The following is a 115,343-nucleotide window of genomic DNA, read 5'->3' on the forward strand; positions in this document are numbered from 1 at the left end:
TTTGCTAACGCAGGGCTATTGGCAATTCGACTGTTCCCCATGGTCGGCTCCATTCTTATATTGATGAGTGATTAATGATGCGATTTACCGCCGGTAATATTGATTACGGACCCGGTGATATAAGAAGAATGATCGGAAACCAGGAAAGAGATCAGGTCGGCAATCTCGGTAATGACTCCAACTTATTGATAGTGTTTTATGTTCAGATAATGCCCGATGACTTTGTCATGCAGCTCCACCGATTTTGAGAACGACAGCGACTTCCGTCCCAGCCGTGCCAGGTGCTGCCTCAGATTCAGGTTATGCCGCTCAATTCGCTGCGTATATCGCTTGCTGATTACGTGCAGCTTTCCCTTCAGGCGGGATTCATACAGCGGCCAGCCATCCGTCATCCATATCACCACGTCAAAGGGTGACAGCAGGCTCATAAGACGCCCCAGCGTCGCCATAGTGCGTTCACCGAATACGTGCGCAACAACCGTCTTCCGGAGCCTGTCATACGCGTAAAACAGCCAGCGCTGGCGCGATTTAGCCCCGACGTATCCCCACTGTTCGTCCATTTCCGCGCAGACGATGACGTCACTGCCCGGCTGTATGCGCGAGGTTACCGACTGCGGCCTGAGTTTTTTAAATGGCGGAAAATCGTGTTGAGGCCAACGCCCATAATGCGGGCGGTTGCCCGGCATCCAACGCCATTCATGGCCATATCAATGATTTTCTGGTGCGTACCGGGTTGAGAAGCGGTGTAAGTGAACTGCAGTTGCCATGTTTTACGGCAGTGAGAGCAGAGATAGCGCTGATGTCCGGCGGTGCTTTTGCCGTTACGCACCACCCCGTCAGTAGCTGAACAGGAGGGACAGCTGATAGAAACAGAAGCCACTGGAGCACCTCAAAAACACCATCATACACTAAATCAGTAAGTTGGCAGCATCACCGGCAATCTCTTCAAGTTTCCCCGGACGACCAAGAGGAATAATGCCTTTATAGTCTTTATGAACATGATTTGGATCGGTTCCTCGTGTGTAAGCCAGCGCCCGGAAATTGGCTTCGCTGTTCATTGGCGTTGGTACATTGATGGCTGGCTCAACGCTAACAACGCGCACATTGTGGGGGCCCAACTCTTTCGCCCATGAAAATGTGAAGGCGTTAACGGCGGCTTTCGTTGCGGAATAGCAGCTCTGCCCGCGTGAACCCTGAACACCAGCTTCGGAAGTCATATTGATAATGACGCCGGATTCTTGTTCGACCATCTGGCGCCCAATGGACTGCGATACCAGAAAAACAGCTTTCTGGTTAACATTGACCATAAAGTCGAAATCATCTTCGCTCAGTTCATATTCTGGTTTTTCTTTAAATACATCGACTAACAGGCGTGGACGGCTGACACCCGCATTGTTGACTAAACCGTCTATATGACCAAACCTCTTTACCACTGAGGCCGTGAGCTGCTCAACTTCTGTTTTTTTGGTCACATCGCATTTGATGAAGATGATGTCGTCGAACTGGCTGAAGTTTTTATTGGGTGATAAATCGGCATAAACCACGGTTGCACCGTTGGCGTAGAGATTCTCAACCATTTTTTCACCCAGGCCCATACTGCCACCCGTCACGACCACGACTTTACCGGAAAGATCCAACCACTTTGTTGCTTGATCCATTTACGTTCTCCCACTTTTCACGATTGACTGACAGCAGCTGCCTGGGTATTTGACATTCGATGCCCGCAGCATATTGTTTACATGTTGATGCGGTTTTTTGCGTGTTTATAATCTATGCGCAGAAAAACGCATTGCCTACGAAGATCGTTGATTTTTGCGATGCTAATCACAGGATACATTTTAAATTCTTTTAATTCAGTTGGTTGATTATATTTCTTGTGTTTTGCGTAAAGGATCGCATTTGTGGTGTGTACGATTGTTAATCGATTCATTGATGCGTTTATTTGCGCGTTTGCTTTTTTAATGCGTCTTTATGCGTGATTAAAATTGAGGGGAATAATTGATAAAGAAGCATGTATATAATTGATGGGGCATTGCTGGGGAGGTTGTATGGCACTGGCGACTTCCTGACAGAGTGATTGTCCGTCAGGAAGACTATGTTTACTGGAGGTTAGACAAACGGTGCGTATGGGTCAGCCATCTCAAATGCGACGGCTCTTTCCGCTTTCGGCGGATAAATCAGTTCACTGACAATCGATACTTTCAGTTTCTTCGCTTCTGCGCGAGTGAGTTTGACCTGCTGATCCCATCCTTCGGTATACACCGCGCCCCACGCGCCGAGATCCAGACAGGTGACGTACATCTCCTGACGGTACGGTGAAGGTTCTACACCCAGCAGGCTTGCAGCGGCGTTATTACCGGCAAATTTACCCAACAAAATAGCGTGCTGGCAGGTCATTAACGCATGGTTGCCTTTGTCATCGGTGGCGGCGTAGGCCACATCGCCAGTGGCGTAGATATCATCATGACCCACGACCTGCAGATTGGCATTCACATGCAGGCGGCCCTGTCGATCGCGCGGGGCGTTAATCTGTGCTGTCAGGCTGTTGGCCTGCACGCCGACGGTCCAGATAACTGTTTGAGAGGCAATAACCTGCCCATCTTTCAGCGTTACGCCCCCGGCATCCACGCTTTCTACTTCTGCATTTACCAACCATTCGATGCCCAGTTCAGCGGAGGCTTTGATTATCACGTCGCGTAATTCCTGGCTCCAGCGCCCGGCAGGCTGAGCACCGCGCTCAACTACGACCACTCTGGTCTTAGCATCGGCACCCAGAATCTCACGCAGACGACCAGGTAATTCCAGCGCCATCTCAATCCCGGTAAAGCCGCCGCCACAGACCACCACCGTATTGCGAGCCTCACTTTCCGGCTGTAATGCCAGGTCTGTAATGTGCTGCTCCAGTGCGGTGGCGCTCTCGAGCTGGTCGAGGTCAAACGCATGCTCGGCTGCACCGACAACGGCGTCGCGGTTAACGTGACTCCCGCTGGCGAGTACCAGGCGGTCGTAGCGGCGCAGATGAATTTCTCCGTTGGCATCTTTCCAGCTCACCTCTTTAGAGTCCGGGATGATCTGCTCGACGTGACCTTGCAGGAAGTTGACGCCGGTAACGTCAAACAAGGGTTGCAGCGGGGCGACCAGGGTTTGTACGGCGCGTTCATAAAAGCGTGGGCGGACACGCAGCTCTGGCTGTGGTGCAATTACTGTAATATCAATGGCCTGCTGATATTTATCCGCCAGTCGTGCGGCGCTTAATGCTGCCCACATACCGGCAAAGCCGGCGCCCACGATCAGAATTCGTTTACGCATTGGGGGGTTCTCTCTGGTGACTATGAATAATTTACTCGGATTTTATTTGTCGGAGTTAAGAATTGCAATGCGATCAGGATCCTTTTTGTCCTGATGTCGTAGGGTGTTTTATTATCTATTTGATAAATATATGATTAAAGTTTTTATATAAATATGGGTTGTGCTGCTGTCTGGAATGAATGAGACGAAAAAGCTACAATTAACTCAGATTCATTTTGGCTGAGATAAGAGAATGGCATTTTACAGTTCCGGGGTTGAGTACGGCATTCATAGCCTGATGTGTATGGTCGACAGCAAGGGCGACGCGCGGGATATGAGCGTGCGGGAAATTGCCGAGCTGCAAAGCGTGCCGTACGACTACCTGGCGAAAATTTTCACCCGTTTGTCGAAAGCGGGCCTGGTGCGCAGCATTGAGGGAAAGGGCGGCGGTTTCCAGTTGGCTAAACCTGCTGAACACATTACGGTGCTGGACGTGGTGAATGCCATTGATGGCGATAAGCGCATCTTTGAGTGTCGTGAAATTCGCCAGCGGCTGGCGGTATTTGAGGAGCATCCGCCGGAGTGGGCCTGTGAAGGCATTTGTGGTGTGCGCTCGGTAATGGATATGGCTCAGCAGCGAATGGAAGAAGCGCTCGGTCAGCATACGATTCTGGATTTGGCGCGCAAAATGTACCGCAAAGCGCCGGACACTTTTGTGGTCGAAGTTCAGGAGTGGATTAACGCGCGCAAAGGGTAGCGATTGAGAATGCCCGGTGCTCATCCTCGGTGAGAAGCGCTTTCCGCTGGCGTGATAAGACCGAAGTCTTAATCAACGCAATATCGTTCATGGTCATGTCCATTCATGATGACCTGTTTGTATAAACTACGCTCTTACAATGCAGGACTTAAAAGGCAAAAAAAACCGCGATGTGACTCGCGGTTAATGTTAAAAAAAGCTTATTTACTGCTATCTGGCGTATTAATCATTCGGTTCAGCCAGGGCACCATAATCGCCATCACCACCGTGACAGCCAGGGTGACCAGGCCTATCTTGCTGAAGACGTTGGTGTAGATAGGCAGCGTTTGCAGCGGGTCGGTGATGTTCTCCGGTACGGCAGTAAACGTGGCGACATACCCGCCCATCAGGAAGGCGGCGGCTTGCGTCAGGAACCACATCCCGAGAATAAAGCCCATCAGGTGCTGCGGCACGAGAGCGGCGACCATCGCCAGTCCCAGGGCACTAATCAGCAGTTCACCCAGGCTCTGGAACAGATATACCAGCACGATAAACCACGGCGACGTCAGCCCCTGCGCATCCGCAAACCACATCCCGGCAGCGGCTGCCGTCAGGAAGCCCAACGAGCACAGGAACATACCGAGCGTAAATTTCATCGGCATAGTCAGGTCTTTGCCTTTGTTTCCCAGACGGGTATAGATCGCGGCCAGTACCGGACTTGCCAGCACCACCCAGAACGGGTTCAGCGCCTGGAAGCTCACTGGGTTAATGGCGAAACCGAGAATTTCATGGTGCACGTTATTGATAGCAAAGAAGTTCAGCGATGTCGGCATCTGCGCGTACAGCACGTAGAACACAACCGCTTCCAGCATCAGGATGAAGGCCACGAACATCTTGTTGCGCCCGGTTTTATCCAGTTTGAATGCCTGACGGAAGAAGATGATAGTCACGGCAATCGACAGGACGATCAGCACCAGGTTGGCAATCTGCACGTTGTGCATCAGCCAGGCGCAGATAAATACCATCACTACCGTACCGGCCAGCACGTACAGCAGATTACGGAAATTCAGCGGCTTATGGTCTGGCTCAGAACCGATATTTTTTACCATCCCACGGCAGGCAAAGTAGACCAGCAGCGCGACGATAAGCCCGGCCCCGCACAGGTTGTAGGTCACCGCGTAGCCAAACTTATCGGCAATCACCGGTGCCAGCGACAGCGACAGCAACGAACCGATGTTAATCGACATATAAAACAGGGTGAAAGCACCGTCCAGACGGGCGTCTTTTGGTGGATAGCATTTTGACAACAGGCTTGCCGGATTGGCTTTAAACAGCCCGTTACCGACGGCAATGGTACCCAAAGCAATAAAGATCAGATCGGGCTTGAGCAGCGACATCCCGGTCATGAAGTAGCCGATTGCCAGCACAATGGCACCGAGAACCAGCGTGCGCTTAGTGCCTAACAGGTGGTCGCCGACGTAGCCGCCGATCGAGATCAGGCCGTAGACCAGCGCAGCAAAGGCACCAAAGGTGACAAATGCCTGTTCCTGTGAAAATCCTAGCTGCTTAACAAAGAATACCGCCAGGATGCCCTGAACGCCGTAATAGCCAAATCGTTCCCATAATTCTACAAAGAAGATCATGAAGAACGGACGAGGTTGCTGCAGCAAGCCCGTAGGTGCAGTTTTATTCATATTCCATCGCCTTTCAAAGCCATCCCGAAAAGTATGAACGCGTATGCTTAAACGCGCCGAAAAAGTCTTGTTTTGTTATAGGCTGCGGCTATTAGCCGCGAGAGTAGAGTATTATAGAGATGGTTTTCGATCCAATTAGTTGATCACACTAATTATGATTTGTTTGTTGGATTGATGTACTAATTGTGTCCGAATGATAAAAACAAAAACGCCCGCACAGGCGGGCGTTTACAGGCTTAACTACTTGCAGCAGGCCGGGCTATTTCCCGGCGGCAAGCATTTTATGCTTCTTCGTCGTCACGCAGCGGAACAATCAACATGTCGACGTGGACGGTGTTGATCAGTTGGCGCGCGGAGGACATCAGTTTGCTCCAGAAATCCTGGTGGTGACCACAAACGACCAGGTCCATGTCGTATTTTTTGATGGCATCAACCAGAACCTGACCCAGGTCGCCGCTACCGCTCAGGGTTTCGGTGATAGGGTAGCCTGCGTTGGTGGACAGCTCGGTTAACGCGTGGTGGGTTTCTTCAGAAATGCGTTTCTGCATGTCGCCCAGATTCACGTCGATAAGGCCGGTGTACAGGTCGGAATAGTTTACGTCAACGTGGATAAGGGAAACTTTAGCATTGTAAGGCCGCGCCATAGAGACCGCTTTTTCAACCAGAACTTTGCTTTCCGGAGAAAGATCAACCGCGATAAGAATGTGTTTATAAGCCATAGTGTTACTCCTTCCATAAGTTGTCGATGACTAGCCTGCTGGCGTTTCTCTGCCGCCGCGTCATCCGCGTCCTGCGAACCTTGTGCGCGGGGCTAGCCCAGTCGTAAAAACGTACCATATAAGGACTATCCTTACATTATAGCGACCAGAATAATCCGTCAATCCGCCTTGCTTGCCAAGCAGTTAAACAAATTTTTTAGTTAATTGCATTGATAGCGATTAACCTTCTGGCAAAAAAATTAACTAATCTCCTACACTATCTAGAGGGGCGTTCGAATGCGTGATACTAATACGAACGGTTTCTTCAGTACTCTTCACTGAATGGTTTGGCAGGGTATCGGGGAGCGGTAGTCCCGGAAAGGAGTTCCGTGGGCGGGTCGCCGGGGAGGGGGTATGATAAGCACCATTGCATTGTTCTGGGCTTTATGTGTCGTTTGCATTGTTAATATGGCGCGCTATTTTTCTTCGCTACGCGCACTGCTAGTAGTACTTCGTGGTTGCGATCCATTGCTTTACCAGTATGTAGATGGAGGGGGCTTTTTTACCTCGCATGGGCAACCGAACAAGCAGATGCGTCTGGTGTGGTATATCTACGCTCAGCGTTACCGCGATCATCATGATGATGAATTTATTCGCCGCTGTGAGCGGGTTCGCGGTCAGTTCATTCTCACCAGCGCGCTATGCGGCCTGGTGCTAATCAGCATGGTTGCGCTGATTATCTGGCACTGATTCCAACGACAGATACAAAAAAAGCGGGCCAGTTTCCTGACCCGCTTTTTTACCGCGCATTCGCTTAGATAAGCTTCAGGGAGAGCCAGTACAGCCCGCCGGAAAGAAGAATTGCTGCTGGCAGGGTGAAGACCCAGGCCATCAGAATGCTGGTCACCGTTTTACGCTGCAAACCGCCGCCATCAACAACCATCGTTCCCGCAACGGAAGAGGAGAGAACGTGTGTGGTGGAAACGGGCATACCGGTGTAGCTGGCAAGACCGATAGAGACTGCGGCGGTCATCTGCGCCGACATCCCCTGGGCATAGGTCATGCCTTTCTTACCGATTTTCTCACCGATAGTGGTTGCCACGCGACGCCAGCCAATCATCGTACCAATACCCAGCGCCAGTGCGACGGCCATAATGATCCAGATAGGCGCGTACTCAATGGTGCTCAGCATGTCAGATTTCAGTTTCTTCAGCAGACGCTGATCGTCAGCGCTTACGCCAGGCAGCTTAACCACTTTATCGGTGGTATCAGAGATGCACAGCATAATACGGCGCAACTGACCACGCTGTTCGACGCTTAACTTGTCGTAGGTTTCCAGATTCGCCAGCATACCTTTCGCACGTTCCAGCGCGTTGATGGTATTCGCCGGGTGACAATGGAACTCGGTCGGTGTCGCTGGTGCCGCGTCCGTCGGGGACGGAATCAGCTGGTCTACGCCTGTGGCCTGTTTAAGCAGGTCAGGGCGCTGCTGGAAGAAGACTTCGACGTTATTGATTGCATCACGGGTACGGGTAATTTCGTAACCGGAAGCATTCATATTCACCACGAAACCTGCTGGCGCTACGCCAATCAGCACTAGCATCACCAGACCAATGCCTTTCTGACCATCGTTCGCGCCGTGAGAGAACGCCACGCCGATAGCGGAGAGGATCAGTGCAATACGCGTCCAGAACGGCGGCTTTTTCTTTCCGTCTTTCTTTTCACGTTCTGCCGGCGTCAGGTGGATACGGGCACGTTTTTTCGTACCGCTCCAGTAGCGACGCAGAATGAAAATAAGACCACCTGCAACCACCAGACCGACAATAGGTGAGATGATAAGCGAGGCAAAAATACCGATAACTTTCGGGATGTTAAGTGCATCCACCACCGAGGTGCCGTTCATCAGCGCATTGGTTAAACCAATACCGATAATGGCGCCAATCAGCGTGTGGGAGCTGGATGCAGGCAGACCAAAGTACCAGGTACCCAGGTTCCAGATAATTGCCGCCAGCAACATGGAGAACACCATGGCGAGGCCATGTGACGATCCCATATTAAGCAGCAGATCCGTTGGTAACATATGCACGATGGCATACGCCACGCTGAGACCACCCAGCAAAACACCAAAGAAGTTGAACACCGCAGCCATGACCACCGCCAATTGCGAACGCATTGCACGGGTATAGATCACAGTTGCGACAGCATTGGCTGTATCATGGAAGCCATTAATTGCTTCGTAGAACAGCACGAAAGCCAGAGCAAGCAATAGTAAAAGCCCGGTATGTAAATCCAGGCCAGCAAACAAATGTAGCATAGGACGTTACGCCATTTTGAGGACATGAACGCGGCGCATTATCAGTGACTTTGGCGGCGCGGGCAAAGTGAAATATAGAGTTTTTTTGATTTGTCTCCTGCTTTGTTTTACACCACTAAAGAATTATCCTATATATTTCAGATAAATACCCTTTATCGGTAGTTTGGTGCTGGTGCGACCACTGAGGAATCTTTACAATTCACTCCCGCTTTTTAGAGAGGATCGCAACGTGGAAAGGTTTGATACCGTTATTATAGGCGCTGGCGCAGCGGGTATGTTTTGTGCCGCGCAGGCAGGACAAGCAGGTAGTCGCGTACTGCTAATTGATAATGGTAAAAAGCCCGGGCGCAAGATTCTCATGTCTGGCGGGGGCCGCTGCAACTTTACCAACCTTTATGTCGAGCCGGCTGCGTATTTGAGTCAAAACCCGCATTTTTGCAAATCGGCGCTGGCGCGTTATACACAGTGGGATTTTATCGATCTGGTGGGTAAGCACGGTATTGCCTGGCATGAAAAAACGCTAGGCCAGCTTTTCTGCGATGATTCCGCCCAGCAAATTGTCGATATGCTGGTGGATGAGTGTGAAAAAGGTAACGTAACTATGCGGTTACGTAGCGAAATCCTGAGCGTTGAGCGAGATGGTGACGATTTTATCCTGGAATTGAATGGGATGAGTGTCGGCACGAAAAAGCTGGTTATTGCCTCCGGTGGTCTCTCTATGCCGGGTCTGGGCGCGACGCCGTTTGGTTATAAAATTGCGGAACAGTTCGGCCTGAACGTTTTGCCTACGCGCGCAGGGCTGGTGCCTTTCACCTTACATAAGCCGCTACTGGAGCAGCTTCAGGTGCTCTCTGGCGTATCCGTTTCTTCCGTTATCACCGCCGAGGACGGCACCGTATTTCGTGAAAACCTGCTCTTTACGCACCGCGGGCTTTCTGGTCCGGCCGTGCTGCAGATTTCCAGTTTTTGGCAGCCAGGTGAATTTGTCAGCATTAATTTGTTGCCGGATGTTGACCTCGCGAGCTTCCTCGATGACCAACGTAGCGCACACCCTAATCAAAGCTTAAAGAACACCCTGGCAATGCAGTTGCCAAAGCGTCTGGTGGAATGTTTACAGCAGTTAGGGCAAATACCGGATGTCTCGCTGAAGCAGCTTAATGTACGCGATCAGCAAACGCTGGTTGAGACGCTGACTGAGTGGCGGGTGCAGCCGAACGGTACGGAAGGGTATCGTACCGCTGAAGTCACGTTGGGCGGCGTCGATACCAACGAACTGTCATCGCGCACGATGGAAGCGCGCAAAGTGCCGGGACTCTACTTTATCGGCGAAGTCATGGACGTCACCGGCTGGCTGGGCGGCTATAACTTCCAGTGGGCGTGGTCGAGCGCCTGGGCATGCGCGCAGGATTTGACACCTGTGTGAACTAACAATAAAGTTTGCCCGCAGACAATAAAGATTGCCCTTAAGAGCGTAAAAATACAATAAAGTTTGCCCGTAAGAGAATTTTGCCCATAAGCGAGCTGCATTCTATACTTAAACATCGGGGTATATATGGGTCGTCTCAATGGCTACCGGTAGAAGGTTAAAAACCTTAGATGACTTTAATCGGTCGTTAAAAAATAAGTACGGGGTAGGTGTAGGTACTGAGTATAAACCTTGGCTCCGTATTCAAGATGTGGCCTCTAGGGGCATTCGCTCCCAAATTTGGGGGCGCAAAACCAATCGTGTACATCATCTGTTGTCTTCGATTGAGAGCCAGTTTTTTTACCTAGCTGAATTTAGTGATTCAGTAACCGATATCAGGGAACAATTTCCACTGCTCCCTATTACTCTGTCAAACAAGATAGCGGTAACTTTGGGGGTTGAGCACCCAAAGGTCCCTGTAAATGGGGAGCTCAACATTATGACGACGGATTTCCTGCTGACGTGCCAGAAAGACGGCCGTAAGTTCTATCATGCTGTTTCTGTAAAACCAGAGAATGGCATTGACCAGAGAACTGCTGAGAAACTGGATATTGAGCGTGTATGGTGGGAATTGCTGGGTGTCAAGTATTCGTGCTTTATGGGAAATGAGCTAACAAAGATCCAGAGCGACAATATTAGGTGGGCAACAGCACCGTTCAGATCTGGTATGACTGTATACGATTCTTCTATAGTTCAGCGGGTTTTAACAGCGGTTGAACCGGGCAAATATTTATTATCTGATTTATGTAAAGATCTTACCCTCATGTGTGATAGAGAGCGTGAGGATGGTCTAAATTTGCTGCGCTATCTTATCGCAGATAAATTTATAAATGTTAATTTAGATTATTCGATTGAGGCTTGTGGAGGAGTTGAAATTCAGTCTGTTAGCAGTGATAAAAGGCTGGTTTCTAATGGCTATTGATATAAATAGTGTATGGGATTTGAATGATGTAGAAGGTCTGAAAGATGGACCTTACCGTATCATCGATATTATTCCTCATTTGGACTGTATTATCTTGTTCCCCTTAACGAACAATCACCGCTTGCGAAGACCCACTGCAATATTACTATCATCTTTTGAAAATTACATGGCTTCAGGCAGTGTTATGCTGATTGATTTTCAAATTCCAAGCTTTCTTTTGCTTGCAGAGGAGAATCTTCCATCTTCTTTTAAAGAAAAGAGAGATGCTAATTTTAGTTTGATTAGTGATTTGGTTTCAGAACGTGATTTTTTGTTTACTTACGCTACTTCAAAAAGGATGACCAGTTTAGTTCAATATGCTCAAGAGAAAGGTACTGATCGGAAGAAGTTATCTCGACTACTGAATGCTTTTTGGCAATATGGTCAGACGAAAAATGCATTATTACCTGCCTACTCAAATAGTGGAGGGGCTGGGAAGACTCGGAAGGCAAAGAAAGGAACACTTGGTGCTCCAAAAATATCAAGAACACTCAGTATTCAACGTGCAGATAAATATATGCTTACCGTGATAGATAAACAGAATATTCGTAAATCACTGATGGCGAATTATTTAAGGGTCAATGGTAAATCTCTTGCCGAATCCTATAAGGAGTATCTTCGTAAATACCATGAAGATGAATTGAAAATGGCAAGTATCAGTAATAGAGCACCTAGTGTACCTTCACTCCGTCAGTTTTCATACTGGAAAGAACGCTTATTTTCAGATGATATAGTCATTCGCAAGCGTTCAACTGAGCGTGACTACTTACTAAATAAACGTAGTGTGCTTGGTTATGCCGCGCAGGATGATTTAGTTCCTGGTAGCTGTTTTGAAATTGATGCAACAGTAGCTGATGTACATATCGTATCCAGTTTTGGCGAGCAATATATTCTCGGACGGCCAACTATTTACTCTATTGTCGATCGGGCGACGCTTATGGTAGTTGGACTGCATGTCTCCTTATATTATGCCTCTTGGCGTGCTGCGCGCCAGGCATTGGTTAATTGTTTCTCACCTAAATCTGAATACTGTGCTCAGTATGGGATTTCTATTGATGAGTCTGAGTGGCCTTGTGCGCATGTTCCTAGGCGCTTCATCTGTGATAATGGTGAAATGATTGGCCTAAAACCACAGGAAAAAGTTGTACCTTTTACTGAACTGAGTTTTGCTCCTTCTTATAGACCTGATTATAAAAGTTTCGTTGAACGTCGTTTCAAAATTTTAAATGATAGTTTGATTCACCAACTGCAGGGATCGACGAAAGGTGGGAGAGTTGTACGCGGGGATAGAGATCCGCGTAAGGACTCAAAACATACATTGTATGAAGTGACTTCAATGCTGATTGATGCCGCGCTAGAGCATAACAGAACCATTCAGAAATCCCTTGCCTTCACCCGACCTCTTTTGATTGAAAAAAGTTTAAGTCCTACTCCGCTCAATACGTGGAAGATATATATTTCTCAGCACAGGCATTCACTTAGTCGAGTTGCTCCTGATGAAGTGATTGCTCGATTGTTACCACCAGAACAGGTCAGCATGACCCGAAGTGGTATCAAATACAAAGAAATGTTTTATTCTTGCGCACAGATTGAAGATGAAAGCCTTGCTGCTATTGCGAGGGTACATGGGCGCTGGAAGATGGATGCCCGGGTTGATGATAATACGGTGAATCATATTTATGTGAGATTAGATGAGAAGCAACCGTTTACGAAATGTCATCTATCATCCCGGAATGTAATGCTTAAAGACATACCCGTGAGTGAAGCTGAGTTTATCCAGGACTGGCTGGGGTCACATTTAGAGAAAATGCCTGTTACAGTAGAATCGATAGACATGAAGAAACGGCATGTTCAATTTGAAAAGCAGGCTAAAAAGAGGACAAATACTCACTCTGTGCCATACAGGGAAAAAATAAAGAACATTCGGGAAAATCGCCTTGAGGAGCTCAGGAGAACAACACATTCTTTCCCTGAGCATGGTGAAGACAATACTGCTGAGATTAAGCTGGAAGCAAAGGTGGTAGCTATGCTGCCAAGGCGAAATCGTAAGCCAGGAAAATAGCTGATGCGAAGAGAAAAAGCAGAATATCACCAGGCAATTTTACCAGAGCACAGAGGAAACCCTCTGATTGAAGCACTGAAACCTAAATTAGGTATAAATGAGCTTCTTGAGCAGTTTTCAAATTATCCAGTTTTGGATGAACATATCCGACAGCACCCCGATCCTTTAGTTAGAGAAGAATACACAATACGCCTGAAACAATTGCGTCAGCCTTTTCTTATTTATTATGAATGTTTTAGAGCGATAGAAACTGCAATTAAAGACGGTTATTCGACAAAAAATCCCTTTAGCCCAACTACTGCTCAGTATCTTCACTATCCAGTTGATGCCAGACCTGCGATTGAACCGAGAACAGGTTATTTTGAGCCTAAAGCAGAAAACATCACATTGATAGGTGCTAGTGGAGTAGGTAAAACCAGTATGCTCGAGCAGATACTGAATTATCTACCAAATGTGATAGAACATGATTTCTATCATGGGCATAGAATGGAGTTCACAGAACAGGTTGTCTGGATTAAGGTGGAATGTCCTAATAATTCCAGTGTTCGTGATCTCTGTGAGGAGATCTTGGTAGCATTAGATTTAGCTATGGGTAGAGAAAAATCAATATCTGCAAATACAATCGGTAGTCTGATGAGACAAATAGAACAGCGAATTAAATCAAGTTTTTTGGGGATCTTAGTTATTGATGAAATGCAAAGGTTGGTGTTCAAGCGCACGGGAGGTGAAAATAACCTTCTTAACTTCCTTCACAGCCTAGTAAATAAATTAGGAATCCCCCTCTTTTTCTGCGGCAATCCACCATTCGATGACACGCTATCAAAAACTCTTAAGGCAGCCCGCCGTGCTGAAAGTTCTGGATACTTCCGAATGGAATCCTTAAAAAAAGAGAGCGATGAGTGGGCAGCATTTATTGAGGAACTTTGGGAAATGCAATGGACTTGTATATATAACGAGCTAACGGATGAGTTGAATAACAAAATGTATGAGTTATCTCTCGGTAATTTGGATATTGCTCACCGTATTTATCGGGAGGCGCAGAGACTTGTTATCTTGGCTGATTCAGATGATGAAAGAATTAATACTAGTGTACTGGAACAGGCATATGTAAGAGCTTGTGGTTTGTCTGCTGGTACCGATGAAATCAAAGAGTTACGATCAAAAATGTCTTTACCAAAAGGGCATCGAGGGCAAAAAATACGTAGACCACAGTGTATACCCGATAATCCTCGGGAATTTATTGCAGATATTACTCGGGCTCAGCATCCCGAGTTCGAGCTGAGTTTACGTGAGCTGGTTGGCGCGGTTAACCTTTCGGAAAGGATCGGTGATCCAGATATTTTCCAACGGGCCGCTAAGCAAAAGTATCCTGTTGATCTGCTTAGACAGGTAGGGATTATTGATGATGATCCTTTGGGCCGACTGTCTTGAGTAGATTAATATCTTATAAGTAACAGTTGTAAGTGACCAAAATATTTTTTTCTTAACCGTCAGGGTCAAACAATGTTAAACCGTACTGATAGATAAGGTGAGAGATATTTAGTGTATTATAGGAGAATCTTCATGCATTGTAGCGGAACTATCAACTGGGGAAGCGACGTATGGCTTTAAGAGTCTTTTCCCCTATTATAAGTAGCTCTCTCCAGCAGAGGGGGTGGGATGTCCTTGGACTGGGTTCCCGGGATGGTATTGCTTTGATAAGAAAAATCAACGACGGGCTTGAAGGGAGTGTTGTAAAACGTATTTCTGAATGGGCGAAAATCACGCCGACGGAACTACAAAAAATGTCGGGTATTCCAATCACTACGTTTAAACGTTCTACCAAAAAACGATTTACTGCTAATCAGAGTGAGCGATTGGTGCGTGTTATACGGATAATCGAACGGGCGGTCGCATTGTTCGAGGGTGACAAGGAGGCTGCAAAAAAATGGCTACATGAGCCAAATCGTGCTCTGAATTGGAATATTCCAGCTGAAATTGTAGCTTCTGAAACTGGGGCCCATGAAGTTATTCGCCTTATTGTTAGAATTGAGGATGGTGTTTATTTATGATTCTATGATAACATCATGGAATACAAATTTTGATAGCTTATTTTTTTAGAAATATTAAATGGTGTTGATGTTAATATATTTAATATACGTTTTTAAATTATTTTAATAGTTCGAGGTGGTTGGATATCCAAGAGTCAAAAAATAAATCATGATGAGTTCTTGTCCTAAAAATTAAGATACCTTTCTAGATGATTTTAGTTCTGCATTGCACTCAATGCGAGAATGACCTATTTACAAAAATTATTTGTGATCAACTAATGTATTTCAAAGCCACTTAATTTCCCCATTTCGCAGCCAAAAAATTGATTTACAGCCTTTTTGTAACCAAACTGAAGTATGAAGCGTTGGAATTTTTTTTTGATTAATATGGATAGACCAATTAGGTATAGCTTCTTTTAGGAGTAACAATTCAATCCGCATGCAACATCTCATGGGCAGAAAAATGCTACTGCCCAGTCTTAGTTTTCTTTCCTGGCTAAGATCAAATTACGCTTAAGGAGTTTCAGTGGAGGGGTATCCCCCTCTATCACAATAACCCGTCGGCGAGGCATTAGGGATTCTTTCAGTTTTAAAAACCAACGGAGCCAATTCATTTAGATAGAACATGTTTATTGCTGTAATCTGTCCCATAAGTGTGGAGCCTTTCTCTCTTGATTTCATATAGAGCATTTCGAGTTCAGATCGTATGTCAGGGAGGTTAGCGAAAAGGGCTTTGTTCCTTGGAGCTCTAAACACGTTCGTACTGTTGAAAAACTGAGAAACCTGTATAACTTTCTCTAATTTTTTTTACTGACTCATAGATACATTGACTTGTCTCAAGCTTTTATGCTCCAAAGTTTGATAAGAACATCTAATAACCTAACTTTGCCTGAGCAGTTGATCTATTTTTTATAATGTTGCAAAGTATAAACTATTACTGGTTCGGATTATTACCTATTACAGGATCATAATGGCGATTAAACTAAAAAATTTACGATCTGCAGCTAGTCGTTCCGGAAGAGTCTTTGTTGCTAAATCGCTTAATGAAGCTGTGGCCAAAAAACAGCAAACTGCTTTTTTATGCCATAGCCATCAAGACCATGAATTAGCTAAGGGCCTTCAAGTTTTATTGAAGGAGAATGGATGGGACTTATACATTGACTGGGAAGACAGCGAAATGCCAAGTATTCCCAACAAAGAAACTGCAAACATAATTAAGTTAAAAATAAAGACTACTGATTGGTTCTTGTTTTTAGCAACAAAAAATTCAACTCAATCACGTTGGTGTCCTTGGGAAATTGGTTTTGCAGACATAGCCAAAGGCTACGAAAAGATATTGATTATTCCGACAGAAAATGACTCAGGTGTTTGGTATGGCAACGAATACCTTCAGCTATATAAAAGGATGGATGAAGGAGTTAACAATCAAACGGGTAAGTCTGGATATGCGGTGTATGACGCTGGAATAAATTCCGGCACTTGGGTGGAAAATATTTAAAGGAAACTAAAATGGCTAAAGTTCCTGTTTTTTACAGCTTTCATTTTGATAACGATGTAATGAGAGTTCAACAAATACGTAACATCGGTAGCCTTGACGGTAACCCTCCAACCTCCCCAAATGAATGGGAAAAGCTCAAACGTACTGGTAATAAAGCAGTTGAGAACTGGATAGATCAAAATATGAAATACAAACGATGTATTATTGTTTTGATTGGTAGCGAAACTGCTTCAAGACCATGGGTTGAACATGAAATTATCAAGGCATGGAATGACGGAAAAGCTCTTTTAGGCATCCACATTCATAACCTAAAATGCCCTAGAAATGGCATTAGTAGAAAAGGGAAAAACCCCTTTGACCTGATTAAGTTCACTGATGGTAGAGCACTGTCAAGTGTTGTTCCTTGTTACGACCCTAGCTCTATCAATACTTATCAGGACATAGCAAGCAATATTTCAAACTGGATTGATTACGCCATTCGACATAAGGCAAATTGATTTTTTATTTCATTTTTTCGAAATGAATTAATGATGTAAAATTGACGAGTCATAAGCCACGAAAACCTCTGTAACTTATGTCCTTGCACATCAGTTCACCACTGCTAGGCAATGGGCATTTTACGAAATTTTTCGCAGCATGTTGAAAGATAATAGGCTTCTAACGGAAGATCTATAAGACAAAATAATTAACACTAAGAGCATCGAATAAAATTTACACATCCACTGGATAAAGTGTGAGCCTGCCTAATCAACGGAAAGATTTATTTAGCGGGCGAAAGGATCGTAAAAGGGTGGAACACTTTGGCTACACCTTAGTCATCCCTGCCTCTGATCTGTATTTTGAAGATCATACTAGTAACACAATTGTTAAGCTATCCAAGTACTGCAAGAGATACGAATTCGCGGTTCAAAATGGCCGAGAAAATATCGCAGGCTTGATTGAAACCACAACTATGTTAGCCGGTCGTTGAAAACGTGTCCCCAAGACGTACTTGCTGGCAGAAAATGACATTTCAGGTAATTGAGGTGATACACATGGCAACCACAAGGCGTCTATCCGGAGTCAGAGTTCATCTTTCCGGGTCGAATAAAGAACTGCGAGCAGACATAGATGATTTTGTGCAGAAAATTGCCGCTAAAGTTTTCAGTGAAGGAGGCTCAATTGTTCATGGAAGCCATCCTTCGTTCATTGCGCCACTCCGTAAAGCTGCTGAAGATTTCATCCAAACCGGTGGTAGAAGGGAAGCGCTTACACTTGTGCGGGCGAAGAGTTACTCAACTGACGAGTACGCTGCTGAAATTGAAGAGCAGAGAACATTTGCTTCTGTAGAAATTGTGCCTGCAGATAACAGCGATGGCCAGGCTGTAGACGGCTTGACCCCAATGCGTGATTGGATGGCTGATCGTTCCGATGTAGTCATCTGCATCGGTGGTGCATGGTGGGACATAAATAAAGTAAAAGCAGGCGTCCCCAATGAGCTAGATGCAATGCTTGATCTTGGAAAGCCAGGCTTCGTTGTTGCGGGCTTTGGCGGCGCTATCGCAGGATATCTCGAAGAAGATCCTTCATTGCTATCTCGTTTGCGAAACGGACTATGTCACGAAACGAATGCGACTATTGCCAACAGTACATCGGTTGATCTGGTTGTGAAGCTGATTGCTGATCAGTTGAAGAACCTGCCACTTACTCGGCGTACTTTCTCGCGTGGCCGTAATTTCCGTATTTTGGCGCTCGACGGAGGGGGGCTCAGAGGCACCTTCACTGCTGCAGTTTTGGCCAAGTGGGACGATATGTTGAAGGCCGGTGGCGGGAGTAATTTAATTTCTCATTTCGATTTGGTAGCTGGTACATCCACAGGTGCTATTTTGGCTATTGGACTGGCGATGGGTTTGCAGCCACGTGAAATCCTTGAGTTCTACGAGAAAAAGGGTCCCCAGATTTTTCCGAAGGATCGGAAACTTCGGCACTGGCTTAAATCCAAGCATGACTCAGCAACTCTCCGTGGACTTTTGGCCGAGGTGTACGGGAACAAAACGCTGGCTGAAGATTCTCGCTGCCGCTTGGTGATCCCTACGGTGAGGGCCAAGGAAGGTCAAGCTGAAGCGATTGTTACCCCACATAGCCCCGACCGGACTGCATTCAGAGATATTTCAGCCGTTGAGGCCGCCCTAGCTTCTTCCGCTGCACCTACCTATTTTGATGAAGTTACCTTCGATGGGCCTGTTGCGTTGGAGACGTTCCTGGACGGTGGCGTCTGGGCAAATAACCCCATCCTCCCGGCGTTGGCGGAAGCGGTTCGATACCTGAAGATTCCCCTAGAAAGGATTGATGTGCTGAGCATCGGCACACTCAGTAGCGAAAGTGATTTCACTGACCAACTCGGAAAGGGCAAAGTAGGCTGGGCACCTCACAGTGTAGATCTCTTTTTTGCAGCCCAAGAGCATGGTGCTCTGGTACTCGCTCAAAGTTTCTTGGGTCCAACACGTCATATGCGTGTTAACCAACAGACCAGTGATGAAATTAAGATGGATGATGCTGAAGCTATCCAAGACATGGTCCGACGCGGCAATGAGGCTGGCAAAGAACACTTTGCTGAGGTGCGCTCCAGATTCTTTGACGGACAACACGTTGAGGTGTGGGAGCGATTTTAATTAAGCGCGGATGCCCTAGCGTTACCCGTTTAGACATCCGCTTGGCACGTAGGTCTTGACTGGGGGGAATTAATGTTTATCGATCTAACTGTTAGTAATATCTACCCAACATTTCGTTTTAGTTCTGACGAAATAGTGGCGTACAAGGCCAGAAAAGGGGAACTGTTGATCAGCCTCGAAAAATACCTTCTTGATGGACGTAATATACTTGATGCTGACAAAATACAGAAATCGATCTTTCCGCAGCACGATATTGATGTTTTTATCTCTCATTCTCATGCTGATGAAGACGAAGCCATTAGGATAGCCCTCAGCCTGGAGAATATTGGGCTCACGGCTTTCGTTGACTCATGTGTTTGGGGGTATGCTGACGAACTTTTGCGGAAAATCGATGATAAATTCTGTATACCACAGGGATGGAGCCATTACAGTTACAATCTACGTAACAGAACAACGACCAACGTGCATTTGATCCTTAATGCGGCTTTACAGCAAATGATAAAGCGATCAGAGTTGTTCATGTTTTTGGGCACTGAAAACGCAATAAATATCGATGACTACATGTCTGGAGAGGGGCGTCTGTCATCTCCATGGATTTTTTCAGAGCTTACATTTGCTAAAAGTGTCAAGCGTTCGGAACGTAGAATTTTCCAACAGGGTAATGAGAGTTTCGAGAAAATGAAGAGCGAAAGTAGAGCTCTTGAGCCGGGCTTCAGTTATCCCCTGCCGAAGCTGAAACATGAAATGAGCCTACAGGAGTTTAATGGTTGGCTAGATAAAGGAATATCAGTCGAGGCTGGTTTTGCCGGGCGAATAAGCGGGTTGACGCACTTGGATACGTTGTATAGCAAGCTGGGGTTCAGTGAAGTTCAACTGAGTGAGCCAAGATTTAAGATTTAGGTATTTCTGTTTTGTGAGGATTTAGTTGGTTTCTGCGAGGTATGGATGTCATTCATATATAGTTTGGCTGTTTTGGGCTTACCGACCGCTACTCAACTCTCTGAGCTTGAAAACGCTGTCACTGATGCTGTTTCCATGTTTGGATTGAGGGTGGGTCAGGAGATCGGCTGGGAAGTTAGTCCTGATACTTTTATCCCTAATCAACAGCGATCTGCTGCTGTTGTATTTTTCGGCGGATTAGGTGCTGATCATCCCAGCTTACCTAGCTTGCTGCGTAGCGGTGTGCCTGTTGTTCCCGTCGTGTCTGATTTATGCGAAGTGGCGACCAATGTACCGGAGATCCTGCGTCCATTGAATTGTTTGTCCTACGCCAATGGTGGGGCAAAAAGGGTAGCCACTGCACTTTTGGAGTGTGCAGGCCTGCTTCCGAAGCAACGTCGGGTTTTTGTAAGTTATCGGCGAGACGAGGCTCGTCAGGCGGCACTGCAGATGTTCGATGCCCTCTCTGCTAGGCATTTTGACGTTTTCCTGGATACACATAGTATTGCCCCGGCAGAAGATTTTCAGACCATGTTATGGCATCGGCTTTGTGATTCTGACGTGTTGTTGATGCTCGACACTCCCGACTACTTTAACAGTCGATGGACTGCAGCGGAGTTCGGAAGGGCCTTGGCTAAGGGTATCAGTGTTCTTCGAGTAGGATGGCCGGGAGTTCTGTGCTCGGCGCGGTTAGCGACTGCAAGCCTTTCTGAGCTTGGTGAGAGTGAGTTAGATGTCGTATCGGGACGTATTAGTGACCACGCGATTGACCGGATCTGTCTGCAGCTTGAAGAAGTCCGCAGCAAGAGCCATGCGGTGCGTACCGTTAACCTAATGAGCAATCTCCGAATAGGCCTTGAGACTATCGGTGGAGAAGTGATTGGCATGGGCACCGGCCGAGGGATTCGAGTGCGTCTGCCCGATGACCGCATGGTTGTGGTTTATCCAACGGTGGGCGTTCCGACCTCCACGACTATGCACGAAGCATCAATGAATTCTCCTGATGAATCCGTAGCCATACTCTATGATCATGTAGGCCTGCATCCTCAGTGGCTTAGTCACTTGGATTGGCTGGGTCAATACATCCAAGTCACGCGATGGGTTAAGGCTTGCGAGGCGAGTTGGCAATTTGCAGATTGGAGGGTATAGAAATGGCGGCGATTTTCCTCTCAGCAAGTATCCCCGTGATTGGACGAGGGCAATATTACGAGACCGCTGACCCATTTCTTATCCAGTGCGCTGTCCGTGAACTGACTATTGCGACCGTTCGCAGGCACAAAATCGTATGGGGCGGTCATCCAGCAATTACCCCTATGATTTGGAGCATCTGTGAAGATCTTGGGGTTGATTACACTAACTCTGTCATCCTGTATCAAAGCCGCTTCTTCGAAGGTCGCTACCCGGAAGAGAATCAACGATTTGACAACGTGGTTTATACCGACCCCGTGCCCGGCGACATTCAAGGTAGCTTGCAACTAATGCGCGAGCAGATGCTCTCCAGAAAAGATCTTATCGGTGCAGTTTTCATTGGGGGGATGGATGGTGTTGAGGTCGAATACAACATTTTTAGGCGGTTCCATCCTGGGGCATTCATCCTTCCAGTTGCCGCGCCAGGCGGTGCGGCGCTTAATCTTGCACGGGATAATGGTTATTTCAGCGGGAGAGAGCTTGAAGATATAGATTTCGCCACGCTCTTTAGCCGTTATTTAGTTGATCAATAGTTGTCTTGTACGATCCTGTATTTTTGTAAACCAAGCGAGGGCCATTTTGGTTTCTTATCATCATATAGATGTTAATGCGATATACCTCGGAAGGAGCTGCCAATAACGATGGATACGCTTGGGTTACAAAGCATTTTCCATATGTGCCTGAATAATCAATTCGTATCCATAAATCAAAATCATAGAGAGGTATAATCACCAAATACTAGCTTCATGTCGTTACCCTTTAGGTAGATGGATGCAAAATTTAGACGAGAAGAATAATGGCTATAATTCGTAAATCTGAGATACTTCGTCGCTACAATGCCACACAGACAACATTATTAGAGGAGGCCAGTGAAAGGCGCTGGGCAGCAAATAGCCTGCAAAAAGCATTTGAATCTTTCTCCGTTTCTGAGCATTACGATATTTTTCTTTCTCATGCTTATTCTGATGCGCGAATAGTTATGCAAATTAGAAGCATGCTAATCGAAAAAGGTTATTCCGTATATGTTGACTGGATAGAAGATGAGCATTTAGATAGAGGAAAAGTAAGCGAATTTACTGCAACCGTACTGCGTAATAGAATGAATAATTGCTCATCTCTAATCTATTTAACTTCTAATTCAGCAGAAAAATCGGTTTGGATGCCATGGGAGTTAGGATATATGGATGCGCGAACTGGAAGAGTATCAGTTGCGCCTATTATGGAAAATGATGATGAAGAGTTTGATGGGAGAGAATACCTAGGCCTGTACCCTTATTTAGATCTAACTCTAGAAAGCTTTTATATACATAGCGGCGCCGGGTCATGGGTTACGTTTGGAGATTGGATGCAAGGGAAAAAACCGAAGTAAAACATGATATGCCTAACAAGCCGTTGCACAAAAAAACAACGGCGCTCACCAACTAGCGCTTTCCAGCCCACTGCCTTTGGGTACCTGGCTCTATAACCAGGTAAGGCGGATGAAGAATAAATTTCAGCTCTTTGAGCGCAAGTGCTTCATTGATGCGGGCTCCAAACTTCCGGAGCGTGGCGTACATCAGCTTCTGGGAAACGCCCGCTTGTAAGCATCCCGGCAAAACGGCCCATTCACTTTTAGAGATATTCCGATATACTGATTATGTTCCCGGAGGAGACGCTCGGAAGTGTCTAGATTATCCGTGGCGATTCATTTTATCTTAAAAGTAAAATCCGTGATCTTACCTTGTAAGGCATATTTCTAACTATGGTGGAGGTAGGTATGAGGCTTCCTTCTACATTGCCAGACGAAACTTTATATAGTCGTTTAGTTCGTAGTTTAACTTTTATTGGTTTACCTCGTAGTATGTTCCTTACTACTATGTTTGGTAACGATAGGGCAAGTATTCATCCTTGGCTGACTTCGAATCTTTCAATATTGGCTGAAAATAGTGGTGAAGATGCGCAAATACTTTTTAGAGAACAGACACTCTTTCCCTTATTCAGTTTTTTTTTACCGCATTACTGTAAGCGAATCTATTGTGATGCATTAGCATTACATTCGGCAAGTAGAGCATGTCAGCTTACTAATTTCAGAGAATATGAAAGAATTACATTAAAATATTGCCCTATGTGTGCGAGAGAAAATATGGAAATGTATGGTGTAACATATTGGCACTTAGGTCACCAGATACCCGGTATCGAAGCCTGTTATTTACACAAGATATGGTTATATCATATTCCAATGCCACCTCGCCCGCATATTCAAGTGGAATTATTACCATCACTTGAATCGCATGATAGGCATTGTAACTTTCAAGCATATGCTTTCGCAAATTATTCAGTGTCAAAGCTTAAAGCGATAACAAAAGGAGAGGCGGAATTCACAGATTATTTCAGGGGATTTAAAAATATAGGTTATATAACAGATGCTGGACGTGTACGTAGGAAATCAATTGCAACTGCGCTGTATCGATTAGCAAGTCAAATAACAGAGATGAATAATGGGCTTCTACCTAAATCAGATGATGATTATAGTTATTTCTCGAATTTATTGAAGGGGAAGTCTGACCAACATCCTTTTAAACACCTCTTGATTGGTTTTTTTCTAGAACATGTTGATTTGTTTTGCAAGGGAAAAATAGCAGAACTAGAATATAAGAAACCAGATTCATCAGCTTCTAGTGATAAATGTAAGAAATTGCTTTCTCAAGGATTATCGATGGCTGAGGCCAGTCGACGTACGGGAAAAAGTAGATGTTTTATAAAGGCATTAGCTATAAGGTCAAATATTTCGTTGAATCTTCGACCAAGGAAAATAACTGTTTCGGTAAAGGAAAACATTTTGCTATTGGCACAAAAAGGATTTCATCGAAAAGAAATAGCTAGACGTTGGGGAGTTTCTGTTGGTAGTGTAGAAACTCTTATTTCCAGTGTTCCTGGTCTAGTCAATTATCGGAAAGCTGCTAGAATTGAATCAAAATGCCGGCGTCATAAAATAAGAATAATTAGATGGTTAAGTGAGCATCCTCAAGCAATACGGCAGCAATGTAGAAAAGAGTGTGGCGCTGCCTTTTTTTGGCTTTACCGACATAAACCTACTTGGATAGAAAATATATTACCTGTAGCAACATCACCAGTTCAACATAGGAAAGTGAAACATAAACTTTAGACGTTGATTTTATTTGATGTGTAAATAATACTACCCATTCAACGAATATATCTGATATAAACACATAAAAATAATAATGAGATTAGGTATAAATACTGTGAGAAAAAATCTGTGAATATTCCATTAGATGAATCATTGCAAAGCTTCCTTCTTAGACAACAGTTGGTTTTTGCAGATGTCTTTGACCCTAAAGGGGTAGTATCAGGTGATGGTCAATGGTTTAGTAAACCCTATGCACATCATGAAGTTTCATATGTCTTCCATAGATTTGATGATCTTTTTTTACTTGAAACCTCAGATATCGGGAAAAAAATAGGTAGGATGGGACATGGTCTATTTGATACACCATCAGCTTATTGTCATAATCTCCCATCCATATTTCTCTCTGGAGAGCGATCTATAACATATAAATCAGATAAAAAAATAAGAATAAAATTCTGTCAAAAATGTATTACGCAAGCAATTATTGATTTTGGGTTTGGTTATTTTAAGCATGACTGGATTCAGGCCCGACGGTGTCATGAACACAATACACCACTTTATCGTCTTCAGCTGACTTCGTATAATAATGCTCTTATTAATATTAAGCAGGTTATGAATGGAGAACTTCCTAGGAATGCAGTTGAGATCGTCGATTCATATCAAAGAAATAATCCTACATTCGCAGAGCACTCTATATCAAGACCTGAGTTTATATTTCCAATTAGAGCAATGAAGTGTGTCGGTGAGGTTATTGGGGTTATCATTTTAAATAATATAAGAAAATTACCAAGTTTTGATGGCTTATTCGATATCAAGGCATGGTTGCTGTTAGGCGAAGATTTGCTTCTCTGGGGAAAAGATAATTTACGGTTTATGAAGGCTACTCTGGCTGTTGAAAATGCCATAGTGTTGCTGAGTAAATGTGATGATTTTAATTATGAGCTTCAACAGGCTGTGGAGTATGTTAAAGTAATTATCTCTCCTAGAAAACAATTTTCTGAAATTATAATGGTTCCTAAATTTAGATATTGTGCGTCTTGCTTGGAATGTCGAACTTGTGCTGCCGTTGGGGAGGATACAGAAAATATTAGAGACAAAGTCGATCTTCATTTTCTATTTCAACACTCCACATCATTCAAGCGATATGTTTTTGATAATAATATAATTTTACTAACCGGCAACCATGTTTGGTCACCATTTAGGGTGAAAAGAGATATATTAAATGAAAAGTCAGCATAGTAATGCTAAATAATATTTAGCCCATAATAATTTGGTTTGTCCAAGCCTATTCTAAATTTTTATACTTTTAGCTGAAATGAAAGAGGAGTTGGGAGAACACAATCGTGTTCAATAATAAATGAAAGGGCAGTAAATAGCCCTTTCATTGTCAATCAAATAACAGTTTCTAAACCATTGAAGAGATCAATCCACAGTCATGCGGTTTATCAAAACCAGAACTACTATGCACATATTCAGTAATTAGCGATCCAATAATTTTAACTGACTCTTTGTTAGTTGTTATAAATCCCAATGGCATCGTCACTGGCAAAGTTTCTGGTTGAGAAATATGATAGATAACAACAGATAATTCATCCTCGAGATGAAGGATCTCTACATTACCATCTAACAATCCTTCAACAAGCCCTTTAGTGTGCTCGTGGAACGGACCTAGTTCATGCTTCCATTGCCTAGCTGCCCTGGAATCAACATCATCTGAGACGGGTACATATAGCACAGGTTTATATAACCGCTTATCTTTCGTGCTCGACTTGTGGATAAAATCACTCAGGCTAGAGATAAAGCGTTCGCTCTTTGACCAGTATGGATCTGATGGTGCTATCCATATGAAATGACTACCGCCATGATCAGCTTTATCTTTGATTCGCTGACTGAGCACTGGAGCCAAAGCTCTCAGCAGCCTTTCCCAATTATTTTTAGCGTATATTGGGCCTAAGAAAGTTGTTCTACCTGAGGCAGAGTATTCTTCCAAGGCCTGCATATCCTTAATAAAGGCCGGATTAAGCTGATTAGTTTTTGAGTCAAATAGCTTAAGTGTATTTTCATCGTTGAGTGATACCATGGATTTAACAATACTCATTGTATTGTTAGGTCGTAATAACCTTGATATTTCAATAGCCATTAACTCATGAACACATTCAGAGCTATTTAAGTGCTCATAGTCTTCACGCTCGACAGCTTTACCATCGTTATCCATTTTAAACTCAGTTGTTAAACGTAACGGCATTTGCCGGAGTTTATTAACAGAATTAACTGTATAAATAGAAGGCTGTTCTTTTCCGCCCTGAACTTGTAAGTGAGAAAGATAGCCTTTATCTAGAATCTGATTAAACTGATACTGGAAGTGTTTCTCAACCAATTTCTCACTTTGAGAAACATTGTTGTCATCAACCTTTAATAATATCCCCCCCCTCCAGTGGTCTTGGATATTTTGGTTGCTGAAGCAACTAAAAGTGGCTAAATCAAATGATAATGTACCACCACTATCTTGGACAGTTGAAAGGTGTGGCATCTCTCCAACCTCAGAAAAATATCCATTTGATTTGTCAGTTAAGGTCAGTCTACCTTCCGCGGAGAGCGTAAGTTCGCCGCGCTGTACAAGATCTGAGATTGCCTCCTCCGTCTCACAGTGGCTCAAGCCGAAATAAGTTGATATTTGTGCTTTGCTCATTGAGGCTACATGAACAAGCCTCAGAACAAATTCCCGGATAAATGGTAGTCCTTTCTGGGAAATATATGAGAACTGAATGTTAAATTTCTGTGCAGGCAGTAAGAAGTCAACTTCGTGATAGGTTACTTTGTTATCAGACATCATTTCTTTTTCCCTCCCTGTTGAGCGGAGAGGAACACATATCCAGCGTCCTGACCTCGTTCAGTCATATAGCGAACAACGGAGCCTAATGGCAGCTCTTTATTATTTCCCTTCCATATATCGGCATTACCAACTATCAATAAGCGATCCATTGCTCGTGACATTGCTACATTGACACGGTTTGGTGCGCGTAAGAAACCTGGGCTATGTTGCTTATCCGAACGCGTCAGAGATAAAATGATAATTCGATTTTCCTTGCCCTGATAGCTGTCAACCGTATCAATTTTAACAATATCCTTGAAGCCATCGCTCCAGATTTCCTGATTGAATTTCTGACGTAGCAACCGCTTTTGTTCGGCATACATACAAATTACTCCGATTGCTGCTTCATCTTTATTAACGAGCTTTGAAAGCTGAGCGACGAATTCTTCATTCTCTGACACCTGTTTAAGTACAGAAATAATCTCGTCAGCTTCACTTCGGTTGTAAATACTTGTTCCACGGTCTCCAAGGTGGTGGGCCCGATGACCCAAGGAGGCAGTATCCAGCCAAGTCACTACGTTACGTAAAGCTTCTGGTGCATGCTGATAGACATCAGGAATTGCTCGCTCTCCATTTCGAAGCTTCCCTTCGTAGAAGGTCTTTGATACAAGTTCACCAATTGGAGGAGCCATACGATATTGGGTCAGCAGAGCTGCACTAGCTTGTGCACCATAAGTAGAGTTGAAGGCGCGAGCAAAGTCACTTCGTAATACCTCATCAATTTCAGTGCGAGAATTATTGATACCCAATTTCCTCGCTAATGCCGCCTTGTGAGCATCTGAGTACAATGGTGGAAGCTGCAGATGGTCTCCAACTAACAGGACGCGTCTCGCCGACTGCATCGCAATGGCCAGTTCACTCGCAATCGAGCGCGCAGCTTCATCAATAATCACCCAATCGTAGATATTCTCTTGGATACCAATATGCCCCTGTCCAATACCGACGCATGTGCCAGCCACTAGCTGCCTGGAACGTGAATAAAACTCATCAAGGTTCACTCGCTCTCCCGACATAGCATCCTGCATATCCCGGGATATTTTAGCTAATGCCTTTACTCGTCGAGCCTCATCAGGTCTGACACCATACTCCGTACATAGCCTTGAGATCAGAATGTCTTTTGCTGCAGAGACCTTTGCGTCTTTGTCCAGGTTAATCCCATACTCCTGACTCAGTCTGGAGCGGATGGAAAAGTTGAGTTCGACTGCAATATCTTTCAGTTCGTTGATCTCTTTTGGATCGGTTAAATCGTTAACCTGATAGAGCAATTTCTCAAGATGATCTATTTGCTTGAACAGCCTGAGCTCCGCAAGCACGACACCCGAAATAAACCCTGGCTCCAGACCAATGGCTTCACTCAGCGCTTCAACGCGGTACTTAATTTCAGCATTGAACAGTTCGCGTTTCTCTGTTGTGATTGCGTTCGAATAGACATCTTTCAGCCCAGGAGAAACAGCCCCTTCACGGTTACTGAACCTGACGATATCCAGCTCTGTACCAAGTCGAGAACAGTGCTTTCTGATGCGCTCGGCTGCTGTATTCACAGCCTCGTGTGACTGACTAACTAATAAAATGCGTTTGGTGTTCTGTTTCTCAATCAGGTAGTGGACAAAGGCCGCGATAAACTCAGTTTTACCTGTCCCTGGTGGTCCCTGCAACAGGGAGAGAGGTCCATTATTAACCAATATGTTAAACGCCTTTCTTTGCTGTTCATTCAGACTGATCTTGTTTCCGTGTTGGTCTTCACGGTCGTATCTGGCAAAATCGGCATCGCTGACAGTGACACCATAATTTTGAGCATCCTGTTTGCAGGATGGGTCGAACAGGTCAATTAAGTCAGGTAGCACACTCTCCCGATCGATGAGGCGTTCCAGCGCTCGTTTACGCTTCTGATAAGACGCCCGATCCTGCTTTGTGCGGAAGAAGACAATATCAGAATCTTTCAACCTATAGGCTGCTGAACGTACCCTAACCAATCGAATCTCCTTGAGCTCTGACTTCTTAAGTGACACCTCACCTATAAATCGCTCAACCCCTTCCTGATCGACCTGCAAGGCTTCAACGTCATCACTACTTCTAAATGCGCCAAGAGGATCAACGTCTGCAGAGTAAGGAATGAGTAGCTCCCCGTGAGCATCTGCAACAGGTATTACCTCCCCACTGACTTCAATGTTCGGATAGGATTCTGTTTCAGTATCCAGGATTGCACGCCACAGTTTCACCGTTGGGATTTCCAGCACTTCTTTTAAAGCAGGCTCAAGCACCCGCTTATCCAGTCTGGCAAAGGCATCTTTTAACTGAAGAGTAAGCGGGTCCTGCGACTGAATGTCTTCAGATGCGGTAATCAACTCGATTGCCCGGGCAAAAGATTCTTCTTTATTAAGCAATACTGTCAACGCCGACATATCCTGCGGGCTGCCTGGAGTAATCCTGATACCCGTACCAATTTCGAACTGGCTTTCATCAATATCTTGCTTACGAATTGATGAACGAGCCCTTGGATTAAAGCCATAAAGCAGCGTCTTCTGTTCTTTGCTGAACATTGCAGAAAAACTGCCACCAATTCCGGTGAAAGTGACTTTTACTTCAGCTGGCTCTTTACGATTTGGCTCAACTTTGACATACAGATGCCCGTTATCAGGCAGAACAGAGATTATTTCATCGGCGTTTCCTGCTGTAATCTCTATCAGATCTTGTGTTGACGCTTGGTCATAACTGTCTACCGCTTTTTTAAACCGGCCTAAATCTTTAAACCCAAAAATAGGATCTTCCAGTTCAGCCCGGATGGCATTCGCAATCGTTGGGTAAAGGTCTGATTCATCCCCCCAGGACAAACCTAACAACTCGCAGGACATCTTCATCACTGCATAGTTATCGCGTTCAAAGGAAGTGCAATTATCAATATATTCAGGGCTGTAGCTGTGGTTTTTAGGTTCGTCACCCGACGGTGAAAAGTCGGGGATATCGATGAGGAAAAGCGAGCGCCCCTCCGTCCTAAGCATCACATTGCCTGGGTGGATGTCTCCGTGAGAAACACCAAGACCGTGTAAATGCTCAACTGAAGCGACAAACTTATCAATGAGATCGATTTTTTCATCATCCGGGACCACCATTTTGTCCCAGGTATCTCCTTGTATCTGGTCAGTGACCATGTAAAGACTCGATGATTTAGATGCGATACCAAATTCACGGATTTCAGGCAGATACGTTGGTTTAACTAAAGAAAGCTGTTCGATCTGTTTTAAAAACTTCAAAACCTGGAAGTTTATTGATGAATCGTCTCCTTGCCCACCAACATTTAGCCACGCCTTCACGAGCCTTCCACCCGAGATATAGACTTCTTTATCAGATGTTTCTACCAGAAAATCATCATCTTCCCGATACTGACGAGAGTGGTTAATAGGATGCCTGTAAGGGTCAAGCTCAGTATCATCAAATGTTGGGAGCGCCTCGCCAGCAGGTTCAGCTTGTTTAAGGGCATCAAAGAAATCCGTCGCGGAAGTAAATTTTGCAGCAACAGCATCCAGTAATACATCTGAATACCAGTGCTGACTGTTTAACATACTCTCCTGTACAGTCTCCAGACTCTTTGGCGACATTCGCATACCACTTAATAAGTGCCAGGCTACAAGACCCAGGGCATGAACATCCTGCTGAAAAGGCGTAAGTTCGCCCCCATCAAGCATGTCTTTTACCTCGACAGCACCCACTGATAAAAGCTTACGATAATCTCCGACCGTTCCAACTGGTCGATGGTATGCCGAAATAAAGTTTGACAGGGCGACTTCTTTTGAAGGTGAAATCCACAGGCTGTGATCGGCGATATCTCTGTGAGCAATTTTCATCTCATGGAGATCGCTAAACTTTGCAATGAGTAGTTTGACTACATTTAAACGGTCTTGGTCAGAAAACGACTTACCATACTTCCCGATGAATTCGTTAAACCGAACATGACCTGGCGGAAGCTCATAGACTTCGCTGTACTCAGCTGTCACCTCATCTTTCTGAAAACTGGTTAGTGACCTCAGGCAGTGGTTATAAAGGTCCCGATTCTGGTAATTGATGTGCTGTAACACTTCACGCTCACGTGAAACGATCTCAGTTCTTCCTTCCGGCGTGTACGCTTTCGCCCCTGGGATATTCCGGAAATTCCATACTCTGAGTAATGCTTCGCTATTTGCCGATATCTCTGATTTTGCTAGGTATTCCCGATACACCTTTTTAGGATGCTCGAAAATCATATCTTTAGCTTCGAAGCCATTAACCCTCAGAGCTTTGGGCGCTGTCTGAGGTCCTAAGAAAAGGTTATCAAAAAGGGGAAAATCTTTGTTCAGAACTTGGGAACCTGGATGGGGTCTGAAGTAGTTGTTGAATGTGTTGCGATCAGCAAATTTAAGAAAATCTGTTAACGAGATTGTATGGTGAAGTTGTTCTTCCGGTAACTCACTGAAGTCCGCATTGCCAGTCATCACAACAAAGAAATGTACAATTGGAACATAGCCTTTGTTCGTAAAACGCTCTGCCAGACGCTTGAGTTTGTTGTCCAGCGTGAACTTTTTTCCACGGGTTACGCTTACTGGCGAGCGCCCCATGTTTTTGCCGCCCTTATACCAGGTCTCTCCGCGTGCTGTTACAGGCTGATGATTCCAGTCCTTCAATTCAACAATGATCACATTACAATGCGTAACAATGACTAAATCGAATTCACCTTCTTTTTTTGCCTCAACAAAACGAAAACCTGCATAACCTTTCCAGGGAAACATTCCGTTGCCAGTATAGCCATAGCTTTGTAGCTGCTCGCCAATTGAGCCTCCACGTACAGGTTTGTCAGGCTTAGATACGTTATCTGAAAAAGCAGCCTTTATTTTCTCGATTGCTACCACTTCTTGCTCTTGCAAGCCACCATCCCACATCTCTACTTCCAACGGAATTCCCCTTAGATTTCTATCTAATTTGTTCAGATAATTAGGCTGTTATTCTTGTAAGTAACGGATAATATGTCTGAATTTCCTATATGTTTTCCGTAATTAAGAGCTTTTTGCCATAATCAATTGACTGAAATGTCGGCTAACTCACTAGTGAGATTCAATCTATAGGTCAGAGCTTCCTATCAGAAATTTGGATGCCTTCAATACTAAGTCAAACTCGTACAGTTAATAAAATGATGGCAATGTGTTATCGATATGTCCTAAAAGCGATTTACACATCTGGTTCGTGTTCCGTCAGCCCTAACTACGTAAATGTACGCCGAGTGAGCACTCCCTTGTAGCGTGTCCTATCCCGTAAAAATTACGTCAACATACCGCCATCGCAATAACAATAACTACAACACTATGATAAAAAAAGTATTCGTTGACAATTATCAATTCTGATTCGGCCCAGAAACAAATACGGTCTCGTTGGGTAGGCTTCGTGCCTTTGTTCAGGACAACAAAATCCGGGGCTGAGAACGACTACGATGGATAGTCTAGGCGAGCCGCAAACAAGAAAGAAAGTGCGAAACAGAAGAAGGGGGCCAACACCTCTCGGAAGGGCGCTACAGCCTGGGGATAGCTAAGGTTAGTATATCATAATGAAATTTTCTAACTATTGGATCATATGTCAGAATGTTCGGTAATCATCTGATAACAAACCATTTTCTTCAGCGATGCTATTGAGTCTTTGTAAGCCAAAACTATACTCAATTCTCAGGTCGTTTGTTGCCTTGGTCCTTATTTCTTTTTCAACGGAGTCATCCTGTACTTGTACTACAGTCTGGATGCCTTCCTTCCCATGGACATGATGATGCAACCTGGAATTTGACCCAACATGGGATGTTTTTGGACATTTTTTAGTCATAGCGTACACCATACTCAGTAGGTTACCGATATAACGAGTATGCGGCACTTTTGTGTGCATCACAATTAACAGAAGTGTTGCAACTATGTGATAGAAGGTTCTATAGCATAACTACTTGTCCTTACGGGCAAACTTTATTGTTTAATTGTAGGCTTACGGGCAAACTTTATTGTCATTTCACAACCTGCCTGACCGTGGTGCCCGACAACCTGGGCTGTCGGGCGTTATCATTAGTTCAGACCAAGAAAATACTGGGCGATTTTAAAGTAGATAATCAACCCAGTACCGTCGATAAGCGTGGCGATAAACGGGGCGGAAACCACGGCGGGATCAATGCCGATACGCTTGAGCACCATGGGGATCACTGATGACACCACGGCGCTCCACAACGTAATGCAAACCAGAGTCAGGCTGACGATTAGCGTGATTTCCACTCCGATACCCATCATCCACGCGCGCAAGCAGCCTGCCAGACCCAGCGTCAGGGCGATCAGCAGCGAAGTTGAAACTTCTTTGCGGATCACCCGACCCATATCGCGCAGCCGCACTTCTCCCAGCGCCATTGAACGTACCAGCGTTGAGGTGATCTGCGTACCGCTGTTGCCGCCAGTACCAATTAATAGTGGAATAAAAAAGGCCAGTGCAATAGCAGATTCCAGCGCCTCTTCAAAATGTTGAAGAACGCTGCTGGTATAGGCTTCTGCGACAAAAAGTAGCAGGAGCCAGACAGAACGTTTTTTCCACAATGTCCACGGGCTAATCTCCAGGTAGGGTTTTTCCAGCGGCAACGTTGCCCCCTGAAGCTGAACATCTTCGGTAACATCATCTTCCTGTAGATGAGCGATCTCTTTTTCCATCAGACAACCGACCAGCTCACCTTTCTCAACGACAGCCACCAGATCGAGTTCGCGTTCGGCTAACTCGGCAACGACCTGTGCCCGTTCATCATCAGGCTTTACATGAAACAAACAACTGTCCGTAAGATGGTTGATGCTCAACGATGTATCTTTTTCCTGCAATAAGCGCTTGATGGATAACACCCCGCGCAGCGCTTTTCCAGCTACAACAAAGACCTGGCCTGGAATATCATCCGTTGTGAGCTGGGAGACAAAGTATTCACGAGCGCCGTTCACGCTGAGATGATCCGGCAGGGTAATAAAATCGGTGCGCATATATTGCGCGATAGCATCGCCATTGAAATCCGGCATAGGATGATGGGCGGCGCAGAGTGGCATAGATGACATGGTGTAATTCCCTATAAAAATCTCTCATAGGGGCGAACAAGACAGGGTTAGCGCAGGCGGATCCCTACGTCCTGGTTTTAGCACTGAACAACGTATCTGCCCGATGGTGAAATCGTCAGAAGTTACCTTGGCAACACCTTGATTCGATGGATGCCTGTATTTCCCTGAGTGGCCTCTCTCGATACCAGCAGGGCGGTAACTTGTATTTGTACAGGAGCCTCGCCATAACGAGATCGGTAAATGAGCCACTATTATAGCGATGTCTAATTATTGATTATGTTTATAGTTGTGAATGTTTATCAATCGTTGATATACGAAATATTCCCTGTGCCAGAGCGCGATAGGGCTGAAGTGGAAACTACAACCGAATAGACATATTGAATCCAGGTGTTAGTATTCAATAGATAGCAGTTATGAGTATGCGTGTTTCATTTCCGGCCAGGAACGCTGATGATGACAACATTACTACCCGATTTCACAGCATTTTCGTCATTCACTTCCTGCGCGGCGCAGGTTGCCTTAGCGCCTGTCCGCTCTCTGGCCATGGTTTCTTATTCCTTCTCATCCCGGATGGAATCTCCCGCTGAATAGCTATTCAGTGGGCTTTGTGACACGCATCGTTTGATAACAGGGATTACGGCGGGTCGAATATGGATAAGTTTAAGCGTCATGTGATGTGGTGGGGGGCGGGCACCCTGGTCGTGGTGGCTGCGATAGCATGGTGGATGCTCCGTCCTGCCGGAATACCGGAGGGGTTCGCAGCCAGCAACGGCAGAATTGAAGCCACCGAAGTGGATATTGCTACCAAGATTGCCGGGCGAATTGACACGATCCTTGTGTCGGAAGGGCAGTTCGTTCGTCAGGGCGAGGTGTTGGCGAAAATGGATACTCGCGTGCTGCAGGAGCAGCGGCTGGAAGCGATCGCGCAAATCAAAGAGGCCGAAAGCGCGGTGGCGGCGGCGCGAGCGCTGCTGGAACAGCGGCAAAGTGAAATGCGCGCCGCGCAGTCGGTAGTAAAACAGCGCGAGGCGGAGCTGCAGTCGGTTTCTAAACGCCACGTGCGTTCCCGTTCGCTATCCCAGCGTGGGGCCGTGTCTGAGCAACAACTGGATGACGATCGGGCCGCGGCAGAAAGCGCACGTGCGGCGCTGGAATCCGCAAAGGCGCAGGTCTCAGCGGCAAAAGCCGCAATTGAAGCCGCTCGCACCAGCATCATTCAGGCGCAAACCCGCGTAGAAGCCGCGCAGGCCACCGAACGTCGTATTGCGGCTGATATTGATGACAGTGAGCTGAAAGCCCCGCGCGATGGTCGCGTGCAGTACCGCGTTGCTGAGCCGGGTGAGGTGCTTTCTGCGGGTGGGCGCGTCCTGAATATGGTCGATCTCAGCGATGTCTACATGACGTTCTTCTTGCCTACCGAACAGGCTGGCTTACTGAAGATTGGCGGCGAAGCGCGCCTGGTGCTGGATGCCGCACCGGATCTGCGTGTTCCGGCGACCATCAGCTTTGTGGCAAGCGTCGCGCAGTTCACACCGAAAACGGTCGAAACCAGCGATGAGCGGCTGAAGCTGATGTTCCGCGTTAAAGCGCGTATCCCGCCAGAGCTGTTGCAGCAGCATCTCGAGTACGTGAAAACCGGTCTGCCGGGCATGGCGTGGGTGCGTATCGATGAAAATCGAGCCTGGCCTGACGACCTGATGGTGAGGTTGCCGCAATGACGCATCTGGCGCTGGTTCCCGTTCCTCCCGTGGCGCACCTTGACGGCGTGAGTCAGCATTACGGGAAAACGGTAGCGCTGAACAATATCACGCTGGATATCCCCGCCCGCTGTATGGTGGGGCTGATTGGCCCGGATGGCGTCGGAAAATCAAGCCTGCTGTCGCTCATCTCCGGCGCGCGAGTCATTGAACACGGTAACGTGATGGTGCTGGGCGGCGATATGCGCGACCCGAAACATCGCCGGGATGTCTGCCCACGCATTGCCTGGATGCCGCAGGGGTTGGGGAAAAACCTGTACCACACGCTGTCGGTGTATGAGAACGTCGATTTCTTTGCCCGGCTGTTTGGCCATGACAAAGCGGAGCGTGAAGCGCGGATTACCGAGCTGCTGAACAGCACCGGACTGGCGCCGTTTCGCGATCGTCCGGCCGGGAAACTCTCGGGTGGGATGAAGCAAAAGCTGGGGCTGTGCTGCGCGTTGATCCATGACCCGGAACTGTTAATTCTCGATGAACCTACCACCGGGGTCGACCCGCTGTCCCGCGCCCAGTTCTGGGATCTGATTAACAGCATTCGCCAGCGGCAGACCAACATGAGCGTGCTGGTTGCGACCGCCTACATGGAAGAAGCCGAGCGCTTTGACTGGCTGGTGGCGATGAACGCCGGGGAGGTGCTGGCCACCGGGAGCGCGCAGCAGCTACGCGAAAAAACCAACACCGACACGCTGGAGCAGGCGTTTATCGCGCTGTTACCCGAAGCCCAGCGTCAGGCGCATAAGCCAGTGGTGATCCCGCCGTATCACGCTGAGCAGGAAGAGATTGCCATCGAGGCGAAAGATCTGACCATGCGCTTCGGCAAGTTCGTGGCCGTTGACCACGTTAACTTTCGTATTCCGCGCGGGGAAATCTTCGGTTTTCTCGGCTCCAACGGCTGCGGTAAATCCACTACCATGAAAATGCTCACCGGGCTGCTACCCGCAAGTGAAGGAGAGGCGTGGCTGTTTGGGCAAGCGGTTGACCCGAAGAATATCGATACCCGTCGCCGGGTAGGCTATATGTCGCAGGCGTTTTCGCTCTACAGCGAGCTGACCGTACGGCAAAACCTCGAGCTACACGCGCGGTTGTTCCATATCCCCGAAGCAGAAATCCCGGGGCGGGTACAAGAGATGAGTGAGCGCTTTTCGCTGACCGATGTCGAAGACGCGTTGCCCGGCGCGCTGCCGTTGGGGATCCGTCAACGCCTGTCGCTGGCGGTGGCGGTGATCCATCGCCCGGAGATGCTCATTCTCGATGAACCAACCTCCGGGGTCGATCCGGTGGCGAGAGACATGTTCTGGCAACTGATGGTCGATCTGTCGCGTCAGGATAAAGTGACCATTTTTATCTCCACCCATTTTATGAACGAAGCGGAGCGCTGCGACCGCATGTCGCTGATGCACGCCGGAAAAGTCCTGGCCAGCGGTACGCCGCAGGAGCTGGTGAAACAGCGTGGTGCCGCCAGTCTGGAAGAGGCGTTTATCTCCTGGTTAGAGGAAGCGGCAGGTCCTGCGCCGGAGGCTCAGTTACCGCCAGCCAATGTCCCGGCAGTGCATGAAAACAGTCAGCCGCCGCACCAGGGATTTAGCCTGCGGCGCTTGTTCAGCTACAGCCGCCGCGAAGCGCTGGAGCTGCGACGTGATCCGGTACGTTCAACGCTGGCGCTGATGGGCACGGTGATCCTGATGCTGATCATGGGCTACGGCATCAGCATGGATGTGGAAAACCTGCGTTTTTCGGTGCTCGATCGTGATCAGACAGTCAGCAGCCAGGCGTGGACGCTGAATCTGGCGGGATCGCGCTATTTTATCGAGCAGCCGCCGCTCACCAGTTATGACGAGCTGGACAAACGGATGCGCTCGGGCGAAGTCGCGGTAGCCATAGAGATCCCGCCAAATTTTGGCCGCGATATCGCGCGTGGAACGCCGGTGAAGATTGGCGTCTGGGTCGATGGCGCAATGCCGAGCCGTGCGGAAACGGGCAGAGGTTACGTGCAGGCGATGCACCAGACCTGGCTGCAGGATGTGATGGCGCGTCAGCCAAATAGCAGCGGGCAAAACGGACTGATGACCATTGAAACTCGCTACCGTTACAACCCGGATGTGAAAAGCCTGCCAGCGATTGTTCCGGCGGTGATCCCGCTGCTGTTGATGATGATCCCCTCCATGCTCAGCGCTCTGAGCGTGGTGCGTGAGAAAGAGCTGGGGTCGATTATCAACCTGTACGTGACGCCCACTACCCGCAGCGAGTTTTTACTCGGCAAACAGTTGCCTTACATCGTGCTGGGCATGCTGAACTTCCTGCTGCTGTGCGCGCTGTCGGTGTTTGTATTCGGCGTCCCGCATAAGGGGAGTTTTGTGACCCTGACGCTGGCCGCGCTGCTGTACGTCACCATTGCCACCGGGCTGGGATTGTTAATTTCCACGTTTATGAAAAGTCAGATCGCCGCCATTTTTGGTACGGCGATTATTACGCTGATCCCGGCGACGCAGTTTTCCGGGATGATCGACCCGGTCGCCTCGCTGGAAGGGCCGGGACGGTGGATTGGCGAAATTTACCCAACCAGCCATTTTCTGACCATCGCGCGCGGGACGTTCTCTAAAGCGCTGGATCTGACCGATCTCTGGCCGCTGTTTATTCCACTGGCGGTAGCCATTCCGGTGGTCATTGGTCTGAGCGTATTGCTGCTGAAAAAACAGGAGGGGTGATGCGCCGATTACGGAATATTTATAACCTCGGCATCAAAGAGTTACGCAGCCTGCTGGGTGACAAAGCGATGCTGACGCTGATCGTCTTCGCCTTCACGGTCTCGGTTTACTCTTCTGCGACCGTTCTGCCTGGGTCGCTGCACCTGGCGCCGATTGCCATTGCCGATATGGACCAGTCGCAGTTGTCGAATCGCATTGTGAACAGTTTTTATCGTCCGCGGTTTTTACCGCCGGAGATGATTACCGCCGATGAGATGGATGCCGGGCTGGATGCCGGGCGCTATACCTTCGCCGTGAACATTCCGCCTGATTTTCAGCGCGATGTACTGGCTGGGCGGCAGCCGGATATTCAGGTTAACGTCGATGCCACGCGGATGAGCCAGGCCTTTACTGGCAACAGCTATATCCAGAATATCATCAGTGGCGAGGTGAACAGCTTTGTGTCGCGTTACCGCGAAAACAGCGAGCTGCCGGTGGCGCTGGAAATGCGTATGCGCTTTAACCCTAATCTGGAACCCGCCCGCTTTGGCGCGGTGATGGCGATTATCAACAACATCACCATGCTGGCGATTGTGCTTACCGGGTCGGCGCTGATTCGCGAGCGTGAGCACGGGACCATTGAGCACCTGCTGGTGATGCCAGTGACGCCGTTTGAAATCATGATGGCAAAAATCTGGTCGATGGGGCTGGTGGTGCTGGTGGTTTCCGGTCTGTCGCTGATGCTGATGGTAAAAGGTGTGCTTGGCGTACCGATTGAAGGCTCGATACCGCTGTTTATGCTGGGAGTGGCGCTGAGCCTGTTCGCCACCACATCAATCGGCATTTTTATGGGCACGCTGGCGCGCTCCATGCCACAACTGGGGTTGCTGATGATTCTGGTACTGCTGCCGTTACAGATGCTCTCCGGCGGCTCTACACCGCGTGAAAGCATGCCGCAGGCGGTGCAGGACATTATGCTGACGATGCCGACTACCCATTTTGTTAGCCTTGCGCAGGCGATTCTTTACCGCGGCGCAGGGCTGAGAGATCCCCTCATAATTTCCCCAAAGCGTAACCATGTGTGAATAAATTTTGAGCTAGTAGGGTTGCAGCCACGAGTAAGTCTTCCCTTGTTATTGTGTAGCCAGAATGCCGCAAAACTTCCATGCCTAAGCGAACTGTTGAGAGTACGTTTCGATTTCTGACTGTGTTAGCCTGGAAGTGCTTGTCCCAACCTTGTTTCTGAGCATGAACGCCCGCAAGCCAACATGTTAGTTGAAGCATCAGGGCGATTAGCAGCATGATATCAAAACGCTCTGAGCTGCTCGTTCGGCTATGGCGTAGGCCTAGTCCGTAGGCAGGACTTTTCAAGTCTCGGAAGGTTTCTTCAATCTGCATTCGCTTCGAATAGATATTAACAAGTTGTTTGGGTGTTCGAATTTCAACAGGTAAGTTAGTTGCTAGAACCCATGGCTCCTTTGCCGACGCTGAGTAGATTTTAGGTGACGGGTGGTGACAATGAGTCCGTGTCGAGCGCTGATTTTTTCGGCCTTTAGAGCGAGATTTATACAATAGAATTTGGCATGAGATTGGATTGCTTTTAGTCAGCCTCTTATAGCCTAAAGTCTTTGAGTGACTAGATGACATATCATGTAAGTTGCTGATAGGTTTCCAGTTTTCCGCTCCTAGGTCTGCATATTGTACTTTTCCTCTTACTCGACTTAACCAGTACCAACCCAGCTTCTCAACGGATTTATACCATGGCACTTTAAAGCCAGCATCACTGACAATGAGCGGTGTGGTGTTACTCGGTAGAATGCTCGCAAGGTCGGCTAGAAATTGGTCATGAGCTTTCTTTGAACATTGCTCTGAAAGCGGGAACGCTTTCTCATAAAGAGTAACAGAACGACCGTGTAGTGCGACTGAAGCTCGCAATACCATAAGTCGTTTTTGCTCACGAATATCAGACCAGTCAACAAGTACAATGGGCATCGTATTGCCCGAACAGATAAAGCTAGCATGCCAACGGTATACAGCGAGTCGCTCTTTGTGGAGGTGACGATTACCTAACAATCGGTCGATTCGTTTGATGTTATGTTTTGTTCTCGCTTTGGTTGGCAGGTTACGGCCAAGTTCGGTAAGAGTGAGAGTTTTACAGTCAAGTAATGCGTGGCAAGCCAACGTTAAGCTGTTGAGTCGTTTTAAGTGTAATTCGGGGCAGAATTGGTAAAGAGAGTCGTGTAAAATATCGAGTTCGCACATCTTGTTGTCTGATTATTGATTTTTCGCGAAACCATTTGATCATATGACAAGATGTGTATCCACCTTAACTTAATGATTTTTACCAAAATCATTAGGGGATTCATCAGGGCGCAGGGTTTAACATTGTCTGGCCGCAGTTCCTGACGCTGCTGGCGATTGGCAGTACGTTCTTCCTGATAGCGCTGCTGCGTTTCAGAAAGACGATTGGCACGATGGCGTAAATATTATTGCCGGGTGGCGGCTGCGCCTTATCCGGCCTACAAACGAGAACGAATGTAGGCCGGGCAACAAAACAAGCAATTACTCTTCTTTCGGCAGGCACTGCAGATGACCGTGGCGCACGCCGCGCTGGGAAATCACGTCATCGGCAAAATGCTGCACATCGCCCATGTCACCTTTTAGCACAGCGATTTCCAGACAGTCGTCATGGTTGATGTGCACGTGCAGCGTGGCGACTGATAAATCGTGGTGGTGATGTTGGGTGGAAACAATACGGCTCGCCAGGTCACGCTTCTCATGCTCATAAACATACGAGAGCACTGCGAATCCCTGAGTGCCGTGCTCCTGGGTGGTTTCCTGCGCCAGTGCGCCGCGCAGAATATCGCGGATCGCTTCGGAACGGTTGTTATAGCCACGGCGCTGGCTCAGGCTGTCGAGCGTTTCCAGTAAATCGTCATCGAGGGTAATGGTGACTCGTTGCATCTGCAATTAACCTTTCATGTGGCGCGTGGGCGCACAGGGAGTAAGGGGAATAGCGTATTTTGTAACACACGTCCGGCATCCGGGGAAAAGGTTAATGCTCTCGCAATAAACGCAGCAGGGTTGTTACCTGTTCATCCAGCGGCGCGAGCGTGTCTTTGACGATCAGATGCAGCGGGGTGGCACGGCGAGCGCCATGGCTTAACGGCAGCGGTCGTAATAGCTCCTGCTCAAGCTGCTGCTGAATTCGCTCCTCAGGCAACCAGCCATAACCGACCTGATACATCACCGCCTCAATCGCGGCATCAATGGTCGAGAAGGTCCAGGCATCGCGCACCGCTTGCTGAGGGTTGTCGCGATCGGCAATGCGAATCAGCGGCCACGCGCGTAACGCGTCTTCATCCAGCGGCGCATTCAGCATGCAGAGCGGGTGATCGCGGTGGGCAACGGCCACGAAGTCAATATTCATCAGCCATTCGCCGCGGCCGGTGATATCCTGGCGTCGGGTCAGGACCATCACGTCCGCATCGGCATGCGCCGCCAGTCGATCGTCAGCATTCTCCAGTACTTCGGTCAAACGTACCTGCGTCTGCGGCCACGCCTGCTGAAACTGCTTGAGGATCGCGAACAGGCGTTTGCGTGGGAAGATGCTATCTACCATGAAATCCAGCCGCGTTCGCGTGCCGTTTTGCAACGTTGCTGCCCGGGTTTCCACCCATAAAAAGGCCTTCAGTAACGGTTTGACCTGGCCCAACAGTAGCTCTCCCGCAGGGGTTAATACCGCCCTGCGACCTTCCGGCGTCAGCAGCGTCACGCCAAGCCGCTCCTGCAGTAGCGCCAGATTGTAGCTCACCGAAGACTGGCTACGGTTGGTCTCTTCCGCAGCTTTAGCAAAGCTGCCCAGCTCCACCACTTTCTCCAGTAAGGCCCATTGCTCCAGCGTTGTCTTGTGCATAACTCATCTAAAAATTGAATGAATATGATGTAAACATAGCGTTATTCATCCAATTTTTGAAGCGGTAAGATCCTCGCATCAAGTAAGAGGAGAACGAATATGAGCACTTTTGATAAACATGATTTGAGCGGCTTTGTCGGCAAACATCTGGTCTATACCTACGATAATGGCTGGAATTACGAGATCTACGTGAAAAACGACACCACTCTGGATTACCGTATTCACAGCGGCATTGTGGGGAATCGTTGGGTGAAGGATCAGCGGGCGTACATTGTGCGGGTTGGCGAGAGTGTTTATAAAATTTCATGGACCGAACCGACCGGGACCGACGTCAGCCTGATCGTGAATCTGGGCGACAAACTCTTTCACGGCACCATCTTTTTCCCACGCTGGGTGATTAACAATCCGCAAAAAACGGTCTGTTTCCAGAATGACCATATTCCGCTGATGATGTCATATCGCGATGCGGGTCCGGCATATCCAACTGAGGTGATTGACGAGTTTGCGACCATCACCTTCGTGCGTGACTGTGGGGCGAATAATGACAGCGTTATTGCCTGTGCGGCCAGTGAATTGCCGGAAAACTTCCCGGAAAATTTACGCTAAGGCTTCCAGACGCTGCACGGCGTCGGCGGTCAGGGTAAACGGCGTGGGGGTACACACCGCCAGGCTCAGGGTATCGAGCTGGCACTGGCTGACTGAGAGTGAGGAGGTTAGCGCGGTGCTGTCGACGCTGACAATTTGCCAGGCGCTGCCGCCACGCTGTTTCACGATAGCTTCTTTACGCGTCCAGATGCGCCAGAACGCCGCCAGCTGTTGCTCCGGGTGTTCGGCCTCAACTTCGGCATGTTCCCTGAGACTGAACACCGTATTTGCCAGCGTCTGCCAGTTATCGCGCGGGCGAACGACTTCAATATCACAGCCGACTTCCCCTTCGTCGCTGAGCAGCAGGGCAATATCATCACCGCTGTGGCTGAGATTGAACCACAGCGGTGTGTCGGCGGAAAAGGCCGGTTTTCCTTGCTCGCTGTAGATGATGTCCGGTAATGGCGAAAGAGTATGGGAAAGCAGCACGCGACCTGCCAGCCAGCGCGCACGACGAGCGCCTTGCGGGGCCTGCTCACGCAGTGCGGCAGGCAGTGTGCCAGCGCTTAAAACAGAAACTTTCCCAAGAACGATCCGGTACATATCAGGGCCAACGTTTAATGATGATAGAAGTATTTATGCCGCCAAACGCAAAGTTATTGCTCTGCAAAAATTCGCAATCAATCTTGCGGGCTTTACCCATAATGTAATCCAGCGCTCCACAATTAGCATCTGGCTGACTCAAATTTAGCGTAGGCGCAAACCAGCCTTCTCGCATCATTTGCAGACTCATCCAGGCCTCTAGTGCGCCACAAGCGCCAAGGGTATGTCCAAAATAGCTTTTAAGCGAGGATAGCGGCACATTATCACCATAAATTGCAGCGGTTGCCTGACTTTCTGCAATATCACCGCGATCGGTTGCGGTACCGTGCGCTGAAATATATCCGATATCGCGGGCGCTAATACCGGCCATATTCAGCGATTTTTCCATGCAAATCTGCATTGTTTCGCGCTGTGGCTGGGTGATATGGGCAGCATCGCAGTTAGTGGCAAAGCTAACGATTTCACCATAAATCGTTGCTCCGCGCGCTTTAGCGTGTTCCAGCTCTTCCAGCACCAGCGTACCTGCGCCTTCTCCGATGACCAGACCATCGCGATTTTCATCGAACGGGGAGGGGGTGGTTTTCGGCTCGTCGTTGCGCTGGCTGGTAGCGAACAGTGTATCAAACACGGCGGCTTCGGAAGGACACAGTTCTTCTGCACCGCCGGCGACCATCACTGTTTGATAACCGTGCCGAATGGCTTCCCATGCGTAACCAATTGCCTGGCTACCGGATGTGCAGGCGCTGGATGTCGGAATGACTCGCCCCCGCAGCCCAAAAAATAATCCAGTGTTAACGGCAGTGGTGTGCGGCATCATTTGCACGTAGGTCGTGCCGGTGATGTTATTAGTATGCTTCTCGGTCAGCATGGTCGCGAACTCGCTCACTGGACCGGTACTACCGGTTGATGAACCATAAGCGATCCCGGTTTCACCGTTAGTCAGTACCCGATCGCCAATCAGCCCGGCCTGCTCAAGCGCCAGCTCTGTTGCGCGGGTGGACATCAGCGATACGCGACCCATGGCGCGAATTCGCTTGCGGGTATAGTGTTCCGGTAGAGTGAAGTCGTCGATCGGCGCACCCAGCAGTGTGTGCAGTCCGTCATAAACCTGCCACTCCGGCATTTTGCGTACCGCATTTTCATATGCCAATAACCTGGCGGAGACAGCCTGCCAGTTTTCCCCAAAGGCGGTGACGCCGCCCATGCCTGTAATCACGACACGACGTGTCATAACATCCCTCCATTGATGGAAATCACCTGGCGAGTTACATAGCCCGCCACATCCGACATTAAATAACTGGCAAGCCCGGCCACTTCTTCAGCCTGACCTATCCGTTTCATGGGGATCATCGACATCGCCTCTTTCAATGCGGCTTCTTCCATCTCGATCATCCCGGTATCAATGAGTCCCGGTGCAATGCAGTTTACGGTAATTTTGCGTTTTGCCAGTTCGATGGCCAGCGCTTTAGTGGCACCAATAATTCCGGCTTTTGCAGCACTGTAATTGACCTGACCACGGTTGCCCATCACGCCCGAAACCGAAGACAGTGTGATGATACGGCCCCCCTTGCGTGCGCTGATCATCGGCATAATGCACGGATGAATGACGTTGTAAAAGCTGTCGAGGTTGGTATGGATCACCGCATCCCAGTCGTTATCACTGAGCGCAGGGAAAGCGGCATCACGAGTGACCCCAGCGTTGCTAACAATGCCGTACCATGCGCCGTTTGCCTCAATATCTTGCGACAGTATTTCGCGGCACTGCTCGCGATTGGCAACATCAAATGTCAACAGGCGCCCTGCGCCGCCAGCGGCGAGGATAGCATCCAGCGTTTCTTGTGCTCCTTGCACATCGCGATGATAGTGTACGCCGACCACAAAACCGTCCGCGGCCAGTTGTCTGGCGATTGCGCGACCGATACCTTTGCTGGCACCCGTAACTAAAACTGAACGGCTCATGTGGACGCTCCTTGTTGAAATAGCGTGTTAATTTCTTCTGATGTCGGCTGGAAGGTGTTGACGCGACCGGTCGCCAACGTCTCGTTGTCTGCCTGGATGGCACATTCAAAGCTACCGAATCGTGCATCCTGCATCAGCAATTTGACATGGATGCTCAGCTTCTTCCCGGCAGGTAGAACACCTGTAGCACAGACTAACTCACGTGCGCCCAGTACCATGCCTAACGTAATACTCGCCTGACCTTGTTGCTGGCGGTGCCAGCCAGACCAGACGCCAATGGTCTGCGCCATCAGTTCCAGTGCGAACCAGCCAGGTAGATTGCCATCGGGGTCGAGGAAAGGGGCCAGTACGCTGTTTGCTGATACCGTCACGTGGCAGATGGCGGTTTCGTCCGCCACACTGACGACCTCTTCAAGGAGCAGCATCGGCGCATCATGCGGCAAATAGTCGCCCGGTGATAAATAGTGGCTCATGAGATTCTCCCGAGCAGGATGCTGGCATTATTACCGCCAAAGGCAAACGAATTTGACAAGATAACCGGGCGAGTCAGCGACTGCGGCTGTTCAATGATGCCGCAGGCTGGCAATGTTTCATCGCGTGGTGACTGGCTAAAATCCTGCGGTGGTAGCGGCAGGTCGCGTTGCAGAATCAACACACCGATAGCTGCTTCGGTGATCCCCGCGGCGCCCAGTGTGTGCCCGGTCAGGTGTTTGGTTGAACTGCACGGGACCGTTTCGCCAAATAGCGCGCTCACGACGTTGGACTCAATCTGATCGTTTAGCGGTGTAGCGGTACCGTGCAGATTGATATAGCCCACATGTTCCGGCGTCATTCCTGCGTCGTTAAGCGCCTGGCCGATGGCGCGAATGGCACCTTCCCCCTGTGGATGGGGAGCCGAAATATGGTACGCGTCGCTGGATTCGCCGACGCCAAGGAGCGCGATAGGCTGTGGCTCGCGGGTTAATACCATCAAGGCGGCGCCTTCGCCAATGGTGATCCCACAACGGTCGCGGCCAAACGGCTGACACAGTGTTGGGGAGAGTGATTCCAGACTGTGGAATCCGTTAATTGGCATTCGGCTTAGCGTATCCGCACCGCCGACAATGGCGATATCGACCAGACCAGATTCGATCAAACGACGTCCGCTCATGATAGCCCTTGCACTGGACGAGCAGGCGGTTGAGAGCGTAAAGGCCGGGCCATCCAGCGCCAGCCAGTGGCTAAGAAAACGCGACGGATCGCCCAGTTCCTGTTGCGGATAGCGCCAGTCAGTGCTCTCTTTGCCGTTGAGCATCAAATCAACGTGAACGTCACCCTCATCCAGGCCGGAGGTGCTGGTGCCGAGAACAACAGCAATACGATCGCGACCAAATCGGGCGATAGCGTCGTCCACCTGCGGCTGGATTTGCATCAGTGCTGCCAGCAATAGCTGGTTGTTGCGCGAACGATGAGCGCTAAAGTGCTGAGGAATAGCGGGTAACTCACCGTCAACGCCTGCTAACACGGCGGATGGGTGTCCTTGCAGCCAGCCCGTGCGCGGGCGCATTCCCGGCGCTATGCCACGAGTGAGGTTGGCTGCGATTTCATCAGTGTTATTGCCCAACGCGTTAATCATGCCAACGGCAGAAATGTAGATCATCTCAGTCACCCAGATATTGAATGGTGATGTGGTATTTAAAAACGTGCTGCTCAATGCTGATCGGTTCGCGTTTTCCTCTTCGATTCAGATACGTGATTTCCGTGACCACTTTGCCGCGTGCATTGCGCAGCTCACGCTTATCACCCGTATCGACGAGCGTCCAGCCTGTGGGTAATTGCGGTTGCCAGGTGCTAATCGGCCAATGGCTAAGCATCACGTCAGCCAGCACCTGGCTGGCTGGCGGCAATTGTGGAACGATGATCGATTGCTCGGTGTGCAGTCCTTTTTCATCGTAAGTCACGAGGAACAGGCGAATGCCGACTGATGACAGCCCGGCAAGTGTGATTTTCTTGTCATCAGCATTGAGCATGACCAACAGTGACTGAGTTTTGCCGTTAAAACTACCGGTTAGTAGTTGTTGCGAATTCACCGCGGGAGAAATCCCCGGAGCAGGTAGCGTTACACGAATACCCGGCTCTAACCAGGCTTGCGGGCGGCCTTTCTGTTCCGGCTGTGAGTGGCTGCAACCTGCCAGCAGCAACGTGGCGACGAGCAGGCCCTGTCGGATGGCGCTGCGCTTATCCGGTCTACAAATGGTGTGCTGACGTAGATCGGATAAGGCAATGCCGCCATTCTGCAAAAGCCCACTCAACCAACGAAATATCGGTTTACTCATCGTTTTTTCTTCTCTCTTTTCGTTGGCATCGCCAGCGGTGACAGCAAAAATGCGGTGAAAATACCGCTTACTAGCACAATGCCAAAACTGCTGATTGCCTGAGTGGCACTAAAGACCAGCATGCCGAGCGTCAGGAGCGTGGTCATCATCGCCAGCGTGATAGCCAGCAGCGACGTCAGTGGCGTACCGCGTGGATTACTGAAAAACAGCGTGTAGTTAATGCCAATTCCCAGTACCAGCACCAGTGCCAGCAGCGAGAACAAGTTGAGCGCATGACCGCTCAGGGCCAGTACTGCCAGACCACAACCTAAAGACAGCACTGAGGGCACCAGGCTAATTAAGCCCTTACGCCAGCCAAGCCGAATGACAGCGCCACAGGCAATCACCGCCAGCGCAATGCACAGCAGGCCGGTCAGAATATGGCGATAAAGGGCAAACAGGTTGTCAAAGCTGCTCTTGCGATCCACCCACGCCACGCCGGAATATTTCGCGCTGAGCGTATTTAAAGCATCACTTTGTTTCACCCCTTCAACGGGAACCAATACGCTGCTTTCGCCATCAGCCAGAGACAGCCATAGCAAGCGCCAGCCTTCACTGGCTGGGCTGGCAAGCCAGGCATCGACGGTTACAGGCATGGCGCTAAGATCGGGGTTCACCGTTGCCAGCCCGGCGTTGTTTAGGGCTTTCGTGATGGCGGGAGAAGCATCTTTTAGCAGAGAGAGATCCTGGTGTTGCCGGGCGAGTGAATTGAGCGGAATAGTGCGATATCCGCTGAGTAATCCGTCTTTTTTTGCCTGTTCCAGCGCGGGGGTAAAGGTTTCCAGCCGCTCCAGCGTTTGCTGAGCGGATTTGCCGTACACCACAAACCACTTCTGGTCGACGCTTTGCCCGGTCAGGGCGGTAATCGCTTTTTCCTGAGCGAGAATTTCCTGCGGCAACGCCTGTAACTGGGAGATATCATCATCTACGCGCAGCGTCGCTATTCCTGCCAGCGAGAACAACGCCAGTGCCAGCGGCAGGCCAACGGAGAGTTTTTTATTGCGTCGCCATGCAGCAAGCCAGCGTAGCATGAGTACCATTGCCGGCACCGGGCGTACCGGCAACCGACGACACAACCACGGGTGCCAGAAAATGACCGTCAGGCAGGAGGCGCTCAGACCTACCGCCGCGAATACCGCCATCTGGCGAATACCGGGGAAGGGGGCCAGCATCATAATCAGATAAGCCGCTACGGTGGTGAATAGCGCCAGGAGCAGGGCATTGCGCACTTTGGCAAGGCTTTGCCATGGCGATGTTTCCGCACCGTGCACCATTCGTTCGGTCAAATAGTAGAGCGTATAGTCGGCGGAAATACCGATGATGCTCATGCTCATCACCAGCGTCATCAGATGGAGCTCGCCAAAAATCAGCAGCGTGACGACGGTCCCCGCCAGCGCACCAATGCCAATCGAAATCAGGCACAGCAGCAGCGGACGCAGCGAACGAAATACAGCCACGATGAGCAGGATCACCCCGAGCACAGTGGCTATGCCGAGAGTAGAGATATCTTTTTTCGCCTGCTGGCTGGCGTAATCGCTATAGAACAGCGTCCCGCGAGACAGCAGTTGAGCCTGTGGATAGTGGGCTTTGAGCTCACCTTCCAGCGTATTCAACGTGGTGACCAATTGGTGCGTCTGTTGCATATCAAACGATGAACCGGTCAGTTCGCCATGTAACAGATACCAATAGTTGCCTTGCTCATCCTGGGTGACCAGCCAGCCGTCCATCAGGCGCAGACGCTGCCCAGTTTTGGCCATGGCCAGCTGCGAGCCACGCATCAGCATGAAGGGATCGTTTTGTAGCTCTTTGCCACTGACGCCGGAGAATGCGGAGTAAAGTTGGGACAGGATCCACTGGCCCTGCGCTTCGCCGCCGTTTTGCAGCCGGGCGCGGGTCTCGTTATCTATCAGGCCGTTACGATGTTGCCAGAAGAATGCCCCCCAGGCCTGCTGGCTGTCGGCATCCATTGGACCTTTTACCTGGGCTAGCGCGTGCGATTTTTGCAGTAAAGCCAGCCAGTCCCGGGCTATCGCTGGGTCCGGTTGCTTACCGGGACTCACCAGCCAGACCACCTGACGGTCAAGGCGCTGCATAAATCCCTCGTTCAGACCCGGAGGTATAGCGCCCAGCGTCTGCTTTGGCAACATGGCCAGCACGCTGCTGTTAAGGCGGGCCTGAGGTAGCAGCGTCAGAAAGATGCCCAGCAGAAGCAGGCAGATGACTCCCCATAACAGCGCGGGACGTTTACTGGGCGGCAAAGCGTTGGCGTTCGTCATCGGTCAGTTGCGCTGGCGTTAGTTGGTGTTGGGAAAGCGCGATATCGGTGCGATCGCCCTGTTTATCATTGAGCTGAATGCTCTCCAGGTAGGTCTTTCCTGCTAAATCAATCGTCGCAAAAATCTTATCCAGTGGTGTGGTGATTGGCGTCAGGCGTAGCGTCCAGCGACCTTCTCCTAAGTCTGCGAACTCCACGCGGAAGTTTTGCTCCAGCACTTTACGATCCGCCTGGAATAACGCCCGTAGCAGATGATTAAACTGGAACATTTGCGGGTTATTCTCAGCGGTAACGGTCTGCGGTGGTTGACCGTTAATTGCCTGAACCATCCGTTTGTCATCCAGCAGCAGCTGCATCGGGAACGGGGACGTTTGATCCCACAGCAACCCCTTGTCGCGGGCGATCAACATCTTGCCCTGAGATCGCAGCGGTTGTGGTAGATCCTTTATCGTCCGGGTTTGATCGAAGTGGGCGCGAACCACCGGTTGTTCGGTAAAACGCTGTTGTAGGGAGTCGAGCGTCAGGGCACTGACGAAAGGGCTGACGAGCAGCACGAGCAATGGCCATAATTTCATGGTGTCACTCCCATCCGTTCAAACAGAATATCCGGGCTGACAAAGCACAGTTCACGGCTTTTTTCGTCGACGGCGACCTGGATGGTGTAGCCTGTTGTAGCACGTTTACCTGTTTCGGCATCAAAAATTTCGTAGCCGATTCGCAGGCGATTTTCGTACTCTTTAATTTGGGCGCGTACACGGATACGCTGCTCGAAAGTCAGCGCATTGCGATACTTCACCCGAGTGTCGACCACGGGCCACAGATAGCCAGATTCTTTCATCTGCCGATAGCCATAATCGAATTGGTTCAGCAGTGCCTCACGGGCAATCTCGAAGTAACGGAAGTAGTTACCATGCCACGCTACGCCCATCATATCGACGTCGTGAAACGGAATAGTTAGCTCGACTTCAGCCGTAAAACGGGGATCGTTAAGCACCCTTTACTCCTTGTCATTGGTGTCCGGCAGTTGCCAGAAATCGAAAAAGTTAAACCAGTCGAGGGGCGACTGAAGCGCATAGTGCTCAAGGCGTTCGGCGTATCGATCGACAGTATTCTGTAATGCCTGTTGTCGTGTGGCGCGCGGTAAGAGCAGCGGGTCGGCAAACGGTTCGCAGTAGATGTGGAGTTTCTCCTGCTGGCGCAGGGCAAAAATCAGATCTACAGGGCAGCGTAAAATAGACGCAAGAATAAACGGGCCCTGAGGGAATGGCGCGTTTTGCCCCATAAAGCGGCTCCAGCACACACGCCACTCGCCGCCGCGTTGGGGATTGACTGCGATGCGATCGCCTACGATGGCTACCCATTCACCGCGCTCCAGTTTCTCTTTGAGCAGAATGGCAGTATCTGGACCAATACTGTTCACCGGGAGCAGATTTAATCCAGCCTGCGGCGCCATCTCTTGCATGATCTGTTTAAAGCGTTGGGCGTTATCGCTAAATACCAGCGCATTGATTGTTTTACTGCCCTGTAGCTGGGCCAGTGCCCGACAGGCTTCGACATCGCCAAGATGTGAAGCCAGCAGCAGTTTTCCCCGAGGATCGCTGACATTTAGCGTTTTTTCTGCGCCTGGTGCAAAAATCACATCGCGACCGAAGTGCAGTTCACCGCGCCAACTGGCAATCTTATCCAGCATCGCGCCGCCAAAACGCAGGAAATGCTGATAACTGGTCAGGTTTGGCGGTACTGGCATCCGGCGTGTGATCAGTTGCGCTCTTACGCGGCTAATCCAGCGTTGAGAGGCTTTTCGGGCAGTTGAAGCGCTGAGCCAGTATACGCCGACGACCGGATACAGCAGCAGGGAGAAGGCTTTGCGGCCCAGTACACGCCAGACCAGCAGCATCAGACGCATTCCCCACAACCCTTTGACTTCCTGTTGCTGCGCCCAGTGTGTCGATGAACGACGACACAGCAGGGAGGGGATGCGCGGCAACATGCCAAAGAACAGGCGAGTGTGCATCAATGAAATGTGCAGATTGTCTTTAAGCGCGTCGAAATGGGATAGCCCGTCCTGCGGATAGGTGACTCGCGTGGGGATAAAATAGCTGGTGTTGCCTTGCCAGTAGAGGCGCACCATCACTTCAGTATCAAAATCCATCCGTTTGCCAAGCGTTACACGCTGTGCCAGTTGCAGCGTGGGGGCCACCGGATACACCCGGAAGCCGCACATACTGTCTTTGAGCTGCAACGAGAGCGTTTCTATCCACACCCAGATATGGGTTACCCAACGACCGTACAGGCGCGAGCGAGGGACCGAATCATCGTAAATCGGTTGTCCGGAAATCAGTGCTGTCGGATGTTCTTTTGCCAATGCAAGCAGCCTGGGAATATCTTCAATGGCATGTTGCCCGTCGGCATCGACCTGCACTGCATGACTGAACCCGGCATCTGCTGCCGTCTGCATTCCGCGAATAACCGCCGCGCCTTTGCCTGCGTTGATGGGCAGGCGAATTAACGTCAAATTGCTGTATTCTGCCGCCAGGCGTGCCAGTTCATCTCGTGTAGTCTCGTCGCTGCCATCGTCCACCACAATGCAGGGGAGATTGAACGGCCGAAGACGATCCAACACGTCCGACATCATCGCGCCGTGGTTGTAGCAGGGGATCAACACGCATGGGGAAAAGGTCAACGGCATAACCGAATCTTCCCGCTGCTGGCGGTATGGCGCACGTCACCGTCGTGGCGCTGGTAGCTAAAAGTGAGCATCTGACGCGCTTCCTGCCAGCTCAGACTCAGGGTGACGGTGGCCTCTGGCAATAGTGGTGACTGGAACTTCACGTTTTGAATACTGTGGAAACGCCAGCCAGGGACCAGCAGCGTGGTGGCGTAATCCATCGCCCAGTTTAGCTGTGCAACGCCCGGCAGCAGTGGCTGTACGCTAAAATGCCCGCTGAACCAAAACAGAGAAGGGTCGAGTTGTAAAACAATCTCAGCCTGATGAGGTAGTGCCTGATGGCGCTCGATTTCATGGGGTTTCATGAAATAACTCCTGTAATTGCGCATAGACACGCTTGTTCATACTGTTGACCGGAATCTCATCAATCACCCGCCAGTAGCGGGGAACAGCGACCGGCTCCAGCCAGGGCAGCAGCGAACGTCGCCAGGTCAGTTCTTGCGGTTTACCACCGCACTCAAGCCAGCGTTGCCGGGCTTCGTCATCCAGTACCAGCAGGACACCAACGCCCTGACGTCCTCCGCGTGAGACGGGCAATGCTGCGACTTCACGGATACCGTCCAGTGCCAGTAAACGTTGCTCCACTTCGCTGAGTGAAATGCGTTTCTCTTCAATCTTGACCACCCGCCCGCGTCTGCCCATCAGGCGGAACTGTCCGTTTTCGATAAACTGAAGAATATCATCGAGTAACAGGCCATCATCAGCTGCAATTAGTGGTGAAAACACACGAAACGCGTCGTCTTCTGACTGGAATCTGACTCCGGGAAAAGGCAGCCATGTCACATCATCCTGATGGCGATAGCGCCACGCGAGGATTCCGGTTTCAGTGCTGCCGTAGATCTCATCGGGCCAGACATTCAGCCAGTCAGCAGCCTGCTTGACGTCCTGCCAGGACAGCATGCCGCCCGCGGAAAGAATCAACTCGATTGGCGGCGGTGTCAGGTGGTGGTCGAGGCGTTTCAGAAACGCCGGACTGCTGATAAACGCATACCGATGATCAGGGCTCAGTGCCGCCAGTTGTTCGGCATACCAAAGCATCGCCGCATGCAGCGGGAGGCCTAAAGCCATCGGCAAGAAGATACGAAACGTCAGACCATACAGGTGTTGCGGTACCACTGACGCGACGACCCGGCAACCTGCCAGACGATCAGCAAAACGCGTAGCGAGCAATGCTGCTTCGCTATCCAGACGAGCAATCGGTTTGATTACGCGTTTCGGCTGGCCGGTCGAACCGGAAGTGAATAGCTCCACAAAGGCGTCACTGCGTATTATCGGGAACGTGATGTCGTGGGCCACAGATGTCATGGCAGAGCTGACCACTCGCAGCGTTCCCTGCCAGTCCAGCGCTTTATCGCTCAGTACGCCATCAAACAGCAAGTGCTGCTCGTTTAACAACGAGACGCGACAATGTCCCGGGATCACCGGTGTTTTGCCAGCATGGAGCGTTGCCAGCAACGCGACGATGAATAAATAGCTGTTCTCGAAGCATAATGCCCAGCGTTCACCTTCCTGCTGCTGCAGTTGCGTTATCAACTGGGCCACATCATGGCGCAGATGGCCAAGTGTCCACGTATGATCTTCTTGCCACGCAACAGGAATGTCGTCCGGTCGTGGGGCACAGAGCCATTGAGCAAGTGTGAGGGGCTGCTTCATTGGGTATCTCGCTTTATCACCAGTTGGCGAACTAACCACTCGCCTACCATCAATGTCCCCATCAGCAGATAGGAAACCATACCGTTCCAGGTCGTCCACAGGGTCATATCGCCATTCAATGCAGTAAAGAGCGCAACGCTGCCATTGATGATGAAAAAGGCGCACCAGATGAGTGTCACAAGGTACGTGTAGCGCACGCCTGCTTCGGGCAGATTTGGTTCGCGCAGCCGCGCCAGACGTTCAACGATGGGCATCGCTGACCACAGAGAACCACCAAAAACCGACAGCATGACGGCGTTTACCACTACGGGATAAAACAGCAGCAGCTGGTGCGTTTTGAGCAGATAACTGGCAATGCATAAGGTGATACCCGCGATCACCACTACCTGTGTCACGACGCGCAACGGTCCCGCCTGTCGCCGGACCTGGCGAAAGCGTAAAAAAAGGAGTAGCGCCATTAACGGCAGCAACCAGTGCAGACTGTTATGCGCCAGGCCAAACCAGATCAAAAACGGCCAGGCCAACAACAGTAGACCTGTCAGCAGTTGTACGACTGGCAGGGAGCGAGTGCCTGACACGGTGAATTACGCTTCTATGAGAAGGCGTTCAACCGCATCGACGACATCTTGTACGGTGCGTACTGCTTTGAACTCTTCCGGCTTGATTTTCTTACCGGTTTTCTTTTGAAGATGCACGATCATGTCGACTGCGTCGATGCTGTCGAGTTCCAGATCTTCGTACAGGCGCGCTTCAGGCTTAATATCTTGCGGGTCAACTTCAAACAGCTTGACCAGCAGTGAGGAGACTTCATCGTAAATGGCTTTTTGTTCGGTCATAACGGACTATCCTCAGGCACGTTGCGCGTGAATGAAAGATGCCAGCGTGGCGACGGAGAAGAAGTGCTGACGCATTTCTTCGCTCTCCGCTGAGAGGACCACGCCATACTCGTTTTTCACCGCCAGACCCAGCTCCAGGGCATCGATTGAGTCCAGGCCTAAGCCATCGCCAAAGAGTGCCGCTTCGGTTTCAATATCGTCAGCTGTTAGTTCGTCGAGATTCAATGTCGTTATAATGAGATTTTTGATTTCAAGATAAAGCGCTTGCATCATTAATTCCTGAAAGAGGTAAAGTACCTGGTTGTAATTGAAGCAAAAGATGCCGGTTCAACTGCCTTGCGGCCAGCGCCGGTTCTTGTGAATTTGCGTCGTAAAATTGGTCGATCTTAACCCGCTCGTGTACTGAAATGGTAAACATGGGTTTTACCGATGGGACGTCGTACCATTGGCTTTCTTTGTTCAGCATTTGTTCACTGCATTTAATGGTCACTATGCGTAAATCACTGCTGCAGCGCACGGCGATATTCGCCGCACCACGCTGTAACGTCATTTCCTCTCCGGGGCGTGTACGGGTTCCCTCGGGGAAAATTAAAATAGTATCGCCTTGTTCCAGACGTTGCTGGCACGCGGGCAATAGCGCGTCAGCCTGGCTGTTAATCAGATAATCTGCCGCCCGGACCACGCCGCTGAGGAACGGATTTTTTAGTAGTGCACTTTTCACCAGACAGTCGGTTTCGGGCATTACCGATGCCAGTAGCACGTAATCGATGAGCGTCGGGTGGTTGGCGACGACCAGGCATCCTTGTTCATTGCGTAAAATATCTCGTCCTTCAATTTGGTAGTCCAACACACCAAGCCGTTTCGCCACCGTTAAAAAGAGGCGAAAACTGGCGGCGATGCTGCGTCTGGCGATACGCCGACGTCGGGCTTTATCCCATATCGCGATCAGCAAGACGTTAAACCAGAACGTAGAAAGAAGGAGTCCGCCGAGGCCAAACAGGGCAAAGCAAAGACCGGTCATCACCAGTCGCCATACCCGGTTAAGCCGCAGGAGCATCGTGTTCATCCCTGACTCCACTGCCATTGTACGCGTTCGCCAGACAGGGTAAACGCCTTGGTATCTTGCAAGTAATGTTGTAAAAACAATAGGCTTTGCGGCAACGTTGTCTCACCCCGCCCGCAGTGCGGACGGGTTTCACATTGCCAGCTATCACCGGATTCAATGACCAGCGCGACGGCAAACGGCCATGTTGGCATGTCAGGTGGTAACTGTGGGTGATAAAACTCGGGCAGAAAACCGTCGAAATCGACCATCAATACGCGCTGATATCCCGCCTGCAACAGCCCGATGACTTCACATAGCCCTTGCTGGAACGTATCCCTACCAGCAGAAAGCGAGGAGGAGGCAATCGGTTTTTTCGCAGCGATCGTCAGGTTACCCACAGCAGAGTTATGTACAGAGAGGGCAAAATCGGTTGGTGAGAGTGCCTGCCCAGTCGCCAGGGCGTGCAGGATCCTGTAGTTACGCTCCAGTTCACCATGGCGGCTTGTATACAAAACAGCATTGATATCATGGCGGCGTAGCATCGCCAGCCCACAATCGACGGCCAGTTTGCTGCCGGAACTGAGGCGGCGAGCCGTCATCATCGGTAACTCGTTGAGCTTAGCCAATGGCGCAGTGGGATCGATGGCGTGCGAAAGCCGTGACCATTCATGCCACTGTTCTGTTTCGCTTAACCCTGGCGCCCTGGCCTGCCAGTCTATAATGTTGAAAGCAAATTTCATCAACGCGTATCCGCGGTAAATCGGTTGTTCCGATTGTTTCTTATTTTTTCTTCTGACATATCAATAAAGTATGCCCAACACCTAAGTTGTCGTGGCGTTCATCTACCTGAAAACCTGCCAGATTCAGATAGTGATAAAACCTCTCTACGCTGTAGAAACGGCTGTTGCCATTCGCCATACAGGTAAAATAAAGCGAAGACGCATTCAGGCTAAATGAGGCCGCTTCAAATTTTTGGGCATCCCAAAACAGTTCCATAATGAACAGCTTCGCGCCCGGTTTCATCACCCGGGCAACGTTGCGCAGCATAGCGATAATTTGTTCCGGAGAAAAACAGTCCAGAAATTGACTCATCCACCAGATATCAGCGCCGGCAGGTAAAGGCGAGTCGCTAAGCATATCCACAGCATGGAAATTTATGCGATGAGATAATCCTGCATTTTCTATATTTTCGCGGGCAAGTGCAATTTGTTGCGGCAAATCTAATAGGGTGACAGTAATATTGTCATCATGTTGACAACAACGTAATGCCCATTTCCCGGTATTTCCGCCGACATCGTACAGGGTTGCAGGGGCGCTGGCGAATACATATGGCAATGCGGCATCAAATGCTCCATCTGAATAGTAATGATCGAAAGCAAACCAACTTTCACGCGCAGCCAGCGGTAATTGTGATAGTGCAGGATAGATTGTTGACCAGTCGCCAAAAGTTTTTAACCCTGCGGGTTTTCCTTCTTTCAGTGCATTTTCCAGATAGAACAGCCCCTGATAACAAACATCCTGGGTGAAGTCCATATTCACACGCGTCATCGTGTCATGTAAAAGAAAATGACCGACTTTAGCGAGGTAATAATATCCCTCTTTGTGGGTAATGATGCGCCCACTTAACCCCATATCCAACAGGATGCTGGCGGCATATTCGTTGATGGTGCTGTTTTCGGTAATCTCGTCGAGCGTGGCGCCGCGTTTACCTTGCTTGTCCAGCCAGGTGAGTACTCCAGCATTTCGCAGACACAACGCGGTTTGAAATAGCATAGGGGCAAAGGCGATACGTTGTGCTTCAGTAATGGCATCCAGTGCGCTAAGCGAATCCTGTTCGTACATGTGGGGACAACCTGTTAAATGGCAGATAGTAAGAGTATCGGGCCTTTTCGGCCCGACTTTAGGCGTAATTACAGATTGGCGCCGGCTGACAGATTAAGCTGGATGTCTTTATCCAGATTGCGTACCCAGCGGTTGTAGTTTTTGTGAATCTTTCCACCAGAAGCCTGCAGGTTGAGGCTGCTGTCATATTTGATGTCATAGCTGGTGGCGGTATAAGTGATACGGACTTCAGCCACATGATCGCGGGTTTGTTGGCGAGCTTTAATAATACCTGGTCCGGCTTCGGACATGACCCATTGGCGTTGAATACCGGCTTTTAGGATCGCGGTTTTAACCTGGTCCTGAGTATGTCCCGCGCTCACACTGGTGTGAACTTGATCAATCGGCGCAGTACGTGCACAACCCGCCAGTGCACCGACAACGGCAATGGCTGCAAACCACTTAATATACTGTTTCATTAAAACTCCCTCTCAAAGTACCGTTTATACATGTTAACTTATAAGCTCCGGAATCATGATGCACCCTTTATCACCTGCAATTTTATTTAAACTAAATTAGCGTTTTATTTCACTCTGTTGATAGCGAGGCAATGAGATGACCGGATGATAATATTCTATCACTTTCTTCAACAGAAACTTTTCAGCATCATCATCGGCGAGAAGTATAGATTTTTAGAGAAAACGTATCAAATAAAATAACCTTTAAATCTAAGTGGATAGTTTAAGTTAAATGCTTTGGATGTGTTCATTGCTTTTATGTTTTTTGGCAAAGAATAATGCATGTGGATTATATATTTCCTTTATAAAAGAATGAATTCCTTTTCACTCTTTATTTAAGATAAGCCACTGTATATAGCTGTGTTGACGTCATTTTAACGTCAATATGGAAATATAATAACTACCTCGGTTGGTAGTTTTCAGGGTAGCCGACTTTTGGGCCTGCCGGGTCCCAGCAAAATTGCCAGTTTGCTACCGCCTGTGGTGGTTTCCATCCAGATTTTACACACGCTGGTTAACGGCACGGAGAGCAGCATACCTACCGGACCAAGCAGCCATCCCCACACCAACAGAGAGAGAAAGACGATTAGCGTCGATAATCCCAGCCGGTGCCCCATCATGCGGGGCTCAAGGATGTTGCCAATTACCATATGCACCACCAGAAACAGCGCCCCAACCAGCACGCATTCGTAAACGCCGTTGAACAGCAGTGCCTGGATCATGGGTGGAACGGCGGAAATGACCGAGCCAATGTTGGGCACGTAGTTTAGCAGGAATGCCAGCACACCCCACATCAGAGCAAACTGAATACCCATTAGCGCCAGCCCCAGCCAGACGATGGCTCCGGTCCATAAGCTGAGCAGCGTTTTCAGCGCCAGATAGTGAGAAACACCTTTCAGTGCCCGATGCAGCCCCGCAATATGGATTTGTGGGTTGTTCAGCGCAAAGCGCAGCTTATAGGGGACATGACGCACCTCAAACAACATAAAGACCACCGTCATCACCAGCAGAACGACGCTGGCCATGGCACCGGAAAGACTTGTCATCAGCGTGGTTGTGAAGGTCATCAGCTTGTCGGAGTCCATACGTTGCAGCATGCGCTCCGGGGACATATGCAGATTCAGAAAAGGCACCATCTCTTGCAGATACAGAACCTTGCGCGTCAGCTCCTTGTTGTATTTTGGCAGCATGGCCATGAATTCAGTGATGGACGATGCCAGAACGCCGATTAACGCCGTAAGAACGATCAGCATCACCACCACGACTAACGTTATCGCGACTGGCCGACGTACACCCCGGCGAATAAACCAGGTGACCAGCGGATTCAATACAATGGCAAAAAAAAGGGCCAGCAGAAGCTGTACGATGATATCTGCCGCGGCATGAATACCCGCGAGGATCACCACCAGAGCGGCCAGTTTGAGCAGAATGTGCAAACCCGTTTTATCGGGCTGGGCGGTTGTCATGTCGTCTTCCTGTTTGCGTTTTTGCATTAAGTGTAGCGGCTGGCTTGCGACTGATATTCCTAAACTGACTACTGATTTCTGCCCGGCAACATGGTAGAAATGAAACACTGTTGTGAAAACGTGGTGATCCTCCATGCCCGAACCCGTCGCTGAACCGACGCTTAGCGGTTTACGCCTTAATCTGCGTATTGTCTCTGTGGTGATGTTTAACTTCGCCAGCTACCTGACCATTGGTCTGCCGCTCGCTGTATTGCCAGGCTATGTCCATGATGTGATGGGATTTAGTGCTTTTTGGGCAGGGCTGGTCATCAGCCTGCAATATTTCGCTACGCTGCTGAGCCGTCCACATGCCGGTCGCTATGCCGACCTGCTGGGGCCAAAGAAGATTGTGGTATTCGGACTGTGTGGCTGTTTTTTAAGTGGTCTGGGCTACTTCCTGGCGGGCTTCACGAATGGCTGGCCGCTGGCCAGCCTGCTGCTGTTATGCCTGGGGCGCGTGATTCTAGGGATCGGGCAAAGCTTTGCCGGGACTGGCTCTACGCTGTGGGGGGTTGGGGTCGTTGGTTCAATGCACATCGGACGGGTGATTTCGTGGAACGGCATCGTGACCTATGGCGCGATGGCGATAGGCGCTCCGCTGGGTGTATTGTTTTATGCCTGGGGTGGCTTACAGGGACTGGCGCTGACCGTGATGGGCGTGGCGCTGTTGGCAATACTGCTGGCGCTCCCTCGTCCGGCGGTGAAGGCCAGCAAAGGCAAACCATTGCCGTTTCGCGCGGTGCTTGGGCGTGTCTGGTTGTACGGCATGGCGCTGGCCCTGGCCTCAGCCGGATTTGGCGTGATCGCCACTTTCATTACCCTGTTTTATGATGCCAAAGGCTGGGACGGTGCCGCTTTCGCGCTGACGCTTTTTAGCTGCACGTTTGTGGGGACCCGCCTGTTATTCCCAAATGGTATCAACCGTTTAGGTGGACTAAATGTGGCGATGATCTGCTTTAGCGTCGAGATTGTTGGGTTGCTGCTGGTGGGGATGGCTTCCATGCCGTGGATGGCGAAAAGCGGCGTCCTGCTGGCCGGTGCAGGGTTCTCGCTGGTGTTCCCGGCGCTGGGCGTGGTGGCGGTAAAAGCCGTCCCGCAGCAAAATCAGGGCGCTGCGCTGGCGACGTATACGGTGTTTATGGATTTATCACTGGGAGTTACGGGGCCGCTGGCCGGGCTGGTTATGACGTGGGCGGGCGTGCCGGTTATCTATCTGGCGGCGGCAGGGCTGGTGGCGGTGGCGTTATTGCTGACCTGGCGATTAAAAAAACGGCCTCAGGTGGTGTCACCGGAGGCCGAGTCATCGTCTTAACCGTTACTGGATAACCAGCGTGTTAATGATGTTTTCTGCGGTAGTCTGCGCTTTTTGCTGATCGTCAGCAGGCAGCGTGATTTGCAGAGTCAGCAGTTGGTTATCGACTTTACCCAACACCACGGAAGAGTAAGCGGTCTGGCCTTTGGCCGAGATGATGCTGTCTAACTGCTGCAGCGTGTGGCCTTTCAGCTCAATAGATTTATTGGTGACGACCTGCAACTGCGGGTCGCGGCTACGCTGCTGATCTTCAAGGCGTTTTGCCAGCACAGCCAGGTCTTCGTTGGTATTGTCGCCAACAATCACAATCACCGCTTTCTGGCCGGTTGCGTCAGAATAAACGTGCATATTGTTCGCCTGGGTGCCCAGTTTGCCGCTCTGATCGGTCATATCCGCTGGCAGGGAAAAACTGAGTTTACCGTCCAGCAAGCTGACCGGTTGTCCAGTGGCGCTACTTTCTGCGGCAGCACTCTCTGCTGGCGCTTTTGTATCGCTATTATCACAGGCCGCAAGCCCCATAACCAGCAGGCCAATACCGACATATTTAACCAGATTGCGCATTGACTTCTTCCTTTCGATAAACGGCCATAACGGCTCATTCGTCCATCTTATCACAACTCGGAAAATGAACCTTTAACTCGTCTGCAATGCAGCGATTTCGGATTTATCTGCCAGCCTTTTCAGTAACATATTCAGCAGCACGCCGTACATCGGCAGGAAGAAAATAATGCTGATCAGCACTTTGAAGCAGTAGTCGACCAGCGCGATTTCCATCCAGTGCTCGGCCATAAAGGCATCTGGGCTGCGCCAGAAAGCGATAAAGAAGAAGGCTAACGTATCGCTGATGTTGCCAAACAGCGTGGAGGCCGTTGGTGCCAGCCACCAGCGACGATTCTGACGCAGGCGGTTAAAGACATGCACATCCAGAATTTGACCCAGCGCGTAAGCCATAAAGCTGGCGGCGGCGATACGGGCGACAAACAGATTAAAGTGCAGCAGTGCGCCGAATCCCTGCCACGATCCCATATAGAACAGTGATGAAACGACATAGGAGATCAGCAGCGCGGGGATCATTACCGCAAAGATGATACGTCGTGCCAACGGTGCGCCAAAAATACGCACGGTCAGATCGGTCGCGAGGAAAATAAACGGAAAGCTGAAAGCGCCCCATGTGGTATGGAAACCAAAAATGGAGATCGGTAGCTGCACCAGATAGTTGCTGGAGGTGATCACCAGCAGATGAAATAGCGATAGCCAAAACAACGCTTTTACGCGTTGAGATTGTGTAAACGGAGTCATATTGTGACCTTTTTGTTGGATGGGGTGAGGGAACCCAATAAAAAACCGTCGCATGATACTGCTTTAAGAGCACATTGCAATGGTTGTTTTTCACGCAATCGTTAACCTGATTGGCTTACGCCACAACAGAGCGTAAAATAACGCCGTTTTTGAATGAACGAGACTACGATGAGCGATCTGTTTACCTCTCCCGACCATACTCTTGATGCCCAGGGGCTGCGCTGCCCGGAACCCGTAATGATGGTGCGTAAAACCGTGCGCGGCATGCAGGCGGGTGAAACGCTGCTGATTGTCGCCGACGATCCGGCGACAACCCGTGACATTCCCGGCTTCTGTACCTTTATGGAGCATGAGCTGGTGGCAAAAGAGACCGACTCTCTGCCGTACCGCTATCTGGTGCGCAAAGGCCAGTAATCTTAGCCGGATGGCGCTAATGCAACAGCCGTCCGGCACAGACGCATTATCCTTTACGTAGTAACCGCAGCGCGTTAGCGGTCACCAGTACCGTCGCCCCCGTATCTGCCAGCACCGCCAGCCACAGTCCGGTTATCCCGAGCAGCGTGGTGACGAGAAAAATCCCCTTCAGGCCTAGCGCAATCGCAATGTTCTGGCGAATATTGGCGTGGGTGGCGCGGGCTAACTGAATCATTTGCACCAGACCACGCAGGCGGTTGTGGGTCAGGGCGGCATCGGCGGTTTCCAGGGCGACATCGGTCCCGCTTCCCATCGCAATGCCAATGGTGGCTGCTTTCATTGCCGGAGCGTCGTTGATGCCGTCGCCGACCATCGCCAGCGGCGACTGTTGGTTAAGATGAGTAACGGCCTGTACTTTATCTTCCGGTAATAGACCCGCTTTGAATTCGAGACCCAATTCACTGGCAATAGCTGCCGCCGCTCGCGGGTTATCGCCCGTCAGAATCACCCCTTTCACGCCAATCTGATTAAGCTCGCTGATGGCGCTACGGGCGTCGTCGCGCAGCGTGTCCTGTAGAGCCAGCACGCCAAGAACGGCATCGCTACGCAGCACCAGCACCACCGTTTGACCCGCGCTTTCCAGCTCGCTTATCTGCCCGGCAAAAGCATCGGCAGGCTGCTTACCGGCGGCGCAAATCAGCACGCGTTCGCCGTTGACCAGTGCTTCAATGCCAGAGCCAACCAGCGCCCGTTGATCTTTTGCGGCAGGGATAGTCAGCTCGCGCGTTTGGGCTTCCCGAACAATCGCCTGCGCCAGCGGGTGCGTCGCGCCTTGCTCTACTGCTGCCGCCAGCGCCAGCAGTTCTGCCTCGCCAATACCGCTTGCCGGGTGAATCGCCGTGACGCGCGGTTTACCGATGGTCAGGGTGCCGGTTTTATCAAACGCGACCTGCGTTACCCTACCCAACTGCTCCAGCGCGGCCCCGCCTTTGATTAACGCGCCACGACGTGCCGCGGCGGCAAGGCCAGAGGTAATGGCTGCGGGTGTGGAAATCACCAGCGCACATGGGCAGCCAATCAGCAGCAGCGTCAGCCCTTTATAAATCCACTCCTGCCAGGATGCGGCAAACAGCAGCGGTGGTACAAGGGTGACCAACAACGCAACCGCCATAATGGCTGGGGTGTAAATCCGGCTGAAACGGTCAATAAAGCGCTCAATGGGGGCGCGGCGTTCTTCCGCTTCTTCAATCAATTTCAGAATACGGTCAATGGCGCTGGCACCCGGTTCGGAGAGTACTTCCAGCGTTACCAGACGGTCCACGCTGGTGGCGCCCGCCGGGACTTTCTCGCCCGTGGCGCGCTCAACCGGTATCGATTCGCCGGTCAGGGCGCTTTCATCAAAGCTGGCAAATCCGGAGACCAGCTTGCCATCGGCAGGTAAACGCCCACCCGCGGCAACCTCAATAACATCGCCTGGCTGGAGAGTATTGATAGCAACCTCTTCGCGCTCGCCGTTACGCAGGCGCGTGGCGGTTTCCGGCTTGAGCGCCATCAGTGCGCTGACCCCTTTACGGGCGCGGCTGGCGGCCCATCCTTCCAGGCGTTCGCCAATTAAAAACAGCAGCAGCACCATGGCGGCTTCGGCCGTCGCGCCGATAAACAGTGCGCCAATGGCGGCCACGCTCATCAACGTTTCAATGGCAAAGTAGCTGCCGGTTTTCATCAGACGCAGGGCCTGACGGGCAATCGGATACAAACCTACCAGCGTGGTGGCGACAAATGCTATCTGGCCAAAGGGGTGATTGAACTGCTCCAGCCCCCAGCTAATCGCCATCATGATAATCAGCGAAATCAGCGGCAGGTTCTCTTTAAACCGCGACTCGGGGGCGGCGTCTGGCGCTTGCTCATCGCGCAGGGTATAGCCTGCCTTTTGCACTGCGCTTTCAACTTGCAGGCGGATATCGGAACCCGCGTCGACTACCAGTTTTTCGGTGGCGAACAGAACCTGGACCTGGTTGACGCCGTTGACCTGGCGGACCGCATTCTCCACTTTTCGGGCGCAGGCTGCACAGTCCATGCCTGCCACTTTCCAGGAGTAGCGGGTACCCATTACGGTACCGGATACGGGTGGTGGGGTGGAGCAACTTCCTTCGCAGCAGCAGTCGTCAGCCTTTTGTGGCGCAGGCGCTAGCTTGAAAGAAGAAAATTGTGGGGCTTTTTTGCCACTGGAATCGGGTGTCGACATGGCATCCTCCGGTTGATAATCATTTCATATTAACCGGAGGATACACTCTGGAGTCGACTCCAGAGTCAAGCGTTTTAAAGATACAACGAACGAACAATCAGGAAATGTCCGGCGAAGTAGCAGGCGGCAGCAATTGCGTTATCGGCGCGGAAGCGGCGACGGTAATGGCTACCCAGCCAGACAATGTTGCCGATGAACAGGAGTGATGCGCCCATAAAGGCCGACAGCGCCGGAGCGGTCGGGCGGAAGAACCACAGCTCACCAGCCATCCGGACCATCATCAGCGTGATACCAATAAAGGTACAGATAGCGATGCGTAGCTCTTCCAGACGTGTCCAGATCACGGCAATCAGCAACGCCCCCAGCACCACCAGCACCAACGGCAAAGGCCAGAAGAACGACAGCGTCATTTGGCTGGCGAAGTAAATGGTATACAGCAGATGCGACAGGAAGAATGCCCCCACGGCATACAAAAGGCGTTGGCGCGGTAACAGCGTCAGCGCATCGCCCAGCAGCGAGGCAAGCAGGCCAGCCAACACCAGATAGCTGACAGCATTAAACATTGGCGCCTGCCAGGCCAGCAGCGCCAGCAGGAGTAACGTTAGGGGTTTAAAGACCCAGCGTTGCCAGGCGGGCCCACGATAGGAAGCATCCACGAACAACCATGCGGAAAGGCAGACAGCGATAAACGACCAAAGCATCTTAGTTCCTTGAATTCGTTATTTTTTCGTAAGCGGGGTGCTCACGGCTCTACTGTTCAGTGTAGAGGTCGACACTGCCAGATGACAACACCATAACAGGCAATGTATGCTTATTTCCGCATTTTCTGATGGGTTAATAATATGAGCAAACCACCACTTTTTTTCATTGTTATCATTGTCTTAATCGTTGTTGCTGCGTCGTTTCGCTTCGTTCAGCAGCGGCGTGAAAAAGCCGATAATGATACTGCGCCGTTAGTGCAAAAGCAGGTGGTGGTGAGTAACAAACGGGAAAAACCGCTTAACGATCGGCGATCCCGCCAGCAGGAAGTGAGCCCGGCGGGGACCAGCATGCGCTATGAAGTCAGTTTTAAGCCACAAAGTGGCGGCTTCGAGCAGACGTTTCGTCTGGATGCCCAGCAGTACCATGCGTTAACGGTCGGGGATAAGGGAACGCTGAGTTACAAAGGTTCGCGTTTTGTTGATTTTACAGTGAACGCTAAGGTTTCATCTGACTGATGCCGGATGGCGGCTTACGCTTTGTCCGGCCTGGAGATTTTGTCGCCCCGGCCTGCTAAGCGCCGCCGGGCGAAAAGATCACAGTTACTTCTTCAACTGATCTTTAATCTTCTTCTGCCAAACCAGTAACTCAAAGACGCCGAACAGAAAAATACGGATTTTCTCTCCGCGGGTCATCTGCGGGCCATCTTTAGGCATGGTGCTTTTTAACAGCGCCAGTTGCATGCCGTGCATCAGCACCATAAAAATCAGTGCGACGTTAACGAAGATGTTAAGCGGGCGTGGAAAGGGTTGGAAAATATTGAGTAGTAAAAATGCCCAGACGCACAACATCAGCAGGCGTCCCAGGTTAATCAGCATCGTGTTCTCCTCGTGCTTCACGTTGGTAAAGGCGATAGGCGACCTGTCCGGCGACTTTTTCGCGGTACAGCGACCAGTTCACCGGAACCGGCGGCAAACCGTTTTCTACTTCGCTTTCAACGTAAATATACGCTTCATTTGCCAGCCAGCCATGAGTTTCCAGAAGAGTTAATGTTTCTTCCAGTAATCCTTTGCGAAACGGCGGGTCAACAAACACCACGTTATGCGGCGTACCCGTCTGGGCCAAAAATGTCAGGGTATTGGTGTTGACGACCCGGGCATGGGGGGCTTTCAGCGTGGCGAGATTGTTTTGTAGCTGCTGTGATACCGCGCGATCCATTTCCAGAAGCGTCGCATTTGCTGCATAGCGAGAGAGGGCTTCCAGCCCCAGCGCGCCGCTGCCGGCGAAGCAGTCCAGGCAGTGAGCATCGACCATTACCGGGGCCAGCCAGTTAAATAAGGTTTCGCGTACGCGGTCGGTGGTTGGGCGCAGACCGGGACTATCCGGAACCGGGAGTTTACGGCCACGCCATTGACCACCAATAATGCGGATCTGGCCGCTACCAGAGTGATTCGGTTTTTTCATTTCAATTATTGCTCAATCCGCTGCTGACGTGTCATTCCAGGCGGTGATGTGAGTTAAGTTAACCCGTCGCCTTTCAAGTTACCTCTTCGTTGGCTGCACTTACTCACCCGAATCACTTACTAAAAGTAAGCTCATCGGGATTCGTGCGCTTGCCGCCTTGACGTAACTCGAAATTCATTGGGTATAAGTGATAGACTATTTCATCATTTTTTTAGCTGCTATGTACATAGCGTTGACGCTGTGCCATGAAGCAACAGCGGGGGAGTGTAGTCGCAAATGGCGAAAGAGAAAAAACGTGGCTTTTTTTCCTGGCTGGGCTTTGGTCAAAAAGAGCAGGCACCGGAAAACGAGACAGAATTAAAAAACGAAGAACAACAACCGGTTGCTGAAGAAACTACCGTCGTTGACGAACAGCCGCGCGCCGAGGAAACCCGTAGCGAGGCGGAAACGGAAGCTTTTGCAGCTGAAGTTGTTGAAGTGACTGAACAGGTTGCGGAAATCGAAAAACTGCAGCCGGAAGCTGAACCTGTTGCCGAACAATCGCAGCCGGAGATTGAGCGGGTTGCTGAACCCGCTGCTGAACCTGTTGTGGAAACGCCAGCGGCGACGGTTATCGAACGCGAAGAATTGCCACTGCCGGAAGAGGTGAAAACCGAAGAGGTTTCTGCCGAAGAGTGGCAGGCCGAAGCGGAAACCGTGGAAATCGTTGAGGCGGTTGAAGAGGAAGCCGAAAACGAACCGCACCTGACTGATGAAGAGTTGGAAGCGCAGGCGCTGGCTGCTGAGGCTGCTGAAGAAGCCGTGATGGTGGTGCCGGTAGAAGAACCTGCCGTAGAAGCACCGACAGAAGAAGAGGGAGTCCAGGAGCAGGAAAAACCAACGAAAGAAGGTTTCTTTGCGCGTCTGAAACGCAGCCTCCTGAAAACAAAAGAAAACCTTGGTTCCGGATTTATCAGTCTGTTCCGTGGTAAAAAGATCGACGATGATCTGTTTGAAGAGCTGGAAGAGCAACTGCTGATCGCCGACGTGGGCGTAGAAACGACCCGCAAGATTATTGCGAATCTGACGGAAGGTGCCAGCCGTAAGCAGCTCAAAGACGCGGAAGCGCTGTACGGCCTGCTGAAAGAAGAGATGGGCGAGATTCTGGCGAAGGTGGAAGAACCGCTGAATGTTGATGGCAAGACGCCGTTTGTTATCTTAATGGTTGGCGTCAACGGCGTGGGTAAAACCACCACTATCGGAAAGCTGGCGCGTCAGTTTGAGCAGCAGGGTAAATCGGTGATGCTGGCGGCGGGCGATACCTTCCGTGCGGCGGCGGTAGAGCAGCTGCAGGTCTGGGGTCAGCGTAACAACATCCCGGTGATTGCTCAGCATACCGGCGCGGATTCCGCGTCCGTCATCTTTGATGCTATCCAGGCGGCGAAGGCGCGTAATGTAGATGTGCTGATCGCTGATACCGCAGGGCGTTTGCAGAACAAATCGCACCTGATGGAAGAATTGAAAAAAATCGTTCGCGTCATGAAGAAGCTCGACGAAGATGCGCCACATGAAGTTATGCTGACTATCGACGCCAGCACCGGGCAGAATGCGATAAGCCAGGCCAAACTGTTCCATGAAGCCGTGGGCTTAACCGGTATCACCCTGACTAAGCTGGACGGTACAGCGAAGGGCGGGGTCATCTTCTCGGTTGCCGATCAGTTTGGCATCCCTATCCGTTATATCGGTGTGGGCGAACGTATCGAGGATTTACGTCCGTTTAAAGCGGACGATTTTATAGAGGCACTTTTTGCCCGAGAGGATTAACAATGATTCGCTTTGAACATGTCAGCAAGGCCTATCTCGGTGGGAGACAAGCGCTGCAGGGAGTTACCTTCCATATGCAGCCTGGCGAGATGGCATTTCTGACCGGCCACTCTGGCGCGGGGAAAAGTACCCTGCTGAAGCTGATTTGTGGAATTGAACGGCCCAGCGCCGGGAAAATCTACTTCAGCGGGCATGACATCAGCCGTTTGAAAAACCGTGAAGTGCCGTTTCTGCGTCGTCAGATTGGCATGATTTTTCAGGATCACCACCTGTTGATGGACAGAACCGTGTTTGACAACGTGGCAATCCCGCTGATCATCGCGGGCGCCAGCGGGGACGATATTCGTCGTCGCGTGTCAGCGGCGCTGGATAAGGTCGGACTGTTGGACAAAGCGAAAAACTTCCCTATTCAGCTCTCCGGCGGTGAACAACAGCGCGTGGGCATCGCCCGTGCGGTGGTGAACAAACCGGCGGTATTGCTGGCGGATGAACCAACAGGGAACCTGGATGACGCGTTGTCGGAAGGGATCCTTCGCCTGTTTGAAGAGTTTAACCGCGTCGGGGTCACGGTATTAATGGCCACGCACGATATTGGCCTGATCTCCCGTCGCTCCTATCGCCAAATGGTTCTGAGCGATGGACATCTGCATGGAGGCCTGGCCCATGAATAGACGTGACGCTATTAATCAAATCAAACAGTTCGGCGGCCGACTGGATCGCTTCCGTAAATCGGGCGGCGCGCCGGGAGATGGCGGTCGTAACGCGCCAAAGCGGGCGAAAGCCGCGCCAAAGCCGAACTCGCGTAAAACCAATGTCTTTAACGAGCAGGTACGCTACGCGTTCCAGGGCGCGTTACAGGACCTGAAAAGCAAGCCGCTGGCGACGTTCCTGACGGTGATGGTTATTGCCATCTCCCTGACGCTGCCAAGCGTATGCTACATGGTTTATAAGAACGTCGACCATGCGGCAAGCCAGTATTATCCTTCTCCGCAGATCACCGTTTACCTGCAAAAAACGCTGGATGATGATGCAGCGGCGCGGGTGGTTGGTCAGTTGCAGGCCGAGCAGGGCGTGGAGAAAGTGAATTACCTTTCCCGCGATGACGCGCTGGGCGAATTCCGTAACTGGTCCGGCTTTGGCGGCGCGCTGGATATGCTGGAAGAGAACCCGCTACCGGCCGTGGCGGTAGTTATCCCGAAACTGGACTTCCAGGGCACGGAGTCGCTGAACACGCTGCGCGACCGTATCGCACAAATCAACGGTATTGATGAAGTGCGCATGGATGACAGCTGGTTTGCCCGTCTGGCGGCGCTGACTGGCCTTGTCGGACGCGTCTCCGCGATGATTGGCGTGCTGATGGTAGCGGCGGTCTTCCTCGTCATCGGTAACAGTGTGCGGCTGAGTATTTTTGCGCGTCGCGATACCATTAACGTGCAGAAACTGATTGGCGCGACGGATGGGTTTATCCTGCGTCCGTTCCTCTACGGCGGTGCGCTGCTCGGTTTTTCCGGCGCATTTCTTTCACTGATTTTGTCAGAAATTTTGGTGATGCGCCTGTCGTCAGCGGTTACTGAGGTGGCGCAGGTTTTTGGAACTAAGTTTGATATCAACGGCTTATCATTCGACGAATGCCTGTTATTACTGCTGGTGTGCTCGATGATTGGCTGGGTGGCAGCCTGGCTTGCCACGGTTCAACATTTACGCCACTTTACCCCCGATTAAAAAATCTCTGGTATAATCTTTCCCTGCACTGAGTAGTTCGCTCTGCAGGGAAAGAGTCCCTGTTATCTCTTCCCGGCGTATTCATTGTGATGTCACATTTTGTGCGTAATCTATACACATTACGACATGGAACTTGTGGATAAAATCACTGTCTGATAAAAGATTGAATGATATTCTCGTTGCTCATAAGCTCTGGCATGGTTGTTGCTATTGGTTTTAGCCAACGCGTCAGATGAAAAGATTGAGAGGATTTGAATGACCAAAGAAATGCAAAATTTAGCTTTAGCCCCTGTTGGTAACCTGGAATCTTACATCCGGGCTGCGAACGCGTGGCCGATGTTGTCGGCTGACGAGGAGCGGGCACTGGCTGAAAAGCTGCATTACCAGGGCGATCTGGAAGCAGCTAAAACGCTGATCCTGTCTCACCTGCGCTTTGTTGTTCATGTTGCTCGTAATTATGCGGGCTATGGCCTGCCGCAGGCGGATCTGATTCAGGAAGGTAATATCGGCCTGATGAAAGCCGTGCGCCGTTTCAACCCGGAAGTGGGTGTGCGCCTGGTTTCTTTCGCCGTGCACTGGATCAAAGCTGAGATCCACGAATACGTTCTGCGTAACTGGCGTATCGTAAAAGTCGCGACCACCAAAGCGCAGCGTAAGCTGTTCTTTAACCTGCGTAAAACCAAGCAGCGTCTGGGCTGGTTCAATCAGGACGAAGTTGAAATGGTTGCTCGTGAGCTGGGTGTTTCCAGCAAAGACGTGCGCGAAATGGAATCCCGTATGGCGGCGCAGGACATGACGTTTGACATGTCTTCAGACGACGAGTCTGACAGCCAGCCGATGGCACCGGTTCTGTATCTGCAGGATAAATCATCTAACTTTGCCGACGGCATTGAAGAAGATAACTGGGAAGATCAGGCCGCGAACAAACTGACCCACGCAATGGAGGGTCTGGACGAGCGTAGCCAGGACATCATTCGCGCCCGTTGGCTGGACGAAGACAACAAGTCGACGTTGCAAGAACTGGCCGATCGCTACGGCGTCTCTGCTGAACGTGTTCGTCAGCTTGAAAAGAACGCCATGAAAAAACTGCGTGCGGCGATCGAAGCATAATCACGCCGTTTAACGCATTGCCCCTATAACCCCTGGATGCCCATTCGGGGGTTTTTTATGTCTGATTGATACTCCAAACTGCTATCACGCTTTCCTCTGCCTGGTTTGCTTTTGCCTCTCTGGTGTTGTGGAGGGGGGCCGAAGTGATTGATGCCTCTGCGCTTGACAAGGTGACATGTTTGCCCGGTTTCTGGGCAAACATGTCACCTTAATGCAGCCGAATACTGTCGGTAAAACTTATTGTGGCAGGAGATTATAGGCTGCCAGCATCTCTTTGATATCCTGAGTGATGATTTCATTCGGCATATGTATTGGTCTTCTGGTAATGCCTGCGGTGATCCCCATTAAGTTAAGAGCCTCTTTCATTACTGCAGGTGCGGTCATTTTCTTAATGTTCATACGCAGCGCATCGATCTTATTACGCTCTTCCTGTGCTTGATCCAACTGCCCCGCGATAAAGTAGTTATACAAATCTACTTCAATCTTCGGTAAAACATTTGATGTGGCTGCGACGCTGGCAACTGAACCTTCTTTAAATGCATCAAGCATCAGCGAATCTGAACCGTTCAATACTTTAAAATTTTTGTGTTTTGAAATCTCAAGGTACTGTTTTTGTACTTCAAATTTTCCACTGCTATCTTTGATTGCCACGATATTATCGATATCAGCCAGGCGATTCGCTGTTTCGTATTCAATACTTAGGCCCGTTTGCCCTGGGAGATTGTATAGAATAATAGGTGCTGCTGTGCTGGCCGCAATATCATAGTAATGTTTATATAAATCTTCCTGATTAGGCACCAGATAGTAGGGGGTTACAACTGAAATGTAATCTGCGCCAGCATCAACGAGTCGTTGAGTCAGAGCAATAGTTTGCTGTGTGCTACAGCAACCGGCACCGGCGCAAATAGTTACGTCATCACCCACTTCATCAACAACTGCTTTGGTGAGTTCTACTTTTTCATCATCTGATAACAGATGAAATTCACCGTTGGTGCCACAAATAAATAATCCATGAACACCATTGTTGACTAACCAGCGAGCCATCTTTCTTGCTGCCGGGATATCCATTTTTTCCGTTTCATCAAATGGTGTCACCATCGCAGTAATAATTCCCTTGAGTTCTTTCATTATCTTTTCTCCAGTTCGTTGGTAACATTTTTAATCGAGATTTGAATTGTGTTAAGATCTGCTTCCTGAGTAAACGAAGCCGCATGTGGCGTGATCGAGTAATTCATGAGTTGTTTTGTTGCTTCTTTTCGTTCTTTAAGTTCAATATCTTCACTAGCAAAAGAAATTTTATGAGTAATTAAAGCATTGTATAAACTATCTTCATCAATCAAACCGCCTCGTGCAGTATTTATTAATATTGCGGAAGGTTTCATTTTTTCGAATGCGTGCTGATCAATCATGTGCCTGGTGCTATCTAGTAAAGGCAAATGAAGCGAGATAACATCACTGAGCTGATACACCTCATCTAACTCTTTAAAGTTTATATACGGAAAAACCTGACTCTGATTGATAAAAGGGTCGTATGCAATGATCTCCATACCCATAGCGTTAGCGATGTGGGCTACATGTTTGCCAATAGCACCAAGGCCAATCAGCCCTAATGTCTTTTTATGTAACTCAGTACCCACCAATCTTACATCATTACTACATTTAGCCTGTTGTTCGATTTCAACATACTTTCTGGCACTGGATAGCATCATTAGAATAGCCATTTCTGCTACCGATACAGAATTGGCGTTGAGTGCTTTATGCACCACAATATTTCTGCTGTTCGCATACTCAACGTTTATATTATCTAAACCAACACCATATTTTGAGATTACTTTTAGTTTTTTCGCACAATCTATAACGTCTTGATCTAAAGGGTCGTTGCCTGTAATAATAGCATCGGCATCTTTAATTTTTACCATCAACTCTTCTTTACTAAAACGTCCGCCGCTCGTATTACATTCGACGATATAACCTGCTGCCTGTAATTCATCCAGATATTTTTGCCCCTTACTAAGAAAGGGCCTGGGCGTTATAAGTATTTTTTTCATATTACAATAAACCGAAGAATGAAAAAATAAGGCTTAAAGAGAGGATTGCTACCAGTATTCGTAGGAAATGCGGTCCACACTTCTGGATGTATATATAAATACCGAGAACCGCAACCAGGGGGAGTAAGTTAGGCACAATTTTGTCTAACATGTCCTGCAGGACAATAGTATTCCCCCCACCAGTAGTAATATGTAGCGGTGTCTTAATCTTTACATAAGTGGCAGAAAGCGCCCCCATCATCAACAGGCCGAACATACCTGCGCCTTCAATAATTTTATGGATACTGCCAGAGTGGAGTATCTCTAAAATTGACTCTTTCCCTTTTTTATAGCCAATATTAAGTGCAAATCGGCTAGCGAAGAACATATAGACAACTTGATAGATCAATGGCAGTAATGCGGCTAATACGTACCCTTGCAATACAAAAGGAATACATACCCCAATAACAATAGGTCGCAATGTGCCAAAATCTAGCGTATCCCCGATACCTGAGACTGGACCCATTAGCCCCGTTTTTAAACTGGTCACTAATTGGGTTGTGGCTGTTCGCTGTTCTTCCGGTTCCTGGGATGCTTTTTCTTCTAGTGCGATAGTGATGCCGTTTACCACTGAGCCCCAGTTAGCTTGTGTGTTAAACATTGTCAAATGGCGCTGTAACGCTTTTGAAAGATCCCTCTCATTCGGGTATAGCTTAGCTAAAATCCCTGTCATTGAATTACAAAAGGCTAGGGCCTGTAACCGTTCAAAATTTAATGATGTTTCCGAGAAAGCATGCCATTTTAACCAGACAATCTGCACATCTCTATTCGTAATTGGTGAGCTTTCGGCTTCCTTTAAGTCGATATTATTAGCCATTTTGTGTTCCTTTCGCAGTTTTTGATTGCATGTATAAGAGAACAGCACATAAACCAAAAATGGATATCCCTATGGTGTTTAGCCCTGAATATGTGACCAAGAAGAAACCAATGATGAATAACGGGATGTATTGTTTTTTCCCGATCACAATGATAGTGATAGCAAAACCTAATGCTGGAAGAATATTACCAGCGATAGCTAAGCCGTTGGTGGTCCAGGAGGGTAACAGTTTGACAAATGAGGCAATAGCATCTGGGCCATACAAACAGGCAACGAAAACAGGAACGAAGCGCATAGGGAAGGCCAACAGAATAGGATAGATAGTTGCTACCCGCTGAATCCCTTTGATATCTGCTTTTTCGGCATAGCGATCGGCCATATGAACAAATGTGGTATTAACCGTTTTACGAACGTTTTCGAGGACAACCCCTAATAAACCTATTGGGATTGCCAACGAAATAGCTATTTCAGGTTTTATCCCCGCAGTAAGAGCAATAGGTATAGCGATGCAGGAGGCCAATCCCTCATCTGCTGGTGGGTTCCCACCAGGAGCAATACTACCTATATAGATCATCTGTAATGTCGCACCGACTGATAATGCAGTCGGCATATCATCAAAGATAATTCCCATAATGGGGGCAATAGATAACGGCATGCGCATGATTGAAAAGCCATACCATACCTTCGCTTGTGATATCCAATAAACTAAACCAATCAATATTGCTGTAGAAACGCCCATAAGTTCCTCTCCTTTTTAAGGTAACTTATTCTTTATTTTTTGCAGACTGGCTGGTTCTTCTTCTGGGATAGTCTGGAAATAAACTTTAATATTCCTGTCTTCTATGACTTGTAGTTTTTCTGCATCTTCTTTATTTATTGATATCTGATTAAAGACGATTTTTCTACCAGGGATGTTTTCTATGCCGCCTACTTGCAACTCTTCAAGTTCTAATCCGCCCTGAATAGTCTTTAATGCTGAATCAATAGATTTGAAAAGGATTAAAAGTTTACCAGTATAAAAATTTTTCTCATTCCAGCGGGTTGTCGTTTCCTCAATGGATGTCATGATTACTTCGATGCCGCTGGGGGCCGCCATTTTATAAACTTCGGCTAAAAAAGGATCATTATATAATTCGTCATCAATAACTATTATTTTATCGGCGTTGCTCCTTTTCAGCCATTTGGTGATAACCTGTCCATGAATTAGGCGATAATCAATGCGGGCATGTACTATACTCATACTCTATTATCCTTTATTAAATTGATAACTTTGAACCATATCTTTACCGGCATCATGAATACATTGAACATATTCTTCGATGGTGATTTCTTTATCGGAGTCTTGTAACATATTCGCTTCAAGCAGCATGGCAAGGTTTACGCCGCTAATACAATGAATAGGGTATTCTCTGGAGAGAACCGTCGCTACATTTGATGGTGTTCCACCATATATATCGGTAAGAATAACGGTTTTAATATTAGGTCTGAGTATTTTCCTTGTTTGCTCCATTAACGTTTCTGGTGACATCCCGATGATCAGAGAAATAGCCGTTGTATTTTTCGTTTTGCCAACAATCATTTCACTACTGTTTAATAACTCTTTACCTGCGTCACCATGTGTTAATATGATGATATCATAGAGATTCAATGGTTATCTTCCTTATATATATAATCCATATGTTTGATTTATATTTTGTATGTAACAGACTCCATTCTTGAGAGTGGTTTCTGTTCTTTGAATATATATTGTTTTATGGATTTTTAAACGTTACCAAGATCACATATTGAATGTATTGACTAATATGGCTATTTCTAGCGGATGCATATAACGCATAACAAAATAATATAATATTTGGCTTTTATAAATAATACTGTCATTTATATATATTCAACAATGCATCTTAATTAAGATTATATTTTATATCGATGATATAAGGTCATATTATGGAGATGAAATTGATATTTATAGTTTTGTCACCTATATGTTATGTCATCGCAAAAATTCACGTTTCAAATCCATAAAAATGGGGTATGTTTTAGCAGAGTATGCTGAAAATGCACGGTCAGCATGCCTAAATATCAATGTCTTATACTTGGTGTGACGCCAATATCAGAATAATGTGCTAAATAACAACATCACAACAAATGCAACAACCATAACAATGAGGAACCTCAGGATGAAAATGAAGGGTAAAGCGTTACTGGCAGGATGTATTGCACTCGTATTCAGCAACATGGCATTAGCAGAAGATATAAAAATTGCTGTTGTGGGGGCGATGTCTGGCCCGGTAGCGCAGTATGGCGATCAGGAATTTACCGGCGCAGAGCAGGCAATTGCGGATATCAACGCCAAGGGCGGCGTGAAAGGTGACAAACTGGTCATGGTGAAATATGACGATGCCTGTGACCCGAAACAAGCGGTAGCGGTTGCGAACAAAGTGGTCAACGACGGGATTAAATACGTAATCGGTCACCTGTGCTCTTCTTCCACTCAGCCTGCGTCAGACATCTATGAAGACGAAGGCATTCTGATGATCACCCCAGCGGCAACGGCGCCGGAGCTGACCGCGCGCGGCTATAGCCTGGTAATGCGTACCACTGGTCTGGATTCCGATCAGGGCCCAACGGCCGCCAAATATATCGTTGAAAAAGTGAAGCCGCAGCGCATCGCGATTATTCATGATAAGCAGCAGTACGGTGAAGGTCTGGCCCGCGCGGTGCAGGATGGCCTGAAAAAGGGTAACGCCAACGTGGTGTTCTTTGACGGGATCACCGCCGGGGAAAAAGATTTTTCTACGCTGGTAGCGCGTTTGAAGAAAGAGAATATCGATTTCGTTTACTACGGCGGTTACCACCCGGAAATGGGGCAAATCCTGCGCCAGGCACGCGCCGCGGGTCTGAAAACCCAGTTTATGGGGCCAGAAGGTGTAGCGAACGTGTCGCTGTCTAACATCGCCGGTGAATCTGCAGAAGGCTTACTGGTAACGAAACCGAAGAACTACGACCAGGTTCCAGCGAACAAACCCATCGTAGATGCTATCAAAGCTAAGAAACAGGATCCGAGCGGCGCATTCGTATGGACCACCTACGCCGCGCTGCAATCTTTGCAGGCCGGTCTGAACCAGTCTGACGATCCCGCTGAAATTGCCAAATACCTGAAAGCAAACTCGGTGGAAACCGTGATGGGGCCGCTGTCATGGGATGCGAAGGGCGACCTGAAAGGCTTCGAATTCGGCGTGTTTGACTGGCATGCAAACGGGACGGCGACAGACGCCAAGTGATTTTCCCGGCGCCTTTCGTGCCGCAGGTGTGTTGGCTGCGTTATTCAACCCCGGTCACTTACTTATGTAAGCTCCGGGGATTTTATAACTTGCCGCCTGCCTGCAACACAAAATTCTTGGGAAAATACTCGTAATACAATTGGTTGGGGGCGGTTTTCTACCGTTTCTCCCAGCCATTCTCCTGGGCCGTAAACCCTAACACCTGCATAAATGCGGCCATCACGCTGCGGTCTTCAACGCCGACGTCGGCCATCCACCACGAACTCACGTCAGGGTTTTCCCGGATCACTTCTTCGATCAAATACTGCCCGACGCCGCGACGGCGGGTGATATCGCGCACGCGCAATGAATCCAGTGCGCCTTGTGTGCCGCTCAGGGTTACCCGCACGGCACCTAACAGACGCTCGTTAAAGCGTGCGGCGTAGATCCGGTGCGTTTCATCTACGCTTAATGATGAGGCGGAATATTCCGGCCAGATTTTGCCCAGATCAATCAGGTCCTGGTCGCTAAAGTTATCTAAACGAACGATGGTCAGCTTCATTAACAGCATGTCCAAATCACAAAAGATGGAATCAGTGTACCGAAATAATTCGCCCGGATGCTTTCTCTTTTTAATGCGATTAACCAGGTTAATAGTTTTGTAACAACGACAATGACAGATTGAAACAGTAGAGATTGAAAAACAGGCAGGATAATACCCTGGAATGCAGCATTTTATTCCGCTCTTTGTGCCGTTATTTTATGCTGACAAATGCACTTTTTTTTGTTTATCTATAGTGAAAAGCAGAATATTATCTTTTCTTAATCGACTGAAAAATAGAGATTTTAGCCGTAATTTGCTTAAAAAACTGCGCTAAACCATTAACGAGACTGGTAAAAATAGTACAGTTCAAAAAAAGCACAGTCTGCTTTTTAACCACATAAATACAAAATATATACATCATCACGAATGGGGATTCAGGAAAATGAAACGGAATGCGAAAACAATCATCGCAGGGGTGATAGCTCTGGCAATGTCACACGCGGTCATGGCGGAGGATATCAAGGTCGCTGTTGTCGGGGCGATGTCAGGTCCGGTCGCGCAGTGGGGTGATATGGAATTTAATGGCGCACGTCAGGCCATTAAAGATATCAATGCCAAAGGCGGGGTCAAAGGCGACAAACTGGTTGCCGTCGAATATGACGACGCCTGCGATCCGAAACAGGCCGTTGCGGTAGCGAACAAAATCGTCAATGACGGCATTCAGTACGTTATTGGTCATCTGTGCTCATCTTCCACGCAGCCCGCATCAGATATCTATGAAGACGAAGGCATTCTGATGATTTCCCCGGGCGCGACCAACCCGGAACTGACCCAGCGCGGTTACGCATACATTATGCGTACAGCGGGCCTGGACTCCTCTCAGGGGCCGACCGCCGCGAAATACATTCTGGAGAAGGTGAAGCCGCAACGCATCGCCATCATTCACGATAAACAGCAATACGGTGAAGGCCTGGCGCGTTCAGTGCAGGAGAGCCTGAAAGCGGGCAAAGCCAATATCGTCTTCTTTGACGGGATCACTGCCGGGGAAAAAGATTTTTCTGCGCTGATCGCCCGCCTGAAAAAAGAAAATATCGATTTTGTTTATTACGGCGGCTACTACCCGGAAATGGGACAAATGCTGCGACAGGCTCGCTCCGTCGGGCTGAATACCCAGTTTATGGGACCTGAGGGTGTGGGCAATGCGTCGCTGTCTAACATTGCCGGTGATGCCGCTGAAGGCATGCTGGTGACCATGCCAAAACGCTATGACCAGGATCCGGCGAATAAAGCTATCGTCGATGCGCTCAAAGCTGACAAGAAAGATCCAACCGGACCGTACGTGTGGATCACTTATGCAGCCGTCCAGTCATTGGCGACAGCAATGGATCGCAGCGGTAGCAAAGAGCCGTTGGAGCTGGTGAAAGATCTGAAAGCACACGGGGCTGACACCGTGATTGGGCCGCTGAAATGGGACGAAAAAGGCGATTTGAAGGGATTTGAGTTTGGTGTCTTCCAGTGGCACGCGGACGGATCATCGACCGTCGCGAAGTAATAGCTGAAGACGAGTTATCCCACCGCCCGTGCAAAACGGGCGGGTTAAGAAAGGTTACCTTATGTCCGAGCAGTTCCTCTATTTCTTGCAGCAGATGTTTAACGGCGTCACGCTGGGAAGCACCTACGCGCTGATCGCTATCGGTTACACGATGGTGTACGGCATTATCGGCATGATCAACTTCGCCCACGGCGAGGTGTATATGATCGGCAGCTATGTCTCCTTTATGATCATCGCTGCGCTAATGATGATGGGTATTGATTCCAGCTGGCTACTGGTCGCGGCGGGCTTTGTCGGCGCGATTGTGATTGCCAGCGCCTACGGCTGGAGCATTGAACGCGTAGCGTATCGGCCCGTGCGCAGCTCTAAGCGCCTGATCGCGCTGATTTCCGCTATCGGGATGTCCATCTTCCTGCAAAACTACGTCAGCCTGACGGAAGGTTCGCGCGATGTGGCGCTGCCCAGCCTGTTTAACGGCCAGTGGACCGTCGGCAGTAGCGAAAACTTCTCTGCTTCCATCACCACTATGCAGTTGGTTATCTGGATTGTAACCTTCCTGGCGATGCTGGCGCTGACGCTGTTTATCCGTTACTCCCGTATGGGCCGTGCCTGCCGTGCCTGCGCGGAAGACCTGAAAATGGCCAGCCTGCTCGGCATAAATACCGATCGCGTGATTGCGCTGACCTTTGTGATTGGCGCGGCAATGGCGGCGGTAGCGGGCGTACTGCTCGGCCAGTTCTACGGCGTAATTAACCCCTATATCGGCTTTATGGCCGGGATGAAAGCCTTTACCGCGGCGGTACTGGGCGGCATCGGCAGCATTCCTGGGGCGATGATCGGCGGCCTGATTCTGGGTGTCGCGGAAGCGCTCTCCTCTGCTTATCTGAGTACCGAATACAAAGACGTGGTTTCATTCGCGCTGCTGATTCTGGTGTTGCTGGTGATGCCGACCGGTATTCTGGGTCGCCCGGAGGTAGAGAAAGTATGAAACCGATGCATTTTGCAATGGCGCTGCTCTCTGCCGCTATGTTCTTCATCCTGGCGGGCGTCTTTATGGGCGTCCAGTTGGAGCTTGACGGCACCAAACTGGTGGTGGATACCGCCGCGGATATCCGCTGGCAGTGGGTGTTTATCGGCACTGGCGTGGTCTTTCTCTTCCAACTGTTGCGTCCAGCTTTCCAGAAGGGCCTGAAGAGCGTCTCCGGACCGAAGTTTATTCTGCCGGCGATTGATGGCTCCACCGTTAAACAGAAGCTGTTCCTGGTCGCGCTGCTGGTGATTGCCGTGGCGTGGCCGTTTATGGTGTCGCGCGGTACGGTTGATATTGCCACGTTGACGATGATTTATATCATCCTCGGCCTCGGCTTAAACGTGGTGGTGGGGCTTTCCGGTCTGCTGGTGCTGGGCTACGGCGGCTTCTATGCCATCGGTGCTTACACCTTCGCGCTGCTGAACCACTATTACGGACTCGGCTTCTGGACCTGTCTGCCGCTGGCGGGGCTGGTTTCCGCTGCTGCGGGCTTTATGCTCGGCTTCCCGGTATTGCGCCTACGCGGTGACTATCTGGCGATTGTGACTTTAGGCTTCGGCGAAATCGTCCGTATCCTGCTGCTCAACAACACTGAAGTGACCGGTGGCCCGAACGGTATCAGCCAGATCCCGAAACCGACCTTTTTCGGTCTGGAGTTCAGCCGTACTGCCCGTGAAGGTGGCTGGGATACCTTCAGCAACTTCTTTAACGTGAAGTACGATCCCTCTGACCGCGTGATTTTCCTCTATCTTGTGGCGCTGCTGCTGGTGGTCTTCTCGCTGTTTGTCATCAACCGTCTGCTGCGTATGCCGTTGGGTCGTGCGTGGGAAGCGCTGCGCGAAGATGAAATTGCCTGTCGCTCGCTGGGCTTAAACCCTACGCGTATCAAGCTGACCGCTTTTACCATCAGCGCCGCGTTTGCCGGTTTTGCCGGTACGTTGTTTGCCGCGCGTCAGGGTTTTGTCAGCCCGGAATCCTTCACCTTTGCCGAGTCGGCCTTTGTGCTGGCGATTGTGGTACTGGGCGGGATGGGCTCACAGTTTGCAGTGATCCTCGCGGCCATCCTGCTGGTGGTGTCACGCGAGCTGATGCGTGATTTCAATGAATACAGCATGTTAATGCTGGGTGGTTTAATGGTACTGATGATGATCTGGCGTCCGCAGGGCTTGTTGCCGATGACCCGTCCGCAGTTGAAGCTGAAAAACGGGGAAGCAAAAGGAGAGCAGGCATGAGTCAGCCATTATTATCCGTCAACGGCCTGATGATGCGCTTCGGCGGTCTGCTGGCGGTAAACAACGTTGAACTGGAACTGAGACCACAGGAGATCGTCTCGTTAATCGGGCCAAACGGCGCGGGAAAAACCACGGTCTTTAACTGTCTGACCGGTTTTTATAAGCCGACGGGTGGGACGATTAAACTGCGCGACCAGCATCTGGAAGGGCTGCCGGGTCAACAAATTGCGCGGATGGGTGTGGTGCGTACTTTCCAGCACGTGCGTCTGTTTCGCGAAATGACGGTGATTGAAAACCTGCTGGTGGCGCAACATCAGCAGCTGAAAACCGGCGTCTTTTCCGGCCTGTTGAAAACCCCGTCGTTCCGTCGCGCGCAGAGTGAAGCGTTGGATCGCGCCGCCACCTGGCTGGAGCGTATTGGTTTGCTGGAGCACGCCAACCGTCAGGCCAGTAACCTGGCCTACGGCGACCAGCGCCGTCTGGAGATTGCACGTTGCATGGTGACCCAGCCGGAAATCCTGATGCTCGACGAACCCGCCGCAGGCCTCAACCCGAAAGAGACCAAAGAGCTGGACGAGCTGATTGCTGAACTGCGTAACCATCACAACACCACCATTTTGTTGATTGAGCACGACATGAAGCTGGTGATGGGTATTTCCGACCGTATTTACGTGGTGAATCAGGGCGCGCCGCTGGCGAACGGGACGCCGGAACAGATTCGTAACAACCCGGACGTGATCCGCGCCTATTTAGGTGAAGCATAATGGTGGTGACGCATAATATGGAAAAAGTCATGTTGTCCTTTGACAAAGTCAGCGCCCACTACGGCAAGATACAGGCGCTGCACGACGTCAGCTTGTATATCAATCAGGGTGAAATCGTGACGCTTATCGGCGCCAACGGCGCGGGAAAAACCACGCTGCTTGGTACGCTGTGCGGCGATCCGCGTGCGACAAGTGGGCGAATTGTCTTTGATGGTAAAGACATTACCGACTGGCAGACGGCGAAAATCATGCGCGAAGCGGTAGCGATTGTTCCGGAAGGGCGTCGCGTGTTTTCCCGCATGACGGTGGAAGAGAACCTGGCGATGGGCGGTTTCTTTGCCGAAAAGGACCAGTTTCAGGAACGCATCAAGTGGGTGTATGACCTGTTTCCCCGCCTGCATGAACGTCGAATTCAGCGTGCGGGCACGATGTCCGGCGGTGAACAGCAGATGCTGGCGATAGGCCGTGCGCTGATGAGTCAGCCGCGACTGCTGCTGCTTGATGAACCGTCGCTGGGTCTGGCGCCGATTATCATCCAGCAGATCTTCAACACCATCGAACAACTGCGCGAGCAGGGGATGACAATCTTCCTCGTCGAACAGAACGCTAACCAGGCCCTGAAGCTCGCCGATCGCGGCTACGTGCTGGAAAACGGCCATGTGGTGCTGGAAGACACCGGTGATGCGTTACTGGCTAACGAAGCAGTGCGCAGCGCGTATCTGGGCGGTTAACATTCTCTGAATGGACAAGGGGGCCTGATATGGCCCCTTTTTATTGCTCTATGTTATTATTGAGAATAGTTATCAATAATAACAGTGAACATGGAGAAAGGATGATACGTTCCGGTATCTGCATGATGATTGGCGGTTTGTTTTTGACGCTTTCATCAAATACCCTGGCCTTAACACCGCCAGCGTTCGACCCGCGCGACCCTTCAATCTGGGAAGAGAAACCGGACAACTCGTTAGCGCAGTCCAGCTCGCCCTGTGAAGTGTTCACCTCCTCTGTCTGCCCGGGCTGGGAAGATGAGAAATCGGATATTCAGCGCGAACGTGAGCGGCGGGAACAGCAGCGTTTACAGAATGAATATGAACGACGCTGGCGTAAAGATTAATGTTCCTTGCTGGCTGCAACAGATAACGTCATCCTGGCCGGGTAAGACATAGCGTTACCCGGTTTTGTTGTGCACCACCCCGCATTTTCCTGTCACTACGCTTTCACCGCCTTGCCATCTGTTTGTCGCCTTACTATCTTTTTTTTGTAATAAAAAAGTTATTTTTCTGTCATTCGAGCATGTCATGTTACCCCCGCGAGCATAAAACGCGTGATATCGCGCATCCGGCACAACAAGAGAGATAACCGATGATATCGTTACGACATACAGCTTTAGGACTGGCACTTAGCCTGGCGTTTGCAGGTCAGGCTCTGGCCGTCACCACTATCCCGTTCTGGCATTCAATGGAAGGTGAACTGGGTAAAGAAGTTGATTCACTGGCGCAACGTTTTAATGCCGCCAATCCCGACTACAAAATTGTTCCACAGTACAAAGGCAACTACGAGCAGAGCCTGAGCGCAGGTATTGCGGCTTTCCGTACCGGAAACGCACCTGCGTTACTGCAGGTTTATGAAGTGGGCACGGCAACGATGATGGCCTCGAAAGCCATTAAACCGGTCTATGAAGTATTCAAAGAGGCTGGTATTAACTTCGATGAGTCTCAGTTCGTGCCGACGGTTTCCGGTTATTACACCGACTCTAAAAGCGGACACTTACTCTCCCAGCCGTTTAACAGCTCCACGCCGGTGCTGTACTACAACAAAGATGCCTTCAAAAAAGCCGGTTTAGACCCTGAGCAGCCGCCAAAAACCTGGCAGGATCTGGCGGAATACACCGCGAAGCTGAAAGCAGCAGGCATGAAGTGCGGCTACGCCAGCGGCTGGCAGGGATGGATTCAGATTGAAAACTTCAGCGCCTGGAATGGTCTGCCGGTGGCCACCAAAAACAACGGCTTTGACGGTACTGACGCGGTGCTGGAATTCAATAAACCGGAACAGGTGAAACATATCGCCCTGCTGGAAGAGTTGAACAAAAAAGGGGATTTCAGCTACTTCGGGCGTAAAGACGAGTCTACCGAGAAGTTCTATAACGGGGATTGTGCCATTACCACTGCCTCTTCCGGTTCTCTGGCTGACATCCGCCACTACGCCAAATTCAACTATGGCGTCGGCATGATGCCGTACGATGCCGATGTGAAGGGCGCGCCGCAGAACGCGATTATCGGGGGAGCCAGCCTGTGGGTGATGCAGGGTAAAGACAAAGCAACCTACGAAGGCGTGGCGCAGTTCCTCAACTTCCTGGCGAAGCCTGAAATTGCTGCCGAATGGCACCAGAAGACCGGCTACCTGCCCATTACCACCGCCGCGTACGACTTGACCCGCGAGCAGGGCTTCTATGATAAGAACCCTGGGGCTGATATCGCCACCCGCCAGATGCTGAACAAGCCACCGTTGCCGTTCACCAAAGGGCTGCGTCTGGGCAACATGCCGCAGATCCGCACCATCGTAGATGAAGAACTGGAAAGCGTCTGGACCGGGAAGAAAACCCCGCAGCAGGCGCTGAATGCTGCCGTTGAGCGTGGCAATCAGTTACTGCGCCGCTTTGAGCAATCGACTAAATCGTAATGTGAAATGCCGGGTGGCGGCTGCGACTTACCCGGCCTACAAATGCGTGTAGTTTGTAGGCCGGATACGGTGTGTGCACCGCAATCTGGCACCTTCCAGGAAAAGAACCTACATGTCTTCATCCCGTCCGGTGTTCCGCTCGCGCTGGCTTCCCTATTTGCTGGTGGCCCCGCAGTTGGTTATCACCGTTATTTTCTTTATCTGGCCCGCCGGTGAAGCGCTGTGGTACTCACTACAATCCGTTGATCCGTTTGGTCTTTCTAGCCAGTTTGTCGGACTGGAAAACTTTATCGCGCTGTTTCATGACCCGTACTACCTTGATTCATTCTGGACCACCATTAAGTTCAGTACGTTAGTCACGGTAAGCGGTTTGCTGGTGTCGTTATTTTTTGCGGCGCTGGTGAATTACGTGGTGCGCGGCAGCCGTTTTTACCAGACGCTGATGCTGTTGCCTTACGCCGTCGCGCCCGCCGTCGCCGCCGTATTGTGGATCTTCCTGTTTAACCCAGGGCGCGGGCTGATTACCCATTTTCTCGGTGAGTTTGGCTATGACTGGAACCATGCGCAAAACAGCGGTCAGGCGATGTTTCTGGTGGTGTTTGCGTCGGTCTGGAAGCAGATCAGTTACAACTTCCTGTTCTTCTTTGCCGCACTACAGTCTATTCCGCGGTCGCTGATTGAAGCCGCTGCGATTGATGGTGCGGGACCGGTTCGCCGCTTCTTTAAGCTGGCGCTGCCGCTGATTGCACCGGTCAGCTTCTTTCTGCTGGTGGTGAATCTGGTTTATGCCTTCTTTGATACCTTCCCGGTGATCGATGCCGCCACGGCGGGTGGGCCGGTACAGGCGACCACTACGTTGATTTATAAGATCTATCGCGAAGGCTTTGTCGGGCTGGATCTCTCCGCCTCGGCCGCCCAATCGGTAGTGCTGATGTTCCTGGTCATTATTTTGACGGTGGTGCAGTTCCGCTATGTGGAAAGTAAGGTGCGTTACCAATGATTGAGAATCGTCGTGGGCTGACAATATTCAGCCATGCCATGTTGATTATGGGGATCATGGTGATCCTGTTTCCGCTGTACGTCGCGTTTGTCGCGGCGACGCTGGATAACAAAGCTGTCTTTGAAACGCCGATGACGCTGGTTCCCGGCACACAGCTGCTGGAAAACATGAAATACATCTGGGTCAACGGCGTGGGCGTTAACAGCGCGCCGTTCTGGCTGATGATGCTCAACAGTTTCATCATGGCGTTCAGTATTACGGTAGGGAAAATCACCGTCTCTATGCTCTCCGCATTCGCCATCGTCTGGTTCCGCTTTCCACTGCGTAACCTGTTCTTCTGGATGATTTTTATCACGCTGATGCTGCCGGTCGAGGTGCGTATTTTCCCGACGGTGGAAGTGATCGCCAACCTGAAAATGCTCGACAGCTATGCGGGTCTGACGCTGCCGTTAATGGCATCGGCGACTGCGACGTTCCTGTTCCGGCAGTTTTTTATGACCCTGCCGGATGAACTGGTTGAGGCGGCGCGTATTGACGGTGCGTCACCGATGCGTTTTTTCCGCGATATTGTACTACCGCTGTCAAAAACCAATCTGGCGGCGCTGTTTGTGATCACCTTTATCTACGGCTGGAACCAGTATCTGTGGCCGTTGTTAATTATTACCGATGTCAATTTGGGCACTGCGGTGGCAGGTATCAAAGGCATGATTGCTACTGGTGAAGGCACCACGCAGTGGAATCAGGTAATGGCAGCCATGCTGCTGACGCTCATCCCTCCGGTAATCATCGTGTTAGCCATGCAGCGTGCCTTCGTACGTGGCCTGGTCGATAGTGAGAAATAAAAATGGCTGGTTTAAAACTACAGGCAGTAACCAAAAGCTGGGACGGCAAAACCCAGGTGATTAAACCGCTGACGCTGGATGTCGCGGACGGAGAATTTATCGTGATGGTTGGCCCATCCGGCTGCGGTAAGTCAACGCTGCTACGGATGGTGGCCGGGCTTGAACGGGTGAGCGGCGGCGATATCTGGATTGATAATAAACGCGTCACCGAAATGGAGCCTAAGGATCGCGGCATTGCGATGGTCTTTCAGAACTACGCGCTCTACCCACATATGAGCGTGGAAGAAAATATGGCCTGGGGGCTGAAAATCCGCGGGATGGGCAAGGAGCATATTGCCGAACGGGTGAAAGAGGCGGCGCGAATTCTCGAGCTGGGTGAACTGCTCAAGCGTCGTCCGCGCGAGCTTTCTGGCGGTCAGCGCCAGCGTGTGGCGATGGGGCGGGCGATTGTCCGTGACCCAGCGGTATTCCTGTTTGATGAGCCTCTGTCTAACCTCGATGCCAAGCTGCGCGTACAGATGCGTCTGGAGTTACAACATCTGCATCGCCGACTGAAAACCACCTCACTGTATGTGACGCACGATCAGGTTGAAGCGATGACCCTCGCCCAGCGGGTGATGGTGATGAACAAAGGCATTGCCGAGCAGATCGGCACGCCGGTTGAAGTATATGAAAAGCCTGCCAGCCGCTTTGTGGCGAGTTTTATCGGCAGCCCGGCGATGAATCTGCTGGACGGGCGCATCAGCGCCTCGGGCACCCATTTTGAGCTGGATGACGGCATGACGTTGCCCCTCGGCAGAAGCGCGAGGGAGTCTGGTGGGCGCAACATGACGTTGGGTATCCGCCCGGAGCATATTGCGCTAAGCTCGCAGGCCGAAGGCGGCGTGCCGTTGGTCGTCGACACGCTGGAAATGCTGGGAGCGGATAACCTGGCACACGGACGTTGGGGTGAGCAAAAGCTGGTGGTGCGACTGGCGCATCAGCATCGCCCGACGGCAGGCAGCACGCTCTGGCTGCATCTGCCAGAAAATCATCTGCATCTTTTTGATGGCGAAACAGGACAACGCGTATGAGTAACTGGCCTTACCCCCATATCGTCGCCCATCGCGGCGGCGGTAAGCTGGCACCGGAAAACACCCTGGCGGCGATCGACATGGGGGCGCGATACGGGCATACCATGATTGAGTTTGACGCTAAATTGTCGAAAGACGGTGAGATCTTCTTGCTGCATGACGACAACCTGGAACGCACCAGCAATGGTTGGGGTGTGGCAGGCGAGCTGAACTGGCAGGATTTATTGCGCGTGGACGCCGGTGGCTGGTTTAGCGGTGAGTTTAAAGGCGAACCGCTACCGCTGCTCTCGCAAGTGGCCGAGCGCTGCCGTCAGCACGGTATGATGGCGAATATTGAAATTAAACCCACCACCGGCACCGGAACGTTAACCGGCAAAGCCGTAGCGCTGGCCGCTCGGGAACTGTGGGCGGGAATGACACCACCGCTGTTGTCATCCTTTGAAATTGACGCGCTTGCAGCGGCGCAGCAGGCGGCGCCTGAACTGCCGAGAGGCTTACTGCTTGATGAGTGGCGCGAGGACTGGCGTGAGCTGACAACGCGGCTGGGTTGCGTCTCTATTCATCTTAATCACAAGCTGCTGGATGAAGCGCGCGTGGATGCGCTGCGCGACGCAGGGCTGCGTATTCTGGTGTATACCGTCAACCGACCCCAGCGCGCGGCGGAACTGCTGCGCTGGGGAGTGGACTGCATCTGTACCGATGCCATTGATACGATTGGTCCGGATTTCCAGCCCTGTTAAGGCCCAATTGTTTTTAACGGAACGTTAGGCTGCGGCGTGCTGGAGGGCTTCAGCATGTCGCCGTTCTTTTTCTCCGACAGCATATGTTGCTTATTCAGCGAGCTGTCCGGGTTACGGGTTCCACTTAACATCCCACCGTTGCTGTTGGGCAGCATTTGCTGCTGGCTGGAATTAAACTCGCCAGGCTGAGACTGAAGGGCGCGCTGGGAGTTGGAATTGATTTGGTTTTCCATATGCTGTTGTTGCATACGCGTCTGCGTTTGCAACTGCTGATTGAGCATCCCTTTGCTGCTGAATCTGCTGCGATTGCATTTGGGTTTGCATACGCTGCTGGCTCGGGATCTGATAACCGGGTTGATTCGGGTTATTCATGGTGTTGATGGGCTGTGCAAAGCCTGCAAACGGCAACAGCATGGCTAAAAGTAAGAGTCGTTTCATCGCTTTTCTCCTCTCGGGGATCTCTTAAGTTTACTCCTTTCTCGCCGTTACGATGATTATTTCAGAGTTATGCACCAGGCTTAGTGGGGGCTGACCCCCATACATCTGGAGAATAACGATGATAAAACCGACGTTTTTACGCCGGGTAGCCATTGCTGCTCTGCTCTCAGGAAGTTGTTTTAGCGTTGCTGCCGCTCCGGCTGCACCGCCGCCGGTATCATACGGTGTTGAGGAGGATGTGTTCCATCCCGTGCGTGCGCAGCAGGGGATGGTGGCCTCCGTGGATGCGCTTGCCACTCAGGTGGGGGTGGATATTCTTAAACAGGGTGGGAATGCTGTCGATGCCGCCGTGGCCGTTGGCTACGCGCTGGCGGTGACGCATCCCCAGGCGGGCAATCTGGGTGGTGGCGGTTTTATGCTGCTGCGTACCAAAGATGGTAACACCACAGCGATTGATTTTCGCGAAATGGCCCCTGCTGGCGCGACCCGCGACATGTTCCTTGATGAGCAGGGCAACGCCGATGCGAAAAAGTCGCTGACCTCGCATCTGGCATCCGGTACGCCAGGTACCGTCGCGGGTTTCTCGCTGGCGCTGGAGAAATACGGCACGATGCCGCTGAACAAAGTGGTACGTCCGGCGATGAAGCTAGCGGAAGAGGGCTTTGTGGTTAATGACGCACTGGCCGACGATCTGAAAACCTATGGCAGTGAAGTGCTCCCTAATCACGAGAACAGCAAAGCCATTTTCTGGAAAGACGGTGAGCCGCTGAAAAAAGGCGATAAGCTGGTGCAAAAGAACCTGGCGAAAAGCCTGGAAATGATTGCCGAAAGCGGCCCTGATGCGTTTTATAAAGGCGCTATTGCCGATCAGATCGCCGGGGAAATGCAGAAGAACGGTGGGATGATGACCAAAGAGGACTTAGCCAGCTATAAAGCCGTGGAGCGTACGCCGATTAGCGGTGACTATCGCGGGTATCAGGTCTTCTCCATGCCGCCGCCGTCCTCTGGCGGTATTCACATCGTGCAGATCCTCAATATTCTTGAAAACTTTGATATGAAGAAGTACGGGTTTGGCAGCGCCGACGCCATGCAGGTCATGGCTGAAGCGGAGAAATATGCCTACGCTGACCGCTCGGAGTATCTGGGCGATCCCGATTTTGTGAAAGTGCCATGGCAGGCTCTGACCAACAAAGCCTATGCTAAAACGCTTGCCGATCAGATTGATATCAACAAGGCTAAGCCTTCCAGCCAGATTAAACCTGGCAAGCTCGCCCCGTATGAAAGCAATCAGACCACTCACTTCTCGGTGGTGGATAAAGACGGCAATGCCGTGGCGGTGACCTATACCCTGAATACCACCTTCGGGACCGGTATTGTGGCGGGTAATACTGGCATTCTGCTCAATAATGAAATGGACGACTTCTCTGCCAAGCCGGGCGTACCGAACGTATACGGTCTGGTAGGCGGCGATGCCAACGCGGTCGGACCGAAGAAGCGTCCGCTGTCATCTATGTCGCCGACTATCGTGGTAAAAGATGGGAAAACCTGGCTGGTTACCGGCAGCCCAGGCGGGAGCCGAATTATCACTACTGTGCTGCAAATGGTGGTCAACAGCATTGATTTCGGGATGAACGTCGCCGAAGCGACCAACGCACCACGCTTCCATCATCAGTGGTTGCCGGACGAGCTTCGCATCGAGAAGGGCTTCAGCCCGGATACAATTAAGCTGCTGGAGCAAAAAGGACAGAAAGTGGCGCTGAAAGAAGCGATGGGCAGCACGCAGAGCATTATGGTTGGACCGGATGGCGCACTGTATGGCGCGTCCGACCCGCGTTCTGTGGATGATTTAACGGCGGGTTACTGATTGTTGATTAATAGCCCGGCATCAGGCACCGGGCTATATGTTAGTTACGCCGTGAGTAACCGCGCCGGATTATCAATACAGAGCTTGCGAAGAGTATCGTTATCTACGCCACGGGCAGCCAGATAGGCGAGGAAAACATTTGGGACAAATCCCCAACCATTCCCCCCATTTTTTGCCCACATCTGTTTGAGAAAAACATCATGGCTTAATACGATCTGGTCGGCGTAACCCAGTTCAATCAGATGTGCTACCGCATCTGCGGTGTCCTGAACACCTGGGGCGATACCTTCTTTGGGGAAAGTAATGTCCAGACCAATCATGTCAAATTCAAGCCATACGCCGCGGTCAAGCATTTTACGTTGATAGGCAACATCCTTTCCTGAAGGGTCTGAGTGCGCCAGCGAAACTTTTGCCGGAGAGACGTTCATCTCTTCAAGGACAATATCCAGTACCTCATCACCCAGCCGCAGCCACCCTGGCATATGGATATTCATTGCCGTATGGGGATTATTACGTTGTGCCAGAGACGCCGCGCGCAGGCTGTTGCGCTCAGCTTGGGTAAAAGCGGGTGATACGCCAATTTCACCGATCATACCGGCGCGAATATCCGTCTCGCCAATCCCCTGATTCAGTTCCTTATCAATAAGTGAGGCTAATAACTCGACAGGTTTGTGGATCCTGGCGCTTTCAAACTTTTCCAGATAAGGTCCTGATGAAGCAACGATATTCAAACCAGTTTTTAATGCCACTTCCCGCAATGAAGTGGCGTCCCGACCAATAGATTCAGAACCCGTCGCGTCGACAATTGTCCTGCCTCCCAGTGACATGAAGTTATTGATTTCAAAGATGACATCATCAATCTCTTTTCTGTCCATGTTATCGGCGCAGCAGTACGGGTCGTGTTTCAGTCCCCACTGCAGGTCAGCACTGACTTTCTTTCCCACCAACTGCTGTGAAAAAGCATAATGTGGCTCGTCAACAACGGATGACAAATCGTTAAACAGGTGCTCATGCGGTAGCGTCAGACCCATTTCTGAGTGTGCCACTGGGCCCGTTACGGTTTGCAGGAAGCCTTTCATCCTGACACCTCCATTTTTTTCGCCATTTTGGATGCTCTGTATTCGGGGATGGTGGTAACAATTGCACCTACTAACGCGAATAATGTACCGATGATGGTGACCAGATAGACCGTATTGCCTAATGATGGGATTAACTCATCAATCAACACCGATCCCAGTAACTGACCCGCGGTAGAGGCGACACCCAACATTAATAGTCCTAAGCCTCTGACCAGAATCGCCATCAGCCCGATGGACAGCAGACCCAGCGGGCCACCGAGATACATCCACCACGTATCGGGTAACTGGACGGTGACATGCCCTAATGCGACACGTATCGCCAGCGCTGCACCCAGGACACAAAAGCCGACGATGAAGTTCCAGGTAATGGAAACCAGCATGGATCCCGTTGCCTCGGCGACTTTGGCATTCCCCGCAGGCTGCCAGCCAGCGAGTAATCCTGCCAAAAATGGAAGGATAGCCAGCAGGATAAACGAGGTTGAGTGCCACTGTGGCGACACGACAAAAATCGTGGCAATAACAGCGAACAATGCACCAGTAACGCGCCATGGCGTGAAATATTTCTTCTCATCCACACCGACGCCAAAACGGTCGCACAACAGGCCGGAAAGGAGCAGGGCGGAAATTAATGCAGTTTGAAAAGTGGCAACGCCTAACGCGCTGGCTGATGCGCCTTCAGAAAATACGACCATCGCCCCGCATAACCCGGCAAACCAATTCCACAAGGGGATTTTCCGCTTTTTAATCAGCGTAGGGATCGACGCGAATTGATGGCGTGTTTCTTTACGCGCAATAATAATAAAAAACATGACGACCAGACCGCTGGCGAAAGAGATTACTGCGCAAGCATTACCATCCTGCAACCAGTGTCCCAATTGCCCATTAACGGCAGACTGCATTGGGGAAAGCATACCGGCTAAGATGGTTGCAAGCATCAGTAAGGGGGTTGAGTACTTATTCTTGTTCATACATCAATCCTTATATTTTATAAAAGGAGTAACTTTCGTTACTCCATTGTTTTTTATTTTCTGGCGATGAATTGAAGCGTGTTAACCCACAGGTCGGTATAAAACGGCCAGGACATGAATTGCTGAGTTCCCCAGTGCGGCGAACAGTCACTCATAAAACAGGCGGTTTTACCCTGTTGGTATTTACCGAAAACTAATAGAGGGTCATTATTTATTGTTAATACGACATCAGCATCTTCTCTGGCGACAACCTGGTTATATCCAAGAAATATCGGGTAGTCTGAGAATCCGTCCACAACAGGATGTTCAGGCGAGACAGCCTCAGCGTAGATACCCTCTGGTTTTTCTACTCGGTCATCGCCGTCAAGCATAATAACTGGCAAGACCTCGGCAAGAATGGTGTTCTTGTAATTGGCCTTTGCCTCAATACCCATAAATGACAGATAGCCGCCAATCATAAGCAGACCACCACCATTTTTGACGTACTCTTTAATTGATTCCAGAGCATTTGGCTTTATTTTGAGCTGATAGAATGTCTCGTTTTGCAACAGGAATGTATTGCTGCCGATATCGCTAATGACAATGACATCATAACGGTTTAGTTCATCAATGCTTTCTGGAAATGCGATTTGTACGGTGTGAGCAGGCATGTAATCAATTTCCACACCACCTTTCTTTAAGCATTCCAGTAACCATGTAGCGCCTTCTTCATATTTACTGGAGGTAAAGCTGTCATAACCTTTTGAATGAATCATGTGAATATGCCAGGATTCTCCAATAAAGAGCACCTTTAGTTTTTTCTGCGTATTGTTCATAGTCTGCCCCTTGATTTAGTGAGTAGAGATAGTTTGTCTGTAATGTGAACTCTGAATGCGATGTAGAACGGATTCGTTTTCTGGCATGTCAGAGGCATTGGGTGTTTCAACAGCAAGCGAGGCGAATGCGCTGGCGTAGCATAATGCGGATGCCAGTGATTTTCCTTTAGCAAGGCCAGATGCGAGTGCGCCATTGAAGGCGTCGCCAGCTCCTGCGGTGTTTTTTACAACTGCCGGGAATGCCGGAGAATAGATGAATTGCGTTCCGTCATAAGCGAGAGATCCTTTGCTACCTAAAGTAATAATGGTATTTTTTACACCTTTCTGATGAATAATCTTCGCTGCACATTTGGCTGACTCAATGTCATTGACGGACATGTTTGCCAGGAGACCAGCTTCGGTTTCATTTGGCGTAATATAATCGATGTCATCAATGATGGTATTGACCATTTCATTGTATGGCGCTGGATTGATAATTACCGGTATGTCATTTTTTTGTGCGAGACGAATTGTTTGCTGAAGCGCCTCGTAATTTGTCTCCAGTTGTACAAGAACAATATCTGAATGAATAATGGCTTCTTTTTGTATGGTGATTTCATCAGGTGAAATTGTCATATTAGCACCGGGATAGATAGCGATGACGTTATCCCCGGTATCTCCATTCACCATGATGGTAGCTGTACCAGTTTGTGTTTCTTTGGTCTGGTAGATTACACTTTTATGGATTTTTGATGAGTTTATAAAATTAATGGCGTAATCACTAAAATGGTCTGACCCTACTTTAGTAATAAAATGCACATCAGAATCGGCATAGCTTGCCGCTAATGCTTGATTACATCCTTTACCGCCTGGCGAAAAAATAAATTTATCGGCAAGTAATGATTCTCCTGTCGAGGGTAGCCTCGGTAGGTAACTGATAATATCAACATTGAACGAGCCAATAACACATACATTATTTTTCATGGCAGAGAGACCTTTTTTTATTTTCTGCGCTGATTCATATTTTTCCAGCACATAAGCAATTTCGTTTTTTGCAACGTTATCAAGAGAATCAAGGGTAATAAATGCACCACCATGACAGCGAGTGAGATATCCCTGTCCGGCAAGTTCATTGAGATCTGAGCGAATGGTTTCTTTTGTTACCTTGAGACTTTTCGCCAGATTTGAAACTTTTACAACTCCCGAAATACTGATTTCTTTCAATATTCTATGATGGCGTTCAAATTTCATTTTTTACCTCACCGTGGTTAAGTTAGTCCCAGGAGAAGTATATTGTTGTGATTGTCACCATAAAGTGATGGCAGAAACCAAAAAAAAACAAAAATGTAATATTATTAACGTTACGAAAAATAGCGATGAAGATAAAAAGGTGAATAACCATATAATTCAGGTGGTTGTTAGGCCTGAACATGACGGCGGGGGAAACGATGGAATGCAATCAAAAACTCTATGCCAGGGTCGGATAGCGCTTCCGCTCCTGAATTTAACGGCGAGATATAAAGGATAATGGCCTACAGCGTTCAGAACGATGTCGGCCTTATTGGTTGGTTATGGCGCATATCGCTGCAGCGATTCAGACCAGCGGAATATTTGGCTGCTTTTATCCTGCAGGTTTACGCGCTCTAAATCATAAAACCCGTGCGTTTTTGCCGAACGCATTTTGAGGATATATTTACTTTCGCTGATGTCGTGCTGTCTTGTACCGTCTTTATTCCACTCTCCGGCGATGTCCGTATATTGATAAACAAGGTCGGAATACACGTTGATTATCCTGTTGTCTTTGATCGCATAGAGCTCCAGCACTTCATAAAATGCGCCGCCGCCGGAATACGCATCAGAGTATCCACCGCGCACCCCAAACGCCAGCGTATCGGGTGCGATCCGGTACGGTGCCAGATCCAGTTTTGTATAATAGGCCAGCGGTCTGACGGACTCATCATCGCTCTCTTTTTCGGCGGTTTTATTCCACTCAGAGAGTTGGTTTAATGGTTTTTCCGAGCGTGCAATCGGCGTTAGCTGTTGGTTCTGCCAGGAAAAAACGCCGAGATATAATTTATTGGCGCGCCCGTTGCTGTAGTTTTCCGGACAGTTGTTATCCGCGTATTTCTTTGCCTGCCCGGCGTCGGCCGGATTGTCGGCGAAACAGGCGACACCGATATATTTGCCGTCTTTGCCCCAGGCTTTGGCACCCGTGAGGATCAGGTTGTCAGGATCTTCATTCGGCGCAACCCAGGCAATCCACGCGTTCTCAGATAATCCCTGTGGAAGCTCGCCAAATCCTTTGGCTGGGGTTGCTCCCGCCATTTGCTCAGCAAAAATCTGTTTACCTTCCGGGTGTTGAATGGCGCTGGGCACGGAATCGAGATTTTGTACGGTAATGGCGAAAGCAGGGGAGAGTGCTGCCAGCAACACCAGGGGAAGGTACTTTTTCACTCTTGCGTCCTTTCAATAAGAAGGGCGATAAGACTCGCCCTTAATTTTATTTCACGCGCGCCATAAAGTAGGCATCAACGTATTCACCGTTGCGCAGGCCGTATTTCTTACCTGTGCCTTCGATTTCAAAGCCGTATTTCTTATACACCGCCACGGCCGGCTCATTATCAACAAATACCGTTAGCTCAATACGCTCGACGCGCAGCCAGTTGTCGCACATGTCGATCATCGTGCGAATCAACGCGCTGGCAACGCCGCGATTGTGCCACCGTGCATCCACGCAGATACCAAAATCAGCCACGTGGCTGCGACGCGGGCGTTGCGCGACCTCAATACAGAGATGCCCCACGACGATATCGTCAATACAGGCAACCAGTTGTTTGACCCCGGCTTGCTCGGTTAGCCTCGCTTGCCACATCTCGAGGGAAGGATGAGGAACCTGTAGCGTGTTGTGGTACACCTCCGGCTGGGCGTGGATCTGACGAATTGCGTCGTAATCTTTCGGTTCAGCGTGGCGTATCACTATCTCACTCATTCCTTATCTCCAGCAGGGTTAATTGTGTATTTACACTCGCTGAGAAAGAAAATTCCGTCAACTGCATTTTTTTGCAAAAAGAAGTAGACAAGTGCGAATGAGAATGATTATTATTGCTCTGCGTTCAGGGGAACCCCTACGGAGAACCTGAAAGCACGACATTGCTCACATTGCTTCCAGTATTACTTTAGCCAGCTTTTGCTGGCTTTTTTTTTGAGGTTTTGTGTCTGCCTGGCTTACTTGCCATTTCGTCCCCGGGAAGTGCTCGTGCTCCTCACGTACATATAGTACGCTCCGGGCCCTGCGCGCTTGCCGTGAACAAACTGCCTGCGACGCCGACGGCCGATCCTGTCGCCCTGTGGTGCAGTTCAAGCGCCATCCGGCAAAGAATCCAACATTCAGTCTCCAGCCGCTTTGCGCTATGGTGTAGACAATCACCTTCGAAAGGATCGTCTCATGACCTTACACTGCGCATTTATTGGTTTTGGTAAAAGCACCACTCGCTACCATTTGCCGTACGTCCTCAACCGCAAAAATAGCTGGCATGTCGCGCACATTTTTCGCCGCCACGCCAAGCCGGAAGAGCAGGCGCCACAATATTCACATATTCACTTCACCAGTGACCTTGACGAGATCTTAAACGATCCGCAGGTGAAGCTGGTGATCGTCTGTACCCATGCTGACAGCCATTTTGAATACGCCAAACGCGCGCTGGAAGCGGGTAAAAACGTGTTGGTTGAGAAACCCTTCACGCCGACGCTTGCGCAAGCAAAAGCACTGTTCGAACTGGCGCAAAGCAAAGGGCTGACCGTTACGCCATATCAGAACCGTCGTTTTGATTCCTGCTTCCTCACCGCTAAAAAAGCGATTGAGAGCGGCAAGCTCGGTGAAATTGTTGAGGTTGAAAGCCATTTCGATTACTACCGCCCCGTGGCGGAAACCAAGCCGGGACTGCCGCAGGACGGCGCATTCTATGGTCTGGGCGTACACACCATGGATCAGATTATCTCGCTGTTCGGTCGTCCCGATTGCGTGGCCTATGACATCCGCAGCCTGCGCAACAAAGCGAACCCGGACGATACCTTTGAAGCACAGCTGTTCTACGGCTCTCTGAAAGCCATTGTTAAAACCAGTCACTTGGTGAAAATCGACTATCCGAAGTTTATCGTTCACGGTACCAAAGGCTCGTTTGTGAAGTACGGCATCGACCAGCAGGAAACCAGCCTGAAGGCCAATATCATGCCAGGTGAGCCAGGTTTCGCTGCTGACGATTCCATTGGGATGCTGGAGTACGTCAATGATGACGGCCTGACGGTAAAAGAAGAGGTGCAGCCGGAAGTGGGGGATTACGGTCGCGTCTATGATGCGCTTTACCAGACGCTAACAGCCGGTACGCCTAATTACGTCAAGGAATCTGAAGTTCTTACCAATCTGGAACTCCTCGAACGCGCCTTTGAACAGGCTTCTCCGGCGACGATAACTCTCGCCAAATAGCCTGCGCAGACTCCTCTGGGCTTGTTCATTTTTTTTGAACAGAGGAGTCAATTTTCACCCTCTATGATCCCCGGCGGATTGAGTCCACACTTACTCCATCGAAAACATCTGGGGGTGAACACAATGATCTACTTACGCAAAGCTAATGACCGTGGCCACGCTAATCATGGCTGGCTCGATTCCTGGCATACCTTCTCTTTTGCCAACTACTATGACCCAAACTTTATGGGGTTCTCGGCACTGCGCGTGATTAACGATGACGTGATCGACGCAGGTCAGGGCTTTGGCACTCACCCCCATAAAGACATGGAAATCCTGACTTACGTGCTGGAAGGCGCGGTGGAACATCAGGACAGCATGGGGAACAAAGAGCAGGTTCCGGCCGGTGAGTTCCAGATAATGAGCGCCGGGACGGGGATCCGTCACTCGGAGTACAACCCTAGCAATACAGAGAAGCTGCATCTGTATCAGATTTGGATCATGCCGCAGGAAAACGGTATTACCCCACGCTATGAGCAGCGCCGTTTTGATGCCGCTCAGGGTAAACAACTGGTGCTGTCGCCGGATGCCCGTGATGGTTCGCTGAAAGTGTACCAGGATATGGAGCTTTACCGTTGGGCACTGGTCAAAGATGAGCAGTCGGTGCATCAGATTGCCGCTGAACGCCGCGTCTGGATCCAGGTAGTAAAAGGTAACGTGACAATTAACGGGACCAAAGCGACCACCAGCGATGGTCTGGCAATCTGGGATGAACAGGCCATTTCTATTCATGCCGACAGCGACAGCGAAGTGTTGTTGTTTGATCTGCCGCCAGTATAAAAATACACGGCATCCTTCAAGCTGCATCTGTGTTGGCTTTCCTCGCTCACCCCGGTCGCGTACTTAATGTACGCTCCCGGGGATTTACTGCGTCGCCGCCTTGATGCAACTCGAATGATTTTGTGTATTTCTCACAATAAAAAACTCCTTTTTTTCTCTGCGAAGGTTCACGCACGTCCGTGGTAAACTGGGGGAATCTATCCCTTTTTAACGCTTCAGGACGATGAAAAAGAAAAGACCCGTACTTCAGGATGTAGCCGACCGCGTGGGCGTAACCAAAATGACGGTCAGCCGCTTTTTGCGTAACCCGGAGCAGGTCTCCGTGGCGCTGCGGGGCAAAATTGCCGCTGCACTTGATGAGCTGGGTTATATTCCCAATCGCGCTCCTGATATCCTTTCTAACGCCACCAGCCGCGCTATCGGCGTGCTGTTACCGTCTCTTACTAACCAGGTTTTTGCTGAAGTGCTACGCGGCATTGAGGCTGTCACTGACGCTCATGGTTATCAAACCATGCTGGCGCACTACGGCTATAAGCCTGAGATGGAACAAGAGCGTCTGGAATCGATGCTGTCGTGGAATATTGATGGCCTGATCCTCACCGAACGTAGCCATACGCCCCGTACGCTGAAAATGATTGAGGTTGCCGGTATCCCGGTGGTTGAGCTGATGGACAGCCAGTCCCCATGCCTTGATATTGCCGTGGGCTTCGACAACTTCGAAGCCGCGCGTCAGATGACAGCCGCTATCATCGCCCGCGGGCACCGTCATGTTGCCTATCTTGGCGCACGCCTTGATGAACGTACTATCATCAAACAGAGAGGCTACGAGCAGGCAATGCGCGATGCCGACCTGGTGCCGTACAGCGTGATGGTGGAGCAGTCCTCTTCCTACTCCTCCGGTATTGAACTTATCCGTCAGGCGCGGCGTGAATACCCGCAGCTCGATGGTGTCTTTTGTACCAACGATGACCTGGCGGTAGGGGCGGCCTTCGAATGCCAGCGTTTAGGGCTGAAAATCCCTGATGACATGGCGATTGCCGGATTCCACGGTCACGACATCGGGCAGGTGATGGAGCCGCGTCTGGCGAGCGTGCTCACGCCGCGTGAACGCATGGGCAGCATTGGCGCAGAACGTCTGCTGGCGCGCATCCGCGGTGAAGCCGTTACACCTAAAATGTTAGATTTAGGTTTCACCTTGTCACCGGGCGGATCTATTTAAGCCAACAAGTTTGAAGTAGCTCACACTTATACACTTCGAGCACGAATGGATATTGCTTCTCTATTTATCCGGCTGGACAATGTTACCGATAACAGTTACCCGTAACAATTTCCTGATTCTTGTACCAGTGGGGGCAACGCTTTGAGCACGACTAATCATGATCACCACGTTTACGTTCTGATGGGCGTATCGGGCAGCGGTAAATCTGCTGTCGCCAGCGAAGTGGCGCATCAACTGCAGGCCGCGTTTCTTGATGGCGATTTTCTCCATCCGCGCAGCAACATCATGAAAATGGCTTCTGGTGAGCCACTCAACGATGACGACCGCAAACCGTGGTTACAGGCGTTGAATGACGCCGCCTTTGCGATGCAGCGTACCAACAAGGTTTCGCTGATCGTCTGTTCCGCCCTGAAAAAAGTCTATCGCGACCAGCTACGCGACGGTAACCCGAACCTCTCTTTCATCTATCTGAAAGGGGATTTTGACGTTATCGAAAGCCGCCTGAAAGCGCGTAAAGGTCACTTCTTCAAAACGCAGATGCTGGTGACCCAGTTTGAAGCGCTGGAAGAACCGGGTGCGAATGAAAACGATGTACTGGTGGTCGATATCGATCAACCACTGGACGGTGTGGTCGCCAGCACCATTGAGGTTATTAACCAGGGCAGTAAGTAGTGAGTACATTAACGCTTGTTTTAACAGCAGTAGGGTCCGTTTTATTACTGCTGTTTTTAGTGATGAAGGCGCGTATGCACGCCTTCGTTGCTTTGATGGTGGTATCCATTGGTGCAGGTCTCTTTTCCGGTATGCCGCTCGATAAAATCGCGGCGACCATGGAAAAAGGGATGGGAGGCACGCTCGGTTTCCTGGCGATTGTTGTGGCGCTGGGGGCGATGTTCGGCAAGATTTTGCATGAGACCGGCGCTGTCGATCAGATTGCCGTCAAAATGCTGAAATCCTTCGGTCACAGCCGCGCACATTATGCGATTGGCCTGGCCGGTCTGATTTGCGCGCTGCCGCTATTCTTTGAGGTGGCGATTGTGCTGCTGATTAGCGTGGCATTCTCAATGGCGCGCCATACGGGGACGAACCTGGTTAAGCTTGTGATCCCGCTGTTTGCGGGCGTAGCGGCTGCTGCGGCATTCCTGCTGCCTGGGCCTGCGCCGATGCTGCTGGCCTCTCAGATGCACGCCGACTTTGGCTGGATGATCCTGATTGGCCTGTGTGCCGCGATTCCGGGCATGATTATCGCCGGGCCGCTGTGGGGGAATTTCATCAGCCGTTACGTCGAGCTGCACGTACCGGAAGATATTTCCGAGCCGCATTTGGGCGAAGGCAAAATGCCATCCTTTGGCTTCAGCTTATCGCTTATCCTGCTGCCGCTGGTGCTGGTGGGACTGAAAACTATCGCCGCACGCTTTGTTCCGGTCGGTTCTACAACCTATGAATGGTTCGAGTTTATCGGTCACCCGTTTACCGCGATTCTGGTTGCCTGTCTGGTGGCGATTTACGGTCTGGCGGTGCGCCAGGGCATGCCAAAAGACCGCGTGATGGAGATCTGTGGCCATGCGCTGCAGCCGGCGGGGATTATTCTGCTGGTGATTGGTGCGGGCGGTGTGTTCAAACAGGTTCTGGTTGATTCTGGCGTCGGTCCGGCGCTGGGCGAAGCGTTAACCGGTATGGGCCTGCCGATTGCCATCACCTGCTTCGTGCTGGCGGCGGCGGTGCGTATCATTCAGGGTTCCGCGACTGTGGCCTGCTTAACGGCGGTTGGTCTGGTGATGCCGGTGATTGAGCAACTGAACTACTCCGGTGCCCAGATGGCGGCACTGTCTATCTGTATCGCGGGCGGCTCTATCGTGGTCAGCCACGTTAACGACGCCGGTTTCTGGTTGTTCGGTAAATTTACCGGTGCGACCGAAGCGCAAACCCTGAAGACCTGGACGATGATGGAAACCATTCTCGGCACGGTCGGTGCGATTGTCGGTATGATTGCCTTTCAGCTGTTGAGCTGATGGCATTGCCCGGTGGCGCTTGCGCTTACCGGGCCTGGAAACGAGCACACATCCACACCGTAGGCCGGGTAAGCGCAAGCGCTACCCGGCTTTTTTATAGCACGACCAGCCCTTCTTCTGTTTTCAGCCAGCGCGGCGCTTTTAGCGTATCGGCGAAATAGCCCACCAGATCCTGCAGTAAGTCACCTGCCACTCGTTCCATCTCGTCAGACAGCGTTTTACTCATCAGCAGGTGCGTTAATAACTGACAGTAGCGCCCCATCTGGTCTGGTTCCGGCTCGAAAAGGGGAAAACGGGTCGGGAATGTTTCTACCGTCAGGCTCGCTTGCAGATGCTGCGGTACAGGCTCCGTTAAGGTCGGTTGCAATAACGCGAGACAGGCCGACAGACGTGCACAAATCGCCAGTTTTTCAACCGGGTCATGGCATTCCACCAGCCCTTCGACAAAACGCTCGCAGTTATCCGCCAGTTCGGTGAAATCCGTGGCATGGCTAAAGGGCAGGGTAAATAAAGAGTGTGAAAAGAGAGGGGTAGTCGCCATAGGGCAGCCTCCAATGAGTCAAATTTTACCGCCACCTAAGGGACCAACCTTTTGGTGGCGGGCTGAACGGAGTTGGTCCTACCGGCCTCATTGGATACCGGCGCGTCTTACGACGCCACCGTCCAGCCCACCATTGAGGTGTAGCTGGTCGCACGACAAAAGTGAATTTTATCGCGAATGAGGTAATCAGGGGACCAATCCTGGCACCTGATTTTGCAGGTGCAGCGAGAAGATAATGCCAATCCGCGATGCTGACAAGAGGGCATTCCGGAAGGCACCTCGCAGAAATGAAAATACGTTTTTTCAGCGAGTTAAAAGCGTAAGGAATACCTGAAATTACAGCGGTGCCGGAGAGCCAGGATTGTTAAGGGGGTTGCGTAGCCCCCTTAACACGTTCACTGGTGACGAGATCTCAGAGAAGTAATGAGCATAACGTGAACGGAACTGTTCTCCGGGTAACATGCTATCTGAGCCAAAAAGTAGAGATTACCCCTTCATCCACATCCTTACGCCGTCGAGGAACATCTGGGTAGCCATCATCACCAGAATCAGCCCCATCAGGCGCTCCAGTGCGTTAACCCCTTTCTCGCCCAGCAGGCGTAAAAACAGCGAAGACTGCAGCAAAATCACAAAAGTACCACCCCAGGCGATCAGCAGCGCAATCACCAGATGCCCCATCTGGTTCGGATACTGATGTGATAACAGCATTAATGAAGCCAGGATTGTTGGACCCGCTACCAGCGGGATCGCCAGTGGCACGATAAACGGCTCTTCGCCTGCCGGAAGCCCGGTGCTATTCCCGGTGGCGCTGGGGAAAATCATCTTAATGGCGATCAGGAACAAAATGATGCCCCCGGAGATCGAAACGGTTTCCGCGCGCAGGTTAAGAAATGCCAGTATTTTCTCGCCAGCAAACAGGAATATCAGCATCACCAACAGCGCAATGAACAGCTCGCGAATCATAATCGCGCGGCGGCGTTTTGGTTCGGTATGTTTCAATACGGACATGAAAATGGGCAGATTTCCGAGCGGGTCCATAATAAGGATCAATAAAACTGCCGCTGAAATGATTTCATTCATAACTCAAATTCCCTTACTATTACCGCGGACTTTCTGCTTGCTTGCGCAGCGGGATAAGTCGCATTACTGATGGCTTCGCTATCATTGATTAATTTCACTTGCGACTTTGGCTGCTTTTTGTATGGTGAAGGATAGGCCAGTAGGATACTGGTTAGCATACACAGCACACATCTCTGCAGGAAAAAAACGCTATGAAAAATGTTGGTTTTATCGGCTGGCGCGGTATGGTCGGCTCTGTTCTCATGCAACGCATGGTTGAGGAGCGTGACTTCGACGCCATTCGCCCTGTTTTCTTTTCTACTTCCCAGCTCGGGCAGGCGGCACCGACATTCGGTGGAACCACGACCGGCACGCTTCAGGACGCTTTTGATCTGGATGCGCTGAAGGCGCTCGATATCATCGTGACCTGTCAGGGCGGCGATTATACCAACGAAATCTATCCAAAGCTTCGTGAAAGCGGTTGGCAGGGTTACTGGATTGACGCGGCCTCTTCGCTGCGTATGAAAGACGATGCCATCATCATTCTCGATCCGGTTAACCAGGATGTCATCACTGACGGCCTGAACAAAGGTATTAAGACCTTTGTCGGCGGTAACTGTACCGTTAGCCTGATGCTGATGTCCCTCGGTGGCCTGTTTGCCAATGACCTGGTTGACTGGGTTTCTGTGGCGACCTATCAGGCGGCCTCCGGCGGCGGCGCGCGCCATATGCGCGAACTGCTGTCCCAGATGGGGCATCTGTATGGCCATGTGGCCGATGAACTGGCAACCCCTTCCTCTGCTATTCTCGATATCGAACGTAAAGTGACGACCCTGTCCCGCAGCGGTGAACTGCCGGTTGATAACTTTGGCGTACCGCTGGCCGGTAGCCTGATTCCGTGGATCGACAAACAACTTGATAACGGTCAGAGCCGCGAAGAGTGGAAGGGACAGGCTGAAACCAACAAAATTCTTAACACCTCTTCCGTGATCCCGGTTGATGGTCTGTGCGTGCGCGTCGGTGCGCTGCGCTGCCACAGCCAGGCGTTCACCATTAAACTGAAAAAAGATGTGTCTATTCCGACCGTGGAAGAACTGCTGGCAGCGCACAATCCGTGGGCCAAAGTCGTGCCAAACGATCGGGATATCACCATGCGTGAGTTAACCCCGGCGGCCGTTACCGGCACGCTGACCACGCCAGTAGGCCGTCTGCGTAAGCTGAATATGGGACCGGAGTTCCTGTCAGCCTTTACCGTGGGCGACCAGTTGCTGTGGGGTGCTGCAGAGCCATTGCGCCGTATGCTGCGTCAGTTGGCGTAATGTGGGACGGCCTGATGACGCCACGTTTATCAGGCCTACAAACGACGCGAACCACCTGGCCGGATCAGTCAATACGGCTCTCCGGCAGAGGGATTGCGTGTTTTAACAATGGGTGCTGAGTCACCCATTTTTTTGCGTAATACAGGAGTAAGCGCAGATGTTTCATTTTTTACCAGGAGTAAGATAAAGCATTGGCTATTCTTTAAGGGTGACTTAGTACCGGAGGTATTAAGTTGTTGCCTGAAGGTGGGACGACGCAGAGAGGATGCACAATTGTGCTGCGCCGTTCAGGTCAAAAAAAGTGTCACTACCTGATGTCGAAGATCAGTTGGAAGGCGTGACACCATAAAACAGGATGACAACCATGTCCGTTCGTATCGATAGAGACGTGATTAATGCGCTAATTGCAGGCCATTTTGCGGATCCTTTTTCCGTACTCGGTATGCACCAAACTGACGCTGGACTTGAAGTCCGCGCCCTATTACCTGACGCCACCGAAGTGTGGGTGATCGAACCCAAAACCGGACGCAAAGTCGGCAAGCTGGACTGCCTCGACTCTCGCGGTTTTTTCTGTGCTGTACTTCCCCGCCGTAAAAATTTCTTTCGCTATCAGTTAGCTGTTGTCTGGCATGGACAGGAGAATCTGATTGATGACCCTTATCGTTTTGGCCCGCTGATCCAGGATATGGATGCCTGGCTGTTATCTGAAGGTACGCACCTGCGACCTTACGAAACGCTGGGCGCGCATGCGGATACCATGGATGGCGTAACCGGTACGCGCTTCTCCGTCTGGGCGCCTAACGCTCAACGCGTGTCAGTGGTTGGGCAGTTCAACTATTGGGATGGCCGTCGCCACCCGATGCGCCTGCGCAAAGAAAGCGGTATCTGGGAGCTGTTTATCCCCGGCGCGCAGCATGGTCAACTGTATAAATACGAGATGATCGATGCGAACGGTAAGCTGCGAATCAAAGCGGACCCTTACGCCTTCGAAGCGCAAATGCGCCCGGAAACCGCGTCGCTTATCTGCGGTCTGCCGGAAAAAGTGGTGCAAAGCGAGGAGCGAAAAAAAAGCCAACCAGTTTGATGCCGATCTCTATCTATGAAGTGCACCTGGGCTCATGGCGTCGTCATACCGATAACAACTTCTGGCTGAGCTACCGCGAACTGGCGGATCAACTGGTGCCTTACGTCAAGTGGATGGGCTTTACCCATCTCGAACTGTTGCCGATTAATGAGCATCCGTTCGACGGTAGCTGGGGCTACCAACCTACCGGTATGTATGCGCCGACCCGTCGTTTCGGGACGCGTGATGATTTCCGCTATTTTGTGAATGCCGCGCATCAGGCCGGACTGAACGTCATTCTCGACTGGGTGCCGGGCCATTTCCCGTCGGACGACTTTGGTCTGGCAGAGTTTGATGGCACCAATCTGTATGAGCATAGCGACCCGCGCGAAGGGTATCACCAGGACTGGAACACGCTGATCTACAACTACGGTCGCCGTGAAGTCAGTAACTATCTGGTAGGCAATGCCCTGTACTGGATTGAACGTTTTGGTATCGATGCGCTGCGCGTAGATGCCGTGGCGTCGATGATTTATCGCGACTACAGCCGTAAAGAAGGGGAGTGGGTCCCGAACGAATTTGGCGGTCGTGAAAACCTCGAAGCCATTGAGTTTTTACGTAATACCAACCGTATTCTTGGCGAGCAGGTGCCGGGGGCCGTGAGCATGGCGGAAGAGTCCACCGACTTTGCCGGCGTTTCAAGGCCACAGGATATGGGCGGTTTAGGGTTCTGGTATAAGTGGAACCTCGGCTGGATGCACGACACGCTGGACTACATGAAGTTGGATCCGGTTCATCGTCAGTTCCATCACGATAAGCTGACCTTCGGCATGCTGTACAACTACACCGAAAACTTTGTCCTGCCGCTGTCGCACGATGAAGTGGTACACGGTAAAAAATCAATTCTCGATCGCATGCCGGGGGACGCATGGCAGAAGTTTGCCAACCTGCGCGCCTACTACGGTTGGATGTGGGCCTTCCCGGGCAAGAAACTGCTGTTTATGGGCAACGAGTTTGCTCAGGGGCGTGAGTGGAACCATGACGCCAGCCTCGACTGGCATCTGCTGGAAGGCGGCGATAACTGGCATCACGGCGTACAGCGTTTGGTGCGCGATCTGAACCTTACCTATCGTCATCACAAAGCGCTGCACGAGCTTGATTTTGATGCCTATGGCTTCGAGTGGCTGGTGGTAGATGACAAAGAACGTTCGGTGCTGGCTTTCGTTCGTCGTGACAAAGTCGGTAATGAAATCATCGTTATCAGCAACTTTACGCCAGTGCCTCGCCACGGCTATCGCTTCGGTATCAATCAGCCGGGCAAATGGCGCGAAATCCTCAATACCGACTCGATGCATTATCACGGTAGCAATACCGGTAACGGCGGCGCGGTGCACAGCGATGAAATCGCCAGTCATGGTCGTCAGCACTCACTGAGCCTGACGTTGCCACCGCTGGCAACGATCTGGCTGGTGCGGGAGGGATAATGACGCAACTGGCAACCGGCAACGCCACCCCCCATGGTGCAACGTATGACGGCCATGGCGTCAATTTCACCCTCTTTTCGGCCCACGCTGAACGCGTTGAATTATGCGTATTCGATGAGCAAGGCTGCGAACTCCGCTACGACCTGCCGGGGCGTAGCGGCGATGTCTGGCACGGCTATCTGGCCAACGCCCGTCCCGGTCTACGCTATGGCTATCGCGTACATGGTCCGTGGCAACCGCAGCAGGGCCACCGGTTTAATCCGGCGAAACTGCTGCTTGACCCTTGCGCGCGTCGGGTGGATGGCGAGTTAAAAGATAACCCACTGCTGCACGGTGGGCTGAATGAACCGGATCATCATGATAACGCCGCCATCGCGCTGAAGGGCGTGGTGGTGTCCGACCATTATGACTGGGAGGATGATGCCCCGCCGCGCACGCCGTGGGGCAATACCGTAATTTACGAAGCGCATGTCAAAGGGCTGACGTATTTGCATCCTGACCTGCCGGAAGAGATGCGCGGGACCTACAAAGCGCTGGGTCATCCGGTGATGATCGACTATTTCAAGCGCCTCGGCATTACCGCGCTGGAGCTGTTACCGGTGGCGCATTTCGCCAGCGAACCGCGGCTTCAGCGACTGGGCCTGTCAAACTACTGGGGCTACAACCCGGTGGCGATGTACGCGCTGCATCCGGCCTATGCCAGCTCGCCGGAGAGTGCGCTTGATGAGTTTCGCGACGCGGTAAAAGCGCTGCATAAAGCGGGTATTGAGGTCATTCTCGACATCGTTTTAAACCACAGCGCCGAGCTGGATCTCGAAGGACCTGTCTTCTCGCTGCGCGGAATTGATAACCGTAGCTATTATTGGATCAGAGATGATGGCGATTACTACAACTGGACCGGTTGTGGGAACACCATCAATCTGAGCCATCCTGGCGTTGTGGAATACGCATGCGAGTGCCTGCGCTACTGGGTTGAAACCTGCCATGTGGATGGTTTTCGTTTTGATTTGGCTTCCGTCATGGGGCGTACGCCTGAGTTTCGTCAGGATGCTCCGCTGTTTACCGCGATCCAAAACTGTCCGCTGCTCTCACGCGCCAAGCTGATTGCGGAACCGTGGGATATTGGTGAAGGCGGGTATCAGGTGGGGAATTTCCCCCCGCCGTTTGCCGAGTGGAACGACCATTTCCGCGATGCAACGCGACGTTTTTGGCTCCAGCGTAATCTTTCGTTGGGCGAGTTTGCCGGACGTTTTGCCGCATCCAGCGACGTGTTTAAACGCCCGGGCCGCAATCCCAGCGCCACGGTCAATCTGGTGACCGCGCATGACGGCTTTACGCTACGCGACTGCGTTTGCTTCACAAATAAGCACAATGAAGCGAATGGTGAGGAAAATCGCGACGGCACTAGCAATAACTACAGCGACAATCATGGTAAAGAAGGATTAGGTGGCTCGCTGGACCTGATTGAGCGGCGGCGCGACAGCATTCATGCGCTGTTAACCACGCTGTTGCTCTCCCAGGGGACGCCGATGCTGCTGGCGGGTGATGAGCATGGCCATAGCCAGCACGGTAATAATAACGCTTACTGCCAGGATAACGCCTTAACCTGGCTGGACTGGCAGCAGGCAAACAGTGGGCTAACCACATTTACCGCCGCGTTGATTCATCTGCGCCGGCAAATACCTGCATTAACAGGCGATTGCTGGTGGGAAGAGGGCGATGGCAATGTTCGTTGGCTGAATAAGTACGCACAACCCTTAAGTGCGGATGAGTGGCATAACGGCCCGAGGCAGATGCAAATCCTGCTTTCAGATCGTTTCCTGATTGCAATAAACGCCACGCTTGAGGTGACAGATATCGTTTTACCTGAAGGGGAATGGCACGCCATTCCCCCATTTGCCGGAGAGGATAATCCGGTGCTTACGGCGGTCTGGCAGGGACCTGCGCACGGACTGTGTGTGTTCCAGAGAAGATAAAAAGGAGTTAGTCATGGTAAGTTTAGAGAAGAACGATCGTGTAATGTTGGCGCGCCAGCTGCCATTAAAATCTGTTGCCCTGATCCTGGCCGGTGGCCGCGGTACTCGCCTGAAAGATTTAACCAATAAGCGTGCCAAGCCTGCCGTGCACTTTGGCGGTAAGTTCCGCATTATCGATTTTGCCTTATCCAACTGTCTTAATTCCGGGATCCGCCGTATCGGCGTGATCACTCAGTACCAGTCACACACGCTGGTGCAGCATATTCAGCGCGGCTGGTCGTTCTTTAGCGAAGAGATGAACGAGTTCGTCGATCTGCTGCCTGCCCAGCAGAGGATGCAGGGTGAAAACTGGTATCGCGGTACGGCGGATGCGGTGACCCAAAACCTGGACATCATTCGACGCTATAAAGCGGAATATGTGGTGATCCTCGCGGGCGATCATATTTATAAGCAGGACTACTCACGCATGCTGATCGACCACGTTGAGAAAGGCGCGCGTTGCACAGTGGCCTGTATGCCAGTGCCTATTGAAGAGGCCAGCGCGTTTGGCGTAATGGACGTGGACGACACCGATAAAATTATCGAATTCGTTGAAAAACCTGCCAACCCGCCAGCGATGCCTAATGATCCGACTAAATCGCTTGCCAGTATGGGGATCTACATCTTCGACGCCGATTATCTGTATGAACTGCTGGCGGAAGATGACCTCGATGAAAAATCCAGTCACGATTTTGGCAAAGACATCATCCCGAAAATCACCGAAGCTGGCATGGCATATGCTCATCCATTCCCATTGTCCTGCGTACAGTCTGACCCGGAATCCGAGCCGTACTGGCGCGATGTGGGAACGCTGGAAGCCTACTGGAAAGCAAACCTCGATCTGGCTTCGGTGACGCCTGAACTGGATATGTACGACCAGGACTGGCCAATCCGTACGCATATGGAATCACTGCCGCCGGCGAAATTTGTTCAGGACCGTTCCGGTAGCCACGGAATGACGCTGAACTCGCTGGTCTCCGGCGGCTGTATTATTTCTGGTTCGGTGGTAGTGCAGTCCGTTCTGTTCCCGCGAGTGCGGGTGAATTCATTCTGTAACATTGATTCGGCAGTGTTGTTACCTGAAGTGTGGGTGGGACGTTCGTGCCGCTTACGTCGTTGCATTATCGACCGCGCCTGCGTTATTCCTGAAGGCATGGTGATTGGTGAAAACGCGGAAGAAGATGCACGTCGTTTCTACCGTTCAGAGGAAGGTATTGTACTGGTCACGCGTGAAATGCTGCGCAAACTGCAGATCAAACAGGAGCGATAATGCAGGTTTTACACGTTTGTTCAGAGATGTTCCCTTTGTTAAAAACCGGGGGACTGGCGGATGTTATTGGGGCGTTACCCGCAGCGCAAATCGCGGACGGTGTGGATGCCCGCGTGCTGCTCCCGGCGTTTCCTGATATCCGTCGCGGCATTCCCGATGCGCAGGTAGTGACGCGTCGCGATACCTTCGCCGGACGTATTACGCTGTTGTTCGGGCATTTCAACGGTGTGGGCATTTACCTGATTGACGCGCCGCATCTCTATGACCGTCCCGGTAGCCCGTATCACGACACTAACCTGTTTGCATATACCGATAACGTGCTGCGTTTTGCGCTGCTGGGTTGGGTCGGCAGTGAAATGGCCTGTGGCTTTGACCCATTCTGGCGCCCGGATGTGGTGCATGCGCACGACTGGCATGCCGGTCTGGCCCCGGCGTATCTGGCGGCGCGCGGCCATCCGGCGAAATCGGTGTTCACCGTGCACAACCTGGCGTATCAAGGCATGTTTTATGCAAAGCATATGGATGACATCCAATTGCCATGGTCGTTCTTTAACGTGCACGGACTGGAGTTTAACGGGCAGATTTCTTTCCTGAAGGCCGGGTTGTACTACGCCGACCACATTACGGCGGTCAGTCCGACCTACGCGCGGGAAATTACCGAGCCGCAGTTTGCCTACGGCATGGAAGGTCTGTTGCAGCAGCGTCATCGTGAAGGACGTCTTTCCGGTGTGCTGAACGGCGTTGATGAAAAAATCTGGAGCCCGGAAACCGATCTGCTGCTGGCGTCGCGGTATACGCGTGAAACGCTGGAAGAGAAGGCGGAGAACAAACGCCAGCTACAGATCGCGATGGGACTTAAGGTTAACGACAAAGTGCCGTTATTTGCCGTAGTCAGCCGCCTGACCAGTCAGAAAGGGCTGGATCTGGTGCTGGAAGCGCTACCGGGGTTGTTAGAGCAGGGTGGACAGCTGGCATTGCTTGGTGCGGGCGATCCGGTTTTACAGGAAGGTTTCCTCGCCGCGGCGGCGGAACATCCTGGACAGGTGGGCGTACAGATTGGCTATCACGAAGCCTTCTCGCACCGCATCATGGGTGGGGCCGACGTTATATTGGTCCCCAGCCGTTTTGAGCCGTGTGGCTTAACGCAGTTGTATGGACTGAAGTACGGCACGCTGCCGCTGGTGCGGCGCACCGGTGGGCTGGCTGATACGGTCTCTGACAGTTCGCTGGAAAACCTGGCGGATGGTATCGCCAGTGGGTTTGTATTTGAAGATAGTAATGCCTGGTCGCTGCTACGCGCGATTCGGCGTGCTTTCGTATTGTGGTCCCGGCCTTCGCTGTGGCGGTTTGTACAACGTCAGGCCATGACCATGGATTTTAGCTGGCAAGTCGCGGCGAAGTCATACCGTGAGCTTTACTATCGTTTGAAATAGATATCCAGGAATCACCTATATGAATGCTCCATTTACTTATGCATCGCCCACACTCAGCGTAGAGGCACTTAAGCATTCTATCGCCTACAAGCTGATGTTCACGATTGGTAAAGACCCGGTCATTGCCAATAAACATGAGTGGCTGAACGCCACGTTGTTCGCGGTGCGCGATCGTCTCGTGGAGCGCTGGCTGCGTTCTAACCGTGCGCAATTATCCCAGGAAACTCGACAGGTTTATTATCTGTCAATGGAGTTTCTGATTGGCCGCACACTTTCCAATGCACTGTTATCGTTGGGTATTTATGACGATGTCAAAAATGCGCTGGAAGGTATGGGGTTGGATCTTGAAGATCTGATCGATGAAGAAAACGACCCTGGTCTTGGCAACGGTGGCCTCGGGCGCCTGGCGGCCTGCTTCCTGGACTCACTGGCAACGTTGGGTCTGCCGGGACGCGGCTACGGTATTCGTTATGACTACGGCATGTTCAAACAGAACATTGTTGATGGCCGACAGAAAGAGTCACCGGACTACTGGCTGGAATACGGTAACCCGTGGGAATTCAAACGCCACAATACGCGCTACAAAGTGCGCTTTGGCGGGCGTATTCAGCAGGAAGGTAAGAAAACGCGCTGGATAGAAACTGAAGAGATCCTCGCGGTAGCCTACGACCAAATTATTCCCGGTTATGACACAGACGCCACCAATACGCTGCGCTTGTGGAATGCCCAGGCCAGTAGCGAAATCAACCTCGGTAAATTTAACCAGGGCGACTACTTTGCGGCGGTGGAAGATAAAAACCACTCCGAGAACGTCTCCCGCGTGCTGTATCCGGATGACTCCACCTATTCCGGACGCGAGCTGCGTTTGCGCCAGGAGTATTTCCTGGTCTCCTCCACGGTGCAGGACATTCTGAACCGTCATTATCAGCTGCACAAAACCTACGACAACCTGGC

Annotated in this window: 105 protein-coding genes, 4 pseudogenes and 1 riboswitch (2 of these 110 only partly in view); of the genes and pseudogenes, 52 read left to right on the plus strand and 57 right to left on the minus strand. The window is 50.4% G+C overall.

Annotated features, from left to right (window positions below):
* The 5 genes from GPJ68_RS01080 to GPJ68_RS01100 all read right to left on the minus strand — a co-directional run.
* Positions 1 to 53, minus strand: partial view of a PTS mannitol transporter subunit IICB gene (locus GPJ68_RS01080; RefSeq protein WP_233896670.1) — the 5' end (the start) only. The gene continues 1,408 nt to the left of window position 1, outside the view; 53 of the gene's 1,461 nt are visible here — the first part of the coding sequence; the start codon lies at positions 51 to 53; its stop codon lies beyond the left edge, outside the window.
* 18 nt (positions 54 to 71) lie between these two features.
* Positions 72 to 173, minus strand: a complete 102-nt coding sequence (locus GPJ68_RS01085) for a hypothetical protein (RefSeq protein WP_304653860.1) — start codon at positions 171 to 173, stop codon at positions 72 to 74.
* A 9-nt stretch (positions 174 to 182) separates the two neighbouring features.
* Positions 183 to 880 (minus strand): IS1-like element IS1B family transposase gene (locus GPJ68_RS01090; RefSeq protein ID WP_095033700.1). Its coding sequence is split into 2 segments (ribosomal slippage): positions 183 to 631 and positions 631 to 880, totalling 699 coding nucleotides; the frame shifts between segments, so codons are not numbered across the junction.
* Positions 881 to 908: 28 nt separating this feature from the next.
* A complete protein-coding gene (locus tag GPJ68_RS01095; protein WP_180837080.1) occupies positions 909 to 1,658 on the minus strand; it encodes a sorbitol-6-phosphate dehydrogenase subunit in 750 nt (249 codons plus the stop codon).
* Between the two features lie 451 nt (positions 1,659 to 2,109).
* A complete protein-coding gene (locus GPJ68_RS01100) occupies positions 2,110 to 3,309 on the minus strand; it encodes an NAD(P)/FAD-dependent oxidoreductase (protein WP_104652226.1) in 1,200 nt (399 codons plus the stop codon).
* Between the two features lie 232 nt (positions 3,310 to 3,541).
* Between GPJ68_RS01100 and GPJ68_RS01105 the strand changes: the two genes are divergently transcribed.
* Entirely contained in the window at positions 3,542 to 4,045 is a 504-nt protein-coding gene (locus GPJ68_RS01105; protein WP_016154877.1) for an Rrf2 family transcriptional regulator, read from the plus strand.
* Between the two features lie 200 nt (positions 4,046 to 4,245).
* Here GPJ68_RS01105 and dtpB read toward each other — a convergent pair whose 3' ends face one another.
* Together dtpB and uspA are read right to left on the minus strand one after the other, a co-directional pair.
* Positions 4,246 to 5,718, minus strand: a complete 1,473-nt coding sequence (gene dtpB, locus GPJ68_RS01110; protein ID WP_019078104.1) for a dipeptide/tripeptide permease DtpB — start codon at positions 5,716 to 5,718, stop codon at positions 4,246 to 4,248.
* Positions 5,719 to 5,999: 281 nt separating this feature from the next.
* Entirely contained in the window at positions 6,000 to 6,437 is a 438-nt protein-coding gene (uspA, locus tag GPJ68_RS01115) for a universal stress protein UspA (RefSeq protein WP_003023368.1), read from the minus strand.
* A 393-nt stretch (positions 6,438 to 6,830) separates the two neighbouring features.
* On the opposite strand from uspA, the gene uspB reads away from it, so the two are divergent.
* Positions 6,831 to 7,166, plus strand: coding sequence for a universal stress protein UspB (gene uspB, locus GPJ68_RS01120; RefSeq protein ID WP_003023371.1), 336 nt, complete (start codon positions 6,831 to 6,833; stop codon positions 7,164 to 7,166).
* A gap of 64 nt (positions 7,167 to 7,230) precedes the next feature.
* On the opposite strand, the gene pitA is transcribed toward uspB, so the two are convergent.
* Positions 7,231 to 8,730 (minus strand): inorganic phosphate transporter PitA, encoded by a 1,500-nt coding sequence (pitA, locus tag GPJ68_RS01125; RefSeq protein WP_016154875.1) that lies wholly within the window; start codon positions 8,728 to 8,730, stop codon positions 7,231 to 7,233.
* 229 nt (positions 8,731 to 8,959) lie between these two features.
* Here pitA and GPJ68_RS01130 point away from each other — a divergent pair, with 229 nt between their 5' ends.
* The 5 genes from GPJ68_RS01130 to GPJ68_RS01150 all read left to right on the plus strand — a co-directional run bounded on the left by GPJ68_RS01130 (position 8,960) and on the right by GPJ68_RS01150 (position 15,269).
* Positions 8,960 to 10,153: an NAD(P)/FAD-dependent oxidoreductase gene (locus tag GPJ68_RS01130; protein WP_094762200.1), complete on the plus strand. Its 1,194-nt coding sequence runs from the start codon at positions 8,960 to 8,962 to the stop codon at positions 10,151 to 10,153.
* 142 nt (positions 10,154 to 10,295) lie between these two features.
* The gene (locus GPJ68_RS01135) at positions 10,296 to 11,117 is read left to right on the plus strand and encodes a TnsA endonuclease N-terminal domain-containing protein (protein WP_000190554.1); all 822 of its coding nucleotides are present in this window, start codon (positions 10,296 to 10,298) and stop codon (positions 11,115 to 11,117) included.
* Positions 11,107 to 13,218, plus strand: coding sequence for a hypothetical protein (locus tag GPJ68_RS01140; RefSeq protein ID WP_000963211.1), 2,112 nt, complete (start codon positions 11,107 to 11,109; stop codon positions 13,216 to 13,218). Before GPJ68_RS01135 ends, GPJ68_RS01140 begins: the two co-directional genes overlap by 11 nt.
* Positions 13,219 to 13,221: 3 nt before the next feature.
* Positions 13,222 to 14,649: an ATP-binding protein gene (locus tag GPJ68_RS01145; protein WP_001250588.1), complete on the plus strand. Its 1,428-nt coding sequence runs from the start codon at positions 13,222 to 13,224 to the stop codon at positions 14,647 to 14,649.
* A 170-nt stretch (positions 14,650 to 14,819) separates the two neighbouring features.
* A complete protein-coding gene (locus tag GPJ68_RS01150) occupies positions 14,820 to 15,269 on the plus strand; it encodes an antitoxin Xre/MbcA/ParS toxin-binding domain-containing protein (protein ID WP_001218123.1) in 450 nt (149 codons plus the stop codon).
* A gap of 264 nt (positions 15,270 to 15,533) precedes the next feature.
* On the opposite strand, the gene GPJ68_RS25315 is transcribed toward GPJ68_RS01150, so the two are convergent.
* Entirely contained in the window at positions 15,534 to 15,701 is a 168-nt protein-coding gene (locus GPJ68_RS25315) for a DUF6527 family protein (RefSeq protein ID WP_225858605.1), read from the minus strand.
* Between the two features lie 517 nt (positions 15,702 to 16,218).
* On the opposite strand from GPJ68_RS25315, the gene GPJ68_RS01155 reads away from it, so the two are divergent.
* From GPJ68_RS01155 to GPJ68_RS01195, 9 genes are all read left to right on the plus strand, one after another.
* Entirely contained in the window at positions 16,219 to 16,746 is a 528-nt protein-coding gene (locus tag GPJ68_RS01155) for a toll/interleukin-1 receptor domain-containing protein (protein ID WP_000985599.1), read from the plus strand.
* 11 nt (positions 16,747 to 16,757) lie between these two features.
* Positions 16,758 to 17,243, plus strand: a complete 486-nt coding sequence (locus GPJ68_RS01160; RefSeq protein WP_001151554.1) for a TIR domain-containing protein — start codon at positions 16,758 to 16,760, stop codon at positions 17,241 to 17,243.
* Between the two features lie 537 nt (positions 17,244 to 17,780).
* The gene (locus GPJ68_RS01165; RefSeq protein ID WP_001395489.1) at positions 17,781 to 19,397 is read left to right on the plus strand and encodes a CBASS cGAMP-activated phospholipase; all 1,617 of its coding nucleotides are present in this window, start codon (positions 17,781 to 17,783) and stop codon (positions 19,395 to 19,397) included.
* Between the two features lie 72 nt (positions 19,398 to 19,469).
* Complete coding sequence (locus GPJ68_RS01170) at positions 19,470 to 20,297, plus strand: toll/interleukin-1 receptor domain-containing protein (RefSeq protein ID WP_000469290.1); 828 nt, start codon at positions 19,470 to 19,472, stop codon at positions 20,295 to 20,297.
* A gap of 45 nt (positions 20,298 to 20,342) precedes the next feature.
* The gene (locus tag GPJ68_RS01175) at positions 20,343 to 21,485 is read left to right on the plus strand and encodes a toll/interleukin-1 receptor domain-containing protein (RefSeq protein ID WP_000008533.1); all 1,143 of its coding nucleotides are present in this window, start codon (positions 20,343 to 20,345) and stop codon (positions 21,483 to 21,485) included.
* A 2-nt stretch (positions 21,486 to 21,487) separates the two neighbouring features.
* Positions 21,488 to 22,057, plus strand: coding sequence for a hypothetical protein (locus GPJ68_RS01180; protein WP_000718920.1), 570 nt, complete (start codon positions 21,488 to 21,490; stop codon positions 22,055 to 22,057).
* 263 nt (positions 22,058 to 22,320) lie between these two features.
* The gene (locus tag GPJ68_RS01185) at positions 22,321 to 22,893 is read left to right on the plus strand and encodes a toll/interleukin-1 receptor domain-containing protein (RefSeq protein ID WP_000974844.1); all 573 of its coding nucleotides are present in this window, start codon (positions 22,321 to 22,323) and stop codon (positions 22,891 to 22,893) included.
* A gap of 387 nt (positions 22,894 to 23,280) precedes the next feature.
* Entirely contained in the window at positions 23,281 to 24,669 is a 1,389-nt protein-coding gene (locus GPJ68_RS01190) for a TnsD family Tn7-like transposition protein (RefSeq protein ID WP_001395486.1), read from the plus strand.
* Between the two features lie 111 nt (positions 24,670 to 24,780).
* Positions 24,781 to 25,890 carry a hypothetical protein gene (locus GPJ68_RS01195; protein WP_001025076.1) on the plus strand — a complete coding sequence of 370 codons (1,110 nt, stop codon included), beginning with the start codon at positions 24,781 to 24,783 and terminating at the stop codon, positions 25,888 to 25,890.
* Between the two features lie 166 nt (positions 25,891 to 26,056).
* On the opposite strand, the gene GPJ68_RS01200 is transcribed toward GPJ68_RS01195, so the two are convergent.
* The 3 genes from GPJ68_RS01200 to GPJ68_RS01210 form a co-directional block, all read right to left on the minus strand.
* Complete coding sequence (locus GPJ68_RS01200; protein WP_000986687.1) at positions 26,057 to 27,484, minus strand: hypothetical protein; 1,428 nt, start codon at positions 27,482 to 27,484, stop codon at positions 26,057 to 26,059.
* A complete protein-coding gene (locus tag GPJ68_RS01205) occupies positions 27,481 to 32,433 on the minus strand; it encodes an AAA domain-containing protein (RefSeq protein WP_180837407.1) in 4,953 nt (1,650 codons plus the stop codon). The genes GPJ68_RS01200 and GPJ68_RS01205 overlap by 4 nt, the downstream gene beginning before the upstream one ends.
* A gap of 1,155 nt (positions 32,434 to 33,588) precedes the next feature.
* A complete protein-coding gene (locus GPJ68_RS01210) occupies positions 33,589 to 34,602 on the minus strand; it encodes a magnesium transporter (RefSeq protein WP_046274494.1) in 1,014 nt (337 codons plus the stop codon).
* Positions 34,603 to 34,657: 55 nt separating this feature from the next.
* A riboswitch (M-box (ykoK) riboswitch) is annotated at positions 34,658 to 34,841 on the minus strand.
* Between the two features lie 411 nt (positions 34,842 to 35,252).
* Between GPJ68_RS01210 and GPJ68_RS01215 the strand changes: the two genes are divergently transcribed.
* From GPJ68_RS01215 to GPJ68_RS01225, 3 genes and pseudogenes are all read left to right on the plus strand, one after another.
* Entirely contained in the window at positions 35,253 to 36,320 is a 1,068-nt protein-coding gene (locus GPJ68_RS01215; protein WP_046274495.1) for an HlyD family secretion protein, read from the plus strand.
* The gene (gene rbbA / locus GPJ68_RS01220; RefSeq protein WP_104652225.1) at positions 36,317 to 39,064 is read left to right on the plus strand and encodes a ribosome-associated ATPase/putative transporter RbbA; all 2,748 of its coding nucleotides are present in this window, start codon (positions 36,317 to 36,319) and stop codon (positions 39,062 to 39,064) included. The genes GPJ68_RS01215 and rbbA overlap by 4 nt, the downstream gene beginning before the upstream one ends.
* Positions 39,064 to 40,083, plus strand: a pseudogene (locus GPJ68_RS01225) (ABC transporter permease); the annotation flags it as partial. The gene rbbA and the pseudogene GPJ68_RS01225, both read left to right, overlap by 1 nt.
* Positions 40,084 to 40,096: 13 nt before the next feature.
* Here GPJ68_RS01225 and GPJ68_RS01230 read toward each other — a convergent pair.
* Entirely contained in the window at positions 40,097 to 41,305 is a 1,209-nt protein-coding gene (locus GPJ68_RS01230) for an IS4-like element ISVsa5 family transposase (RefSeq protein ID WP_001339197.1), read from the minus strand.
* Positions 41,306 to 41,403: 98 nt separating this feature from the next.
* Here GPJ68_RS01230 and GPJ68_RS25020 point away from each other — a divergent pair.
* Positions 41,404 to 41,526: pseudogene (locus GPJ68_RS25020) on the plus strand (hypothetical protein); the annotation flags it as partial.
* Between the two features lie 79 nt (positions 41,527 to 41,605).
* Here GPJ68_RS25020 and nikR read toward each other — a convergent pair.
* Both nikR and GPJ68_RS01240 read right to left on the minus strand, forming a co-directional pair.
* Positions 41,606 to 42,007, minus strand: a complete 402-nt coding sequence (nikR, locus tag GPJ68_RS01235; RefSeq protein ID WP_005121550.1) for a nickel-responsive transcriptional regulator NikR — start codon at positions 42,005 to 42,007, stop codon at positions 41,606 to 41,608.
* A gap of 91 nt (positions 42,008 to 42,098) precedes the next feature.
* Positions 42,099 to 42,959, minus strand: coding sequence for a LysR family transcriptional regulator (locus GPJ68_RS01240; protein ID WP_104652223.1), 861 nt, complete (start codon positions 42,957 to 42,959; stop codon positions 42,099 to 42,101).
* 99 nt (positions 42,960 to 43,058) lie between these two features.
* Here GPJ68_RS01240 and GPJ68_RS01245 point away from each other — a divergent pair, with 99 nt between their 5' ends.
* Positions 43,059 to 43,565, plus strand: coding sequence for a phenolic acid decarboxylase (locus GPJ68_RS01245; RefSeq protein ID WP_016157682.1), 507 nt, complete (start codon positions 43,059 to 43,061; stop codon positions 43,563 to 43,565).
* On the opposite strand, the gene acpT is transcribed toward GPJ68_RS01245, so the two are convergent.
* The 20 genes from acpT to GPJ68_RS01345 form a co-directional block, all read right to left on the minus strand.
* On the minus strand, positions 43,557 to 44,147 hold the full coding sequence (gene acpT, locus GPJ68_RS01250) for a 4'-phosphopantetheinyl transferase AcpT (RefSeq protein WP_016157681.1): 591 nt from the start codon (positions 44,145 to 44,147) through the stop codon (positions 43,557 to 43,559). The genes GPJ68_RS01245 and acpT overlap by 9 nt on opposite strands.
* Before the next feature lies 1 nt (position 44,148).
* The gene (locus GPJ68_RS01255; protein WP_047415909.1) at positions 44,149 to 45,378 is read right to left on the minus strand and encodes a beta-ketoacyl-ACP synthase; all 1,230 of its coding nucleotides are present in this window, start codon (positions 45,376 to 45,378) and stop codon (positions 44,149 to 44,151) included.
* Positions 45,375 to 46,106, minus strand: coding sequence for a 3-ketoacyl-ACP reductase FabG2 (locus GPJ68_RS01260; protein ID WP_016157679.1), 732 nt, complete (start codon positions 46,104 to 46,106; stop codon positions 45,375 to 45,377). Before GPJ68_RS01260 ends, GPJ68_RS01255 begins: the two co-directional genes overlap by 4 nt.
* On the minus strand, positions 46,103 to 46,579 hold the full coding sequence (locus GPJ68_RS01265) for a hypothetical protein (RefSeq protein WP_016154864.1): 477 nt from the start codon (positions 46,577 to 46,579) through the stop codon (positions 46,103 to 46,105). Before GPJ68_RS01265 ends, GPJ68_RS01260 begins: the two co-directional genes overlap by 4 nt.
* Positions 46,576 to 47,745 (minus strand): beta-ketoacyl-[acyl-carrier-protein] synthase family protein, encoded by a 1,170-nt coding sequence (locus GPJ68_RS01270; RefSeq protein WP_019078112.1) that lies wholly within the window; start codon positions 47,743 to 47,745, stop codon positions 46,576 to 46,578. The genes GPJ68_RS01265 and GPJ68_RS01270 overlap by 4 nt, the downstream gene beginning before the upstream one ends.
* A gap of 1 nt (position 47,746) precedes the next feature.
* A complete protein-coding gene (locus tag GPJ68_RS01275; protein ID WP_016157676.1) occupies positions 47,747 to 48,421 on the minus strand; it encodes a DUF3261 domain-containing protein in 675 nt (224 codons plus the stop codon).
* A complete protein-coding gene (locus tag GPJ68_RS01280; RefSeq protein ID WP_104652221.1) occupies positions 48,418 to 50,736 on the minus strand; it encodes an MMPL family transporter in 2,319 nt (772 codons plus the stop codon). The genes GPJ68_RS01275 and GPJ68_RS01280 overlap by 4 nt, the downstream gene beginning before the upstream one ends.
* Complete coding sequence (locus GPJ68_RS01285) at positions 50,705 to 51,310, minus strand: outer membrane lipoprotein carrier protein LolA (RefSeq protein ID WP_019078114.1); 606 nt, start codon at positions 51,308 to 51,310, stop codon at positions 50,705 to 50,707. The genes GPJ68_RS01280 and GPJ68_RS01285 overlap by 32 nt, the downstream gene beginning before the upstream one ends.
* Positions 51,307 to 51,729: a thioesterase family protein gene (locus tag GPJ68_RS01290; protein ID WP_003827529.1), complete on the minus strand. Its 423-nt coding sequence runs from the start codon at positions 51,727 to 51,729 to the stop codon at positions 51,307 to 51,309. The genes GPJ68_RS01285 and GPJ68_RS01290 overlap by 4 nt, the downstream gene beginning before the upstream one ends.
* 3 nt (positions 51,730 to 51,732) lie before the next feature.
* A complete protein-coding gene (locus GPJ68_RS01295) occupies positions 51,733 to 53,424 on the minus strand; it encodes a glycosyltransferase (RefSeq protein ID WP_047415917.1) in 1,692 nt (563 codons plus the stop codon).
* Complete coding sequence (locus GPJ68_RS01300) at positions 53,415 to 53,768, minus strand: hypothetical protein (RefSeq protein WP_016157672.1); 354 nt, start codon at positions 53,766 to 53,768, stop codon at positions 53,415 to 53,417. The genes GPJ68_RS01295 and GPJ68_RS01300 overlap by 10 nt, the downstream gene beginning before the upstream one ends.
* Positions 53,755 to 55,116, minus strand: a complete 1,362-nt coding sequence (locus GPJ68_RS01305) for an AMP-binding protein (RefSeq protein ID WP_016154857.1) — start codon at positions 55,114 to 55,116, stop codon at positions 53,755 to 53,757. Before GPJ68_RS01305 ends, GPJ68_RS01300 begins: the two co-directional genes overlap by 14 nt.
* Positions 55,113 to 55,694, minus strand: a complete 582-nt coding sequence (locus GPJ68_RS01310; RefSeq protein WP_016154856.1) for a hypothetical protein — start codon at positions 55,692 to 55,694, stop codon at positions 55,113 to 55,115. The genes GPJ68_RS01305 and GPJ68_RS01310 overlap by 4 nt, the downstream gene beginning before the upstream one ends.
* Before the next feature lie 6 nt (positions 55,695 to 55,700).
* Positions 55,701 to 55,952: an acyl carrier protein gene (locus GPJ68_RS01315; protein ID WP_047415920.1), complete on the minus strand. Its 252-nt coding sequence runs from the start codon at positions 55,950 to 55,952 to the stop codon at positions 55,701 to 55,703.
* Between the two features lie 12 nt (positions 55,953 to 55,964).
* Entirely contained in the window at positions 55,965 to 56,222 is a 258-nt protein-coding gene (locus GPJ68_RS01320) for a phosphopantetheine-binding protein (RefSeq protein WP_016154854.1), read from the minus strand.
* Positions 56,203 to 57,036, minus strand: a complete 834-nt coding sequence (locus GPJ68_RS01325; protein WP_085951091.1) for a 1-acyl-sn-glycerol-3-phosphate acyltransferase — start codon at positions 57,034 to 57,036, stop codon at positions 56,203 to 56,205. Before GPJ68_RS01325 ends, GPJ68_RS01320 begins: the two co-directional genes overlap by 20 nt.
* Complete coding sequence (locus tag GPJ68_RS01330) at positions 57,015 to 57,737, minus strand: beta-ketoacyl synthase chain length factor (RefSeq protein WP_019078117.1); 723 nt, start codon at positions 57,735 to 57,737, stop codon at positions 57,015 to 57,017. Before GPJ68_RS01330 ends, GPJ68_RS01325 begins: the two co-directional genes overlap by 22 nt.
* A gap of 40 nt (positions 57,738 to 57,777) precedes the next feature.
* The gene (locus GPJ68_RS01335; protein ID WP_016157670.1) at positions 57,778 to 58,839 is read right to left on the minus strand and encodes a class I SAM-dependent methyltransferase; all 1,062 of its coding nucleotides are present in this window, start codon (positions 58,837 to 58,839) and stop codon (positions 57,778 to 57,780) included.
* Positions 58,840 to 58,907: 68 nt separating this feature from the next.
* The gene (locus tag GPJ68_RS01340; protein WP_029139728.1) at positions 58,908 to 59,285 is read right to left on the minus strand and encodes a hypothetical protein; all 378 of its coding nucleotides are present in this window, start codon (positions 59,283 to 59,285) and stop codon (positions 58,908 to 58,910) included.
* A gap of 470 nt (positions 59,286 to 59,755) precedes the next feature.
* Positions 59,756 to 60,802 carry an AI-2E family transporter gene (locus GPJ68_RS01345; RefSeq protein WP_016154849.1) on the minus strand — a complete coding sequence of 349 codons (1,047 nt, stop codon included), beginning with the start codon at positions 60,800 to 60,802 and terminating at the stop codon, positions 59,756 to 59,758.
* Between the two features lie 133 nt (positions 60,803 to 60,935).
* Here GPJ68_RS01345 and GPJ68_RS01350 point away from each other — a divergent pair, with 133 nt between their 5' ends.
* The gene (locus tag GPJ68_RS01350) at positions 60,936 to 62,153 is read left to right on the plus strand and encodes an MFS transporter (protein ID WP_047358184.1); all 1,218 of its coding nucleotides are present in this window, start codon (positions 60,936 to 60,938) and stop codon (positions 62,151 to 62,153) included.
* A gap of 3 nt (positions 62,154 to 62,156) precedes the next feature.
* Here GPJ68_RS01350 and GPJ68_RS01355 read toward each other — a convergent pair whose 3' ends face one another.
* Together GPJ68_RS01355 and GPJ68_RS01360 are read right to left on the minus strand one after the other, a co-directional pair.
* The gene (locus tag GPJ68_RS01355) at positions 62,157 to 62,714 is read right to left on the minus strand and encodes a DcrB family lipoprotein (RefSeq protein ID WP_103928717.1); all 558 of its coding nucleotides are present in this window, start codon (positions 62,712 to 62,714) and stop codon (positions 62,157 to 62,159) included.
* Between the two features lie 72 nt (positions 62,715 to 62,786).
* Positions 62,787 to 63,452 carry a 7-cyano-7-deazaguanine/7-aminomethyl-7-deazaguanine transporter gene (locus GPJ68_RS01360; RefSeq protein ID WP_016154846.1) on the minus strand — a complete coding sequence of 222 codons (666 nt, stop codon included), beginning with the start codon at positions 63,450 to 63,452 and terminating at the stop codon, positions 62,787 to 62,789.
* Between the two features lie 168 nt (positions 63,453 to 63,620).
* On the opposite strand from GPJ68_RS01360, the gene tusA reads away from it, so the two are divergent.
* Positions 63,621 to 63,866 carry a sulfurtransferase TusA gene (tusA, locus tag GPJ68_RS01365; RefSeq protein WP_003827551.1) on the plus strand — a complete coding sequence of 82 codons (246 nt, stop codon included), beginning with the start codon at positions 63,621 to 63,623 and terminating at the stop codon, positions 63,864 to 63,866.
* 46 nt (positions 63,867 to 63,912) lie between these two features.
* Here the strand turns inward: tusA and zntA are convergent, their stop codons facing one another.
* Positions 63,913 to 66,111, minus strand: a complete 2,199-nt coding sequence (zntA, locus tag GPJ68_RS01370; protein WP_088583073.1) for a Zn(II)/Cd(II)/Pb(II) translocating P-type ATPase ZntA — start codon at positions 66,109 to 66,111, stop codon at positions 63,913 to 63,915.
* 74 nt (positions 66,112 to 66,185) lie between these two features.
* Positions 66,186 to 66,812 carry a lysoplasmalogenase gene (locus GPJ68_RS01375; protein ID WP_180837085.1) on the minus strand — a complete coding sequence of 209 codons (627 nt, stop codon included), beginning with the start codon at positions 66,810 to 66,812 and terminating at the stop codon, positions 66,186 to 66,188.
* 141 nt (positions 66,813 to 66,953) lie between these two features.
* Here GPJ68_RS01375 and GPJ68_RS01380 point away from each other — a divergent pair, with 141 nt between their 5' ends.
* Positions 66,954 to 67,328, plus strand: a complete 375-nt coding sequence (locus GPJ68_RS01380) for a DUF2500 domain-containing protein (RefSeq protein ID WP_016154843.1) — start codon at positions 66,954 to 66,956, stop codon at positions 67,326 to 67,328.
* 84 nt (positions 67,329 to 67,412) lie between these two features.
* On the opposite strand, the gene GPJ68_RS01385 is transcribed toward GPJ68_RS01380, so the two are convergent.
* Positions 67,413 to 67,688 carry a DUF1145 family protein gene (locus GPJ68_RS01385; RefSeq protein WP_016154842.1) on the minus strand — a complete coding sequence of 92 codons (276 nt, stop codon included), beginning with the start codon at positions 67,686 to 67,688 and terminating at the stop codon, positions 67,413 to 67,415.
* On the minus strand, positions 67,678 to 68,274 hold the full coding sequence (gene rsmD, locus GPJ68_RS01390) for a 16S rRNA (guanine(966)-N(2))-methyltransferase (protein ID WP_016157666.1): 597 nt from the start codon (positions 68,272 to 68,274) through the stop codon (positions 67,678 to 67,680). The genes GPJ68_RS01385 and rsmD overlap by 11 nt, the downstream gene beginning before the upstream one ends.
* Before the next feature lie 276 nt (positions 68,275 to 68,550).
* On the opposite strand from rsmD, the gene ftsY reads away from it, so the two are divergent.
* The 4 genes from ftsY (at position 68,551) to rpoH (ending at position 72,909) form a co-directional block, all read left to right on the plus strand.
* On the plus strand, positions 68,551 to 70,077 hold the full coding sequence (gene ftsY / locus GPJ68_RS01395; RefSeq protein WP_047501409.1) for a signal recognition particle-docking protein FtsY: 1,527 nt from the start codon (positions 68,551 to 68,553) through the stop codon (positions 70,075 to 70,077).
* A 2-nt stretch (positions 70,078 to 70,079) separates the two neighbouring features.
* Positions 70,080 to 70,748: a cell division ATP-binding protein FtsE gene (ftsE, locus tag GPJ68_RS01400; RefSeq protein WP_003023420.1), complete on the plus strand. Its 669-nt coding sequence runs from the start codon at positions 70,080 to 70,082 to the stop codon at positions 70,746 to 70,748.
* Positions 70,741 to 71,799, plus strand: a complete 1,059-nt coding sequence (ftsX, locus tag GPJ68_RS01405; protein ID WP_016154839.1) for a permease-like cell division protein FtsX — start codon at positions 70,741 to 70,743, stop codon at positions 71,797 to 71,799. Before ftsE ends, ftsX begins: the two co-directional genes overlap by 8 nt.
* Positions 71,800 to 72,054: 255 nt before the next feature.
* Positions 72,055 to 72,909, plus strand: a complete 855-nt coding sequence (gene rpoH / locus GPJ68_RS01410; protein ID WP_003023425.1) for an RNA polymerase sigma factor RpoH — start codon at positions 72,055 to 72,057, stop codon at positions 72,907 to 72,909.
* A 237-nt stretch (positions 72,910 to 73,146) separates the two neighbouring features.
* Here the strand turns inward: rpoH and dapA are convergent, their stop codons facing one another.
* The 6 genes from dapA to GPJ68_RS01440 are packed head-to-tail and all read right to left on the minus strand — an operon-like array spanning position 73,147 to position 77,461.
* Entirely contained in the window at positions 73,147 to 74,037 is an 891-nt protein-coding gene (gene dapA, locus GPJ68_RS01415) for a 4-hydroxy-tetrahydrodipicolinate synthase (protein ID WP_101700400.1), read from the minus strand.
* Entirely contained in the window at positions 74,037 to 74,957 is a 921-nt protein-coding gene (locus tag GPJ68_RS01420) for a phosphoglycerate dehydrogenase (protein WP_104652134.1), read from the minus strand. The genes dapA and GPJ68_RS01420 overlap by 1 nt, the downstream gene beginning before the upstream one ends.
* A 1-nt stretch (position 74,958) precedes the next feature.
* Positions 74,959 to 75,813 (minus strand): PTS system mannose/fructose/sorbose family transporter subunit IID, encoded by an 855-nt coding sequence (locus GPJ68_RS01425; RefSeq protein WP_101700398.1) that lies wholly within the window; start codon positions 75,811 to 75,813, stop codon positions 74,959 to 74,961.
* Positions 75,806 to 76,552, minus strand: a complete 747-nt coding sequence (locus tag GPJ68_RS01430) for a PTS sugar transporter subunit IIC (protein ID WP_101700397.1) — start codon at positions 76,550 to 76,552, stop codon at positions 75,806 to 75,808. The genes GPJ68_RS01425 and GPJ68_RS01430 overlap by 8 nt, the downstream gene beginning before the upstream one ends.
* Positions 76,553 to 76,567: 15 nt before the next feature.
* Positions 76,568 to 77,053 carry a PTS sugar transporter subunit IIB gene (locus GPJ68_RS01435; protein ID WP_049283116.1) on the minus strand — a complete coding sequence of 162 codons (486 nt, stop codon included), beginning with the start codon at positions 77,051 to 77,053 and terminating at the stop codon, positions 76,568 to 76,570.
* 6 nt (positions 77,054 to 77,059) lie between these two features.
* Positions 77,060 to 77,461 carry a PTS sugar transporter subunit IIA gene (locus GPJ68_RS01440; protein WP_047501419.1) on the minus strand — a complete coding sequence of 134 codons (402 nt, stop codon included), beginning with the start codon at positions 77,459 to 77,461 and terminating at the stop codon, positions 77,060 to 77,062.
* 529 nt (positions 77,462 to 77,990) lie between these two features.
* Here GPJ68_RS01440 and livJ point away from each other — a divergent pair.
* Entirely contained in the window at positions 77,991 to 79,094 is a 1,104-nt protein-coding gene (gene livJ, locus GPJ68_RS01445; protein ID WP_180837087.1) for a branched chain amino acid ABC transporter substrate-binding protein LivJ, read from the plus strand.
* Positions 79,095 to 79,251: 157 nt separating this feature from the next.
* On the opposite strand, the gene panM is transcribed toward livJ, so the two are convergent.
* Positions 79,252 to 79,635, minus strand: coding sequence for an aspartate 1-decarboxylase autocleavage activator PanM (gene panM, locus GPJ68_RS01450; RefSeq protein WP_016154837.1), 384 nt, complete (start codon positions 79,633 to 79,635; stop codon positions 79,252 to 79,254).
* 424 nt (positions 79,636 to 80,059) lie between these two features.
* On the opposite strand from panM, the gene livK reads away from it, so the two are divergent.
* The 11 genes from livK (at position 80,060) to ugpQ (ending at position 90,529) form a co-directional block, all read left to right on the plus strand.
* On the plus strand, positions 80,060 to 81,169 hold the full coding sequence (livK, locus tag GPJ68_RS01455) for a high-affinity branched-chain amino acid ABC transporter substrate-binding protein LivK (RefSeq protein WP_180837089.1): 1,110 nt from the start codon (positions 80,060 to 80,062) through the stop codon (positions 81,167 to 81,169).
* Between the two features lie 61 nt (positions 81,170 to 81,230).
* Positions 81,231 to 82,157, plus strand: a complete 927-nt coding sequence (gene livH / locus GPJ68_RS01460; protein ID WP_003023435.1) for a high-affinity branched-chain amino acid ABC transporter permease LivH — start codon at positions 81,231 to 81,233, stop codon at positions 82,155 to 82,157.
* On the plus strand, positions 82,154 to 83,431 hold the full coding sequence (livM, locus tag GPJ68_RS01465; RefSeq protein WP_016154835.1) for a branched chain amino acid ABC transporter permease LivM: 1,278 nt from the start codon (positions 82,154 to 82,156) through the stop codon (positions 83,429 to 83,431). Before livH ends, livM begins: the two co-directional genes overlap by 4 nt.
* Entirely contained in the window at positions 83,428 to 84,195 is a 768-nt protein-coding gene (livG, locus tag GPJ68_RS01470; protein WP_104652132.1) for a high-affinity branched-chain amino acid ABC transporter ATP-binding protein LivG, read from the plus strand. Before livM ends, livG begins: the two co-directional genes overlap by 4 nt.
* A gap of 17 nt (positions 84,196 to 84,212) precedes the next feature.
* Entirely contained in the window at positions 84,213 to 84,926 is a 714-nt protein-coding gene (livF, locus tag GPJ68_RS01475; protein WP_085951092.1) for a high-affinity branched-chain amino acid ABC transporter ATP-binding protein LivF, read from the plus strand.
* A gap of 101 nt (positions 84,927 to 85,027) precedes the next feature.
* A complete protein-coding gene (locus tag GPJ68_RS01480) occupies positions 85,028 to 85,309 on the plus strand; it encodes a hypothetical protein (RefSeq protein ID WP_095715580.1) in 282 nt (93 codons plus the stop codon).
* A 248-nt stretch (positions 85,310 to 85,557) separates the two neighbouring features.
* Positions 85,558 to 86,874: a sn-glycerol-3-phosphate ABC transporter substrate-binding protein UgpB gene (gene ugpB, locus GPJ68_RS01485; protein WP_104652131.1), complete on the plus strand. Its 1,317-nt coding sequence runs from the start codon at positions 85,558 to 85,560 to the stop codon at positions 86,872 to 86,874.
* 112 nt (positions 86,875 to 86,986) lie between these two features.
* On the plus strand, positions 86,987 to 87,874 hold the full coding sequence (gene ugpA / locus GPJ68_RS01490; RefSeq protein ID WP_016154830.1) for a sn-glycerol-3-phosphate ABC transporter permease UgpA: 888 nt from the start codon (positions 86,987 to 86,989) through the stop codon (positions 87,872 to 87,874).
* Complete coding sequence (gene ugpE, locus GPJ68_RS01495; protein ID WP_003023450.1) at positions 87,871 to 88,716, plus strand: sn-glycerol-3-phosphate ABC transporter permease UgpE; 846 nt, start codon at positions 87,871 to 87,873, stop codon at positions 88,714 to 88,716. Before ugpA ends, ugpE begins: the two co-directional genes overlap by 4 nt.
* Positions 88,717 to 88,718: 2 nt before the next feature.
* Positions 88,719 to 89,789: a sn-glycerol-3-phosphate import ATP-binding protein UgpC gene (locus GPJ68_RS01500; RefSeq protein ID WP_016154829.1), complete on the plus strand. Its 1,071-nt coding sequence runs from the start codon at positions 88,719 to 88,721 to the stop codon at positions 89,787 to 89,789.
* Entirely contained in the window at positions 89,786 to 90,529 is a 744-nt protein-coding gene (gene ugpQ, locus GPJ68_RS01505; protein WP_019078127.1) for a glycerophosphodiester phosphodiesterase, read from the plus strand. The genes GPJ68_RS01500 and ugpQ overlap by 4 nt, the downstream gene beginning before the upstream one ends.
* Here ugpQ and GPJ68_RS01510 read toward each other — a convergent pair.
* Positions 90,526 to 90,967, minus strand: a pseudogene (locus GPJ68_RS01510) (DUF2756 family protein). The gene ugpQ and the pseudogene GPJ68_RS01510 sit on opposite strands and share 4 nt — an antisense overlap.
* A 118-nt stretch (positions 90,968 to 91,085) precedes the next feature.
* Here GPJ68_RS01510 and ggt point away from each other — a divergent pair.
* The gene (gene ggt / locus GPJ68_RS01515) at positions 91,086 to 92,831 is read left to right on the plus strand and encodes a gamma-glutamyltransferase (protein WP_104652129.1); all 1,746 of its coding nucleotides are present in this window, start codon (positions 91,086 to 91,088) and stop codon (positions 92,829 to 92,831) included.
* Between the two features lie 44 nt (positions 92,832 to 92,875).
* Here ggt and GPJ68_RS01520 read toward each other — a convergent pair whose 3' ends face one another.
* The 6 genes from GPJ68_RS01520 to yhhY all read right to left on the minus strand — a co-directional run bounded on the left by GPJ68_RS01520 (position 92,876) and on the right by yhhY (position 98,661).
* Complete coding sequence (locus tag GPJ68_RS01520; RefSeq protein ID WP_104652128.1) at positions 92,876 to 93,910, minus strand: phosphotriesterase; 1,035 nt, start codon at positions 93,908 to 93,910, stop codon at positions 92,876 to 92,878.
* Positions 93,907 to 94,878: a DMT family transporter gene (locus GPJ68_RS01525; RefSeq protein WP_049283110.1), complete on the minus strand. Its 972-nt coding sequence runs from the start codon at positions 94,876 to 94,878 to the stop codon at positions 93,907 to 93,909. Before GPJ68_RS01525 ends, GPJ68_RS01520 begins: the two co-directional genes overlap by 4 nt.
* A gap of 53 nt (positions 94,879 to 94,931) precedes the next feature.
* Positions 94,932 to 95,693, minus strand: coding sequence for a glutamine amidotransferase (locus GPJ68_RS01530; RefSeq protein WP_049283109.1), 762 nt, complete (start codon positions 95,691 to 95,693; stop codon positions 94,932 to 94,934).
* Positions 95,694 to 95,708: 15 nt separating this feature from the next.
* Positions 95,709 to 96,923, minus strand: coding sequence for a PfkB family carbohydrate kinase (locus GPJ68_RS01535; protein WP_104652127.1), 1,215 nt, complete (start codon positions 96,921 to 96,923; stop codon positions 95,709 to 95,711).
* A gap of 318 nt (positions 96,924 to 97,241) precedes the next feature.
* Entirely contained in the window at positions 97,242 to 98,126 is an 885-nt protein-coding gene (locus GPJ68_RS01540; RefSeq protein WP_104652125.1) for a hypothetical protein, read from the minus strand.
* A 46-nt stretch (positions 98,127 to 98,172) separates the two neighbouring features.
* Positions 98,173 to 98,661 carry an N-acetyltransferase gene (gene yhhY / locus GPJ68_RS01545; RefSeq protein WP_019078130.1) on the minus strand — a complete coding sequence of 163 codons (489 nt, stop codon included), beginning with the start codon at positions 98,659 to 98,661 and terminating at the stop codon, positions 98,173 to 98,175.
* A gap of 456 nt (positions 98,662 to 99,117) precedes the next feature.
* On the opposite strand from yhhY, the gene GPJ68_RS01550 reads away from it, so the two are divergent.
* The 5 genes from GPJ68_RS01550 (at position 99,118) to gntU (ending at position 104,205) form a co-directional block, all read left to right on the plus strand.
* Positions 99,118 to 100,155, plus strand: coding sequence for an oxidoreductase (locus GPJ68_RS01550; RefSeq protein WP_016157655.1), 1,038 nt, complete (start codon positions 99,118 to 99,120; stop codon positions 100,153 to 100,155).
* 123 nt (positions 100,156 to 100,278) lie between these two features.
* On the plus strand, positions 100,279 to 100,974 hold the full coding sequence (yhhW, locus tag GPJ68_RS01555) for a quercetin 2,3-dioxygenase (protein WP_003023472.1): 696 nt from the start codon (positions 100,279 to 100,281) through the stop codon (positions 100,972 to 100,974).
* Between the two features lie 223 nt (positions 100,975 to 101,197).
* Positions 101,198 to 102,193, plus strand: coding sequence for a gluconate operon transcriptional repressor GntR (gntR, locus tag GPJ68_RS01560; RefSeq protein ID WP_016157654.1), 996 nt, complete (start codon positions 101,198 to 101,200; stop codon positions 102,191 to 102,193).
* Positions 102,194 to 102,334: 141 nt separating this feature from the next.
* On the plus strand, positions 102,335 to 102,865 hold the full coding sequence (gntK, locus tag GPJ68_RS01565) for a gluconokinase (RefSeq protein ID WP_003023475.1): 531 nt from the start codon (positions 102,335 to 102,337) through the stop codon (positions 102,863 to 102,865).
* Positions 102,865 to 104,205: a gluconate transporter gene (gntU, locus tag GPJ68_RS01570; RefSeq protein ID WP_016154820.1), complete on the plus strand. Its 1,341-nt coding sequence runs from the start codon at positions 102,865 to 102,867 to the stop codon at positions 104,203 to 104,205. Before gntK ends, gntU begins: the two co-directional genes overlap by 1 nt.
* Positions 104,206 to 104,299: 94 nt before the next feature.
* Here the strand turns inward: gntU and GPJ68_RS01575 are convergent, their stop codons facing one another.
* Positions 104,300 to 104,746 carry a hypothetical protein gene (locus tag GPJ68_RS01575; RefSeq protein WP_016157653.1) on the minus strand — a complete coding sequence of 149 codons (447 nt, stop codon included), beginning with the start codon at positions 104,744 to 104,746 and terminating at the stop codon, positions 104,300 to 104,302.
* 486 nt (positions 104,747 to 105,232) lie between these two features.
* A complete protein-coding gene (gene yhgN / locus GPJ68_RS01580; protein ID WP_003023480.1) occupies positions 105,233 to 105,826 on the minus strand; it encodes an NAAT family transporter YhgN in 594 nt (197 codons plus the stop codon).
* A 191-nt stretch (positions 105,827 to 106,017) separates the two neighbouring features.
* On the opposite strand from yhgN, the gene asd reads away from it, so the two are divergent.
* The 6 genes and pseudogenes from asd to glgP form a co-directional block, all read left to right on the plus strand.
* Positions 106,018 to 107,124, plus strand: a complete 1,107-nt coding sequence (asd, locus tag GPJ68_RS01585; RefSeq protein ID WP_016154818.1) for an aspartate-semialdehyde dehydrogenase — start codon at positions 106,018 to 106,020, stop codon at positions 107,122 to 107,124.
* A 364-nt stretch (positions 107,125 to 107,488) separates the two neighbouring features.
* A pseudogene (gene glgB / locus GPJ68_RS01590) lies at positions 107,489 to 109,671 on the plus strand (1,4-alpha-glucan branching enzyme).
* Positions 109,671 to 111,647, plus strand: coding sequence for a glycogen debranching protein GlgX (gene glgX, locus GPJ68_RS01595; RefSeq protein ID WP_049040644.1), 1,977 nt, complete (start codon positions 109,671 to 109,673; stop codon positions 111,645 to 111,647). The pseudogene glgB and the gene glgX overlap by 1 nt, the downstream one beginning before the upstream one ends.
* A gap of 13 nt (positions 111,648 to 111,660) precedes the next feature.
* Entirely contained in the window at positions 111,661 to 112,956 is a 1,296-nt protein-coding gene (gene glgC / locus GPJ68_RS01600; protein ID WP_016154815.1) for a glucose-1-phosphate adenylyltransferase, read from the plus strand.
* Positions 112,956 to 114,389: a glycogen synthase GlgA gene (gene glgA / locus GPJ68_RS01605; RefSeq protein ID WP_016154814.1), complete on the plus strand. Its 1,434-nt coding sequence runs from the start codon at positions 112,956 to 112,958 to the stop codon at positions 114,387 to 114,389. Before glgC ends, glgA begins: the two co-directional genes overlap by 1 nt.
* Before the next feature lie 19 nt (positions 114,390 to 114,408).
* Positions 114,409 to 115,343: the start of a glycogen phosphorylase gene (gene glgP, locus GPJ68_RS01610; RefSeq protein WP_016154813.1), read on the plus strand. It continues 1,513 nt past the right edge of the window; 935 of the gene's 2,448 nt are visible here — the first part of the coding sequence; its start codon is at positions 114,409 to 114,411; its stop codon lies off the right edge, out of view.

The organism is Citrobacter sp. 172116965 (assembly GCF_013458095.1).
GTDB classification, from domain to species: domain Bacteria; phylum Pseudomonadota; class Gammaproteobacteria; order Enterobacterales; family Enterobacteriaceae; genus Citrobacter; species Citrobacter braakii.

Bases quoted from the DNA above. Each gene is read 5' to 3' on its own strand.
- GPJ68_RS01240 (WP_104652223.1), bottom strand. From the start codon at position 42,959: ATGCACAAGACAACGCTGGAGCAATGGGCCTTACTGGAGAAAGTGGTG.
- GPJ68_RS01295 (WP_047415917.1), bottom strand. From the start codon at position 53,424: ATGCCGTTGACCTTTTCCCCATGCGTGTTGATCCCCTGCTACAACCAC.
- ggt (WP_104652129.1), top strand. From the start codon at position 91,086: ATGATAAAACCGACGTTTTTACGCCGGGTAGCCATTGCTGCTCTGCTC.
- GPJ68_RS01205 (WP_180837407.1), bottom strand. From the start codon at position 32,433: ATGTGGGATGGTGGCTTGCAAGAGCAAGAAGTGGTAGCAATCGAGAAA.
- pitA (WP_016154875.1), bottom strand. From the start codon at position 8,730: ATGCTACATTTGTTTGCTGGCCTGGATTTACATACCGGGCTTTTACTA.
- GPJ68_RS01215 (WP_046274495.1), top strand. From the start codon at position 35,253: ATGGATAAGTTTAAGCGTCATGTGATGTGGTGGGGGGCGGGCACCCTG.
- uspA (WP_003023368.1), bottom strand. From the start codon at position 6,437: ATGGCTTATAAACACATTCTTATCGCGGTTGATCTTTCTCCGGAAAGC.
- nikR (WP_005121550.1), bottom strand. From the start codon at position 42,007: ATGCAACGAGTCACCATTACCCTCGATGACGATTTACTGGAAACGCTC.
- zntA (WP_088583073.1), bottom strand. From the start codon at position 66,111: ATGTCGACACCCGATTCCAGTGGCAAAAAAGCCCCACAATTTTCTTCT.
- tusA (WP_003827551.1), top strand. From the start codon at position 63,621: ATGAGCGATCTGTTTACCTCTCCCGACCATACTCTTGATGCCCAGGGG.
- GPJ68_RS01135 (WP_000190554.1), top strand. From the start codon at position 10,296: ATGGCTACCGGTAGAAGGTTAAAAACCTTAGATGACTTTAATCGGTCG.
- GPJ68_RS01140 (WP_000963211.1), top strand. From the start codon at position 11,107: ATGGCTATTGATATAAATAGTGTATGGGATTTGAATGATGTAGAAGGT.
- GPJ68_RS01350 (WP_047358184.1), top strand. From the start codon at position 60,936: ATGCCCGAACCCGTCGCTGAACCGACGCTTAGCGGTTTACGCCTTAAT.
- GPJ68_RS01500 (WP_016154829.1), top strand. From the start codon at position 88,719: ATGGCTGGTTTAAAACTACAGGCAGTAACCAAAAGCTGGGACGGCAAA.
- panM (WP_016154837.1), bottom strand. From the start codon at position 79,635: ATGAAGCTGACCATCGTTCGTTTAGATAACTTTAGCGACCAGGACCTG.
- glgC (WP_016154815.1), top strand. From the start codon at position 111,661: ATGGTAAGTTTAGAGAAGAACGATCGTGTAATGTTGGCGCGCCAGCTG.
- GPJ68_RS01525 (WP_049283110.1), bottom strand. From the start codon at position 94,878: ATGAACAAGAATAAGTACTCAACCCCCTTACTGATGCTTGCAACCATC.
- GPJ68_RS01260 (WP_016157679.1), bottom strand. From the start codon at position 46,106: ATGAGCCGTTCAGTTTTAGTTACGGGTGCCAGCAAAGGTATCGGTCGC.
- livM (WP_016154835.1), top strand. From the start codon at position 82,154: ATGAAACCGATGCATTTTGCAATGGCGCTGCTCTCTGCCGCTATGTTC.
- GPJ68_RS25315 (WP_225858605.1), bottom strand. From the start codon at position 15,701: ATGAGATGTTGCATGCGGATTGAATTGTTACTCCTAAAAGAAGCTATA.
- GPJ68_RS01375 (WP_180837085.1), bottom strand. From the start codon at position 66,812: ATGCTTTGGTCGTTTATCGCTGTCTGCCTTTCCGCATGGTTGTTCGTG.
- GPJ68_RS01355 (WP_103928717.1), bottom strand. From the start codon at position 62,714: ATGCGCAATCTGGTTAAATATGTCGGTATTGGCCTGCTGGTTATGGGG.
- GPJ68_RS01145 (WP_001250588.1), top strand. From the start codon at position 13,222: ATGCGAAGAGAAAAAGCAGAATATCACCAGGCAATTTTACCAGAGCAC.
- GPJ68_RS01315 (WP_047415920.1), bottom strand. From the start codon at position 55,952: ATGACCGAACAAAAAGCCATTTACGATGAAGTCTCCTCACTGCTGGTC.
- ftsE (WP_003023420.1), top strand. From the start codon at position 70,080: ATGATTCGCTTTGAACATGTCAGCAAGGCCTATCTCGGTGGGAGACAA.
- GPJ68_RS01180 (WP_000718920.1), top strand. From the start codon at position 21,488: ATGGCGGCGATTTTCCTCTCAGCAAGTATCCCCGTGATTGGACGAGGG.
- gntR (WP_016157654.1), top strand. From the start codon at position 101,198: ATGAAAAAGAAAAGACCCGTACTTCAGGATGTAGCCGACCGCGTGGGC.
- GPJ68_RS01200 (WP_000986687.1), bottom strand. From the start codon at position 27,484: ATGATGTCTGATAACAAAGTAACCTATCACGAAGTTGACTTCTTACTG.
- yhhW (WP_003023472.1), top strand. From the start codon at position 100,279: ATGATCTACTTACGCAAAGCTAATGACCGTGGCCACGCTAATCATGGC.
- livG (WP_104652132.1), top strand. From the start codon at position 83,428: ATGAGTCAGCCATTATTATCCGTCAACGGCCTGATGATGCGCTTCGGC.
- livJ (WP_180837087.1), top strand. From the start codon at position 77,991: ATGAAAATGAAGGGTAAAGCGTTACTGGCAGGATGTATTGCACTCGTA.
- rpoH (WP_003023425.1), top strand. From the start codon at position 72,055: ATGACCAAAGAAATGCAAAATTTAGCTTTAGCCCCTGTTGGTAACCTG.
- GPJ68_RS01100 (WP_104652226.1), bottom strand. From the start codon at position 3,309: ATGCGTAAACGAATTCTGATCGTGGGCGCCGGCTTTGCCGGTATGTGG.
- ugpQ (WP_019078127.1), top strand. From the start codon at position 89,786: ATGAGTAACTGGCCTTACCCCCATATCGTCGCCCATCGCGGCGGCGGT.
- livK (WP_180837089.1), top strand. From the start codon at position 80,060: ATGAAACGGAATGCGAAAACAATCATCGCAGGGGTGATAGCTCTGGCA.
- acpT (WP_016157681.1), bottom strand. From the start codon at position 44,147: ATGTACCGGATCGTTCTTGGGAAAGTTTCTGTTTTAAGCGCTGGCACA.
- GPJ68_RS01255 (WP_047415909.1), bottom strand. From the start codon at position 45,378: ATGACACGTCGTGTCGTGATTACAGGCATGGGCGGCGTCACCGCCTTT.
- rbbA (WP_104652225.1), top strand. From the start codon at position 36,317: ATGACGCATCTGGCGCTGGTTCCCGTTCCTCCCGTGGCGCACCTTGAC.
- GPJ68_RS01380 (WP_016154843.1), top strand. From the start codon at position 66,954: ATGAGCAAACCACCACTTTTTTTCATTGTTATCATTGTCTTAATCGTT.
- uspB (WP_003023371.1), top strand. From the start codon at position 6,831: ATGATAAGCACCATTGCATTGTTCTGGGCTTTATGTGTCGTTTGCATT.
- GPJ68_RS01190 (WP_001395486.1), top strand. From the start codon at position 23,281: ATGAGGCTTCCTTCTACATTGCCAGACGAAACTTTATATAGTCGTTTA.
- GPJ68_RS01430 (WP_101700397.1), bottom strand. From the start codon at position 76,552: ATGGGCGTTTCTACAGCAATATTGATTGGTTTAGTTTATTGGATATCA.
- GPJ68_RS01420 (WP_104652134.1), bottom strand. From the start codon at position 74,957: ATGAAAAAAATACTTATAACGCCCAGGCCCTTTCTTAGTAAGGGGCAA.
- GPJ68_RS01320 (WP_016154854.1), bottom strand. From the start codon at position 56,222: ATGCAAGCGCTTTATCTTGAAATCAAAAATCTCATTATAACGACATTG.
- GPJ68_RS01535 (WP_104652127.1), bottom strand. From the start codon at position 96,923: ATGAAATTTGAACGCCATCATAGAATATTGAAAGAAATCAGTATTTCG.
- dapA (WP_101700400.1), bottom strand. From the start codon at position 74,037: ATGAAAGAACTCAAGGGAATTATTACTGCGATGGTGACACCATTTGAT.
- GPJ68_RS01335 (WP_016157670.1), bottom strand. From the start codon at position 58,839: ATGTACGAACAGGATTCGCTTAGCGCACTGGATGCCATTACTGAAGCA.
- GPJ68_RS01275 (WP_016157676.1), bottom strand. From the start codon at position 48,421: ATGAGTAAACCGATATTTCGTTGGTTGAGTGGGCTTTTGCAGAATGGC.
- GPJ68_RS01105 (WP_016154877.1), top strand. From the start codon at position 3,542: ATGGCATTTTACAGTTCCGGGGTTGAGTACGGCATTCATAGCCTGATG.
- GPJ68_RS01305 (WP_016154857.1), bottom strand. From the start codon at position 55,116: ATGAAGCAGCCCCTCACACTTGCTCAATGGCTCTGTGCCCCACGACCG.
- ftsX (WP_016154839.1), top strand. From the start codon at position 70,741: ATGAATAGACGTGACGCTATTAATCAAATCAAACAGTTCGGCGGCCGA.
- GPJ68_RS01520 (WP_104652128.1), bottom strand. From the start codon at position 93,910: ATGAAAGGCTTCCTGCAAACCGTAACGGGCCCAGTGGCACACTCAGAA.
- GPJ68_RS01345 (WP_016154849.1), bottom strand. From the start codon at position 60,802: ATGACAACCGCCCAGCCCGATAAAACGGGTTTGCACATTCTGCTCAAA.
- GPJ68_RS01210 (WP_046274494.1), bottom strand. From the start codon at position 34,602: ATGTCATCTATGCCACTCTGCGCCGCCCATCATCCTATGCCGGATTTC.
- GPJ68_RS01385 (WP_016154842.1), bottom strand. From the start codon at position 67,688: ATGCTGATTAACCTGGGACGCCTGCTGATGTTGTGCGTCTGGGCATTT.
- GPJ68_RS01245 (WP_016157682.1), top strand. From the start codon at position 43,059: ATGAGCACTTTTGATAAACATGATTTGAGCGGCTTTGTCGGCAAACAT.
- GPJ68_RS01425 (WP_101700398.1), bottom strand. From the start codon at position 75,813: ATGGCTAATAATATCGACTTAAAGGAAGCCGAAAGCTCACCAATTACG.
- GPJ68_RS01280 (WP_104652221.1), bottom strand. From the start codon at position 50,736: ATGACGAACGCCAACGCTTTGCCGCCCAGTAAACGTCCCGCGCTGTTA.
- GPJ68_RS01175 (WP_000008533.1), top strand. From the start codon at position 20,343: ATGTCATTCATATATAGTTTGGCTGTTTTGGGCTTACCGACCGCTACT.
- GPJ68_RS01270 (WP_019078112.1), bottom strand. From the start codon at position 47,745: ATGATCTACATTTCTGCCGTTGGCATGATTAACGCGTTGGGCAATAAC.
- GPJ68_RS01435 (WP_049283116.1), bottom strand. From the start codon at position 77,053: ATGAGTATAGTACATGCCCGCATTGATTATCGCCTAATTCATGGACAG.
- ftsY (WP_047501409.1), top strand. From the start codon at position 68,551: ATGGCGAAAGAGAAAAAACGTGGCTTTTTTTCCTGGCTGGGCTTTGGT.
- GPJ68_RS01155 (WP_000985599.1), top strand. From the start codon at position 16,219: ATGGCGATTAAACTAAAAAATTTACGATCTGCAGCTAGTCGTTCCGGA.
- GPJ68_RS01095 (WP_180837080.1), bottom strand. From the start codon at position 1,658: ATGGATCAAGCAACAAAGTGGTTGGATCTTTCCGGTAAAGTCGTGGTC.
- GPJ68_RS01230 (WP_001339197.1), bottom strand. From the start codon at position 41,305: ATGTGCGAACTCGATATTTTACACGACTCTCTTTACCAATTCTGCCCC.
- GPJ68_RS01170 (WP_000469290.1), top strand. From the start codon at position 19,470: ATGTTTATCGATCTAACTGTTAGTAATATCTACCCAACATTTCGTTTT.
- GPJ68_RS01480 (WP_095715580.1), top strand. From the start codon at position 85,028: ATGATACGTTCCGGTATCTGCATGATGATTGGCGGTTTGTTTTTGACG.
- rsmD (WP_016157666.1), bottom strand. From the start codon at position 68,274: ATGAAAAAACCGAATCACTCTGGTAGCGGCCAGATCCGCATTATTGGT.
- asd (WP_016154818.1), top strand. From the start codon at position 106,018: ATGAAAAATGTTGGTTTTATCGGCTGGCGCGGTATGGTCGGCTCTGTT.
- yhgN (WP_003023480.1), bottom strand. From the start codon at position 105,826: ATGAATGAAATCATTTCAGCGGCAGTTTTATTGATCCTTATTATGGAC.
- GPJ68_RS01285 (WP_019078114.1), bottom strand. From the start codon at position 51,310: ATGAAATTATGGCCATTGCTCGTGCTGCTCGTCAGCCCTTTCGTCAGT.
- GPJ68_RS01550 (WP_016157655.1), top strand. From the start codon at position 99,118: ATGACCTTACACTGCGCATTTATTGGTTTTGGTAAAAGCACCACTCGC.
- ugpE (WP_003023450.1), top strand. From the start codon at position 87,871: ATGATTGAGAATCGTCGTGGGCTGACAATATTCAGCCATGCCATGTTG.
- yhhY (WP_019078130.1), bottom strand. From the start codon at position 98,661: ATGAGTGAGATAGTGATACGCCACGCTGAACCGAAAGATTACGACGCA.
- GPJ68_RS01300 (WP_016157672.1), bottom strand. From the start codon at position 53,768: ATGAAACCCCATGAAATCGAGCGCCATCAGGCACTACCTCATCAGGCT.
- GPJ68_RS01160 (WP_001151554.1), top strand. From the start codon at position 16,758: ATGGCTAAAGTTCCTGTTTTTTACAGCTTTCATTTTGATAACGATGTA.
- GPJ68_RS01150 (WP_001218123.1), top strand. From the start codon at position 14,820: ATGGCTTTAAGAGTCTTTTCCCCTATTATAAGTAGCTCTCTCCAGCAG.
- glgX (WP_049040644.1), top strand. From the start codon at position 109,671: ATGACGCAACTGGCAACCGGCAACGCCACCCCCCATGGTGCAACGTAT.
- GPJ68_RS01185 (WP_000974844.1), top strand. From the start codon at position 22,321: ATGGCTATAATTCGTAAATCTGAGATACTTCGTCGCTACAATGCCACA.
- ugpB (WP_104652131.1), top strand. From the start codon at position 85,558: ATGATATCGTTACGACATACAGCTTTAGGACTGGCACTTAGCCTGGCG.
- glgA (WP_016154814.1), top strand. From the start codon at position 112,956: ATGCAGGTTTTACACGTTTGTTCAGAGATGTTCCCTTTGTTAAAAACC.
- dtpB (WP_019078104.1), bottom strand. From the start codon at position 5,718: ATGAATAAAACTGCACCTACGGGCTTGCTGCAGCAACCTCGTCCGTTC.
- GPJ68_RS01330 (WP_019078117.1), bottom strand. From the start codon at position 57,737: ATGAAATTTGCTTTCAACATTATAGACTGGCAGGCCAGGGCGCCAGGG.
- ugpA (WP_016154830.1), top strand. From the start codon at position 86,987: ATGTCTTCATCCCGTCCGGTGTTCCGCTCGCGCTGGCTTCCCTATTTG.
- GPJ68_RS01360 (WP_016154846.1), bottom strand. From the start codon at position 63,452: ATGACTCCGTTTACACAATCTCAACGCGTAAAAGCGTTGTTTTGGCTA.
- GPJ68_RS01325 (WP_085951091.1), bottom strand. From the start codon at position 57,036: ATGGCAGTGGAGTCAGGGATGAACACGATGCTCCTGCGGCTTAACCGG.
- livH (WP_003023435.1), top strand. From the start codon at position 81,231: ATGTCCGAGCAGTTCCTCTATTTCTTGCAGCAGATGTTTAACGGCGTC.
- GPJ68_RS01575 (WP_016157653.1), bottom strand. From the start codon at position 104,746: ATGGCGACTACCCCTCTCTTTTCACACTCTTTATTTACCCTGCCCTTT.
- GPJ68_RS01265 (WP_016154864.1), bottom strand. From the start codon at position 46,579: ATGAGCCACTATTTATCACCGGGCGACTATTTGCCGCATGATGCGCCG.
- livF (WP_085951092.1), top strand. From the start codon at position 84,213: ATGGAAAAAGTCATGTTGTCCTTTGACAAAGTCAGCGCCCACTACGGC.
- GPJ68_RS01530 (WP_049283109.1), bottom strand. From the start codon at position 95,693: ATGAACAATACGCAGAAAAAACTAAAGGTGCTCTTTATTGGAGAATCC.
- GPJ68_RS01165 (WP_001395489.1), top strand. From the start codon at position 17,781: ATGGCAACCACAAGGCGTCTATCCGGAGTCAGAGTTCATCTTTCCGGG.